The organism is Marinobacter sp. LQ44 (assembly GCF_001447155.2).
Taxonomy (GTDB): Bacteria; Pseudomonadota; Gammaproteobacteria; order Pseudomonadales; family Oleiphilaceae; genus Marinobacter.
The window spans coordinates 1087286-1202628 of the sequence record NZ_CP014754.1; the positions used below are offsets into that span (position 1 = coordinate 1087286).

The 115343-nt window shown below is 58.1% G+C and carries 103 protein-coding genes (2 of these 103 running past the window's edge); 47 read left to right on the plus strand and 56 right to left on the minus strand.

Annotated features, from left to right (window positions below; translation table 11 throughout):
• The 3 genes from bioC to bioB form a co-directional block, all read right to left on the minus strand.
• Positions 1-649, minus strand: partial view of a malonyl-ACP O-methyltransferase BioC gene (bioC, locus tag ASQ50_RS05065; RefSeq protein ID WP_058092055.1) — the 5' portion only. 179 nt of this gene lie to the left of the window's left edge; 649 of the gene's 828 nt are visible here — the first part of the coding sequence; it begins with the start codon at positions 647-649; its stop codon lies off the left edge, out of view.
• Complete coding sequence (bioF, locus tag ASQ50_RS05070; RefSeq protein WP_058092056.1) at positions 646-1833, minus strand: 8-amino-7-oxononanoate synthase; 1188 nt, start codon at positions 1831-1833, stop codon at positions 646-648. The genes bioC and bioF overlap by 4 nt, the downstream gene beginning before the upstream one ends.
• Before the next feature lie 196 nt (positions 1834-2029).
• Entirely contained in the window at positions 2030-3088 is a 1059-nt protein-coding gene (gene bioB / locus ASQ50_RS05075) for a biotin synthase BioB (protein ID WP_058092057.1), read from the minus strand.
• A 51-nt stretch (positions 3089-3139) separates the two neighbouring features.
• Between bioB and ASQ50_RS05080 the strand changes: the two genes are divergently transcribed.
• A complete protein-coding gene (locus ASQ50_RS05080) occupies positions 3140-3868 on the plus strand; it encodes a ComF family protein (protein WP_058092058.1) in 729 nt (242 codons plus the stop codon).
• A 102-nt stretch (positions 3869-3970) separates the two neighbouring features.
• Here the strand turns inward: ASQ50_RS05080 and ASQ50_RS05085 are convergent, their stop codons facing one another.
• A complete protein-coding gene (locus tag ASQ50_RS05085; RefSeq protein ID WP_058092059.1) occupies positions 3971-5089 on the minus strand; it encodes an NAD(P)/FAD-dependent oxidoreductase in 1119 nt (372 codons plus the stop codon).
• Positions 5090-5214: 125 nt separating this feature from the next.
• Between ASQ50_RS05085 and ASQ50_RS05090 the strand changes: the two genes are divergently transcribed.
• From ASQ50_RS05090 to cmoB, 5 genes are read left to right on the plus strand one after another with little or no spacing between them, the layout of a single operon-like run.
• Positions 5215-5637, plus strand: a complete 423-nt coding sequence (locus ASQ50_RS05090) for a hypothetical protein (RefSeq protein ID WP_058092060.1) — start codon at positions 5215-5217, stop codon at positions 5635-5637.
• A gap of 5 nt (positions 5638-5642) precedes the next feature.
• The gene (locus ASQ50_RS05095) at positions 5643-6662 is read left to right on the plus strand and encodes a serine/threonine protein kinase (RefSeq protein ID WP_058092061.1); all 1020 of its coding nucleotides are present in this window, start codon (positions 5643-5645) and stop codon (positions 6660-6662) included.
• A 21-nt stretch (positions 6663-6683) separates the two neighbouring features.
• The gene (locus ASQ50_RS05100) at positions 6684-7052 is read left to right on the plus strand and encodes a hypothetical protein (protein WP_058092062.1); all 369 of its coding nucleotides are present in this window, start codon (positions 6684-6686) and stop codon (positions 7050-7052) included.
• A complete protein-coding gene (cmoA, locus tag ASQ50_RS05105) occupies positions 7045-7803 on the plus strand; it encodes a carboxy-S-adenosyl-L-methionine synthase CmoA (protein ID WP_058092063.1) in 759 nt (252 codons plus the stop codon). Before ASQ50_RS05100 ends, cmoA begins: the two co-directional genes overlap by 8 nt.
• Before the next feature lie 21 nt (positions 7804-7824).
• Positions 7825-8817, plus strand: a complete 993-nt coding sequence (gene cmoB, locus ASQ50_RS05110) for a tRNA 5-methoxyuridine(34)/uridine 5-oxyacetic acid(34) synthase CmoB (protein WP_058092064.1) — start codon at positions 7825-7827, stop codon at positions 8815-8817.
• Positions 8818-8885: 68 nt separating this feature from the next.
• Here the strand turns inward: cmoB and ASQ50_RS05115 are convergent, their stop codons facing one another.
• The 11 genes from ASQ50_RS05115 to ASQ50_RS05165 form a co-directional block, all read right to left on the minus strand.
• Positions 8886-10181: an adenylosuccinate synthase gene (locus tag ASQ50_RS05115; RefSeq protein WP_058092065.1), complete on the minus strand. Its 1296-nt coding sequence runs from the start codon at positions 10179-10181 to the stop codon at positions 8886-8888.
• Between the two features lie 74 nt (positions 10182-10255).
• On the minus strand, positions 10256-11437 hold the full coding sequence (locus tag ASQ50_RS05120; RefSeq protein WP_058092066.1) for an ATP phosphoribosyltransferase regulatory subunit: 1182 nt from the start codon (positions 11435-11437) through the stop codon (positions 10256-10258).
• Between the two features lie 174 nt (positions 11438-11611).
• Complete coding sequence (gene hflC, locus ASQ50_RS05125) at positions 11612-12487, minus strand: protease modulator HflC (protein ID WP_058092067.1); 876 nt, start codon at positions 12485-12487, stop codon at positions 11612-11614.
• Positions 12488-12490: 3 nt separating this feature from the next.
• Positions 12491-13681 carry an FtsH protease activity modulator HflK gene (hflK, locus tag ASQ50_RS05130; protein WP_058092068.1) on the minus strand — a complete coding sequence of 397 codons (1191 nt, stop codon included), beginning with the start codon at positions 13679-13681 and terminating at the stop codon, positions 12491-12493.
• An 84-nt stretch (positions 13682-13765) separates the two neighbouring features.
• A complete protein-coding gene (gene hflX / locus ASQ50_RS05135; protein WP_227513324.1) occupies positions 13766-15061 on the minus strand; it encodes a ribosome rescue GTPase HflX in 1296 nt (431 codons plus the stop codon).
• A gap of 92 nt (positions 15062-15153) precedes the next feature.
• Positions 15154-15405, minus strand: a complete 252-nt coding sequence (gene hfq / locus ASQ50_RS05140; protein WP_058092070.1) for an RNA chaperone Hfq — start codon at positions 15403-15405, stop codon at positions 15154-15156.
• A 34-nt stretch (positions 15406-15439) separates the two neighbouring features.
• On the minus strand, positions 15440-16498 hold the full coding sequence (miaA, locus tag ASQ50_RS05145) for a tRNA (adenosine(37)-N6)-dimethylallyltransferase MiaA (RefSeq protein ID WP_058092071.1): 1059 nt from the start codon (positions 16496-16498) through the stop codon (positions 15440-15442).
• A 7-nt stretch (positions 16499-16505) separates the two neighbouring features.
• Complete coding sequence (gene mutL / locus ASQ50_RS05150) at positions 16506-18401, minus strand: DNA mismatch repair endonuclease MutL (RefSeq protein WP_058092072.1); 1896 nt, start codon at positions 18399-18401, stop codon at positions 16506-16508.
• Positions 18402-18421: 20 nt separating this feature from the next.
• Complete coding sequence (locus ASQ50_RS05155) at positions 18422-19753, minus strand: N-acetylmuramoyl-L-alanine amidase (protein ID WP_058092073.1); 1332 nt, start codon at positions 19751-19753, stop codon at positions 18422-18424.
• The gene (gene tsaE, locus ASQ50_RS05160; RefSeq protein ID WP_058092074.1) at positions 19750-20247 is read right to left on the minus strand and encodes a tRNA (adenosine(37)-N6)-threonylcarbamoyltransferase complex ATPase subunit type 1 TsaE; all 498 of its coding nucleotides are present in this window, start codon (positions 20245-20247) and stop codon (positions 19750-19752) included. The genes ASQ50_RS05155 and tsaE overlap by 4 nt, the downstream gene beginning before the upstream one ends.
• Positions 20244-21806 carry a bifunctional ADP-dependent NAD(P)H-hydrate dehydratase/NAD(P)H-hydrate epimerase gene (locus ASQ50_RS05165; protein ID WP_058092075.1) on the minus strand — a complete coding sequence of 521 codons (1563 nt, stop codon included), beginning with the start codon at positions 21804-21806 and terminating at the stop codon, positions 20244-20246. The genes tsaE and ASQ50_RS05165 overlap by 4 nt, the downstream gene beginning before the upstream one ends.
• A gap of 131 nt (positions 21807-21937) precedes the next feature.
• Here ASQ50_RS05165 and queG point away from each other — a divergent pair, with 131 nt between their 5' ends.
• Entirely contained in the window at positions 21938-23032 is a 1095-nt protein-coding gene (gene queG / locus ASQ50_RS05170) for a tRNA epoxyqueuosine(34) reductase QueG (RefSeq protein WP_058092076.1), read from the plus strand.
• On the opposite strand, the gene orn is transcribed toward queG, so the two are convergent.
• A complete protein-coding gene (gene orn / locus ASQ50_RS05175; protein ID WP_058092077.1) occupies positions 23022-23564 on the minus strand; it encodes an oligoribonuclease in 543 nt (180 codons plus the stop codon). The genes queG and orn overlap by 11 nt on opposite strands.
• 420 nt (positions 23565-23984) lie before the next feature.
• Here orn and rsgA point away from each other — a divergent pair, with 420 nt between their 5' ends.
• Positions 23985-25040 carry a small ribosomal subunit biogenesis GTPase RsgA gene (gene rsgA / locus ASQ50_RS05180; RefSeq protein WP_058092078.1) on the plus strand — a complete coding sequence of 352 codons (1056 nt, stop codon included), beginning with the start codon at positions 23985-23987 and terminating at the stop codon, positions 25038-25040.
• A gap of 29 nt (positions 25041-25069) precedes the next feature.
• Here rsgA and motB read toward each other — a convergent pair whose 3' ends face one another.
• Positions 25070-26029, minus strand: a complete 960-nt coding sequence (gene motB, locus ASQ50_RS05185; protein WP_058092079.1) for a flagellar motor protein MotB — start codon at positions 26027-26029, stop codon at positions 25070-25072.
• A 32-nt stretch (positions 26030-26061) separates the two neighbouring features.
• Positions 26062-26913, minus strand: a complete 852-nt coding sequence (gene motA, locus ASQ50_RS05190) for a flagellar motor stator protein MotA (RefSeq protein WP_058092080.1) — start codon at positions 26911-26913, stop codon at positions 26062-26064.
• A 187-nt stretch (positions 26914-27100) separates the two neighbouring features.
• Here motA and asd point away from each other — a divergent pair, with 187 nt between their 5' ends.
• Positions 27101-27967 carry an archaetidylserine decarboxylase gene (asd, locus tag ASQ50_RS05195; RefSeq protein WP_058092081.1) on the plus strand — a complete coding sequence of 289 codons (867 nt, stop codon included), beginning with the start codon at positions 27101-27103 and terminating at the stop codon, positions 27965-27967.
• A gap of 8 nt (positions 27968-27975) precedes the next feature.
• Here the strand turns inward: asd and epmA are convergent, their stop codons facing one another.
• Together epmA and efp are read right to left on the minus strand one after the other, a co-directional pair.
• Positions 27976-28947 (minus strand): EF-P lysine aminoacylase EpmA, encoded by a 972-nt coding sequence (epmA, locus tag ASQ50_RS05200; protein ID WP_058092082.1) that lies wholly within the window; start codon positions 28945-28947, stop codon positions 27976-27978.
• A gap of 7 nt (positions 28948-28954) precedes the next feature.
• Positions 28955-29530 (minus strand): elongation factor P, encoded by a 576-nt coding sequence (gene efp / locus ASQ50_RS05205; protein WP_058092083.1) that lies wholly within the window; start codon positions 29528-29530, stop codon positions 28955-28957.
• Between the two features lie 45 nt (positions 29531-29575).
• On the opposite strand from efp, the gene epmB reads away from it, so the two are divergent.
• From epmB to ASQ50_RS05220, 3 genes are all read left to right on the plus strand, one after another.
• Entirely contained in the window at positions 29576-30679 is a 1104-nt protein-coding gene (gene epmB, locus ASQ50_RS05210; RefSeq protein ID WP_058092084.1) for an EF-P beta-lysylation protein EpmB, read from the plus strand.
• 178 nt (positions 30680-30857) lie between these two features.
• On the plus strand, positions 30858-32669 hold the full coding sequence (locus ASQ50_RS05215) for a hypothetical protein (RefSeq protein ID WP_058092085.1): 1812 nt from the start codon (positions 30858-30860) through the stop codon (positions 32667-32669).
• A gap of 109 nt (positions 32670-32778) precedes the next feature.
• Entirely contained in the window at positions 32779-34863 is a 2085-nt protein-coding gene (locus ASQ50_RS05220) for a GGDEF domain-containing response regulator (RefSeq protein ID WP_058092086.1), read from the plus strand.
• Positions 34864-34925: 62 nt separating this feature from the next.
• On the opposite strand, the gene serB is transcribed toward ASQ50_RS05220, so the two are convergent.
• Together serB and parC are read right to left on the minus strand one after the other, a co-directional pair.
• Entirely contained in the window at positions 34926-36158 is a 1233-nt protein-coding gene (gene serB, locus ASQ50_RS05225) for a phosphoserine phosphatase SerB (RefSeq protein ID WP_058092087.1), read from the minus strand.
• Complete coding sequence (gene parC, locus ASQ50_RS05230) at positions 36151-38457, minus strand: DNA topoisomerase IV subunit A (protein WP_058092088.1); 2307 nt, start codon at positions 38455-38457, stop codon at positions 36151-36153. The genes serB and parC overlap by 8 nt, the downstream gene beginning before the upstream one ends.
• A gap of 220 nt (positions 38458-38677) precedes the next feature.
• Here parC and ASQ50_RS05235 point away from each other — a divergent pair, with 220 nt between their 5' ends.
• Positions 38678-38914 carry a hypothetical protein gene (locus ASQ50_RS05235; RefSeq protein WP_058092089.1) on the plus strand — a complete coding sequence of 79 codons (237 nt, stop codon included), beginning with the start codon at positions 38678-38680 and terminating at the stop codon, positions 38912-38914.
• A gap of 113 nt (positions 38915-39027) precedes the next feature.
• On the plus strand, positions 39028-40665 hold the full coding sequence (locus tag ASQ50_RS05240) for a methyl-accepting chemotaxis protein (RefSeq protein WP_058092090.1): 1638 nt from the start codon (positions 39028-39030) through the stop codon (positions 40663-40665).
• A 33-nt stretch (positions 40666-40698) separates the two neighbouring features.
• Here ASQ50_RS05240 and ASQ50_RS05245 read toward each other — a convergent pair whose 3' ends face one another.
• Positions 40699-41280 (minus strand): YceI family protein, encoded by a 582-nt coding sequence (locus ASQ50_RS05245; RefSeq protein ID WP_058092091.1) that lies wholly within the window; start codon positions 41278-41280, stop codon positions 40699-40701.
• Between the two features lie 51 nt (positions 41281-41331).
• The gene (locus ASQ50_RS05250) at positions 41332-41880 is read right to left on the minus strand and encodes a cytochrome b (RefSeq protein WP_058092092.1); all 549 of its coding nucleotides are present in this window, start codon (positions 41878-41880) and stop codon (positions 41332-41334) included.
• 597 nt (positions 41881-42477) lie between these two features.
• Here ASQ50_RS05250 and ASQ50_RS05255 point away from each other — a divergent pair.
• The gene (locus ASQ50_RS05255) at positions 42478-43761 is read left to right on the plus strand and encodes an EAL domain-containing protein (protein ID WP_058092093.1); all 1284 of its coding nucleotides are present in this window, start codon (positions 42478-42480) and stop codon (positions 43759-43761) included.
• Here ASQ50_RS05255 and ASQ50_RS05260 read toward each other — a convergent pair.
• The 8 genes from ASQ50_RS05260 to ASQ50_RS05295 all read right to left on the minus strand — a co-directional run bounded on the left by ASQ50_RS05260 (position 43749) and on the right by ASQ50_RS05295 (position 56130).
• A complete protein-coding gene (locus ASQ50_RS05260; protein WP_058092094.1) occupies positions 43749-45515 on the minus strand; it encodes an SLC13 family permease in 1767 nt (588 codons plus the stop codon). The two genes, ASQ50_RS05255 and ASQ50_RS05260, sit on opposite strands and share 13 nt — an antisense overlap.
• 95 nt (positions 45516-45610) lie before the next feature.
• Positions 45611-47506, minus strand: a complete 1896-nt coding sequence (parE, locus tag ASQ50_RS05265) for a DNA topoisomerase IV subunit B (protein WP_058092095.1) — start codon at positions 47504-47506, stop codon at positions 45611-45613.
• A 100-nt stretch (positions 47507-47606) separates the two neighbouring features.
• On the minus strand, positions 47607-48104 hold the full coding sequence (locus ASQ50_RS05270) for a protease complex subunit PrcB family protein (protein ID WP_058092096.1): 498 nt from the start codon (positions 48102-48104) through the stop codon (positions 47607-47609).
• Positions 48101-50731 carry a S8 family serine peptidase gene (locus ASQ50_RS05275; RefSeq protein ID WP_058092097.1) on the minus strand — a complete coding sequence of 877 codons (2631 nt, stop codon included), beginning with the start codon at positions 50729-50731 and terminating at the stop codon, positions 48101-48103. The genes ASQ50_RS05270 and ASQ50_RS05275 overlap by 4 nt, the downstream gene beginning before the upstream one ends.
• Before the next feature lie 296 nt (positions 50732-51027).
• Positions 51028-53079 carry a TRAP transporter large permease subunit gene (locus ASQ50_RS05280; protein WP_058092098.1) on the minus strand — a complete coding sequence of 684 codons (2052 nt, stop codon included), beginning with the start codon at positions 53077-53079 and terminating at the stop codon, positions 51028-51030.
• Between the two features lie 15 nt (positions 53080-53094).
• Positions 53095-54105, minus strand: coding sequence for a putative solute-binding protein (locus ASQ50_RS05285; protein WP_058092099.1), 1011 nt, complete (start codon positions 54103-54105; stop codon positions 53095-53097).
• Positions 54106-54166: 61 nt separating this feature from the next.
• Positions 54167-55231 (minus strand): hypothetical protein, encoded by a 1065-nt coding sequence (locus ASQ50_RS05290; protein ID WP_058092100.1) that lies wholly within the window; start codon positions 55229-55231, stop codon positions 54167-54169.
• 278 nt (positions 55232-55509) lie between these two features.
• The gene (locus ASQ50_RS05295; RefSeq protein ID WP_058092101.1) at positions 55510-56130 is read right to left on the minus strand and encodes a TetR/AcrR family transcriptional regulator; all 621 of its coding nucleotides are present in this window, start codon (positions 56128-56130) and stop codon (positions 55510-55512) included.
• A 132-nt stretch (positions 56131-56262) separates the two neighbouring features.
• On the opposite strand from ASQ50_RS05295, the gene ASQ50_RS05300 reads away from it, so the two are divergent.
• The 8 genes from ASQ50_RS05300 (at position 56263) to ASQ50_RS05335 (ending at position 67855) form a co-directional block, all read left to right on the plus strand.
• Positions 56263-58059, plus strand: a complete 1797-nt coding sequence (locus ASQ50_RS05300) for an acyclic terpene utilization AtuA family protein (protein ID WP_058092102.1) — start codon at positions 56263-56265, stop codon at positions 58057-58059.
• A gap of 226 nt (positions 58060-58285) precedes the next feature.
• On the plus strand, positions 58286-59152 hold the full coding sequence (locus tag ASQ50_RS05305; RefSeq protein ID WP_058092103.1) for an SDR family oxidoreductase: 867 nt from the start codon (positions 58286-58288) through the stop codon (positions 59150-59152).
• 9 nt (positions 59153-59161) lie between these two features.
• Positions 59162-60778 carry an acyl-CoA carboxylase subunit beta gene (locus ASQ50_RS05310; RefSeq protein ID WP_058092104.1) on the plus strand — a complete coding sequence of 539 codons (1617 nt, stop codon included), beginning with the start codon at positions 59162-59164 and terminating at the stop codon, positions 60776-60778.
• Positions 60779-60808: 30 nt separating this feature from the next.
• Positions 60809-61969, plus strand: coding sequence for an acyl-CoA dehydrogenase family protein (locus ASQ50_RS05315; RefSeq protein WP_058092105.1), 1161 nt, complete (start codon positions 60809-60811; stop codon positions 61967-61969).
• Between the two features lie 158 nt (positions 61970-62127).
• Positions 62128-62946 (plus strand): enoyl-CoA hydratase/isomerase family protein, encoded by an 819-nt coding sequence (locus ASQ50_RS05320; protein WP_058092106.1) that lies wholly within the window; start codon positions 62128-62130, stop codon positions 62944-62946.
• 229 nt (positions 62947-63175) lie between these two features.
• Positions 63176-65134 (plus strand): acetyl/propionyl/methylcrotonyl-CoA carboxylase subunit alpha, encoded by a 1959-nt coding sequence (locus tag ASQ50_RS05325; protein ID WP_082888537.1) that lies wholly within the window; start codon positions 63176-63178, stop codon positions 65132-65134.
• Positions 65131-65955 carry an SDR family oxidoreductase gene (locus ASQ50_RS05330; protein ID WP_058092108.1) on the plus strand — a complete coding sequence of 275 codons (825 nt, stop codon included), beginning with the start codon at positions 65131-65133 and terminating at the stop codon, positions 65953-65955. The genes ASQ50_RS05325 and ASQ50_RS05330 overlap by 4 nt, the downstream gene beginning before the upstream one ends.
• 70 nt (positions 65956-66025) lie before the next feature.
• On the plus strand, positions 66026-67855 hold the full coding sequence (locus tag ASQ50_RS05335; RefSeq protein WP_058092109.1) for a long-chain-acyl-CoA synthetase: 1830 nt from the start codon (positions 66026-66028) through the stop codon (positions 67853-67855).
• 204 nt (positions 67856-68059) lie between these two features.
• On the opposite strand, the gene ASQ50_RS05340 is transcribed toward ASQ50_RS05335, so the two are convergent.
• Both ASQ50_RS05340 and ASQ50_RS05345 read right to left on the minus strand, forming a co-directional pair.
• Positions 68060-69040, minus strand: coding sequence for an NADPH:quinone oxidoreductase family protein (locus tag ASQ50_RS05340; protein ID WP_058092110.1), 981 nt, complete (start codon positions 69038-69040; stop codon positions 68060-68062).
• A gap of 163 nt (positions 69041-69203) precedes the next feature.
• Positions 69204-69773 (minus strand): BLUF domain-containing protein, encoded by a 570-nt coding sequence (locus ASQ50_RS05345; protein ID WP_058092111.1) that lies wholly within the window; start codon positions 69771-69773, stop codon positions 69204-69206.
• 222 nt (positions 69774-69995) lie between these two features.
• Between ASQ50_RS05345 and ASQ50_RS05350 the strand changes: the two genes are divergently transcribed.
• The 5 genes from ASQ50_RS05350 (at position 69996) to ASQ50_RS05370 (ending at position 74663) form a co-directional block, all read left to right on the plus strand.
• Complete coding sequence (locus ASQ50_RS05350; protein WP_058092112.1) at positions 69996-70613, plus strand: trimeric intracellular cation channel family protein; 618 nt, start codon at positions 69996-69998, stop codon at positions 70611-70613.
• Between the two features lie 137 nt (positions 70614-70750).
• Positions 70751-72049, plus strand: coding sequence for an NCS2 family permease (locus ASQ50_RS05355; protein ID WP_058092113.1), 1299 nt, complete (start codon positions 70751-70753; stop codon positions 72047-72049).
• Positions 72050-72071: 22 nt separating this feature from the next.
• Complete coding sequence (locus ASQ50_RS05360) at positions 72072-72614, plus strand: adenine phosphoribosyltransferase (RefSeq protein WP_022989975.1); 543 nt, start codon at positions 72072-72074, stop codon at positions 72612-72614.
• Positions 72615-72635: 21 nt separating this feature from the next.
• Positions 72636-73298 (plus strand): fumarylacetoacetate hydrolase family protein, encoded by a 663-nt coding sequence (locus tag ASQ50_RS05365; RefSeq protein WP_058092114.1) that lies wholly within the window; start codon positions 72636-72638, stop codon positions 73296-73298.
• Positions 73299-73358: 60 nt separating this feature from the next.
• Positions 73359-74663 (plus strand): ABC1 kinase family protein, encoded by a 1305-nt coding sequence (locus ASQ50_RS05370; RefSeq protein ID WP_058092115.1) that lies wholly within the window; start codon positions 73359-73361, stop codon positions 74661-74663.
• A 169-nt stretch (positions 74664-74832) separates the two neighbouring features.
• Here ASQ50_RS05370 and ASQ50_RS05375 read toward each other — a convergent pair whose 3' ends face one another.
• Positions 74833-75510 carry an SIR2 family NAD-dependent protein deacylase gene (locus ASQ50_RS05375; protein WP_058092116.1) on the minus strand — a complete coding sequence of 226 codons (678 nt, stop codon included), beginning with the start codon at positions 75508-75510 and terminating at the stop codon, positions 74833-74835.
• A 32-nt stretch (positions 75511-75542) separates the two neighbouring features.
• On the minus strand, positions 75543-76946 hold the full coding sequence (locus tag ASQ50_RS05380) for an FAD-binding oxidoreductase (protein WP_058092117.1): 1404 nt from the start codon (positions 76944-76946) through the stop codon (positions 75543-75545).
• A gap of 187 nt (positions 76947-77133) precedes the next feature.
• Here ASQ50_RS05380 and serA point away from each other — a divergent pair, with 187 nt between their 5' ends.
• Together serA and ASQ50_RS05390 are read left to right on the plus strand one after the other, a co-directional pair.
• Positions 77134-78363: a phosphoglycerate dehydrogenase gene (gene serA, locus ASQ50_RS05385; protein WP_058092118.1), complete on the plus strand. Its 1230-nt coding sequence runs from the start codon at positions 77134-77136 to the stop codon at positions 78361-78363.
• A gap of 197 nt (positions 78364-78560) precedes the next feature.
• Positions 78561-78845 carry a hypothetical protein gene (locus ASQ50_RS05390; protein ID WP_058092119.1) on the plus strand — a complete coding sequence of 95 codons (285 nt, stop codon included), beginning with the start codon at positions 78561-78563 and terminating at the stop codon, positions 78843-78845.
• Positions 78846-78933: 88 nt separating this feature from the next.
• Here the strand turns inward: ASQ50_RS05390 and ASQ50_RS05395 are convergent, their stop codons facing one another.
• Positions 78934-79590: an OmpA family protein gene (locus ASQ50_RS05395; RefSeq protein ID WP_058092228.1), complete on the minus strand. Its 657-nt coding sequence runs from the start codon at positions 79588-79590 to the stop codon at positions 78934-78936.
• 56 nt (positions 79591-79646) lie between these two features.
• Entirely contained in the window at positions 79647-80636 is a 990-nt protein-coding gene (locus tag ASQ50_RS05400; protein ID WP_058092120.1) for an alpha/beta hydrolase, read from the minus strand.
• Positions 80637-80706: 70 nt separating this feature from the next.
• On the opposite strand from ASQ50_RS05400, the gene ASQ50_RS05405 reads away from it, so the two are divergent.
• Positions 80707-81600 carry an alpha/beta hydrolase gene (locus ASQ50_RS05405; protein WP_058092121.1) on the plus strand — a complete coding sequence of 298 codons (894 nt, stop codon included), beginning with the start codon at positions 80707-80709 and terminating at the stop codon, positions 81598-81600.
• On the opposite strand, the gene ASQ50_RS05410 is transcribed toward ASQ50_RS05405, so the two are convergent.
• The 4 genes from ASQ50_RS05410 to ASQ50_RS05425 are packed head-to-tail and all read right to left on the minus strand — an operon-like array spanning position 81578 to position 85601.
• Positions 81578-81856, minus strand: coding sequence for a GIY-YIG nuclease family protein (locus ASQ50_RS05410; protein WP_058092122.1), 279 nt, complete (start codon positions 81854-81856; stop codon positions 81578-81580). The two genes, ASQ50_RS05405 and ASQ50_RS05410, sit on opposite strands and share 23 nt — an antisense overlap.
• A complete protein-coding gene (locus ASQ50_RS05415) occupies positions 81849-82754 on the minus strand; it encodes a DMT family transporter (RefSeq protein ID WP_058092123.1) in 906 nt (301 codons plus the stop codon). Before ASQ50_RS05415 ends, ASQ50_RS05410 begins: the two co-directional genes overlap by 8 nt.
• On the minus strand, positions 82747-84132 hold the full coding sequence (locus ASQ50_RS05420; RefSeq protein ID WP_058092124.1) for a sigma-54-dependent transcriptional regulator: 1386 nt from the start codon (positions 84130-84132) through the stop codon (positions 82747-82749). Before ASQ50_RS05420 ends, ASQ50_RS05415 begins: the two co-directional genes overlap by 8 nt.
• Positions 84129-85601 (minus strand): ATP-binding protein, encoded by a 1473-nt coding sequence (locus ASQ50_RS05425; protein WP_058092125.1) that lies wholly within the window; start codon positions 85599-85601, stop codon positions 84129-84131. Before ASQ50_RS05425 ends, ASQ50_RS05420 begins: the two co-directional genes overlap by 4 nt.
• 220 nt (positions 85602-85821) lie before the next feature.
• Here ASQ50_RS05425 and ASQ50_RS05430 point away from each other — a divergent pair, with 220 nt between their 5' ends.
• Complete coding sequence (locus ASQ50_RS05430) at positions 85822-86202, plus strand: DUF4168 domain-containing protein (RefSeq protein WP_058092126.1); 381 nt, start codon at positions 85822-85824, stop codon at positions 86200-86202.
• Positions 86203-86373: 171 nt separating this feature from the next.
• Entirely contained in the window at positions 86374-87429 is a 1056-nt protein-coding gene (gene dctP, locus ASQ50_RS05435; RefSeq protein ID WP_058092127.1) for a TRAP transporter substrate-binding protein DctP, read from the plus strand.
• On the opposite strand, the gene ASQ50_RS05440 is transcribed toward dctP, so the two are convergent.
• From ASQ50_RS05440 to ASQ50_RS05450, 3 genes are read right to left on the minus strand one after another with little or no spacing between them, the layout of a single operon-like run.
• Complete coding sequence (locus tag ASQ50_RS05440; protein ID WP_058092128.1) at positions 87426-88229, minus strand: mechanosensitive ion channel family protein; 804 nt, start codon at positions 88227-88229, stop codon at positions 87426-87428. The genes dctP and ASQ50_RS05440 overlap by 4 nt on opposite strands.
• A 9-nt stretch (positions 88230-88238) precedes the next feature.
• Positions 88239-89450: a hypothetical protein gene (locus ASQ50_RS05445; RefSeq protein WP_058092129.1), complete on the minus strand. Its 1212-nt coding sequence runs from the start codon at positions 89448-89450 to the stop codon at positions 88239-88241.
• Between the two features lie 18 nt (positions 89451-89468).
• Positions 89469-90308, minus strand: coding sequence for a 23S rRNA (adenine(2030)-N(6))-methyltransferase RlmJ (locus ASQ50_RS05450; protein WP_058092130.1), 840 nt, complete (start codon positions 90306-90308; stop codon positions 89469-89471).
• Positions 90309-90465: 157 nt separating this feature from the next.
• Between ASQ50_RS05450 and ASQ50_RS05455 the strand changes: the two genes are divergently transcribed.
• Positions 90466-91779, plus strand: coding sequence for an MFS transporter (locus ASQ50_RS05455; RefSeq protein ID WP_058092131.1), 1314 nt, complete (start codon positions 90466-90468; stop codon positions 91777-91779).
• Between the two features lie 8 nt (positions 91780-91787).
• Here the strand turns inward: ASQ50_RS05455 and ASQ50_RS05460 are convergent, their stop codons facing one another.
• The 6 genes from ASQ50_RS05460 to trxC form a co-directional block, all read right to left on the minus strand.
• Entirely contained in the window at positions 91788-92156 is a 369-nt protein-coding gene (locus ASQ50_RS05460) for a DUF4870 family protein (protein WP_058092132.1), read from the minus strand.
• Positions 92157-92198: 42 nt separating this feature from the next.
• A complete protein-coding gene (locus ASQ50_RS05465) occupies positions 92199-93839 on the minus strand; it encodes a methyl-accepting chemotaxis protein (protein ID WP_058092133.1) in 1641 nt (546 codons plus the stop codon).
• A 216-nt stretch (positions 93840-94055) separates the two neighbouring features.
• Positions 94056-96089: a PhoX family protein gene (locus tag ASQ50_RS05470; protein WP_058092134.1), complete on the minus strand. Its 2034-nt coding sequence runs from the start codon at positions 96087-96089 to the stop codon at positions 94056-94058.
• A 586-nt stretch (positions 96090-96675) separates the two neighbouring features.
• Complete coding sequence (locus ASQ50_RS05475; protein ID WP_076657156.1) at positions 96676-96942, minus strand: DksA/TraR family C4-type zinc finger protein; 267 nt, start codon at positions 96940-96942, stop codon at positions 96676-96678.
• Positions 96943-96976: 34 nt separating this feature from the next.
• The gene (locus tag ASQ50_RS05480) at positions 96977-97279 is read right to left on the minus strand and encodes a hypothetical protein (RefSeq protein ID WP_058092136.1); all 303 of its coding nucleotides are present in this window, start codon (positions 97277-97279) and stop codon (positions 96977-96979) included.
• 27 nt (positions 97280-97306) lie between these two features.
• Entirely contained in the window at positions 97307-97747 is a 441-nt protein-coding gene (gene trxC, locus ASQ50_RS05485; protein WP_058092137.1) for a thioredoxin TrxC, read from the minus strand.
• A 368-nt stretch (positions 97748-98115) separates the two neighbouring features.
• Between trxC and ASQ50_RS05490 the strand changes: the two genes are divergently transcribed.
• Positions 98116-99024, plus strand: coding sequence for a bestrophin family protein (locus ASQ50_RS05490; protein WP_058092138.1), 909 nt, complete (start codon positions 98116-98118; stop codon positions 99022-99024).
• Positions 99025-99083: 59 nt separating this feature from the next.
• Positions 99084-99359: a type II toxin-antitoxin system ParD family antitoxin gene (locus ASQ50_RS20400; protein WP_076657158.1), complete on the plus strand. Its 276-nt coding sequence runs from the start codon at positions 99084-99086 to the stop codon at positions 99357-99359.
• A 178-nt stretch (positions 99360-99537) separates the two neighbouring features.
• On the opposite strand, the gene ASQ50_RS05495 is transcribed toward ASQ50_RS20400, so the two are convergent.
• Positions 99538-99831 carry a hypothetical protein gene (locus ASQ50_RS05495; RefSeq protein ID WP_058092139.1) on the minus strand — a complete coding sequence of 98 codons (294 nt, stop codon included), beginning with the start codon at positions 99829-99831 and terminating at the stop codon, positions 99538-99540.
• Between the two features lie 79 nt (positions 99832-99910).
• On the minus strand, positions 99911-100162 hold the full coding sequence (locus ASQ50_RS05500; protein ID WP_058092140.1) for a hypothetical protein: 252 nt from the start codon (positions 100160-100162) through the stop codon (positions 99911-99913).
• A gap of 231 nt (positions 100163-100393) precedes the next feature.
• Between ASQ50_RS05500 and ASQ50_RS05505 the strand changes: the two genes are divergently transcribed.
• The gene (locus ASQ50_RS05505; RefSeq protein WP_058092141.1) at positions 100394-101647 is read left to right on the plus strand and encodes an alkane 1-monooxygenase; all 1254 of its coding nucleotides are present in this window, start codon (positions 100394-100396) and stop codon (positions 101645-101647) included.
• A gap of 227 nt (positions 101648-101874) precedes the next feature.
• Here the strand turns inward: ASQ50_RS05505 and ASQ50_RS05510 are convergent, their stop codons facing one another.
• Positions 101875-102654: a crotonase/enoyl-CoA hydratase family protein gene (locus tag ASQ50_RS05510; RefSeq protein WP_058092142.1), complete on the minus strand. Its 780-nt coding sequence runs from the start codon at positions 102652-102654 to the stop codon at positions 101875-101877.
• 206 nt (positions 102655-102860) lie between these two features.
• On the minus strand, positions 102861-104663 hold the full coding sequence (locus tag ASQ50_RS05515) for an acyl-CoA dehydrogenase (protein WP_058092143.1): 1803 nt from the start codon (positions 104661-104663) through the stop codon (positions 102861-102863).
• 287 nt (positions 104664-104950) lie between these two features.
• Here ASQ50_RS05515 and ASQ50_RS05520 point away from each other — a divergent pair, with 287 nt between their 5' ends.
• Together ASQ50_RS05520 and ASQ50_RS21165 are read left to right on the plus strand one after the other, a co-directional pair.
• A complete protein-coding gene (locus ASQ50_RS05520; protein WP_058092144.1) occupies positions 104951-105943 on the plus strand; it encodes a GlxA family transcriptional regulator in 993 nt (330 codons plus the stop codon).
• A gap of 140 nt (positions 105944-106083) precedes the next feature.
• On the plus strand, positions 106084-106248 hold the full coding sequence (locus ASQ50_RS21165) for a hypothetical protein (RefSeq protein ID WP_011786291.1): 165 nt from the start codon (positions 106084-106086) through the stop codon (positions 106246-106248).
• Positions 106249-106314: 66 nt separating this feature from the next.
• On the opposite strand, the gene ASQ50_RS05525 is transcribed toward ASQ50_RS21165, so the two are convergent.
• A complete protein-coding gene (locus ASQ50_RS05525) occupies positions 106315-108369 on the minus strand; it encodes an NADPH-dependent 2,4-dienoyl-CoA reductase (protein ID WP_058092145.1) in 2055 nt (684 codons plus the stop codon).
• Between the two features lie 269 nt (positions 108370-108638).
• On the opposite strand from ASQ50_RS05525, the gene ASQ50_RS05530 reads away from it, so the two are divergent.
• The 8 genes in view from ASQ50_RS05530 to ASQ50_RS05565 are tightly spaced (at most 46 nt apart) and all read left to right on the plus strand, a layout consistent with a single transcriptional unit that may run on beyond the window.
• Complete coding sequence (locus ASQ50_RS05530; protein WP_058092146.1) at positions 108639-110942, plus strand: putative monovalent cation/H+ antiporter subunit A; 2304 nt, start codon at positions 108639-108641, stop codon at positions 110940-110942.
• Positions 110939-111364 (plus strand): Na+/H+ antiporter subunit B, encoded by a 426-nt coding sequence (locus ASQ50_RS05535; protein ID WP_058092147.1) that lies wholly within the window; start codon positions 110939-110941, stop codon positions 111362-111364. The genes ASQ50_RS05530 and ASQ50_RS05535 overlap by 4 nt, the downstream gene beginning before the upstream one ends.
• 34 nt (positions 111365-111398) lie before the next feature.
• Entirely contained in the window at positions 111399-111746 is a 348-nt protein-coding gene (locus ASQ50_RS05540; RefSeq protein ID WP_058092148.1) for a Na+/H+ antiporter subunit C, read from the plus strand.
• Positions 111743-113257: a Na+/H+ antiporter subunit D gene (locus ASQ50_RS05545; protein ID WP_058092149.1), complete on the plus strand. Its 1515-nt coding sequence runs from the start codon at positions 111743-111745 to the stop codon at positions 113255-113257. Before ASQ50_RS05540 ends, ASQ50_RS05545 begins: the two co-directional genes overlap by 4 nt.
• Positions 113254-113727 carry a Na+/H+ antiporter subunit E gene (locus tag ASQ50_RS05550; RefSeq protein ID WP_058092150.1) on the plus strand — a complete coding sequence of 158 codons (474 nt, stop codon included), beginning with the start codon at positions 113254-113256 and terminating at the stop codon, positions 113725-113727. Before ASQ50_RS05545 ends, ASQ50_RS05550 begins: the two co-directional genes overlap by 4 nt.
• Positions 113728-113738: 11 nt before the next feature.
• On the plus strand, positions 113739-114011 hold the full coding sequence (locus tag ASQ50_RS05555; protein WP_058092151.1) for a monovalent cation/H+ antiporter complex subunit F: 273 nt from the start codon (positions 113739-113741) through the stop codon (positions 114009-114011).
• On the plus strand, positions 114004-114423 hold the full coding sequence (gene mnhG / locus ASQ50_RS05560) for a monovalent cation/H(+) antiporter subunit G (RefSeq protein WP_058092152.1): 420 nt from the start codon (positions 114004-114006) through the stop codon (positions 114421-114423). The genes ASQ50_RS05555 and mnhG overlap by 8 nt, the downstream gene beginning before the upstream one ends.
• Positions 114424-114469: 46 nt before the next feature.
• Positions 114470-115343 carry the 5' portion of a fatty acid--CoA ligase gene (locus ASQ50_RS05565; RefSeq protein WP_058092153.1) on the plus strand. Its footprint extends 773 nt past the window's final position, so only the first 874 of its 1647 coding nucleotides appear in the window; the start codon lies at positions 114470-114472; its stop codon lies beyond the right edge, outside the window.

Genomic DNA, 115343 nt, shown 5'->3' on the forward strand with positions numbered 1-115343 from the left:
CCATGGGGGAATCATATGGTAAAGCCAGGGTTGCCGTCTCCAATGTAGATCCGGGGAGCTGCTGGCCAGTCAATCGCTTCCAGTCCGCATGGTGGGTAAAACGGTTAACGTGGGGCTGGCCGGGGTCGGCGTAGGCCCAGGCTTGCTTGAGTTCTTCCAGGGTGCCTTCCAGCAAGGTGGAGATGGCGAGGATGCCGCCGGGTTTGAGGATTCTTTGGCATTCGGCCAGGACGAGTTCCGGGCGGGTGCTCCACTGGACCATCAGGTTGCTGAAGATCAGGTCGGTGCTATTGTCTGGCACCGGGAGCTGTTCGGCGTCTGCATTGAGCCAGCGGATGGTCTCGGAGCTGCTGGCTTTAGCCTGTTCCAGCATGCCGGGAGCCAGGTCTGCGCCGGTGATGGCAGCGTTCGGGTATTGGCTTGCCAGTTTGCGGGTGAACCAGCCGGTACCACAGCCGAGATCCAGGATAGTTGTCGGCTTCAGGTTCTCCGGTAGGTGGGCGAGCATGGTGTCGCCCATGGTTTTTTGCAGGCGAGAGGCACTGTCGTAGGTCTGACTGGCGCCGCCGAACCCCCGGGCAATACAGGCTTTACTGCCGGTTCCACCTTCGGCACGGGTTATTGCCGTCAGATCGCTGTAGGCGCTCATACCGCAACAGACTCCTGAGCGGCCTGCTCCGGTAACAGGGAATGGCACTGAGCCAACGCTTGCAACAACCGATCAAGCTGTTCTTCAGAATGCGCGGCGCTCAGGGTTACCCGCAACCGTGCTTCGCCCTCCGGAACCGTGGGCGGGCGAATGGCAGTGACCAGTATGCCCTGCTCCTCCAGCGCCCGGCTCAATGCCAAAGCTGCATGGTTATCCCCCACCATAATGGGCTGGATGGGCGTGAGCGATGGCATCAGCTGATAGCCCAGCTGCTGCGCCCCGGAACGGAACCGGGCAATCAGTGCCTGCAAATGGGAGCGGCGCGCATCATCCTGTTCGATCAGATCAATACTGGCACAGCTTGCCAGCGCCACCGCCGGCGGCATGGCAGTCGTGTAAATATACGTTCGAGCCTTCTGTACCAGATAATCCATCAGTACCTCCGGCCCGGCCACAAACGCACCACTGGTGCCCACCGCCTTGCCAAGAGTACCAATCAAAACCGGCACCTCATCCTCCGACAACCCGGCCTCCAGCACACTGCCCCGCCCCTGGGGACCAAGCACGCCAATACCGTGTGCATCATCCACCACCAACAGGGCATCGTGGGCCTTACACACCCGGGCAAGTTCCTTCAGCGGCGCGATATCACCGTCCATACTGAACACACCATCGGTCACCACCAGCTTGTGCCCCGACGTCTCAGCCAGCATCCGCTCCAAGGCTGCGACATCCCCGTGCCCATAACGCCGAACCCGAGCCCGGCTGAGGATGCAGCCATCAATAATCGACGCATGATTCAAACGGTCAGAAAAAATTGTATCCCCACGCCCTGCGAGTGCAGAAATCACACCCATGTTCGCCATGTAACCGGTGGAAAAAAACAACGCCGAACTACGCCGGGTAAACGCCGCCAGCCGCTGCTCCAGCTGATGATGGGCATCATGGTGACCACACACCAGGTGCGATGCTGCACCACCCAACCCGGTCTCGGCCAACGCGTCCCGCAGCGCGGCAACATTGCCAGAGTGATTAGCCAGCCCAAGATAATCGTTGCTACAGAACGACAACAGTTCCGCCCCGTCCGCCACCAGCTCCGGCTTCTGCGGCCCGGAAACCAGGCGACGGGACCGGTACAAACCGTCCCGTTTACGCTGTTCAATCTCCAGGGCGAAATCACGCATAGAAAAAGTACCTAAATCAGCTGCTGTTGTACGGAATCCACGAACGGCGTTTGGCGTGAAGGTCGGGTAAGGCTTTCCGGAACTATAAAGGGCCAGGGATGGCCCGTCCTAAGCGCACATGGACGTCTTGAGCGTGTTTCGGAAAGCCTTGCCCGACCTTCACCCGCACCGCACAGAACGCCCAAAACCAGAAACCTCAGGCAGACTCCCGAGTAGCGTCATAAAACATATGCCGCGTGGCCTCATACTCCACCGCCTCGGCCAGCGCCTCAGCCTCCTGCTCCTCGGTAGCACACTGCTCCCGCTGCTCCGGCCGAATCCCCAGCTTGCGGAACAACTGCATATCCGCATCCGCCTCAGGATTGGACGTGGTCAGCAGCTTCTCGCCGTAGAAAATGGAGTTGGCACCGGCCATAAAACACAACGACTGCATCTGCTCATTCATCTGCTCGCGACCCGCAGACAAACGAACGTGGGACGCCGGCATCATAATCCGCGCCACCGCAATCATCCGGATAAAATCAAACGGCTCCAGGTCCTCCACATCCTCCAGCGGCGTACCCTTTACCTTCACCAGCATATTCACCGGCACACTCTCCGGGTGCTGCGGCAGATTCGCCAGCTGAACCAGCAAACCAACGCGGTCATCTTCGTCTTCACCCATACCCATGATGCCGCCACAGCAGACCTTCATGCCGGCCTTGCGGACGTTATCCAGGGTATCCAGGCGGTCCTGATAGGTGCGGGTTGTGATGATGTGGTTGTAATACTTCTCCGACGTATCCAGGTTGTGGTTATAGTAATCCAACCCGGCGTCGGCCAGCTCGCGTGCTTCTTCTTCCTTCAGCATGCCCAGGGTCATACAGGTTTCCATGCCCAGGGATTTGACCTGCTTTACCATATCGAGGACATAAGGCATGTCTTTTTTGGACGGACTGCGCCAGGCCGCCCCCATACAGAACCGGGAAGCCCCTTTCTGCTTCGCCGCCCGGGCTTCCGCCACCACCTTCTCAATCTCCAGCAGCTTTTCCTTCTCCAGCCCGGTGTTGTAATGGCCACTCTGGGGGCAATACTTGCAGTCTTCCGGGCAGGCGCCCGTCTTGATGCTCAACAGGGTGCTGACCTGCACTTCGTTTGGGTCAAAGTGCTCGCGGTGCACGGTCTGGGCCCGGAATAGCAAATCGTTGAACGGCAGATTGAAAAGATCCCGGGCTTCCTGAAGTGTCCAGTCGTGACGCAGTGCTGTGGCGGTCATGGCAAAGTCCTGTTAACCTTTGCAAGGTTTTTGGTTTACGGATAAACCGAGATGATAAACGGACTGAAACCGCTGTCAACCTTCATTGAACGAAAGGTTAACAGCGTGCAGAGTAGTGGCCGCTGTGTCAGTTGCCTGTCGCCCCAGGCACACCATGGGCTATGCACCGGCTGCCGTGAAGACCTGCCGGCCAACCGCTGGCACTGCCACAGTTGCGCCCTGCCCCTGGCCTTTGCCACACCGGGCATGCGGTGCGGCGAATGCCAGACACTGACTCCGCCCTTTTCCCGATCACTGATTCCCTGGCGCTACCAGTATCCGGTGGATGGCATGATTGGCCGCTACAAGTATCAGGGCCACCGTAAATTCGCCCGCCCGCTGTTAACCGGTTTCGCCAGCTTTCTGGAACAGAACCTTGAGTCGGAGCAGAAACCGGATGTTCTGATTCCCGCCCCGATGCACTGGCTCAGGCGCTGGCAACGGGGTTTTAACCAGGCCCAGGACATTGCCGAGTTTGTTGGCGCCCGGCTGGACATTCCGGTCGCGGCCGGGGTGGTGCGCCGGTCGCGGCGGGTGAAGGCTCAGCGGAGTCTGAACAGGGCTGCGCGACTGCAGAATCTGCGGGATGTGTTTGAGGTGCGCGGAGCGGTGCCGGAGCGGGTGGCGATTGTTGATGATGTGGTTACCACGGGGGCTACGGTCAGGGTTCTTGCTTCTGCGTTGAAGGAAGCGGGGGCTGGCGACATTCAGGTTTGGGCTTTGGCTCGGACTCCCGGGTAAGCGCTTTTCGGGGGTTCCGGGAATTTGGTTGGGCATTCTTGTGCTGGAGTCAGCGGCACTCAGGTAGCCTTTTACGGGACACGCTCAAGGCTTCCTGCTCGCTTAGGACGGGCCATCCAGCACTAGCTCCACCTGTTCCGCTATTGCCAGGCAGGACGTCAGTCCCGGTGATTCAATTCCAAACAGGTTAACCAGGCCGGGCAGTCCGTGTTGTGCCGGGCCGCCTATGCGGAAGTCGAAGAAATCGCCACCGGGGCCTGTCAGCTTCGGGCGAATACCGGCATAGGCCGGTTGAAGGCGGTCTGCATCCAGGCCTGGCCACCATTGCCGGATGCCTTCGGCGAAGACGTGAACCCGGTCAGAACTCACCGTGTAGTCTTCCTCGGCAACCCATTCCACATCAGGGCCAAAGCGGGCCTGGTTGGCGAGATCCAGGGTGAGGTGGACGCCGAGGCCGCCGGGTTCGGGCAAGGGGTAGATCAGGGTGTTGAAGGGGTGTTTGCCGACATAGCTGAAATAAACACCCCGGGCCAGCCACTGTTCCGGGCGAGCGGTTTCAGGTAGGCCCTGCCAGTGGAGGGCAAGCCGGGGGGCGCCCAAGCCGGCGGCGTTGATTACCTCAGAAGCCTCAAGTTTTACACGCTGGTTGCCACCCAGGGTCAGGGTATGCTTCCGGCCGTCGGATTCAGCAGCCAGCACCGGGCTGTTCAACACCAGTTGTCCGCCAGCATCCTCCAGCTCCCCTAACAGCGATAGCATCAGGCCGTGGCTGTCGATAATTCCGGTTTCCGGGGACCATAGACCGGCCCGGGCGTTGATGGCGGGAATGCCTCGGGTGATGTCTGCGCCGTCGTGAAGCTGCAACTCGACGCCATTGCCCGCCGCCTGTGCCTGGATGCCGGCAAGGCGGTCGGCCTGGGCGAGGTTGGTTGCGATGATCCATTTGCCGCATCTGCGGTGGCCAACTTTGCGGCTGGTACAGTAGTCATACAACAGCTCACGGCCCCGAACGCAACAGCGGGCTTTCCGGGAGCCTTGGGGGTAGTAGATTCCGGCGTGGATAACCTCGCTGTTGCGGGATGAGATACCCTCACCAAAACGGGAGGCTGCCTCCAGCACCAGAACCTCCCGGCCGGTCAAAGCCAGTTGCCGGGCAATGGCTAGGCCGACCACGCCGGCACCAATGACCACCGTCTGTACGCTAAAACGTTCTTCGCTCACGATTTCTGACCATTTATCAATATCAAACGAGGAAATTACCGCAGATAACCGCTGACTGCATTACCTCTAACCCCAGAACCGTTATACTTCATCCTACGGGTACCAGGACGCACGGAGCAGGGATTATGTCAGACAGGAAGCAGTTCATTACGGTTATGGTGGTTGCCGCGCTGTTCGTTAGCTGGATTGGCTGGCGAGGGTTTGAGGTTATCAGCCTGAACGATCAATTGATGGCCGATAAAACCGTGGCCAGTTACCCATACCAGCACAGGGTGCTCCGGGTGGAAGGGGATACGGCGGTGATCAGCTCGCTGCGCTCCCACTCGGTCTCGACTCAGCAGGCATTGTCTGCGGTGTTCCCGAGCATGCGTCATCTGGCGGACACCCACCGGGACTGGCAAAGGGCGGAGCGTGAGTTGGCGCAGGTCCAGGCCCGGGCCGGCGATATTATTCTGGCAACCTCGGGCGTCAATCGTGTTCGCTGGGAACTGGACGAAAACTGGTATCATCTGCAATCCATGAAATCCCGATACAACACGGCCTTCTGAATTTTATGCAACATGAGCCTCCGGAACTGACAACGTCCACACATCCCTACGATCAACTCACCCCGGAAGTGATCCTGGACGCGCTCGAGGAAGCAGGCTTTGCCGTCAGCGGCCGGCTGTTCGCCCTGAACAGTTACGAGAACCGGGTATATCAGATCGGCCTGGATGATGGCCCGCCGGTGATTGCCAAGTTCTATCGCCCGGGTCGCTGGAGCGAAGCCGCGATCCGGGAGGAGCATGAATTCTCGCTGGACTTGCAACAAGCCGACATTCCGGTGGTCGCGCCGATGGTCATGCCCGGGGGCGATACCCTGGGCCAGCATCAGGCATTTCTGTTTGCGGTGTTCCCCCAGCGCGGCGGGCAGGCACCAGACACCAGCGTCACAGACACGCTGTACCGACTGGGCCAGTGGCTCGGGCAGATACATAACCTTGGGGCGCTGAAATCCTTCAACCACCGGCCGGGGTTTGACCTGATCCAAGGGCTGGAAGAGCACAATGCGCTGCTGGTCAACGGAGGCTGGGTGCCGGACGACCTGCGCCCTGCCTGGGGCAGCCTGATCCCGGATCTGATTGCCGGCTGCCGCCAGCGAATGGCGGACGCGGGAACCGTTGATACCCTGCGAATTCACGGCGACTGCCATGCCGGCAACATTCTGTGCCGGGACGAATCCATGCTGTTTGTAGACCTGGATGACTGCCGCACAGGGCCGGCCGTGCAGGACATGTGGCTGCTGCTTAACGGCGAAGCCTCCGAACGCGGGGCGCAACTCGGCGAGTTGATTGAAGGCTATGAGATGTTCCGGGACTTTAACCGCCGGGAACGCCATCTGATTGAGCCCCTGCGGTGTTATCGGCAAATCGCCCATTGCGCCTGGCTTGCCCGGCGCTGGGAAGATCCGGCCTTTCCACGGTTCTTCCCCTGGTTTGCCCAACCCAGATTCTGGTCAGACCAGATCCTGGCCCTGCGCGAACAACTTTCCGCACTTCAGGAACCAGCCATCAGCCTGCCCGGGCAATTCTGATCATCATTCAACGAGGTACTCATGAGCGATAACGACGAAGCCCGTTATACCGTCCGCAGCCTTATTGTGACCGGCATAGCCGCCATCATCGGCACCGTCCTGGTGCTGGAGGCCACCGGCCGCATTGATCATACTGAACACAAGGACCATGTGCCGGTCGGCGACTTCAAGGCGATTCATATCCAGCCCGGCGACAGCTTCCGGATGTCCAGAAAGTCCTCTGAGCTGCACGCTGTGTGCGAGAACGGCTACCTTGCCATCGCCGCCGATGTCGATCCATCCTTTCGGGGTATCCTGGTAGATTACAAGAACCGGGGTGTACGCTGCCAGCGGCCCTCTCCCACGGACCTGGCCCCGGCCACAGGTTCTGAAGAGGACGGCGATGAGTAAGGGCAAATCCGGGGCACCCGAGCAGCTGACCGACCGCCTGTTCGCTACCGAACGCAACCCCGAGGATTTCCGGTTTGACGCTTCGGTGGCCAGGGTCTTTCCCGACATGATTCGCCGTTCAGTGCCCGGCTACACCACCATCATCCCGATGATCGAGGTGATCACCGAGCAGTACGCACAACCGGGCTCTCATTGCTATGATCTGGGTTGCTCGCTCGGCGCTTCCACCCTGGCCATGCGCCACGGCATTGCCCACCGGGACTGCACCCTGGTGGGTGTCGACAGCTCCAGCGCCATGATTGAGCGTTGCGAGCACTATATCGCGCTGGATGACCACGAACTGCCGGTTACCCTGCGCTGCGAGGATATTCTGGAAACAGAACTGAGCCGAGCCTCGGTAACCACATTGAACTTTACCCTGCAGTTCGTGCCGCCTGGCCAGCGGCTGGCCCTGCTTACCCGGATTGCCAAGGCAACCCTGCCAGGCGGCGCCCTGATCCTGTCTGAAAAAATTCGCTTTGAATCGGAAACCGAGCAGGATATCCAGACGCGGCTGCACCACGAGTTCAAGCGCGCCAACGGCTACTCCGACCTGGAAATAAGCCAGAAGCGGGCCGCCATCGAAAAGGTACTGATACCGGAAACCCTGGCCGCCCACCGTGACCGGCTGATTCAGGCTGGCTTTGATCAGGTACTGGTGTGGTACCAATGCTTCAACTTTGTTTCCATACTGGCCCTCAAGAACCGTTGATCCCAGGACATAACCGACCCCATGGCACTTTTCGACTGGCGAGCGCACTTTCTCCCGTTCATCGACTCCTTGCAACAAACCGGGCATGAGCCCTGGGCAGAGCGGCTTACCCGCCAACTGATTGCCCGGTTTGAAGACAATCCCCACGGCGACCTGCCCCGCTGGCAAAGCGCACTGGATCGGTTACCCGAGGTGCCCGGCGTTACCTCTGACCTGAACCGTTCCGCCATTACCCTGTCGGCGCCCGCCCCACTGACCCAGGCGCAGAGCGAAAGTCTCGAACAAGGCCTGCGGGGCCTGATACCCTGGCGCAAAGGCCCATTCGAGTTCTTCGGCACCCATATAGACACCGAATGGCGATCAGACTGGAAATGGGATCGGGTTGCACCTCACCTGTCAGACCTCAGGGGCAGAACCATTCTCGACGTTGGCTGCGGCTCCGGCTACCACTGTTGGCGCATGGCGGGGGCTGGCGCCGGGCGAGTGGTGGGTATCGACCCGGGCCTGTTGTTCATGTTCCAGTTTCTGGCGGTCAAGGGCTACCTGGGCGAGGTGCCGGTGGACCTGCTGCCGGTGCGCATGGAAGATTTACCGGACAACCTGCAGATGTTCGACACCACGTTTTCCATGGGCGTTCTGTACCACCGTCGATCACCTCTGGACCACCTTCTGGAACTCAAGGGCACGCTCCGCCGGGGTGGCGAATTGGTGCTGGAAACCCTGGTGGTGGATGGACCGGAAGGTTTCAGCCTGATGCCGGAAGATCGTTACGGCCAGATGCGCAATGTCTGGTTCCTGCCCAGCTGCCCCACCCTCCTGCGCTGGCTGGACAGGACCGGGTTCCGAAACGCCCGGGTGGTGGATGTCAGCGACACCACCACCGAGGAACAACGGCAGACGGACTGGATGCGTTTCAACTCTCTGGCCGATTTTCTCGACCCAAATGATTCGAGCAAAACCATCGAAGGCTATCCGGGACCCAAGCGCGCAACCATCATCGCCGAGAAGCCCTGACGTAATACCCGAACATAAAAAAACCGCCTGAGGCGTGACAGCCAAAGGCGGTTTTTTGTTCTTCGAGCTTACTCTCCGAACGGATGGCGCAGAGTAATGGTCTCCACCCGGTCTGGGCCAGTGGAGATAATATCGATCGGCGCTTCAATCTGCTCCTCCAGGAAGCGGATGTAGGCCCTGGCATTCTCTGGCAGCTGGTCAACGGTGGTCAGGCCTACCGTGCTCTCGCTCCAGCCCGGCAGCTCCTCATACACCGGTTCAATATCCTTGTAGCTATCGCAACCAATGGGCGGGCGGGTAATCTCACCATTCGGTGTCTTGTAGCCAACGCACACCTTCACCGTTTCCAGGCCGTCCAGCACGTCCAGCTTGGTCAGGCAGATGCCAGACACGCTGTTGATCTGAATGGCGTGGCGCAGGGCCACCGCATCAAACCAGCCACAACGGCGGGAACGGCCCGTGGTGGTACCAACTTCGTTACCTTTTACCGCCAGGTGCTGGCCCATGTCGTCAAACAACTCGGTCGGGAAAGGACCGGAGCCAACACGAGTGGTGTAGGCCTTGGTAATGCCCAGCACGTAATCCAGGAACATCGGGCCAAAACCGGAGCCCGTGGCGGTGCCGCCAGCGGTGGTGTTGGACGAGGTAACGTACGGGTAGGTACCCAGATCGATATCCAGCAGAGAGCCCTGAGCACCTTCGAACAGGATGTTCTCGCCGCGCTTACGGTAGTCGTGCAGAATGTCGGTGACATCTGCAGACATGGGCAGGATTTCCTCACCCATCTGCTTCAATTCGGCCAGGGCCGCATCGATGTTTTCCGCCTCTTCCTTGAAATACTCGGTCAGCACGAAGTTGTGGTAAGACATGATTTCCCGCAGCTTCACTTCGAAGTCTGCCAGATTGCACAGATCGCCCAGACGCACGCCACGGCGTGACACCTTGTCTTCGTACGCAGGACCAATACCACGGCCAGTGGTGCCAATCTTTTCGTTACCCTTGGCGCGCTCGCGGGCCTGATCGATACGCACGTGGGTACGCAGGATGATCGGGCAGGCCAGGCTGATCTTCAGGCGATCGCGCACGGCCACACCGTTGGCTTCCAGCTCTCGGACTTCTTTCAGCAGGGCCTCCGGTGACAACACCACGCCATTGCCGATCAGGCACTGGACATTCTTCCTGAGAATACCGGAAGGGATCAGGTGCAGCGCTGTTTTCTTGCCCTCGATCACCAGTGTGTGTCCGGCATTATGGCCACCCTGAAAGCGCACCACCGCAGCTACTTTGTCTGTCAGCAGGTCAACAATCTTGCCCTTGCCTTCATCACCCCATTGGGTGCCCAGCACAACAACGTTTTTACCCATGATTCTCTCTCAATTCAGACGAGCCCAAGGCTCAAGTCCTGCACATTAATCCAGTTAAACCGACACCTGGCGACTCAGGCCAGTGCCTCGACAACCCACTTACCATCCTTTTTGACCAACTGACGATCACAGCCACGCTCGGCTGGATTGGTGTCAGTGTCATCGGGCAAGGCCCGTACCACCGTTTCCGTCATTCTCAGGCCGGAGATCACACCTTCAAGGGCTGAATCCGTCTCCGCAGGTGCCCAGATGGCACCAGACCTTTTGGACGGACGTTCCCCCAGTGACACCAGGGCCCGGATATCGAGACTGAAACCTGTGGCAGGGCGAGCCCGGCCAAAATCACTGCCGATGGCATCGTAACGGCCGCCTTTACCCACCGCATCACCATGGCCGGGCACATAGGCCGCGAACACCAGCCCGGTGTGGTAGTTGTAGCCACGCAGTTCGCAGAAATCGAAGCCAAGGCTGACTTCCGGATAATCCCGGGCCAGCATCTCTGCCACCCGCCCCAACTGATCCAGGGCCGCATCCAGGACGGTCGAGGCGCCACTGAGAATCGAGCGAGCCTCATCAAGTGCTTCCACGCCCCCGCTGACCCGGGCAAGCTCACGCAGGCGTGCCCCCCCAGAACCGGCAGGGCAATCGCCCAGGAGCGCATCCAGCTCAGGCACCGATTTGCGCGCCATGGCATCGAAGACGGCCGCTTCGGTGTCCCGATCAAAGCCGGCCTCGGTGATCAGGCTCTCGTAAATCGATACATGGGCCAGATCCATATGCACACGGCGCAGGCCCGCAACCCGGAGCGCTTCCAGCATCAGACTGATCACTTCAAGATCGGCGGCTTCCGAGGCACTGCCAAACAACTCGCAACCGGCCTGGATCGGCGTTCGGCCGGTCAGCATATGGCGCGGACGGGTGTGCAAGACATGGCCGGCATAACAAAGCCGGGTGATGCCTTCGTGCCCCAGGGTATGGGCATCGATGCGCGCCGCCTGTGGCGTCATGTCGGCGCGCACGCCCATCATGCGACCGGTCAACTGGTCGGTGAGCTTGAAGGTTTGAAGCTCCAGGTCGTGGCCCGTACCGGTAAAGAGGGATTCAAGGTATTCAATGAGCGGCGGGATAACCAGCTGGTAACCCCAGCGCTGGCAGGTATCCATTACATCCCGTCGCAGGGATTCGATCTGTCCGGCCAGCGGCGGCAAAATGTCTTCCACCCCGTCAGGCAGTAACCAGCGATCAGATACAGTCATGAGATTCTGTTGTCCGTTTTTCCCGCGCCGGCAAAACACTCCGGGGGAATGACTCAGGATTTAGGATGCTAGGGGCTGAAAACCCAAAGCAAAACCGGCGAAATTCTACACCGTTGGCAGACACAAAAAAACCGGAATACCGAGGTATTCCGGTTTTTTGATCTTCAGAGCCGATCAGTTGGCGCCCATCGGGTCCTTCAGGAAGCGCATGAATGCGCTGTCGGAATCGATCACCATGATGTCATCCTTGCCCGAGAAGGTTCTCTGGTAGGCCTGCAGACTGCGGTAGAAACTGTAAAATTCCTCGTTGGAACCGTACGCATCAGCATAGATCTGCGCTGCCTGGCGGTCACCGGCACCTCGGGTCTCCTCGGCTTCCGCAAAAGCGGTTGCAAGAATCACCGTCTGCTGACGATCCGCGTCTGCGCGGATACCCTCAGCCAGCTCCTGGCCCCGGGAACGGAATTCCTGGGCCAGCTTCTGCCGCTCAGCAGCCATCCGGCGGAATACGTTCTCGCTGACCTGCCCCGGTAGTTCGATGGCTTTCACCCGGATATCCAATACTTCGATACCGAACTCACCCACCACGTTGGAATTGACCCGGTCGCGGAGCGTCTTCATCAACTCATCTCGCTGGCCGGATACCACCTCGTGCATGGTCCGAACACCGAACTCGTCCCGCAGGCCATTATCAACGCGCGACAGAATCAGGGACTGAGCCCGGAATTCATCGCCACCCGTGGAACGGTAGAACTGGTCCACGTTACGAATACGCCAGGCCACGTAGGAGTTTACGTCCAGGGGCTTCTTTTCCACCGTCAGGTACTGGCGGGACGGCAGGTCCATGGTCAATACCCGGATATCGAACTCGCGGATCTGATCAATCACCGGCACCTTGAAGTGCAGGCCAGCCGGAATGTCGGTCTGGACCAATTCACCAAACCTCAGTTTAACGCCCCGGTGGGTTTCCGGGATGATGTATACACTTGACAGCACAAGCAGGACAACAATCAGAGCGCCTGCAAGGCCCACAACAGCTTTGGGTCCCATAATTTATCTGCTCCTCCGAATGTTGGTGTCCTGACGCGAGCGCAGCTCTTGCAGCACCTGGTCCGTCAGCATGCCGATATCGGCCTGGTTGCTGCTGCCAGATGAGCGGGAACTGCTTGATGAACCACCAGTGCCCTGCATCAGCCGATCAAGAGGCAGGTACATCATGTTGCCGCTACTCTCGGTATCGATGAAGATCTTGCTGCTGTTCGCCAGCACCTGTTCCACCGCCTGAATGTACATGCGTTCGCGGGTAACCGCCGGCGCAATTTCATACACTTCCAGCAACTGAGTGAAACGAGAACTCTCACCTCGGGCACGCTCAACCACTTCTTCCAGATAGGCGTTGGCCTCCTCGATCAGACGCTGGGCCTGACCGCGAGCCTCCGGAACGATCCGGTTGCGGTAGGTTTCGGCTTCTTCCTTCAGGCGCTGCTCGTCTTCCCGGGCACGCTGCACTTCACGGAAGGCATCCTGCACTGCAGAGGGTGGCTGGGTGCTTTCAACGTTAACCCGGACAACTTCAAGACCGGCTCCATAATCACGCAGGAAGCTCTGAAGGCGCTGTTCAACCCGGATAGCCAGCTCAGCACGCCCTTCGGTAAGCACCTCATCCAGAGTGGAGCTGCCCACCTCGTGACGCAGAGCACTGTCAGTGGCAAACGACAGGGCCTCGTTGGAGTCCCGGACGTTAAGCACGTAGTCCCTGGCATTGTTTACCCGGTACTGAACCTGGAGATCGACCGTTACCAGGTTTTCGTCCATGGTCAGCATCTGGCCACTGGACTGGGCAGTACGGACGTTGGTTACTCCAACCTTGTATACCCGGTCAATCAACGGCACCTTGAACCTCAAACCAGGGTTCTCAGTGGTGCTGTACTCGCCAAACCGAAGCACAACGGCACGTTCCTGTTCGTCTACGGTGTAGAACGACTGAAACACCACATAACCAAGTGCCAGAATAGCGGCCAACGCGATGACTGCGCCAAAGCCGCCGGCACTGCCTCCGGAGCTGCTACCACCGGAGTTACCTGAGTTGCCGCCTTTGCCACCCAGCATCCTGTTCAGCTTTTCAAGACCTTTTTTCAGTGCCTCGTCCAGGTCCGGTGGCCCCTGATCATTGCCGCGACGACCGCCCCCGGTTCCCCACGGATCGTTGTCGTTACGGTTTCCACCCGGTTCATTCCAGGCCATAGTTTTCTCCGTTCATGTATTATCGAATGGCTGCAAATACTAGGGATTTATCAACGCCCCGGCAATAGCTTGCGGCTTTCGGACTCATCGAATCTCCAGCCTGAGCGCTTCTTCCCTGACCCCCGCCCGGCTCAGCAACTGCATCCAATCCCGGTATTGCAACCTCACCTCCAGCACTGTATCGCCGGTTTCCCGGTGTTCTTCGCTCAACACAGACCCAGCCTCATGCAGCAGGGCGCGAAGCTTGCCATCGGCTGGCCCCAGCAGCACAAAGTGATGCACAACGTCCTCCGCCAACCGTTCAACCAGCGCATCGAACAGAAGCTCAAGACCCTGCCCGGTCACCGCAGACACCCAGGCTCGAACGGGCACACCATCCTCGTTCCGGTCTATCCTGGGCTCAAATCCATCCAACAGGTCAATCTTGTTGAACACCTGAAGGACCGGTATTTCGTCCGCACCGATCTCCGCCAGCACGCTCTCCACTTGTTCCATGTTGTCATCGCGACGCTCGTCGTGACAATCAATCACATGCAGCAGTAACGTTGCCTGGGTGGTTTCTTCCAGTGTTGCGCGAAAAGCCTCTACCAGCTTGTGGGGCAAATGCCGGATGAAGCCGACCGTATCCGCCACTACGACCGGACCAATATCCGGAAGTTCCAGACGACGCAAGGTTGGGTCCAACGTCGCAAACAACTGATCAGCAGCATATACGCTGGCTGTGGTGATTCGGTTGAATAATGTGGACTTCCCGGCGTTGGTATAGCCCACCAGGGACACGGTCGGAACATCGGCCCGTTTGCGGGCACGACGGCCCTGGTCACGTTGTTTGCGAACTTTCTCAAGCCGCTTGTGAATAGACTTGATGCGCTCCCGCAGCAATCGACGGTCGGTTTCAAGCTGGGTTTCACCGGGCCCCCGCAGACCGATACCGCCTTTCTGGCGCTCAAGGTGGGTCCACCCTCGAACCAGCCTCGTTGACATATGCTCCAGCTGAGCCAGTTCCACCTGGAGCTTGCCCTCGTGGGTACGGGCACGCTGGGCGAAAATGTCCAGGATAACGCCGGTACGGTCCAGCACCCGACACTTGAGCTCCCGCTCGATGTTGCGCTCCTGACTGGGCCTGAGGGCATGGTTGAAAAGCACCACGTCCGCCTCGCTGGCGGCAACGGCATCGCGGATTTCATCCAGTTTGCCTTCACCAACAAAAAACCGGGGATTGGGTTGCTTGCGGGAACCCGTCACCATCATCATCGGCTCAACGCCGGCGGAGGTCACCAACTCCCGAAACTCGCCGGGGTCTTCGGTATCATCGTGGGCGGTGAATTCAATGTGAACGAGAACCGCCCGTTCTCCAACGTCAGGACGCTCAAACAAGATAGGTTAAACTCCATAAAAACAAACACCCGCGGCCATTCGAGCTCTCGGGCTGTCCTGGAACGCGGGTGTAGAAACCGGAAACGCCGGAAAGATCAGTCTTCAGACTCACCTTCACCTGCCGGATTCTGCGGCGGAAGGCGCACATTGCGAGCAGGAACCACAGTGGAAATCGCATGCTTGTAGACCATCTGGCTGACAGTATTCTTCAGCAGAATAACAAACTGGTCAAAGGATTCGATCTGGCCCTGCAGCTTAATGCCGTTGACCAGAAAGATAGAAACCGGAATGCGTTCCTTGCGCAATGCATTGAGGTAAGGGTCTTGTAAAGAATGCCCTTTTGACATGTGAGTTCTCCTGTTTATAAGTAAGTGCAGATCGTCATTTTTCTGATTTAAATGTGGTGCCAAGGCCGCTTTTTTTCAAGGCATTAACCACCACTTGCGGATCACCGGCGTTCAGCCAGTAAACATTCGGCCATTTTCGCAACCAGGTCAGCTGCCGCTTTGCCAGTTGTCGGGTGGCGGCCACGCCTTTGTCGACGAAAGTCTGGTAATCACAGCTACCCGTCAGGTAATCCCACGCCTGCCGATAGCCAACGCAACGCATCGAAGGCATGTCAGGATTGAGATCACCCCGCTTCATCAGAGCACGGACTTCGTCCAGAAACCCTGCCCTAAGCATAGCCTGAAAACGAAGACCTATACGCTGATGAAGCTCAGAACGCTCGGCTGGAGCCAAGGCAAACTGGAAAACAGTATACGGCAGGCTCGGGGTTTCGTCTGCCTGCCAACGGGTAAAATACGTGTAATCCTCAATACCTGACACCGCCTCCCGTTCAGAAGTTCCCGCAGAAGTTCCCGATTGCGCCTGCCAGATTTCAGAAATGGGCCTCCCCGTCAGGCGAATAACTTCCAGTGCCCGCATCAGCCGCTGGCGGTTATTTGGGTGAATTAGCCTGGCGGCGACGGGGTCAAGGCTTGTCAGTTCCCGGTGCAGGTGCTCCCAACCGTGCTCTGCCGCCTCCTGCTCGATGCGCGCCCGCAACTCCGGATCAGCGGAGGGCAAGTCGGACATACCGTGCAACAAAGCCTTGAAATACATCATGGTTCCGCCCACCAACAACGGGATGCGGCCGCGGCGGGTGATATCTGCCATCTCGGCGAGCGCATCACGGCGGAAATCCGCAGCGGAGTAGCTGTCGGCAGGATCACAGATGTCGATCAGGCGATGAGGTGCTCTGGCCAGCTCTTCAGCATCAGGTTTTGCGGTACCAATATCCATGCCCCGGTAAATCATCGCAGAATCGACGCTTATGATGTCACAGGGGAGCATGTCACAGAGGGCGATAGCCATATCGGTTTTGCCGGAAGCCGTCGGCCCCATCAGAAAGATAGCCGGCGGCAGCGCATGCTCCGGTTGGCACTCAGTGTCCGACATGGAGTGACTAACGCCCCCTCAGGAACAGTTTGTCGAGCTCTGACAGCGTGACCAGAGTCCAGGTGGGGCGGCCGTGATTGCATTGGCCGCTTCGCTCAGTGGCTTCCATGTCACGTAACAGCGAGTTCATTTCCGGAATGGTGAGTTGCCGGTTTGCCCGAACAGAACCATGGCAGGCCATAGTGCCCAGCAATTCGTGAGTGACGGCTTCTACCCGGTCGCTCTGCCCATGCTCAATCAGATCCGCCAGCACGTCCCGGACCAGTTGTTCGGTGTCGGCGCCCCGCAATAGCGCCGGGATCTGTCTCACGGCCAGGGTCTCCGGGCCGATTCGTTCAATTTGCAGCCCCAGGTGCTGCAACTCCTCACCGTGAGTTTCCGCCAGCGCAGCCTCTTTCTGGCTTACCGCCAGTGACAACGGCACCAGCAGGGGCTGGCTTTTCAGATCTTGCTCAGTCAGGGCGTGTTTCATACGCTCATAGGTGATGCGCTCATGGGCAGCATGCATATCAACAACGATCAGGCCAGCCCGGCTCTGGGCAAGGATGTAGATGCCATGTAGCTGGGCGATGGCATAACCCAGGGGCGGCTCTTCATCGGTGTCTCGTGGAGGCGTGACCGCAACCGGCTGGCTGGCATGGTCAGGCCGGGAAGCAACCCCCCCGCCCTCATTCAGGGATTGATAGAACGCCATCTGGTCACTGGCCTTCCATTCCTGCTGCGGCTGGGAAGCCGACCCAACACCAAAGCCGCCTCCGTTGGCATAACCACCAGCTACAGGCGGCGCCCGATCGGGGAGCGATGCCCCCATCCCAGCTGGATGACCGGCGGGGTTGGCAACAACTGCCTCTGGCTCGCGCCCGAAAGACTGAGCGACCGCACCGCGCAAATGATCATCCGGGCGAACATCAGCCAGAGCCCGGTGCAGGGTGCGGAAGATAAAATCATGGACCAACCGACCATCCCGGAACCGGACCTCGTGCTTGGTGGGGTGCACGTTGACATCGACGGTGGCGGGATCCACTTCCAGATAGAGCACAAAGGCGGGGTGGCGGTTGTTGTAAAGCACATCCCGGTAGGCCTGTCGCACCGCATGGGCAACCAGCTTATCCCGAATGACCCGACCATTCACGAAGAAGTACTGCAGGTCCGCCTGGCTACGCGAGAAGGTGGGCAATGCCACCCAGCCCCAAAGCCGCAGGCCGGTCGCTTCCGAGTCAATAATAACGGCGTTGTCTATGAACTGCTGTCCGCACAGCGAACCAATCCGTCGCTCCTTGTCGACCTCCGACTCCGCTGGCCGCAGGCTCTGAACCACACGCTGGTTGTGACGAAGGGTAAAGCCAGCATCAAAACGGCTCAGGGCCTGCCGGCGAATACACTCTTCCACATGATTGAATTCGGTTTTTTCCGTTCGCAGGAACTTGCGCCGGGCTGGCGTGTTGAAGAACAGGTCACGGACTTCGACGGTGGTTCCCACGGGGTGCGCGGCCGGAGAAATACGGGCATCCATATCCCGGCCTTCCACCTCCACTCGGGCAGCGGCTTCCTGGGCTTCGGTGCGGGACGTGAGTGCCAGGCGCGAAACGGAACTGATACTGGCCAGGGCTTCACCACGAAAGCCTAATGTACCGACCGCTTCCAGGTCATCGAGGGTCAGGATTTTACTGGTGGCATGGCGGCTGAGGGCCAGCGGCAGGTCGGCTTCGTCAATGCCCGAGCCGTCATCACGCACCCGGATCAGCTTGACGCCACCCTGCTCCACTTCAATATCAACCCGGCTTGCACCTGCATCCAGCGCGTTTTCCACTAACTCTTTGACGACGGACGCAGGCCGCTCCACCACCTCGCCCGCAGCAATCTGGTTGGCGAGCCGGGGCGATAGCAACTGAATGTGGGGCATATCCGGGAACTACCTCTTGATCAGGATGAGGGGATGCGAATGGTTTGCCCTACCATAACACGATCATCGGTCATCCCGTTAAAGCGCATCAACTCGCTGACGGTGGTCTGGTTCTGCCGGGCCACACCAGACAAGGTGTCACCCCGCTGGATACGGTAACGGCTAACCTGCCCGCCACCTTTCTGATTTTCCTTCTGCCAGGCCAATAGCGTGCCCGGTGGCGGCGTTCGCTGAAAATACTCGTGGATACCGTCCATGATGGCGTTGGCCAGCCGATTGCGGTACCACTCAGTGGCCAGGTTCTGCTCTTCTTTCGGGTTCGAGATAAACCCGGCTTCCACCAGTATTGACGGAATATCCGGAGACTTCAGAACCGCGAAGGCCGCCTGCTCAACACCGGGCTTGTGCAACTTCGCAACACTGCCCAATTGCCCCAGCACAGAGCTCCCCACTCCGAGACTGGCATTGATGCTGGCGGTCATGGAGAGATCCAGCAGAACGCCTGCCAGCATATCGTCGCGACCATCCAAAGAGACGCCACCAGCACCACCAATCAGATCAGAGCGATTCTCGCTCTGGGCCAGCCAGCGCGCGGTTTCACTGGTCGCTCCCCGCTGGGACAGGGCAAATACCGATGCGCCACTGGGCTGAGGTGTTCTGAAGGCATCTGCATGCACCGATACGAACAGATCCGCGTTGTACTTGCGCGCCAGCAAGGTGCGATTCCGCAACCCGATGTAGTAGTCCCCGGTGCGGGTAAGTTTGGCGGTAAAGCCCGGCTGCTTGTTGATCAGGTCCATCAGGGTTTTGGACATTTTGAGCACAACATCTTTTTCCCGGGTGCCTCTGGGACCTATAGCGCCTGGGTCTTCACCGCCGTGGCCCGGGTCGATCACGATGATGATATCCCGCTTGCCGGCCGAATCCTGAGTGACCGTGGGGCTGGCAGCCCGTTCGAGACGGCTGCCTTTCTCGTCAATCAGGTCGACCACCAGCCGGTGCCCGTATTGCTGATTGGGCTCCAACACAAAACTGCGGGGCTTGATGTCGCTTTTCAGATCGAGTACCACCCTGAGGTCGTTGCCATTGCGCGGTGCGCTGCGGATCCGCTCAATCGGACTGCCACTGAGGTCCACTTTGCTGAAATCCGCTTTCAGGGAGGTATTTTTCAGGTCGATTACCAACCTCGAGGGCCCGGATAGCGCAAACACGTTGTGCTCCACACTACCGGCAGTATCAAGGACGAGGCGCGTGTGGTCAGGCGCGGGCCAGAGCCGCACGCCTTCAATCTGGGCAGCAGCCTGAGCGAGGTTAGCCGCCAGAGCCACCATCAAACACAGAAAAAGTCTCATGAATCAGGCCCTATCAGCTCTATTTGATTCAACAGGGAGGCGCCGAACTCCGATCGGGCACGCAGTACTACCGACCGGCCTTCTCCCTGCCGTTCCAGGTGGATTTCAAGATCCGGCTCTGGCAGAACACCCTCTCCCCGCTCCGGCCATTCAATCAGACAGAAACTGCCGCCCGAAAAGTAATCGCGGATTCCCATGTACTCAAGCTCCTCGGGATCGCCCAGACGGTAAAGGTCGAAATGGTATACCGGCGGGTCCAGGTCTTCATAGGGCTCCACCAGGGTATACGTTGGGCTTTTAACCGCCCCCACATGCCCGAGCCCTCTCATTACACCGCGGCTCAGGGTGGTTTTCCCCATGCCCAGATCGCCATCCAGGAACACCACAATGCCCTGATCGGAAGCCTTCACCAGCCCGGCAAGCTCACCGCCCAGGCGCTCTGTTTCCGCCTCACTCTCCAGAAACAACCGGCGTTCATTGCCGAAAATGCTCATAACGCCTCCTGGTCGTCACCGCTGTTCACCTTTTCTGCTTCCCACAGCACCTTTGGCAAGGCGCTGATTACATCCGTGGGCGTCAGCCCCATATAACCATAAGTCCGCACTGCCTGGTCCGCCGCGGCCAGATGCAGAGCCGCAGCCATTGTCGCGGCCTGTTGAGGGTCCTTCAGCTGTGCCAGCAACGCGCCGGTGATGCCGGATAAAACATCGCCTATGCCCCCGGTCGCCAGGCCCGGATTACCACCAGGAACAATCACCGGAAGTGCCGAGCCACTGGCGATAACGGTACCCGCGCCTTTCAGCAACACCACACCGCCCAGCATGGTTTGCAGCCGGCAGGCTGCAGACAGCCGGTCCGCCTCAACGTCAGCGACATCACAACCCAACAACCGGGCCGCCTCGCCGGGGTGGGGCGTTAGTATATGGCTATCAGACACCACGGGCACTCGCCCGGCCATCAGATTGAGCGCGTCGGCATCCAACACCCGCGGCAACCCGCTTTGTTCAACCTGTTGCAGCATCTGCTGACCCCAGGCCAGTTTACCCATGCCAGGACCACACACCACCACATCGGCCCTAGCCAATAATGGCGGCAATTCTGAGCCATGGATCAACCCGTGCACCATCAACGACGGGCAGCGGGCAAGCGCGGCCGTAACATGTTCCGGGCGGGTAGCCAGGGTAACCAGACCGGCCCCGGCCCGAGACGCCGCCTCGGCCGCCATGATACCGGCGCCGCCAAAACCCCGGTCACCGGCAACCACCAACACGTGGCCAAAACGCCCCTTGTGGGCGTCAAGCGGACGGACAGGCAGCTGTTCCTTGCACTGGGCCCAGGACTGCAGCCGGGCAAGCGGCGGCTGGCCACTGCCAGAGATATCGTGGCCGGTATCAAGAGCCTCAAACACCACCTCACCGCAAACACCGGCGCCGGCACCCGTGTACAAACCAGCCTTGGCGCCAATAAAAGTCACCGTTACCTTGGCCTGAATCACATCACCCACTGCAGAGCCGGTTGTGGCATTCAGGCCAGACGGCAAATCCACCGCCAATACCGGCAAACCCGATTCATTAACCCGCCGGATCACACCTGCAAAGGGCTCCCGGGGCGTACCCGTCACCCCTGTACCCAACATTGCATCCACCACCAGGGTTGCAGACGCCAGATATTTTTCCAATCCGTCTTCGCCCAGCTCGCCGACGTCTTCAACACTGACACCTACCGCACGGGCATGGTTCAGCGCGTCAAGCGCATCCCCGGCCAACTTCCCCGTCGGTGCAACCGCAATGCACCGGGCAGTGATGCCATGCCTGTGAGCATTCGCGGCCACCAAGTAGCCATCGCCGCCGTTGTTACCGGCACCGCAGAGCACCAGAATCGCCCCTGGGGCAGGCCAGTGACGCAACAACTGGCGAAAGGCCGCCCGGGCGGCGGCCTGCATCAACTCAAAACCATCAACGCCTTGCTGATCAATCAGGTAGCGGTCAATCTCTCGCACCGAGTCGGCGGAGTAGAGCGTTTCTGGTAGACTGCTTGCATTGCGTATTGGCATTCGCCAAGGCTCCAGCTAAAGAAACCAGTTTAAGAAAACTGGCCAGATACCTGTAAAGAATAGCAAAACAGGGAAAAAGGTCATAACTTAATCAAATTAAATCTTCGCAGGTTACACAGCCGACTTCTCCCATGACGTCAAACCCAGAGCCCCGCTCCGAGCGGCCAGAAGATGAGGCACTGCATGCCCTGCCCTACCAGATCCGGGCCTGGGCCAGCGAGCTCGGCTTTGCCGACGCCGGTATCACCTGCGCAGATACCGGGCCCCACGCCGAACGCCTGAAACAGTGGCTGAAAGCCGGCTACCATGGCGACATGGCGTATATGGCAGACCACGGCGACAAACGCTACACCCCAGACTCACTGGTACCAGGAACTACCCGTGTTATCTCAGTACGGATGGATTACCTGCCCGCTCCGGACAATCCGAAACAGGTACTCACTGACCGCGAAACCGCCTACGTGACTCGTTACGCCCTGGGCCGGGATTACCACAAACTGATGCGCAAACGGCTGGCCACCCTGGCAGCAAAGATTGATTCTGCGGTCAGCGGCTACGACTACCGCGCCTTCGTAGACAGCGCACCGGTTCTGGAACGCGGTCTCGCCCAACGGGCGGGGCTGGGCTGGATTGGCAAAAACAATATGCTGATTCACCCCAGGGCCGGCTCATTCTTCTTTCTGGGTGAAATCTTTACCAGCGCTCCGCTGCCGGTAGACCAAGCCTTTGACAGCCAGCATTGTGGCTCCTGCTCCGCCTGCCTGGAGGTATGCCCTACTGACGCCTTCGTTGGCGCTCACTTACTGGATGCCCGCCGCTGCATCAGCTACCTCACTATTGAGCTCAAGGGCCCCATTCCGGAGGAGCTGCGGTCAAAAATGGGCAACCGGGTATTCGGCTGCGACGACTGCCAACTGGTCTGCCCCTGGAACAAATTCAACAAACCGACCCGGGAAAACGACTTTCAACCCCGGCACGGCCTCGACAATAGTAGCCTGGCCGAGCTTTTTCTGTGGACAGAGGACGAGTTCCTGAAGCGCACCGAAGGCTCGGCCATCCGCCGAACCGGTTATGAAAACTGGCTACGCAACCTGGCGGTCGGACTGGGCAACGCCCCATCCACCATTCCGGTGATCGAGGCACTGAAACAACGGGCAGACCACCCTTCCGAGCTGGTGCGGGAACATGTGGCCTGGGCTCTGCGACAGCACGGCATTACAGCTTGAAGAAGGTCTCCCGGTAATGGCGAAGTTCGTCGATGGAATCGCGAATGTCGTCCAGGGCCAGGTGACTGCCCTTCTTTTTCACGCCATCAAGTACATCCGGGCGCCAGCGACGGGCGAGTTCCTTGATGGTGGAGACATCCAGGTTACGATAATGGAAGAAGGCTTCCAGCTCGGGCATATACTTCACGAGGAAGCGGCGATCCTGGCCGATGCTGTTACCACACAGCGGTGATTCGCCGGCGGACAGGTACTGTTTGAGGAAGGCCAGGGTTTCCTGTTCGGCTTCGGCCTCGGAGGTTTTGCTGTCTTTCACCCGCTGGGTCAGGCCGCTGGCGCCATGGGTGTTGGTGCACCATTCGTCCATGGCATCCAGCAGGCTGTCTGGTTGGTGAATGGCAATTACCGGGCCTTCAGCCACCAGGTTCAATTCTGAATCGGTAATTATCGTGGCCATTTCGATGATCCGCTCTTTCTCCGGATCCAGGCCGGTCATTTCCAGGTCTATCCACACTAAACGGTTGTGGTTGGGCATTGTATATTCCTATGCGGTTTAGTTTGGGTGCTGGTGGAGGTGTGGTGTGGCTTTTCGGAAACCGCTACGAGCACATCCATGTGCGCTTCTCTCAGGCCATCCATGGCCTTCGAAATTTCCGAAAAGCCACACCACACCTCCACATCCATGCTTATTGCTGGCCGCATGTCGAATTGAAACCCACTTTGTAGATCGGGGTGCTGGCCGGGGACACCTTTCCGGGAGTGTCTGAAGCCATGGATGGCTTCAGTCAAGCGCACAGGGATGTGCTCGTAGCGTCTCCCGGAAAGGTGTCCCCGGCCAGCACCTGCACCCAAGTCGGGATCCAGACGGCCATAGGCAAAAGTTCAGAAACTCTGCCTATTGTCCATGATTCACGTATCATGTGACACACCACTTTCCCGGAACATTTGAGAGCCGATGGCCAAGAGAAAACTGAACAAACGCCAACAGTGGCGCATCGAGAAAATCCAGAAGGAACGCACCGAACGGCTGAACCGCAAGGAAAAAGCCGTGGAAGCGCAAGCTGAAGCCGGCGAACTGGGGCCTGAACAGGAAGGCCTGGTGATTGCCCACTATGGCCAGCAGCTGGATATCGAAGCGCTGGAAGGTGACGACACCGGCCGGGTGTTCCGGTGTTTTGTGCGGGCCAATATCGACAGCCTGGTAACCGGTGACCGGGTGGTGTGGCGGCCCGGGAAAAGCGAGACCGGGGTGATCGTAGCCCGCTGTGAGCGCAACAACCTGCTGCAGCGGCCGGATAACTTCGGCGCCTTGAAGCCAGTGGCGGCGAATATCGATCATATTATCCTGGTGATTGCACCGGAGCCGGAGCCTCACGACAACCTCATTGACCGCTACCTGGTGGCCTCGGAAAGCTCCGATATTCCGGCGGTAATCCTGCTGAACAAGACCGATCTGATCACCGACCAGAACCGGGCCCAGATTGATACGCTGCTGGGTCGCTATGAAGCGCTTGGCTACCAGGTGGCGCGCACCTCTGCCGCTGCCTGCGCCGGGCAGCCTGCGCCAGAGGTGGAGTCACTGGTCCGGGACAAAACCAGCGTTTTCGTGGGCCAGTCTGGGGTGGGGAAATCGTCCATCATCCAGACATTACTGCCGGACGAATTACTCCGGGTGGGCGCGGTGTCGGAGAGCACGGGCAAGGGGGTACACACCACCACCACAGCCAAGCTGTTTCACCTGCCGGGAGGCGGCGACCTGATCGATTCTCCAGGGATTCGGGAGTTCGGTTTGTGGCATATGACCCCGCAGGAAGTGGAGTATGGTTTCCGGGAAATTCGGCCGCTGATCGGGCTTTGCAAGTTTCGCAACTGCCGCCACATGGGAGACCCTGGCTGCGCGCTTGATGCGGCAGCAGAAGTCGGGACGGTTTCTAAGGAACGGCTACAGAGTTTTCACCGGATTCTGCAAGATATGTCGGAACAGCAAGCCAGAGGGCTTCGCATTTCCTGACAGATAAAGAGCCACTTATCGACACTCCCCTACCAGTTCAACTCACCGGGTGCTGGATCCGGTTGCTCTTCAAACCAATCGCCACTTTCAAGACGCTCGACCGCCTCCCGTTGCTCCAATTCGCTCGGCTCTGTGAGATCAATTAGGGGCTGATCGTAGTTGCCTGCATCTATTTCTATACTGTCTGCCGCTTTTTTATTGAGAACGATTATTGAAATCCGACGATTGACTGGTGCAGTTGGGTTATCTTTATCGAACAACACAGAATCACTCAAACCAACCACCCGAGCGATTTGCTCGGGCCTTACACCACCGGCCACAAGTGCCCGGCGGGCGGTATTCGCGCGGTCAGCAGACAACTCCCAATTTGTATAGCCAGGACGCCCAACAAAAGGCGTAGCATCCGTGTGACCGGTAATACTTACTTTGTTATTGACAGACCCAAGCTTTTTGGCCAATTCAAAAAGAATATCCTGTGAATAGTACTTGAGCTCTGCGCGACCACTGTCAAACATGGGCCGACCAGACCGATCAACGATCTGGACTCTCAAGCCTTCGTCAGTAATGTCAAGCAGAAGCTGGTCCTTGAATTCCTGCAAAGTTTCACTTTGTTCAATTTGCTTCTGAACCACCCCAAGCAAGGCCTGCATGCGACGGCGCTCCAAATCATCAGCCAGAAGGTCAACTGTTTCATCCTGTAAACTCACGGAGCCCTCAACCCGATCGGGCTGCATCTGATCAGCCACAGAGGCTCTACCGCCCAAGTCAATCGGACTCGCAGAGCCTCCTTCTACAAAGCCAATGGGATCTTTAAAATAACCTTCAACCGCCAGTTTCTGTTCCGGAGACGCTGTGGCCGTCAGCCAGAGAACCAGAAAGAACGCCATCATGGCGGTGGCAAAGTCTGCAAAGGCCACCTTCCAGGAGCCACCGTGATGGCCCCCGACCACTTTTTTCTTGCGCTTGATGATGATCGGCTGTTCTTCCACAACTCAACTCCGGGCGATTAAGACGCAGCTCGTCACTTCGAACGAACGTGGTCGTTGAGTTCCTGGAAACCAGGTCGTTTATCCGTGGGTAACGACTTGCGGCCGAATTCAATGGCCATCTGGGGCGCCTGACCGGACACCGTGGCAACGATGGCCGATTTCACGCATTCATAAGCCTTCAGCTCGTACTTGGCTGAGTGTTCCATGGAAATCGACATGGGCCCAACAAAACCATAACCCAGCCAGATACCCAAGAACGTACCTACCAGGGCCGCTGCCACACTCAGGCCGATTTTCTCTGGCCCCTCGGTGAGATAGTTCATGGTGATGACAATACCCAGTACCGCCGCCACGATACCAAGGCCCGGCAAGGCGTCGGCGACCTTGTTGACCGCGTGAGCGGGCTCTTCCAGCTCATGCTGACGGCTGTCGATCTCGTTTTCCATCATGCCTTCCAGCTCATGGGGCGCCATGTTGCCGGAACTGATAATGCGAAGGTAGTCGGTGATGAAATCCAGAAGATCGCGGGATTTCATGATGGCCGGGTAACGGGTGAAGATCTGGCTGTTTTCAGGGTTGTCGATGTCCTCTTCAATGGCCATGACCCCCTGCTTGCGAGATTTGTCGAACACTTCATACAGCAGGCTGAGCAAATCCATATAGTAGGATTTGTTGAACGGCGAGCCGGTCAGCAACCGCATGAAACCCTGCCCTACCTCTTTCACCGTGTGCATGGGGTTGGCAATGATGAATGACCCAACCGCCGCGCCGCCGATGATCAAGATCTCGGTCGGCTGCCACAGCACCATCAAATGACCACCGTGCAGCACGTATCCGCCCAGCACACTCGCAACAACTATCACCGCACCAATAATCAGCAGCATGAAAAGATATACGCCTTTTGTTATCTCGTTAACGACCGAGGTCAGTCACGGGTTCTCCACCCCGACCGGGGCGAGCTGTGCCCTGATAATAGCAAGGCTCTGAACGAACAGCGAAGGCGTGAAACAATTTCTATACACGGGGCCGCTTTTGTTACACTGCCGCCTCTGTTCTTACCGAGACTTATTGATGTTTGACAAACTGTTCGTACTGAGCCAATACATTACGCCCCAACGCGCTGTCTCTCGACTGGCAGGTCGCCTGGCCGACAGCACGAGCGCCCCGGCCATGAAAAACCGCGTTGTTAAATGGTTTATCGGCCGCTATGGCGTAAACATGAGCGAAGCAGCTGAGTCAGACCCTACCGCCTATCCCTCGTTCAATGCGTTTTTTACCCGCGCCCTCAAACCCGGCGTGCGCACTGTGGCGGAAGGCAGCGATGTATTTGTCAGTCCGGTCGACGGTACCATCAGCCAACTCGGACAGATCAGTAACGACAGAGTTTTCCAGGCCAAGGGCCAGTCCTTCGGCCTGACGGAAATCCTCGGCGGTGACGACAGCCGGGCTGAGCCGTTCCGCCACGGGGAGTTCAGTACCATTTATCTGTCGCCCAAAGACTACCACCGCATTCATATGCCCATGGCCGGCACACTGCGCGAGATGGTCTATGTTCCGGGCAAGTTCTTCTCGGTGAACCCGGTTACCGCCGCACATGTTCCCAACCTGTTCGCCAGAAATGAACGCGTTGTCTGCATTTTCGATACCGAGGCAGGTCCCATGGCCCTGGTTCTGGTCGGCGCGATGATCGTGGGCAGCATGGAAACCACCTGGGCCGGCGTAATTGCGCCGGAACCTGCACAGATAACCCGCTGGGTTTATCAGGGCGAAGATGCGATCCGTTTTGAGAAAGGTGAGGAAATGGGCCGGTTCCGCCTGGGCTCCACGGTTGTCCTGGCAATGCCCAAGGGCGCGGTAACCTGGGACGCCAATCAGGTTCCCGGCAAAAGCGTACGCATGGGCGAAGCGTTTGGCAGGGTAGGCAGCAACAACACCTGAGATCTGGCTCAGGCGCGCTCGATCGGAAACGCCAGCACGTCTTCTATCCGCTCAGCCCCGGTTTTCAGCATCAGCAGGCGGTCCAAGCCCAGGGCCACACCGGAACACTCGGGCAGCCCGGCGTCCAGGGCTGCCAGAAAACTCTGATCAACCGCCATCTCCCCCTTGCCCGCTGCTTTTCGGCGGCGGTTGTCCTGTTCGAACCGGGCTCGCTGCTCAACCGGATCGGTCAGCTCCCAGTAACCGTTGCACAACTCAAGCCCGTCGATGTAGAGCTCGAATCGATGCGCTACCGGGTAGCCATCGCCGTCTGAGACAACCCTGGCCAATGCTGCCTGGCTAGCCGGATACCGGGTAATGAACACCGGCCGGCCCCGCCCCAACAGTGGCTCCACCTTGAAACTCATCACCAGGTCCAGGCAATCATCACGCCCCATGCCGGCCAACTGCTCCTGCTCCAGCCATTGCTGACAGTACTGGTACAGGTCGTGATCCGTGATGGCCATCGGATCGATGCCGGCAAGCGCCTGCAGGGCCTCACGGTAGGTCAGCACATCCGGGCGATCACATCCCAGCCAGCCACACACCAGGTCAGCCACTTCGGCCATCATCGCCTTGTCGTCCAGGCCCACCCGGTACCATTCCAGCAACGAAAATTCGGGGTTATGGCGGCTACCACGCTCGCCATTACGGAATACCCGGGCAATCTGATAGATACATCCCGAGCCCGCCGCCAGCAGGCGTTTCATGTGATATTCAGGGGAGGTCTGCAACCAGCCGCCGGAAACTCCCGCAGCGTTGACCGCCGCCACGATACCGTCGAGGTTGATATCGGTGACGCCATGCCGGCCGAGCACCGGCGTTTCCACCTCCAAAACACCCCGCTCTGCAAAAAAGCCGCGCACCCAGGCTAGCTGTTGTGCACGGCTTTTAAGATGCTCCCGCGAGGCAGAAGGCTGCCAGACAGGCTGATCGGTCATTGTCGGATCAGCTGCTCTTGACGCGGTTAACGTACTCGCCAGAGCGGGTATCCACTTTCAGCACTTCGCCAATGGTGATGAACAAGGGTACGTTCACCACTGCGCCGGTAGACAGTGTTGCCGGCTTGGAACCACCCTGGGCGGTGTCACCTTTCATACCCGGATCGGTATCCACTACTTCCAGCTCGACAAAGTTCGGCGGTGTAACGGTGAGCGGCGCGCCGTTGTACAGGGTCACGGTGTAAACATCCTGCTCTTTCAGCCACTTTACGGTGTCGCCCACTGCCTTGGCATCGGCGGCGTACTGTTCGAAGGAGCCGTCGGTCAGCATGAAATGCCAGAACTCACCGTCGGTGTACAGGTATTCCATGTCCTGGTCCATCACGTCCGCGGCTTCCAGACTCTCACCGGATTTGAACGTACGCTCCCAGACGCGGTTGGTCATAAGGTTGCGCAATTTAACGCGGTTGAACGCCTGCCCCTTACCGGGCTTGACGAACTCGTTCTCCAGCATGATACAGGGATCGCCATCCAGCAAAACTTTGAGACCGCTGCGAAATTCGTTGGTAGAATATGAAGCCATGAAATGTCCACCTGACAGACTGTCGTTAAAATTTCAAAGGTCGCTATGATACAGCGAACCCCTGCCCGTATAGAAGCCCGTAACGAAGAGCCATCGTTGATCGCTACCGAACCGCGTCGACAGCCCCACAATTGCGCTAAAGGCTGGCAACAGATTCTGGCAGAATCCGTTACCTGCCCGGAGCAGCTGCTTGGGCGCCTGAACCTGCCGGCGGAGCCCTGGCTCACGGGTGCCAGCGCGGGCCACCAACTGTTTCCCGTGCGGGTGCCCGAGCCGTTCATACGGCGAATGACTCCGGGTGACCCCAATGACCCCCTGTTGCGACAGGTACTGCCGCTGGCGGAAGAATCGCGACAACAAGCAGGTTATGTGCGCGATCCGCTGCAAGAGAACAACGCCATCCAGACCACAGGGCTGATCCGCAAGTACCAGAGCCGGGCACTGCTGATGGTAACGGGCCAGTGTGCAATCAACTGTCGCTACTGCTTTCGCCGCCACTTCCCCTATGAATCCCAGCGGCTCGGTCCGGACGACCGCCAGCAGGTTCTGGCGACCCTGAATGCCGCCCCCGAAATTAACGAAGTGATCTTCAGCGGTGGTGATCCACTGGCAGTGAATGATCGGCTACTGGCGCAATGGGCCGAAGCCCTGGCAGGCATACCGCATATCAAGCGCCTGCGAATACACAGCCGGCTACCGGTCGTTATTCCGCAACGGGTGTGCGACGCCCTGCTGGGCTGGCTTGGCAATTCGCCACTTCAGAAAATCCTCGTGGTGCATGTGAATCACCCGGCAGAGCTAGACTCAGACACACGAAAAGCCTTTGCGCGCCTTCGCGAAGTGGGGGTGACCCTGCTCAACCAGAGCGTGATCCTGAAAGGGGTCAATGACTCAGCCAGCATCCTGGCCCGGCTGAGTGAAGACCTGTTTGATTCCGGCGTTATGCCCTACTACCTGCACGCGTTTGATCCCGTTGCCGGCGCCCATCACTTTGATGTCAGCGACCAGGCGGCGGCAGCGCTGGTTCGGGCGCTTATGACGCGGCTGCCGGGCTTTCTGGTTCCAAGGCTGGTCAGGGAACTGCCCGGGGAAACCAGTAAAACCCCTGTTTTCACAGGCGATAATCAGGCCAACATCAGCGTAACGTGAGACATGTCGCAAAAGCGGTCCCACTTACACTTGTCAAAGATTGTCAACTCATGATCTTCTCGCTTTTTGTTATTGGTTTGCTATCTTAAAGTTCTATAGGTAAAGACAATAAAAGCATGTATTTTCGACACTTTCGGTCGATACATACTCAAAGCGACTCAAACACTGGCGTGAGATCATGGAAGGCAATATTCTGAAACCTGAACTGAAGGTTCCTGAACAGAAAACCGCAAGCCTGTCGTTTTGCGATACGACACCCAAGGCCTTTCGTCTGTGGATTGACCAGCTACCGATGGCCAACATCGGTGAGGCATCCCGCCAGCTTTACCATGCGATTATTGAACTGAACCACCTGTTTCTGGCGCCGCAGCAACGAATGCAGTTCCTTGAGCTGGTTCGCGAGAAAATTCATTTTGTCTGCAACGAGTTGTCACGCCACTTTCTGGGCCTGGCCATCGCCCTGCCCGAGAAGCAGCGCAAGATTGCCAACCTGGCCCAGGCCCTCCAGTTGCACCTGGCCAGCGGCTATAAACTGTGTGTGCTGGAATATCTGGATAACGGCGGTCTGGAAAAAAATCGCCGCCACGTTGCCGCCGCCGTTCACCGCGCCATATCCGAGCTGGGCGCCACGATTGTCCGTTCGCATCAGCTCTACTGCCCAAGCCCGGCCCTGAGCTGGCTGGAGTGCCACCGTCTGTACCGGTTTGCGCATCGGAACAAACTGGCCGCACTGGAAATCGATGACGACACCCTGACCCATCGCCGCGCCAGTACTGTAGCCGACAGCTACAAACGCATTCTCCTGCTGGGCTGCGCCCGCCCCAATCAACTGCGTCAGGCCGAGCTGACTCAGGTTTACGAGCTGTTCGAGTCCTGGACCGAGTTCTGCCAGTGCGGCCCGGACATTGGAACTGACAGCCTGTTCGTGATCAACATGGAGCTGGACAACCCGCCAGTCTACCGGAGCTTGCTGGAAAACAAACCGGGGGACGAAAGCTTCGGTTTTGACACCAAAGATCTTTCCACGCAGCTGGCCGAGGTGCTGCACGCCAGGCGCAGCCACGAGAAAGATGCTACGCGGCTACAGGTATCGCCCAAAATCAGCGACACCCTGCTGACACATCTCAGCCAGGCGCTGGGTATTCTGGCCAAGCGGAATTTCAACCGCATTTCCAGCCAGGGCACGCTGGAGGTCTGCGTCGGCCTGACGGCCACCCACTATTTCGTAGCTGGTGAAAAGACCTTTGCCGAGTTCCTGAACGGTAACGAAACCATTGATCCCGAGCAGGAAAACCGGTTTATCCGCAATGCCAACCGGAACACGGACGCCTGGGCCGGAGCCCACGACGCGGGCCCAAGTGAAGACAGGTTGCACGCGGCCGATGCACCGATCAACTTCAAGTCGGGTACCGGGGCCGCCATACCCACGGGACAGGAGAAGAGCCGCCCCCGCTCCCATCATGCCCTGCTGATCAACACCAGCCCGGGTGGCTACTGCGTTGCCTGGGAAACCAATGTACCAGCCTCGCTGCAGGCGGGTGAGATTCTTGGGGTACGTGAACAGAAATCCCACCCCTGGAGCATCGCCGTGGTGCGCTGGCTGCGTCAGGTCCGGAATCAGGGCACCCAGATCGGCATTGAGCTGCTGGCCCCAAGCGCCGCACCGTGCGGGGTAAGGCTGATCCAGAAGGTGGGCAACAGCAGCGAATACCTCCGGGGGCTGCTACTGCCGGAGATCAGTGTGGTTAATCAGGCCGCTACCCTCATAACCCCGAGACTGCCCTTCCAGAGTGGCAGTCGCATCTCATTGCTGCACGATGGCCGGGAAGATCAGGGGCAGTTGCTCAAGAAGGTCTCTGCCACCGGTAGCATCAGCCAGTTTGAACTGAAACTGCAGAATCCGGCGGCCCTGGCCAGTCCGAATGGCGCCCCGCCATCAACGCCCGGCGCCACGGAAGACGAATTCGACTCCCTGTGGCCATCACTGTAACGCCAAAGGTCGGAAAGACTGTGAACCACGGCTACTGCCAGGGTTGTTATTGATCGCCAACCCCTGCATCATTCAGCGGAAGTGACCGTATCCATGAGAAGTCTTACGAATGCAGAAAAAAAACGCGACCGTACACCTGCTGATTCTTGATCCATCTCAAAATGATGCTGAATCCATGGTCAGCCTGCTCCGCAACTCGGGCAAGGCCACCCGGGCACACCGTATAACCTCGGAAGAAGATCTGGAAGAAGCCCTGAAAACCAGTAACTGGGACCTGCTGTTGGCCCGGGACCTGGAGCAGGAGTTCGGGCCAGATGACGCCCTGGCCATGGTCAAGCGCATGGACAAGGACATCCCCTTCGTTCTCCTGACCGAGGAAGTCAGCCGGGAAAGAACGGTGAACATTATCCGGGCCGGCGGGCAGGATGCTGTACCGTTCGAGTACAAGGATCTGCTCGTCCTGGTGGTGAAACGCGAATTGGCCGCCCTGGAAGAGCGCCGCCGTCGTCGGGTTCTGGAGTCCCACCTGCGTGAGGCCGAACAGCGCTGCCAGCTGCTTCTGGAAAGCTCCAAGGACGCCATCGCCTACATCAACGATGGCATGCACATCTACGCCAACCAGTCCTACATGGAGTTCCTGGGCTACGACGACATTGACGACCTTATCTGCATCCCGGTTCTCGATACCCTGACCCCGGAAAGCCAGGACAAGTACAAAGACTTCATGAAGGCCTTTGCCGATGATGGCAAGGACGGCATGACCCTGAACTGTACCGCACGCCGCAGCGACGATCAGGAATTGAACGTAACCATGTCTGTCTCTGCCGCCACCTATGATGGCGAAGCCTGCACGCAGATTGTATTGCAGCCAGAACACAGCGATGCAGAGCTGGAAGAAAAGCTCAAACAGATCAGCAGCCAGGATCTGCTTACGGGCCTGTATAACCGTCAATACCTGATGGATGCTCTGGCCCAGGCCATTGCCAATGCCGGCAAGAACAACCAGACCGGCGCCCTGGCCTACATCGCCCTGGACAACTTCATAAGCATGAAGGGCCAGGTCGGTATCGCCGGTGCCGATCTGTTGCTGGGTGATCTGGCCTCGCTGCTAAAAGAACAGGCCGGCGAGGAAGTGACGCTGGCCAGGCTGAGCGATGATGCCTTCTGCCTGATGTGCCTGCCCTGCGATGAGAAACATATGGAAAGCATTGCTGAGCGGGTCCGCAAAGCGGTTGAAGATCATCTGTTTGACATCAACGGCAAGACGGTACCGCTGACAGTGTCCATCGGTGTAGCCGCGATTACGGAGAATTCGCCCAAGGCAGAGGAACTGATGGGGCGTGCCCATATAGCCTCCGCTGAGGTTAAGAAGCTCGAGGGCCATGAACGTGGTAACGGGATCGTGGTCTATAATCCCGCCCAGTACGAAAGCCTGGATGAAAGCAACTCGGTTGAGGCTATCCTCAAGGCTCTCGATGACAACCGCTTCCGGCTGCTGTTCCAGCCTATCATCAACCTGCGGGGTGAGGGCGAAGAGCATTACGAGGCCTTCGTTCGCATGCTCGACAAAGACAACGAGGAAGTCTCTCCCTACGACTTCCTGCCCCCGATGGGGCCGAGCGACACGGCCATCAAGATTGACCGCTGGGTGATCCTGCAAACTATCAAACAGCTGGCAAGCCACCGGTCACGGGGTCATGACACCAGGCTGTTCCTGAACATCACCGCCGAGACACTGCAGGACAAAACCTTTACGCCCTGGCTCAGCGTTGCGCTCAAGGCGGCTCGCCTGCCGGGAGACTCACTGATTTTCCAGATCCGTGAAGGCGATGCCAACAACTACATGAAGCAGGCCAAGGAGTTCACCAAAGCAGTACATGAACTTCACAGTAAGGTATCCATTGCCCAGTTTGGCTGCGCCCTGAATCCGTTCAACACGCTCAAGCACATTGACGCCGACTACGTGAAGATTGACGGCTCGTTCACGGAAGAAATCCAGAAGAGCGATGAAGCCAAGGAGCAGGTCAAGGAAATGGTCAAGAGCCTGCAGAATGCCGGCAAGCTCACCATCATACCGCTGGTAGAGAACGCCAGCGTACTGGCAACGCTGTGGCAGGCCGGGGTGAACTATATCCAGGGTTATTACCTGCAGGCGCCAGTACCGGAGATGAACTACGACTTCGGAGACCACTGACCGGACGCCAATTCCGGATTGAGTAAAAAGGGCGAGGTGTCAGAACCTCGCCCTTTTTGCATTCACAGGCTGCTGTTCTGGAGAGTCTGATTGGTGTCACTTTCGCGAAAACCGATCAGGTACAGAATGGCGTCCAGGCCCAGGGTGGAAATGGAGTGTCGAGCCGATTCCTTGACCAGCGGCTTGGCACGAAAGGCCACGCCCAGGCCAGCCTGGCTCAGCATCGGCAAGTCGTTGGCACCATCACCCACGGCGATGACCTGCTCCCTTGAGATATGCTCTTTTTCGGCAATCTCGAGCAGCAGCTCGGCTTTGCGCTTACCATCCACGATCTGCCCCTTAACCTGACCGGTCACCTTGCCGTCGACAATGTCCAGTTCGTTGGCATAAACGTAGTCAATGCCCAGTTTTTGCTGCAGGTGGCGGGCAAAGTAGGTAAAGCCACCGGAGAGAATCGCGGTGCGGTAGCCCAGCGCCTTCAGGCTTCGGATCAGATGTTCTGCCCCCTCTGTCATACGCAGCCGACCGGCAATTCTTTCAAGCACCGACTCATCCAGGCCTTTGAGCAGCGCCAGCCGCTCGGCAAAACTCTGGCTGAAGTCCAGTTCACCCTGCATGGCACGCTCGGTTATTTCCGCAACCTGCTCGCCCACGCCAGCCTCATGGGCCAGCTCATCGATCACCTCCGCCTCAATCAGCGTGGAGTCCATATCAAACACCACCAACCGGCGGTTTCGCCGGAAAATGGAGTCTTCCTGGAAGGCGATGTCCACGTTCATCTCACCGGCAATATGCAGGAAGTCCGCCCGAAGTTGTTCCAGGTCTGACGGCGTTCCCCGCACCGAAAACTCGACACAGGCAATGCGGTTCTCGCCCTGATTGAGCGACGGGCGTGCGGAAAGGCGGGTAATGTTGTCGATATTCAGCCCATGCCGGGCCGTAATGGCCGATACCCGGGCGATCTGTTCCGCCTTGATGTCACGGGATAGCAGAGTAACGATGTAGCAGGCCCGGTTACGGCCTTCGGCCCATGCCTGGTATTCCTCCACGGTGATGGGGGCAAAGCGCACCTGAAGATCCAGGGCATGCAGCCGAAAAAGAAGGTCACGGATCACCGGGGACGATTTCGACTCATCCGGGATCTCGATCAGTATGCCCCAGGTCAGGTGGTCGTGAATCACCGCCTGGCCAATATCCAGAATGCGGACATAATACTGCCCCATGATCCCGGTAATCTCCGAGGTCAATCCAGGCTTGTCTCGCCCGGACACATTTACCAGAACCAGCTCACTCACTGTCGGTGCCCTCCACGTCCTGAGCTTCTTCCTGAGCACGGGCGGCAGACGGAATCACATCAATGCCGTCTACCCGCTGGAGCCCTCTGGGCAATTTGTGACCACGCCGGCCACGCTCACCCAGATAATGCTCCAGGTCGGCAAAACGCAGACCCAGTTTGCGTTTGCCGGCCTTCACCTCCAGTTGGTCTTCTTCACCGAAGACGGCGGCAGCCACCACATATTCCTCACGATTCTGAACGCGCGCAGAGGGAATGCTGATGATCTTGTTGCCCTTACCCTTGGCCAGTTCCGGCAATTCGCTGAGCGGGAACACCAGCATGCGCCCCTCGTTGGATATGGCCGCCAGGTAAAGGGTTGTTGCTGTCTCTGGGATCAGCACGGGGGGCATGATTCGCGCCCCTTTAGGCACAGACACCACCGCCTTGCCAGCTCGATTCTTGCTGATCATGTCGTTCAACGAGGTCACAAAACCATAACCGCCGTCGGTGACCAGCAGCGCTTTACGCTCCGGATTCCCCATCAGCAGGCCAGAGAAGGTCGCCCCGGACGGTGGGTTGATCCGGCCGGTAAGAGGCTCGCCCTGCCCCCGGGCAGACGGCAGACTGTGAGCCATGAGAGCATAGGCCCGCCCAGTACTGTCGAGGAAAATGGCCTGCTGATTGTTTCTGCCCCTGGCAGCCAGCGCAAAGCGGTCGCCAGACTTGTAACTGAGCCCGGACGGATCAATGTCGTGCCCTTTGGCAGCCCGCACCCAACCCTTCTCCGACAGCACCACAGTGACCGGGTCGTTGGACACCAGGTCAATCTCACTGAAGGCCTTGGCCTCTTCACGGGCAACAATTGGGGAACGGCGGTCATCACCGTAGGTTTCGGCATCCTGCTGCAGTTCGGTCTTTATCAGCTCGCGCAGGCGATCTTCCGAGCCCAGAATGGCCTGCAGCTCATCCCTTTCCGCGGCCAGTTCGTCCTGCTCACCGCGGATTTTCATTTCCTCGAGTTTTGCCAGATGACGCAATTTAAGCTCAAGGATAGCTTCCGCCTGGTCTGCCGACAGTCCGAACCGGGACATCAATTCCGCCTTGGGCTTGTCTTCGGTACGAATGATCTCAATCACCTCGTCGATGTTGAGATAGGCAATTAACAAGCCTTCGAGAATGTGTAACCGGGCCAGAACCTTATCCAGACGGTGTTGCAGGCGACGGGTAACCGTGGTCTTTCGGAACGCCAGCCACTCGGTCAGGATCTGGTGAAGCCCTTTTACACCCGGGCGGCCATCGTTACCGATCACGTTAATATTGACCCGGTAGGTTTTCTCCAGATCAGTGCTGGCAAACAGGTGCGCCATCAAACCATCGAGATCCACCCGGTTGGACCGGGGCACGATCACCAGGCGGGTGGGGTTCTCATGGTCGGATTCGTCACGCAGGTCCGCCACCATGGGCAGCTTCTTGCCCTGCATCTGCTGGGCAATCTGCTCCAGCACCCGGTTACCGGATACCTGATGTGGCAGATCGGTAATCACGATCTCGCCACTTTCACGAACCCAGCGCGCTCTCATACGCAGAGAGCCGCGGCCGGTTTCATAGATCTGTCTCAAATCCTTGCGAGGGGTAATAATTTCCGCATAGGTGGGAAAATCCGGGCCCTTGATGTGTTCACAGAGCTGGTCAACGGTGGCTTCCGGGTCATCCAATAGACGAATGCAGGCGGCTGTGACCTCGCGCACATTGTGCGGCGGAATGTCAGTGGCCATGCCCACGGCAATGCCGGTGGTGCCGTTCAGCAGCACATGAGGCAACCGGGCTGGCAGAACGGACGGTTCTTCCATGGTGCCATCAAAGTTCGGCGTCCAGTCCACGGTTCCCTGCCCCAACTCACCCAGCAGAACATCGGCAAAGGCAGCCAGGCGGGATTCGGTGTAACGCATGGCGGCGAACGATTTCGGGTCGTCCGGGGAGCCCCAGTTACCTTGACCATCCACCAACGGGTAGCGATAGGAGAACGGCTGCGCCATCAGCACCATGGCTTCATAGCAGGCGCTGTCACCATGGGGGTGGAACTTACCCAGCACATCACCAACGGTACGGGCAGATTTCTTGTACTTGGAGGTGGATTTCAGCCCCAGCTCCGACATGGCATAAACAATCCGACGCTGCACCGGCTTGAGCCCATCCCCTACGTTGGGCAATGCACGGTCCAGGATCACGTACATGGAGTAGTCGAGGTAGGCCTTCTCGGTATAATCCCGTAGCGATACTCTTTCGAAACCTTCATCCGTTGTCTGAAACTCTGGCATAGATGCCTCTTTGCCTTAACTGCCTGTTTTGAAATGCGGCTTTGATGCAGCCCCGGTAACCCGGCACAAACACCGGGCAATGTGGCGCACATTATATGGACGCAAGCAACGATACACCAATTTCCAATAGCGGAATTCCCGCATGGAGAGTCTGTAAGGTGCACCGTATTCTCGCCACAGTGAATAGAAAGCCGTTTTATCCCCAGACAAGCGGAAACCTATGAAACCCAATCTTAAAGCCTGCGGGCACGCCTTGGTGACAGCCTTGGTGAATGCTATCTTGGCCGTCGTCCTGATGTTGCTGGTGGAATTCGCCATCAGTGGATCATTCCAGATGCCTGAACCCTATCTATGGGCCGGCTTGGTCATCGGCGTTGTCATCTTTATCGCCCAGTTCTGGCGTCAACGGCATCTTTGCCGAACCAGTGAACAATCCGGCAACGTGCAACAACCCTGATTCGTCATCAAATCCTGAGCTAAATCAAGATTCCACCCTCATGTTCAGGGTGACAACGCCTCACCCCCTGCTACTCTTAGCCTCAAGAGCAACAACAATAATCTGGAGGCTGAATGAACGTTTTAAACAATCTGGGGTTGCGCACCAAGATCGCCTTACCCTTCTTCATTACCTCTCTTGCTTTGGTTGTCGCTGGTGGGTTCGGTATGCTGACTGCCAAACACCTGGTGGAAAGCACTGAAGATATTGCCGTCACCTTCCTGCCCTCCGTTGCCGAAATCCTCAACGGTGACCGTGACCTGTATCAGGCCCTGGTTGCCCAGATGATGGTGGTCGACCAGACCCTGAACGGAGAAGATACAACTGACGCCGTCGCCGATTTTGAGGAGAACGTCGAACAGGCCCGCCGACGTTATACTGACAGTGTGGCGCGGCTCCGGGGCACGGGGATCAGCTCGGTGACCGGGGGCTTTGACCAGGCCTTTGACCAATGGGAACGCTCCGCGCGCCAGGTTCTGGCACTGGCAGAGCGGGGGGGCGGAGCACGGGCCAGAAACCTTGCTGCCACAGAAACCATCGGGCTATTCCAACAACTCCGAGCCTTCTACGACCGGGCCGAGGGCCATGCAGAGGAACGGGCCCAGAGTCGCTATGCCGAAGCCCGCGCCGAAGGCACTTCCAGCACCGTAACCATTACCGTTATCACGGTCGCGGCCATCGTTATCAGTATTGCCCTGTTCCTGATTTTCCTGAGACTGATCATCCGATCCATTCAGGCCCTGCGCAGCCAGCTCGATAACATTGCCCAGGGTGAAGGCGACCTGACCCAACGAATACCGGTGGCCGTGGAGGACGATCTGGGGCAACTGGCCAGGAGTTTCAATCAGGTACTGGAGAACCTTCAGGGCATGATCGGCTCAATACAGACCCTGAGCCGGGATCTGGGCCAAGGCGCCACTGAACTGGCGTCTGCTGCGAGGGACAACAACGAGGGCGTTACCCGCCAGACCGATTCGATTTCCATGGTGGCAACGGCCATCAATGAGATGCAAAGCGCGATCGAAGAAGTTGCCGGGAATGCCTCAAGGGCGGCCGAGATCACCCGGGAAGCAGACCTCAAGGGGCAGAACAGTGCCGAAATCATCCGGAATTCATCCAGGCAGGTGCACCGGTTGGCGGCCCAGATATCCAAGGCGGTTGGTGTGATCCGTAAGCTGTCTGATGACTCTGACAACATTACCTCGGTTCTGGACGTGATTCGCGGTATCGCCGAACAAACCAACCTGCTGGCCCTCAACGCCGCCATTGAAGCCGCAAGAGCCGGTGAACAAGGCCGGGGCTTTGCAGTTGTGGCGGATGAGGTGCGAACGCTCGCCCAACGTACCCAACAGTCCACCGAGGACATTCAGACCATGATCACAGCTCTGCAGACTGGCGTTTCGGATGTGGTCAGTGTGATGGAAACCGGCAGTAAAGAGGCGGCGGAGACAGAGAAACTGGCCACCGAGGCCGAGCAGGAACTGCAAGCCATTCTGGAGGCCATCTCAAATATCACCGATGTAAACACCAGCGTGGCGTCGGCCACCGAGGAACAAACCCAGGTTGTTGACGAAATCAATCGCAGCATTACCGACATTAACGACCTGGCCGCGGCCAGCGCTGAGCGCTCTCGTGCCATCGATGGGATTAGCAAGTCCCTTGCGGGATATGCTTCAGAACTGGAGCAACAGACAGGCAGGTTCCGGGTTTAACCCCGGAACCTGAGGCAGAGGTTTCAATCAGGATTACTGACGAATGCCTTCGATGGAGATCTTGATTTCAACGGTTTCGGAGGCTTCACCCAGATCCATCGGAATACCGAAATCCTTCAGACGAAATTCAGTCTCGGCCTCAAAGCCCATACGGTAGCCGCCCCAGGGATCTTCACCGTGGCCCAGCATTTCGGCTTCCAGAGTGATCTCACGGGTCACGCCGCGCAGGGTGAAGTCGCCGATGATATCAGCTTCGCCGTCGCCATCTACCTCAATCCGCTTACTGGTAAAGGTCGCCTCCGGGAACTCGCTGACATACAGGAAGTCTTCGCTTCGCAGGTGCTTGTCGCGCTCGGCGTGGTTGGAGTCCACACTGGCGGTGTCGATTGTAACGGTGACCGTGCTGTTCTCCGGGTTCTCGGCGTCGTAGACAAATTCGCCGTCGAAGTCGTTGAACCGGCCATACAGCCAGCTGTAGCCAAGATGGGAAATCTTGAAGGTGATGAACTGGTGGGCGCCCTCTTTATCAAAGGCATAGGTGCCGCTGTGTTCGCTGGCATTGGCAGTGCCAATCAGTGCCACGGAAACGGCGGATGCAAGCAAGAGTTTTTTCATGGTCTTCTCCCTTAGTGAGTCACGGTTATCGCTTCGGTCTTCAGATCTGAGTCAACTGCGGCCAAGCATGCGGATGAGCGTGGCATCCCGATCAATAAAGTGGTGTTTCAAGGCCGCCAGGGCATGCAGCCCGGCCAGCCCGACCAGTGCCCAGGTGCTCCAGTAATGGACCGCACCCGCGGTGTCCTCCATCCCCTTTATCCGGCCGGTGACTGAAGGCACCTCAAACCAGCCAAACACGCTGATGGACGAGCCATCGGCCGTGGTGATCAGGTATCCACTGATCATCGCTAAGAACAGCAGCAGATAGAGCAATCCATGGGCCCCATGGGCGGCAATCACTTCCCACCGTTGGTGTTCAGGTAGTGGCTCGGGAGGCGGAGTCACAAATCGCCACAACAACCTCGCAACTACCACTATGAACAGCAGGATGCCAATGCTCCGGTGAATGTGTGGCCCCTGTCGATACCAGGGGTCGTAATAAGACAGATCCACCATCCACCAGCCGAGCCCGAACAGGCCGATGACCGCCTGCGCCACCAGCCAGTGCAAACTGACGGCGATCAGACCGTAGGCTGTGTTGGTATTTCGTAATTTCATGATTTGGGAAATCCTCCATCCCTGGACTACGCCAACCTATGCGCCTTATACATTAAGGTTAGTCTAGGCCCCGAACTCCAGGGTGAAAATCAAAATATTCTGCCGGGATACATCAAATTATCTGATCAAGTCTTTGGCGGACACCGGGCTGGCATTGGCCACTTTGGTCGAATACGGGTTCTACGGATTGTGCAAATTCACAGCAAAGCTAAACTTCTCACATACTTTAATTCGCCCCGTCCGGGGCCTCAGTGACCGAGAGGAAACGACATGGAACTGGAATTCGACGAATCCGTTGTAGTACCTAGCAACAATTAATCTGCCCCATTCTGAATCCCCGGCCTGCCGGGGATTCTGCTCTCCAAAGCCCCGCCCCGAATTCACCACACCAACACAAAGTCACAAACTGTTTCGAGTTTTACCGGTTAAACAGTGGTAATGATTCTTGTTTTTTGGCAATCTGCGCTTTAGCTAAACAGTTAACGCCTTGAAATACAGGCAAACGTGCCAGGGATGTGGGCACTCTGGCTAACAGTTCAGTGGTCAGCATCGCAACTGCTGCTCCTGATGCGTTCGTTAAACGGTTCAGACTCGCCTATGTCCCATAGCCTTACCGATATCCTGCCAGCGCCAGAACTGGACCTGCTCTCCCCCATGCTCACCCAGCAAGGAGATACCTGGACAGCCGAGTTCAGAGGGCTGAAGCTCAGAACCGCCCTGCAACCGATCTACAGCATCTCCCACAAACGGACCGTTGGTTATGAGGCCTTGATCCGGGCATTCGACAATGACAACGCCGCTGTACTACCCAATCACCTATTTGAACTTCCGGACACCGAAGCAGAAAATTTGTTGCTTGACCGGCTGTGTCGATACCTGCACATCCGTAACTACAGCGGCATAAAAGATCAACTGAACTGGCTGTTCCTGAACGTATCGCCCCGGGTGGTGACCAGTGGCAGCCAGTCTGATTCATTCTTTGGGTCACTTTTGAAGAAAACCGGGCTACCACCCCATCGAATTGTGATGGAGATTGTTGAGCAGCCCACAGACGATGCTGAAAGACTGAAAGATACCGTCGCCTACTACCGGAAACTTGGCTGCCTCACCGCCATTGATGATTTTGGCGCCGGCCACTCGAATTTCGAGCGAATCTGGAACCTGTCGCCGGATATCGTCAAACTGGATCGTACACTGCTCACTCGCGCCACTGACGATCACCGGGCAAGGCAGATTCTGAATGGCATGGTGTCACTGCTTCACCAGTCGGGATGCCTGGTACTACTGGAAGGCGTGGAAACCCGTGATCAGGCCATGATAGCCATCGATGCTGGCGTGGACTTTGTACAGGGATTCTATTTCCGGCGCCCTTGCCTTGAGCTCGGGGAACTGCCCCACACGCCGGCAGACCTCGAAGAATTACTTCAGGAATACAAGAAGCGCAAACAGATCACCCAGGACCCCACGCAGCAACTGGTCAACTATTTCAACGGGCCGTTCCGGCGGGCCATTGAACGACTGCAGGACGGTAGCCTGATGTCACAGGCCTGCTTTGAACTTCTGAACCACCCCGCCGTATCCCGCTGCTATCTGGCGGATGACAAGGGCATCCAGATTGAAGACACCCTGGTCTCCGATTCCGCCATTGAGAAGCGGGACCCCCGTTTCCGGCCGCTGGAGAACACCACCAGCGCCGACTGGTTCCGCAAGCAGTACCTGCGCCAGGCACTGGCTCAGCCTGAGAACCTGCACGTTACGACGCCCTACCTGTGCGTAACCGGCGCCTACATGTGCGTCACTCTGTCACTGGCCTACCAGCATAAGGGCCGTCTGCAGGTTCTGTGCTGCGACATCCTTGCCAACCCCCATCAAACGCTGTAAACCACAGAAATAACCCCCACAGTCACCAGCCCGATAAAGACATTCATCGGCAAGCCGACCCGGACAAAATCGCTGAAACGATAACCACCCGGCCCAAACACCATCATGTTGGTCTGGTAACCCAGCGGCGTTGCGAAGCTGGCGGAGGCGGCCATCATCACAGCAATGATAAACGGCTCTGAATCCACACCCATCGCCGAGGTGAGCGACAGTACGACGGGAACGATCAGGACGGCCGCGGCGTTATTGGTGATCACTTCCGTCAGCACCGATACCACCAGGTAAACCAGCAATAACGCCAGCAAGGTGTTCCCATCGCTCAGGCTAAACACCGCACCGGCCAAGTAACTCGCCGCGCCAGTCTGCTCCAGTGCGCCGCCCAGGGCAAAGGAAGCGGCGATGGTAAGAATCACAGGCACGTCCACCGCTTTCTGGGCCTGGCCGACCGAACAGCAGCCGGAAAGAATCATCATGAACGCTCCCACCAGGGCAGCATTGAGCATGGTCATGATCCCGCAGGCGGCAAGCCCGACCAGCACCAGCAGAATCCCCCAGGACAACCAGGCCCGGTCATGGCGCGGCGCTTCGGTCTCGAGGTCGTTGATCAGCAGGAAATCCTTGTTGTATCGCTGCCGGCTGACAAACGCAGGGCGCGCTTCCAGCAACAACACATCGCCGGGCTTCAGGCGAATATTACCCAGGTTACCCGGCACCCGTTCACCTCCCCGCGCAACCGCCAGCACCACGGCACCGTAGCGGTCCCGGAACCGGGCATCCCTGATGGTCTGGCCAAGCACATCTGACTGGGGCGACAACACGGCCTCCACCAAACGCCGTTCGGCGCGGTCCTTGCTGAGAGACGGCTCATCATCATGCACCGAAGGCACGATGCCGTTGATCCTCAACAGATCAGAAATTGCCTGGGTATCGCCGGCAAACACCAGGCGGTCACCGCCCCGAAGACGCTCTTCCGATGGCACCGCCGTCACCACGCTGCCATCCCGCTCAATTTCAACCAGGTAAAGTCGGTCCAGCTCCCTCAGCCCGGCCTCGCCTACGCTTTTGCCGACCAGCGGCCCCTCGAACGCGACCGCCACTTCCAGCGTAAACTCTTTAACCGAGCCGAACTTCTGCTGGTCTTTACGATCTGGCAGCATCCGCGGCAGTACCAGCAACATCACAGCAACCCCGATGATCGCTACCGGCAGCCCAACCTGGGTAATGGCGAAGATTGAAAAGCCTTCTTCACCGGTCAGCTGCTGGTACTGACCATTGACCACCAGGTTGGTACTGGTACCGATCAGGGTGAGCGTTCCGCCAAAAATGGCGGCATAGCTGAGGGGAATCATCAGCTTGGAAGGGGCAATACCAATCTTGCGCGACCAGGCATGAACGGCCGGAATCATGGTGGCAACCACCGGCGTATTATTAAGGAAGCCACTAAGTAACGTGACTGGTAAGGCAATGCGGGCCTGGGCCCCGCGAACGGTTTTCGGGCTGCCCAGAATGTAGTGCACCAGGAGGTCGACACCCCCGGAATGGTGAACACCGGAGGCCACCACAAACAGAGCAACCACGGTGATCAGCCCCGGATTACTGAAGCCGGCAAGGGCCTGTTCCGGGCCGATGATACCGCTGGCACTCAGCACTACCAAGGCCGCCATCATCACCAGATGCGGCGCAAAGCGGCCAGAGCTCATCAGTAACAGGGCGGCACCCGCCAACCCAAGGGAAAACCATCCGTGCCAGTCCATAACTCGGTTATTCCGGTTAGAAAACTGGCAGGATAGCGGCCCTCATCAATTCTGAGAAAGAATAAGTAATGATTTTTATAGTACTTCAGAGAATATCAAACCGCGATATCCGCCATATTGCCGTAGGCTTCCAGCCAAACCCGACGGTCTGAAGCCCGCTTTTTGCCCAGCAACATGTCCATTCGCTCATCGGTGTCGTCACCCTCTTCCAGGGTGAGCATCACCAGGCGGCGAGTGTCAGGCGCCATGGTGGTTTCACGCAATTGCAGGGGGTTCATCTCACCCAGGCCCTTGAAGCGGGTTACCTGAACCTTGCCCTTGCGCTTCTCAGCCGCCAGACGGTCGATAATGCCCTGCTTCTCGTGCTCATCCAGGGCATAGAAGGTTTCCTTGCCCAGATCCACCCGGTACAGCGGCGGCATGGCGACAAATACGTGGCCAGCAGAAACCAGTGGACGGAAGTGCTTTACGAACAGCGCGCACAGCAAAGTGGCGATATGCAGGCCGTCGGAGTCGGCATCCGCCAGGATACAGATCTTGTTGTAGCGCAAACCGGTAAAATCCTCTGAGCCAGGATCAACACCGATGGCCACGGCAATGTCGTGGACTTCCTGAGAGGCGAGGATTTCACCGGAATCCACTTCCCAGGTATTCAGGATCTTGCCCCGCAGCGGCATCACCGCCTGGAATTCCCGGTCCCGGGCCTGCTTGGCGGAACCGCCAGCCGAATCACCCTCCACCAAAAACAGTTCTGAACGGGTGGTATCGGCACCGGAGCAATCAGCCAGTTTGCCGGGCAACGCCGGGCCGGAGGTCACCTTTTTGCGGGCCACCTTCTTGCTCGCCCGCAGCCGGCGCTGGGCATTGCTGATAAACAGCTCAGCCAGTGCTTCAGCAATATCGGTGTGCTGATTCAGCCACAGGCTGAAGGCGTCTTTCACCACGCCGGAGACAAACGCCGCTGCCTCACGGGACGACAGCCGCTCTTTGGTCTGGCCGGAGAACTGCGGCTCCTGCATCTTGAACGACAGCACATAGGCCACCCGCTCCCAGATATCCTCGGGCGACAGCTTGACCCCCCGGGGTAGCAGACTACGAAACTCACAGAATTCCCGCATGGCTTCCAGCAGGCCGGTCCGCAAACCATTCACATGGGTACCGCCCTGGGCGGTGGGAATCAGGTTGACGTAGCTTTCCATGACGGCATCGCCGCCCTCTGGCAGCCACTGGATGGCCCAATCCACCGCTTCCTTATTACCGGAGAAACTGCCGGTGAAGGGCTCAAGCGGCACGGCTTCGATGTCTGCCAGGGCAGTACGCAGGTAGTCCCGCAAGCCGTCCTCATAGAACCATTCGTCTTTCTCGCCGGTTTTTTCCTGCAGAAATGTCACCGTCAGGCCCGGACACAACACCGCCTTGGCCCGCAGGTTATGCCGCAGACGGCTGACGGAGAAATTGGGGCTATCGAAGTATTTCGGATCGGGGGTGAACTTCAGGCGGGTACCGGTATTGCGCTTGCCGACGGTATCAATCACCTCCAGCTCGGATGCCTTGTCGCCGTTGGCGAAGGTCATCCGGTGAACCTGTCCATCCCTACGGATGGTCACTTCCAGATGGGTAGACAGGGCGTTCACCACAGACACACCCACCCCGTGCAAGCCGCCGGAGAAGTTGTAGTTACCCTCGGAAAACTTACCACCGGCGTGCAGGCGGGAGAGGATCAACTCAACCCCCGGAACGCCCTCTTCCTTGTGAATATCGACGGGCATACCGCGGCCATCGTCTTCCACACTCAGCGAATTGTCACTGTGCAGGATCACATCAATCCGGCGGGCATGGCCGGCCAGCGCCTCGTCCACACTGTTATCGATGACTTCCTGAGCCAGGTGGTTCGGCCTTGATGTGTCCGTGTACATGCCTGGGCGTTTTCGCACCGGGTCAAGACCGCTCAGAACTTCAATGGCATCGGCGTTGTATTGTTGCTGGCTCATAGTGACGGCATGGCTCCGCAAGTGGTCGTTAAAACTGAGCCATAGCTTAGGGATTCGGGCTGAAAGATCAATGTTTGTTTTGTGGCTACGCCAAGTGGTTTCAGTTTCCGAGCTCTTTCAACAACGGCGTTTCAGACAACCCGGATACTTCCAGGCGCTGCCACTGCCTGTCCGCTACCGCAAGCACCGCACAGGGCGAGGTAATCACCTGCGCCACCATCATGTCCGGTGCGGGCGAATTGACCTTCATGGCCAGTTTCAGGGTTTTCCTGTCCGCCGTGGCAGACTCAAGCCCAACGCTATAACCGGCAGTAGGCTTCTGGCCCAGGGTGACAATCACCAGTGACTCTTTCTCAAGATTAACCTGGCGAATGATACCGGTTGCCATATTCTGCCCGCCAATATCCAGCAATGCCTCCAGTTCCGAACCGGTCCGCACGTGCGCGACGCCTGGTCCGGTCAGGCCACAATGGGCGGACTGGGTTACCTGGCGCACCTGGGGCTGCACGCCGGCGTTTTCACCGCCGGTGGCACTGCAAGCCGTTATCAGCGCCGCTGCCAGCGGCAAGGCAAACAGCCGGGGAATGCGATCTGTCATTGTGTCATCCTGGGTCGGTTATCACTGTTAGTGCGGGCGCTGTCGCGCTCTGGCGTGATCAAACGGTAACCCTGAAACCCCGGCCTGGGCAAGATGTCCGGGGTTTCCGCAGAAATTGTGGGGCGGGTAAAGCTGGTGGTCATTCGAAGATCGGAAAGGCTTTGGCCTTCCTCAATAGTGATCACCTCACGCAAACCGGAAATCGGGTATTCCGCGCAGGCCTCACCGGGCTGACAGATGATGCCATCGCCATCAATATCCGTGCCCGCCACCAGAAAATAGTCGCCCGGACTGACTTCATTGAGCCGGCGCGGCTCCTCTCCATCCCAGGATTCAAAGCGGAAACCGTAGCTGCCATTGGAGGCCTCCACAGCAACCTGGGCCTCGGCCCAGTAGAAACGGTCATCATCCGGAGTGGTATCCACCAGCAGGACGAAGTGGGTGCCGGCGTTGCGGGCCTGTTCGTCGCTGATGAGCTGGGCGATAACGGGAATGCGCAGGCTGCGCTGAGTTCCACCATCGTCATAGGTCACACGGATATCACCCCGGTAAGCCGTATCTGGCTCAATCTCCGACTCCACCAATGATACATTGAATACATACCGCCCGTTCTCAAGGGTCGGTTGGTTTGAGCTGAGCCAGGCAAGGTTTTCGGTAAGGACAACGTTGGAAATGGAGCCATCACCAATCTGGTTCAGGGTCACCGTGGCACTCGTCGCTCCCTCATTGCTGAGCGAGACCTGGGACGGCGACGGCGACAGAATCGTCACGCTGCCTTCCAGATTTGCCTGAAGCGCCTTCGCGGCATCGAGAACGCCATAACCCAACTGGTCGTTTCGGCTTCCCGGATAATCGGTGAGTTCGCCGCTTTCCAGAAGGGCTCGAACCTCGCTGTAGGTAAGTGTGTCTTTCTGGGCTTTCAGCAGTGCCATGACGCCAGACACATGAGGTGTGGCCATAGACGTACCCTGCAAGCCCGTATAACTGGCAACGAATTGACCGGCCTGCCCCACCGCACTGGTACTCCAGATCAGATCGGCGCGGCCATCGTTATTGCCATCCCGGCTGGCATCTCCCCCGGGCGCCGCCAGATCAATCCAGCTGCCAAAGTTTGAATAAGACGCCAGTCGACCACCGGCATCTACAGCACTGACCGCCAACACGTTGGGCGACGCCGCCGGGAACGATTGCGTTGAGGTTGCTGAGTTTCCGGCTGCACCAACGAAAATCATGCCTCGCCCTACGCCGAAAGCAATGGCGTCTTCCAAAGCTTGAATACGAGGCAAACCGCCGAGACTCAAGTTCACTACGCCTGCAAGCGGCCTTCCTGTGCCATTAGCATCCTGACCAGTCACCCATCGAATGGCATCAATGAGGTGAGCAGACGAACCCGTACCACCTTCCCCCAAAACTCTGACAGGAACAATTGTGGACCCAAAAGCAACCCCACCAATGCCTTCACCATTAACCACCGCAGCTACCGTTCCGGCAACGTGAGTACCGTGAAACACACTGGCGCCAACGCTGCTACCAGGATCCTCAGGATAGAAATCGTTATCCACAAAATCCCTGCCACCATCCACATTGGCGTCAAGATCGGGATGCCAGGCAGTCGTTCCGTTGGGGCTAAACAAACCGCTGTCCAGAACAGCGACGCTGGCGCTCTCGCCACCGGCAGGAGCCAACTGCCAGGCGCCCGGCCCGTTGATCAGGTCGTAATGCCACTGCAAACCGTACAGAGGCTCATCCACCGGCGAGCTCTGCATGCTCGACATCTGATAGTTCGGCACCGCGTCTTTGACACCCGGCATCTGCCGAAGCTGGGTAACCCAGGACAGGGTTTCCGCCTGCCTCTGAGTCGCACTAACAGCGCGGGAAGACGCCTGGGCAGGCATCCGCATCAACCAGTCCGAACCACCCAGATGCCGCTCAGCATTGGCCATGCCGGTCGCCAGCGACGACATGGTTCCAGAGTCGGTTGCATCCAACGTAACAATGGCCTGGCCGGGGAGGAACGGATGGTCCGGCCAATCAAGACTGGCGCTATCGAGCTGGCCATCAGCGGCTTTGACCAGAACATAGCGAGCGGGGCCACCTCCGCTGGCCACACTGACCTCAACAGAGTAATTCCTTTCCGGGGCGCCGCTATCCAGGGTCACGTTGACGGAAGGCTTGTCCGCCGCGGTCCCATCTGCCCCGTAGAGAATCCCTCCGGCGGTAACACGCAACTCAAGTTCCGCATCTCCGTCACGGCCGCCAAAATTTCTCAGAATCACCGTTTCACCCGGCCCCATCGGCACGGTGTAGGTATCTACCGGGTCAGCCGCGTAACTGAACAATTGGCCGTTCAGCAACGGATAGGAACCATTTCGCGAACTGACAAACCCGGCAAGAACAAAACTGGCCGGCAGGGTTTGGGCACCCGAAGCAGGGCTGGCACCGGCAAACCGCAACTGATCCATGGTGTCCTGATCAATCCGGCTACCGGATTCGATACTGATCACACCAGATAAAGGGCCAAGATCAATGGCCGGGGGCTGGGATTCAGAACTTCCGGAACCACCACCGCATCCTGCGAACAACACCACTCCCGAAAGCACAAGATACTGCGGCAATGTTTTTTTCACGATTACCCTCTTTGCCTATCTTTTTTATGAACTTCCTTATCCATACGCAAACTATAGGTCAAAAGTTCCAAAATCGTTTACTCCCGGCCCGGGCAAATTGAGCGCGAGGATGGAAGAGCAGGTTGGAGGGGCTTTCTGAAACCCTGCGGAGCCATGGATGGCGGAGCGGAGCGTACAGGGATGTATTCACAGCGTGTTTCAGAAAGCCCCTCCAACCTGCTCCGTTTGCCGAAGTTAAGCCCAAAACAAGAAAACCCGTGAAGCAGAACTCCACGGGTTTTCACACTTCACGCCAACTACAAGGCGTAGAACAGCATCGGCACAAAGGCCACCAGCAGCAAGCTGGGTATCATCACCGCCAGCGGCAACAGCAGGCGCTGATAACGGTGCCAGAAGGTACCGGTGCGCTCTGCCGCCAGCACTTCGGTCTCACCAACCACCTGCCGCGTCAATAGATGGTTCAGGGCCACCGGCGGGCTCAGGTAGCCCAGCTCGAACGCCACCAGACACACAATCCAGAAGTGCAGCGGGTCTACCCCAATCTGTATTGCCGGCTGGGCAATGGTGGCCGATACCAGAATCACCGCACCGAACGGGTCCATCACCATGCCGATCAGCGTCAGCATCACCACAATCACCATCATGGCGATCCAGGGGCTGGTCAGGGTCTCCGGGAATATCGCATGGACGATATCGGAGCGCTCCAGAATACCGCCCAGGCAGATGGAGAAGCCGATCAGGGCCAGCAGCGCGCCGATGTGAACGGCTGAATCACTGGCAGCATTGCTGCTGCGCTCAAAGAATGTCTGCATTCTGGAAACAGAAAGTTCCTTACTCTCCTTTCCGGAGTCCAGCACCACCAGGGCGAGCATCACCAACGGCAAAATCATCGGCGCACTGTACTCGTTGAATTTCAGGCCCAGGACCACCCAGATTGCAAAGATCACAGCAGCGGCAGTCAGTGCATAGGGTACCAGTGGCAACAGTTGCTTCAGCGCTAGCCGGAAGGCCCCGGGTGCCGGCTTGGGCTTCCAGTTACCTTCGGTCTTGCACACGATGAACGAGAACAGGCTGGCAGACAGAATGAACACCCAGAAGCCCCAACCATACATTTCAGAGGTGGTCACTTCTTTGTTCAGGGCTGCGATGACTACAATCAGCAAGCACGGGTTGAGCACCACCCCGAGACTGCCCGACATCGCGGTGGTCGCCAGGGACAGCTGCCGCCCGGCGCCGGCTTTTCTCAGTTCGTCATACACCACACCACCCACGGCAAGAATAAAAATACCGGAGGCACCCGTGAACGCCGTCGGGAAGGCGGTGGCAAAAATAATCACTGAGGCCAGCATAGGCGCTGGCAGGTTGAACGGCTTGACGATGTTCAGCAGCAATTCCGGTACCCGGGTCTGCTTGAGCATCATGCCCACCAACACATAAAGACCAATGTTGATGAACATGGAAGACAGGTTCGCCATCATGCCGAAGTAGATTGCCAGGCCCGAAGTGTAGCCATCCACGAAGAAGAAGTACGACATGGCGATCAAGCCCATCATGCAATACAACGGGATGACCAGGCTCGATGACAGGCTCAGGCTGCCGGGCTTCATGCGCTCGGGTATGTGGAAGAAGCGAATGGCGTTGATCACCATGAACATTCCGAATACACCGGCCCAGGCGTATTGCAAAATCATGGTGCTTTCCGTGCCCGGCGATGTCGATAATCGCCCGAGATAGGCGTTCAGGGACAGCACCATCAAACCGTTGACGATAAACTGAACGCCCTGGCTCAAGCGCCACTCCGACCGGTTGCGGGACAGCCGCAGGGCAATGTGGTCCGCGTCCAGCGCCGAGATCGCAGCAGCCATGGCAAACATGGCGATGAACAGGTACTTGGTCAGTTCAATGTTATCCAGCAGAAAACCAGCCAGACCCTGCTCAAAGCTCTTGTAGACACCCAGTGCCCAAGTGGCATGTTTCTGGTTCTCGGCGAACATCAGGTGGCGCTGCTCACACAGGGCCACGTTGCTCTGAAGAGACTGCCTCAGCGCATCAGCGTCTGGTGGGGAGCTGAACAAATCGTCAGGATCAGGCTTGTACGCCTGAATCCTGCGCTCAACCTCGGCATCCACATCCACGAACATATTACAGGTGGGTTCGGTTGCATCCGGGTTCAGCAGATAATAATTCGGCCATACCTGCTCACCAATCCATAACATTCTGGAGTGCAGGGAATTCCCCATGCCCAGCAGCAGAGTTGACAGGAGCAAAAGTAGTAGAATAACCCCATGTATCCTGTGTACGGGGTAGAGTGTCCTTGCACCAGAGGCAGTCATCGCGCGCCAGTTCATGTGTTTTCTCTCCGATTATTCCCGGTTGTCAGCCGTGCACTCAGACGCGCCCGGGTTGCTGGCGCAGCGAATTTTGCTCAATAGGCTCATCATGCGAGGGTCGTACACACTCGGTGCACCGTTCACGCCATCACGCATTTCCAGACGGTTTTCACGGAACATCTCCTGATAGCCAGTGATGTCCTGGTCTGGAATCCGAATCCATTGCTTTTCAGGGATCGCTTTTTCCTGGCTCTCAATCAGGTTCATCGCCTGCGGGAACATGTCCCAGGCCACTTCACGGGATTTCTGTGCAGTGTCATCATCCAGAATGCCTTCGCGGGCAATGATCTGGATAGTCAACTGGGCCAATGGGTAGTCAACAATACCGCCTTTATCACCGATACCCTTGTATAACTCGAGGGCTTCATAGGCGAACGCTGGCGCATACGCGGTATCAACGGAGCCATTATTGAACTTGCCTGCGAAGTTGGTGATATCCGATGGCACCACCGTTGCCTTCACATGATTGACCATATGAATGGCGTCACGCTGGTAATCAAGGGTGGCCATTCGCTTCCCGGCCAGTTTGCTTGCGGTGTTGATGCTTCGGTCGTTGACGAACAAATACCCCGCACCCGCCGGCACAATCGCCAGCACCTCATAGCCGCCTGACTTCATCAGAGATGCCGCCCGGGGCTGGGCCAGTGTGGCCAACAAGATTTCCAGATCATCGTAGGTAGGAATAGCGCCAACCGCACTGATACTGCCCGTAAACTTGTTGAACGGCCGAGTCCGGATGTCGGTTGCGGCAACGGCATCACACTGTCCGGCGTTAAAGTCGCCAACGGCAACACCTTCGTCAGTGTACGGGCGAAGGTTAAAGTCCACTCCATGGGCTTTCATTTCCAGGGCGTAGTCTTTGACCAGGTTGTATACGTCGCCGTTAGCGCCGATAACGTCAAACACACACATGGAAACTGCCTGGGCTGATGCCAACGGAGCGGCAACGGCCAACGACAGGGCGGCAAGGGATTTACGGATCATGACGACCTCCGGGTCATTCTTGTGTTTATCGATCAAACAGGGCGTGGATGGGAGGGTTGCCTCAGAGCAACCCGTCCAGATCCATGGTTTCAATATTCTTTCTCGCGCGCTCAGGACTCATCTTGCCGAAGAAATTGCGCGGCGTGCGGTGGCCATATTCCGATGTCCAGTGCTTGTCGGATGAGAACTGAACGATGGTCCGCGCCACTTCATCCACCAATCGGTAGTCGTCCCAAACATCGATTCGGTCATCGGCGTCGGCGAAATGCGCAATCGCATCGGCGAGCACATCAGGGCGCCCAAAGGTTTCAGCAGCTACGATCTGAACCGCGTGGGATGCCCGAATACCCGCATTCACGCCCATTTCGGAGCTGTTCTCAAGCACCTGCCAGGGGTCAGGCGACAGCTCGGGACGGGTATCAGGCAACAGCAACCAGACCAGCGCGCGAACAGCATTAGGCAAACCGCCCCATTTTTCGTTATCTACACATTGCGCAGCACGCTCTGCCCTCGGCGCAATATTACGAGGCACGCCTGCAAGCGCACCAGAGTTGGAATCGTTCACGATGGCCTGCATACCGGTCAGAAGCCCCAACAGAAACGTCAGTTCGTCCTGATCGGTAAACAGGAAAGGGCACTCGATGGGCTCGGCAGCGGGATCGAAGTCGTAGGCTGCCATTGCCCGAAGATAGGCATTGTAACGGCGCGAGGCTGTCGTGGCATAAAGTCGCTTGGCGCGCTCGCGGGCATCTTTTGCGGCGGGCACATCGCCATTGTACTGGGCACGGAGATAGTCCAGTTCTGCGTTCCAGGCACGGTATTCCATGCAATTGCCGGCCAGCAGCATAAGCAATGACCCGGTGCTGTCAGGCGCGGAGGTTACGCGAGAAAAGGAGTAGACGAGAGGATCCGTACCCTCACCCAGCGCGCACGCCATTTCAGTGTCCGACATCTGCAGCACATAAGGTGTTGCCTCAGACTCTGCGTAGCTGGAGAGCACCATACCCGTTGTCGTATATATGGGGTTGGCGGAGCAGCCGGCCAGGACCATCGCCAGTCCTGCAAGTGCGAACTGTTTGAGCAGGGCCGCACTACGGCCCACTAGGGAAACCTCTGGGTAGAACATAATTTGCCCTGTCTTGCTTTGTTTTTGTCAGTAAGGGATGACGAGTTTTTTATCACATTTTCGCTTCGTCAAACGGTGAACCAGAACCTTCACAGCCAACATTCGGGCTGTTTCCCGAGGAACTGGTCTCTACGACGCGAAGAATGCTTTGATTTTTGTCAGACAAGAATGGCTGGAATGCCGAAAATTATATGCCGATCGGGCCAATGGCCTCTAAGGAAAGCAAAAAAATTTAAACTAATTGATATAAAACAATAAGTTCCAGATGTAACCTGTTGTTACAATCCGAGCATTGCCATGACTTGATCGGTCAACCCATCCAGCGTCAGTCCACCGCGCTCGGGCTTGTACCAGGTCACCGTCCAGCTCAGCGCTCCGGTCAACATCCGCCTTACAATAAAGGGGTCTGCCTTGAGCTGGCCAAGCTCGTTAAGCTCCTCCAAAACAGATAGCCACAGCCCTTCGTAGATCTCCCGCAATTCCAGCACCTGCACCTGAGAGCTCTCGGAGAGACTGCGCCACTCATAAACCAGCACCGCCATGGCTTCACCGGTCTGGCCATTAATAGACTCCAGCTCACTGCGCACCAAAGCCCGAAGTTTGCCCCGGGGGGACTCCTCGCTGTCGGCTGCCGCCTGCATCAAAGCGGTATTGAGGCGGATGGTCTCAACCATCACCGCTTTCAGGATTTCCTCTTTGGTTCGGAAGTGATGGAACAGACTACCGGACTGGATGCCGACGGCTGCCGCCAGATCACGCACCGTGGTGCGCTCATAGCCCTTGTCCCGAAATAACCTCGCCGCTTCCTTTAACAGGCGCCCGCGAGCACTGGCGGGGTCGGAAACGAGCTGTTCGGCAATCAGGGACTGAAGAATCTGGTTCTGGTTCACAAAGGCCATCCGGTTGTCTTGGTGGGACTTTTTATTCTACCCGAGATTTGTCTATTTACAAACCAAGCGCTTGCTTGGTATTGTCATTCTTAACGTTGGATAACTTCCCGCCGACGCGGGCTTCACAACAAGGCCAAGAACATGTCACACGCCAACAAAACCATCCGCATCGGTTGCTCCGCCGCATTCTGGGGTGATACCGAAACCGCAGCCGCCCAGCTGGTGCACCAGGGCAACATCGATTATCTGGTGGCCGATTATCTGGCCGAGATCACCATGTCGATCATGGCTGGCCAGAAGATGAAAGACCCCACCCAGGGCTATGCCCGGGATTTTGTGGAAACCGTTATGGCGCCCTTGCTGGGCGACATTAAAGAAAAAGGCATCCGGGTGCTGGCCAACGCCGGCGGCGTGAACCCGGTGGCTTGCCGGGATGCGTTACAAGCGCTGTGCGAAAAAGCGAGAGTCGATCTGAAAATCGCCCTGGTGCTGGGCGACGACCTGCTGATGAAGAAAAAGAAACTGGCGGATGCCGGCATCACCGAGATGGCCACCGGCCAGCCCTTCCCCGCCATGATGGTAAGCCTGAACGCCTATCTGGGTGCGCCCGGCCTGGTGGCCGCTCTGGAACAGGGTGCCGACATCATTATTACCGGCCGGGTAGCAGACAGTGCGCTGGTGCTGGCGCCGCTGGTGCATGAATTCGGTTGGCGCTGGAACGACTACGACAAACTGGCCCAGGGCAGCCTGGCCGGGCACTTGCTGGAATGTGGCGCCCAGTCTACCGGCGGCAACTTTACCGACTGGGAACAAGTAGCTGACGGCTACGCCAATATGGGCTTCCCGATTGCGGAAGTGAGCGCCTCCGGCGACTTTGTGATGACCAAGCCTGAGGGCACCGGCGGCCTGGTCAGCCGGGGGACGGTAAGCGAGCAGTTGGTGTATGAGATTGGTGATCCAAGGGCCTATCTGCTGCCCGACGTTACCTGTGATTTCACCCAGGTGGCACTTGAGGAAATCGGTAAGGATCAGGTTCGCGTTTCCGGCGCCAAAGGGCTGCCACCTACCGACAGTTACAAGGTGTCTGGCACCTGGCCGGATGGCTTTAAGTGCACGGTCACCTTTTTGCTGGCTGGCATAAACGCGCCCGCCAAGGCTCAGAAAGTCGCAGAGGCGATTCTTGGCAAAACCTCGGCCATGTTTGCCGAGCGCGGCCTGCCGGACTATTCCGAAACCAGCATCGAGTTGCTGGGTACCGAGACCACTTACGGCACCCATGGCAAGGGCGACCAATGCCGGGAAGTGGTGGTAAAGATTGCTACGGCCCATCCGAAAAAAGAGGCGCTGGTGCTGTTTTCCAGGGAAATTGCCCAGGCCGCTACCGGTATGGCGCCTGGCATCACCGGTATTGTCGGCGGTCGGCCAACGGTGTGGCCGAAGATTCGTTTGTTCTCTTGCCTGGTACCAAAATCGGAAGTGGCGGTTTCGGTGGATTTGGCTGGCGAGAAGTCTGAGGTGGTGGTCGCAACCGAGGGTGGTTTCGATCCAGGTGCTCTGGCGGCTGAGCCGGACTCTCGGATGGAGGTGGCGGCGGATACTACGGTGCCGTTGATCAAGCTGGCTTGGGCGCGGTCCGGGGATAAGGGCGATCACAGCAACATCGGGGTGATTGCGCGGGATCCGGAGTATGTTCCTTATATTGAGGCGGCGTTGACTGAGCAGGCGGTGGCGCAGTGGATGTCGCATACGCTGAATCCGGAGTCTGGCAGGGTGACTCGCTGGTCTTTGCCTGGGTTACATGCGTTCAATTTCTTGCTGGAGCACAGTCTTGGGGGTGGTGGTGTGGCCAGTTTGCGGATTGATCCGCAGGGTAAGGCGTTTGCGCAGCAGCTATTGGAGTTTCCTGTGCCGGTGCCTTCGAATCTGGTAGCACAATGAACATTCTAATCACTCTCCGGCGCAAGCTTCATGCTTGGAGCTCAGGCCCAGAACTTGGGTGCCGGCACCCTGGTGGGGGAACGTCCTACAAAAAGCGCTCCTGCGGCACATCCATGTGGCGCTTCGCTCCGGCCATCCATGGCCTACGAGATTTTTGTAGGACGTTCCCCCACCAGGGCGCTCCGACTTTTTACGTGGATTCAGCTTCTTTTGAGAAGGGTTTTTTATGAGTTATCAATCTGTTTTTCGCCCAGGCCTGTTTGAAGGCCAGGTGTTTATTGTCACCGGCGGTGGCTCCGGCATTGGCCGCTGCACGGCTCACGAACTGGCGGCGCTTGGTGCCCGGGTTGCGCTGGTGGGTCGTAAGCAGGAGAAGGTAGACGCGGTTAAGGCCGAGATTGAGGAAGACGGCGGTATTGCCAGCGCCCATGCCTGCGATATCCGTGAGGAGGAGTCGGTCAAGGCGACGGTGAAGGCGATTATCGAGACCCACGGTGGGCTGAACGGGGTGGTGAACAACGCCGGCGGGCAGTTTGCGTCTCCGTTGACGGGGATTAACCAGAAGGGCTGGGAAACCGTAGTTCGCACGAATCTGACCGGTGGTTTTTTGATTTCCCGGGAGGCCTATACCCAGGCTTTGAGTAAGACCGGGGGTTCGATTGTGAACATTGTGGCGGATATGTGGGGCGGTATGCCTGGCATGGGTCACTCTGGCGCGGCCCGCGCCGGGATGGTGAACTTTACCCAGACGGCGGCAGTTGAGTGGGCGCCGTCCGGGGTTCGGGTGAATGCGGTAGCGCCGGGATGGATTGCCTCCAGCGGGATGGATAACTACCCGGCCCATATGAAGTCGTGGATTCGCAGCCTGGCGGATGCGGTGCCGATCAAGCGGATGGGTACGGAATCGGAGGTGAGTTCGGCGATCTGTTTCCTGCTTAGCCCGGGCGCGGCGTTTATCAGTGGCGATTGTCTGCGGATTGACGGTGCGGCATCCCAGGGCGGGCGTGTTTGGCCGATGCCGAAGGCGAAGAACAATGAGCCCTATAACGGTTTCCATCGGGCGGTAACGCCGAAAGTGTTGAGTGACGACTGAGGATTTCCCATGCAGGTACTGGAAACAACAATAAGCCCCCAGTCCGACGAGTTCCGGGCCAACGTGGAGGCCATGGAAGCGCACATCACCACCTTCCGGGATGTGGAGCAGAAGGTGCTGGACCTGGCGGAATCGGCCCGGGAGAAGTTTACCAGGCGGGGCAAGCTGCTGCCGCGGGATCGCATCAATCGGTTGCTGGACCGCGGCAGTGAGTTTCTGGAACTGTGCTCCCTGGCCGGTTACAAAATGCATGATGACAAAGACGGTTCCATGGCCGGTGGCGGGATTATTGCCGGCATTGGCCGGGTAGCCGGAGTCCGTTGCCTGGTGGTCGCAAGCAACAGCGCCATCAAAGGCGGAACCATTACTCCCGCCGGTCTGGATAAGACCCTGCGCCTTCAGCAAATTGCCATGGAGAACAAGCTGCCGGTGGTGTCGCTGTCGGAATCCGGCGGTGCCAACCTGAACTACGCCACCGATATTTTTGTGCTTGGCGCCCGGGGATTTGCCAACCAGGCGCGGATGTCCGCAGCCGGAATTCCGCAAGTAACCGTGGTGCATGGCAACGCCACCGCCGGTGGTGCTTATCAACCGGGTCTGTCGGATTATGTGATCACCGTGCGCGAGCAGGCCAAGATGTTCCTGGCCGGCCCGCCGCTGCTGAAAGCCGCGACCGGCGAGGTCGCCACCGATGAAGAACTGGGTGGAGCAGAAATGCACGCCACGGTTGCCGGCACCGCCGAATACCTGGCGGAAGACGATGCCGATGGCATCCGCCAGGCCCGGGAAATTCTCGGCGCCCTGCCCTGGAACGAAAACCTGCCGCTGCGCCAGGAACCCAAGTGGGATGAGCCGCTGTATCCGGCTGACGAGCTGCTGGGGGTGATTCCTTCCGACGCCAAGAAGCCCTACGACGTACGCGAAATCCTCGCCCGCATCGCCGATGGCTCCCGATTCCTGGATTTCAAGAATGACTACGACAGCCAGACGGTGTGCGGCACCATCCGTATTCAAGGTCACAGAGTTGGCATCATCGGCAACAATGGCCCAATCACGCCGGCCGGCTCCACCAAAGCTGCGCAGTTCATCCAGCTATGCGATCAGGCCGGCACGCCTATCCTGTTTCTGCATAACACCACCGGATTCATGGTCGGCACCCACTCCGAACAGAATGGCATCATCAAACACGGGTCCAAGATGATTCAGGCCGTGGCCAACTGCCGGGTTCCAAAGCTCGCCGTGGTGGTGGGCGGTTCCTACGGCGCCGGCAACTACGCCATGTGCGGCCGGGGGCTGGATCCAAGGTTCATCTTCGCCTGGCCCAACAGCCGCACCGCCGTCATGGGCCCCGCACAGGCCGGGAAAGTCATGCGCATCGTTGCTGAAGAAAAACAACGCAAAAGCGGTATCGAGCCGGACGAAAAGACCCTGTCGTTCCTGGAACAGGCGACCGCCAAAAAGCTGGAAGACGGCTCCACCGCCCTGTTCGGCACCGCCCGCCTGTGGGACGACGGCCTGATTGACCCCAGGGATACCCGCCGTGTCCTGGCCATGGTGCTTTCCGTTTGCCGTGAAGCCGAACAACGATCACTGCGACCCAACGTTTACGGCGTCGCCCGTTTCTGATTTCCACACTGATTTATCGGGAGCACAACAATGAAATTCACAGCCGAACACGAAGCCCTCAGAAAGACCGTCCGCGATTTCGTCGAAAAGGAAATCAATCCGCACTGCGATGAATGGGAGGAAGCCGGCGAGTTTCCCATTCACGACCTGTTCAAGAAACTCGGCAACCTGGGCCTGCTGGGCATTCAGAAGCCGGAGGAATACGGCGGCATGGGTCTGGATTACAGCTACAACCTCGTGGCTGCTGAAGAACTGGGCATGGCCAAGTGCGGCGGTGTCCCGCTGGCCATCGGCGTGCAAACCGACATGTGCACCCCGGCCATTGCCCGCTTCGGTTCCGACGAACTGAAACGGGATTTCCTGGCCCCGGCCATCGCTGGCGACATGGTGGGCTGTATCGGTGTGAGTGAAGTGGGCGCAGGCTCCGATGTGGCCGGCCTGAAAACCACGGCTAAGAAAGACGGCGATGACTACGTCATCAACGGCTCCAAGATGTGGATCACCAACTCCCCGAAAGCGGATTTCATGTGTCTGCTGGCCAACACCAGCGACGACAAACCCCACAAGAATAAAACCCTGATGATCGTGCCCATGAACACACCGGGCATCACCTTCAGCCCGCACCTGAACAAGCTGGGCATGCGCTCATCAGAAACCGCCCAGGTGTTTCTGGACGACGTGCGAATTCCCCAACGCAACCGCATCGGTGCGGAAGGCACGGGTTTTATGTGCCAGATGATCCAGTTCCAGGAAGAGCGCATGTGGGGGGCCGCCAACGTAATCAAGGCTCTGGAAAACTGTGTCACGCAGACCATTGAATACTGCCGCGAGCGCAAGACCTTTGGCCAGCCGCTGATCGACAACCAGTACATTCACTTCCGCCTGGCGGAGTTACAGACCGAAATCGAAGCGCTGCGCGCGCTGACCTATCAGGCCTGTGAGCTGCACGTTGAGGGCAAGGATGTTACCAAGCTGGCATCTATGGCCAAGCTGAAAGCGGGTCGTTTAGGCCGCGAAGTGACGGACGCTTGCCTGCAGTTCTGGGGTGGCAACGGCTACATGTGGGACAACCCCCTGTCACGGGCTTACCGCGATGTGCGGCTGGTCTCCATCGGCGGCGGTGCCGACGAAATCATGCTGGGCATCATCTGCAAGCTGATGGGTACCTTGCCTGGCAAGAAACGCGACTGAGTTTTTAGTTTGGCGGAAGGCCATGAGGCGGGGTTCCCCTTCCGGGACACGCCTACAAGCACATCCCTGTGGGCTCGTTTCGGGCCGTCCATGGCCCTCAACGGTCCCGGAAGGGGAACCCCGCCTCATGGCCCCAAACGTTTTACGTGGAGTCCTATATGGAATACCAACTACCACAATGCGAAACCCTGATACTTGAAAAACAGGGCCCGACGCTGCTCATTACGATTAACAGACCCGACGTTCGCAACGCCATGAGCCTCCACATGGTCGCGGAACTGTCCACCGTGTTCAGCGAAGTCGAACATGACGACAGCATCCGCGCCGCCGTCATCCGCGGGGCCGGTGGACACTTCTGCGCCGGCGGCGACATCAAAGACATGGCCGGTGCCCGGGGCCAGAAAGCCGGCGAAGGCCGCGACGACCCGTTCTACAAACTCAACCGCGCCTTCGGCCAGATGATCCAGCAGGTCAACGAATCCTCAAAAGTCGTCATCGCCATCACCGAAGGCGCCGTGATGGGCGGCGGCTTCGGCCTGGCCTGCGTCTCTGACCTCGCCATCGCCGGCCCGACGGCCAAGTTCGGCATGCCGGAAACCACCCTCGGCGTAATCCCGGCCCAGATCGCCCCGTTCGTGGTCGAACGCATCGGCCTGACCCAGGCCCGCCGGCTGGCGCTACTGGGTTTGAGAATCGACGCAACGGAAGCCTGCACTCTCGGCATCGTCCACCAGGTTGCAGAATCCGAAGAACAACTCAGCGACATGCTCAACCAGGCTCTGGAACGTGTCCGCCTGTGCGCCCCAAATGCCACGGCAGAAACCAAAGCCCTGCTGCACCGGGTGGGCCATGAAGCCATGGCCGGCCTACTGGATGACGCCGCCGAGAAATTCGCCGCGGCCATCCGGGGGCCAGAGGGGATGGAAGGCACCATGGCGTTCATGCAAAAGCGCGAACCAAAGTGGGCCGAGAGCTGAAAACAACGACAACAAATACACGCTGTTCAATACCAGTTGAGCAGGCAAGCACAAAGACAGCGGGAGCGCCGCTGTCAGGGTGGTCCTCCGGAAAATCTCGGAGGCCATGGATGGCCGGAGCGAAGCGCACATGGATGTGCTCGTAGCGTTTTTCCGGAGGACCACCCTGACAGTGGTGCGGACAGACGCCATTAGTTGGCGGTCTTCGCAGATAAGGTAGGTAATGGGCATGCTAAAAAAACTATTAATCGCAAACCGTGGCGAAATCGCCGTCAGGGTCATCCAGACAGCCAAGGCGTTGGGCTACCGAACCGTTGCCGTCTACTCCGAAGCCGACGCCAACGCCCTGCACGTCGAACAAGCCGACGAAGCCGTCTGCATAGGCCCAGCACAAGTGGCCGCCTCCTACCTGAACGCCGACGCTATCCTCGATGCCGCAAAGAAAACCGGAGCCGACTGCATCCACCCAGGCTACGGCTTCCTCTCCGAAAACTCCGGCTTCGCCAAAGCCATCAAACAGGTCGGCCTCACCTTCGTCGGCCCACCCGAAAACGCCATCGAACTCATGGGCAGCAAACGCCGCTCCAAAATCGCCATGCAAGAGGCTGGCGTACCCGTCGTCCCCGGCTTTGAGGGCAACAATGCCAATGACGATGAACTCATCACCGCCGCCAAAGACATCGGCTACCCCCTCATGCTCAAAGCCTCCGCCGGCGGTGGCGGCCGGGGCATGCGCCTGGTCGAGAGCGAAAACGAGCTGGCCGACAACATCAAACGGGCCCGCTCCGAAGCCAAACAGGCCTTTGGTGACGACGAACTGATCATCGAAAAAGCCGTCATCGAACCTCGCCACGTGGAAATCCAGGTCTTTGCCGATCGCCATGGCAACGCCGTGTACCTGGGCGAACGGGACTGCTCCGTGCAGCGCCGGCACCAGAAAGTGGTTGAAGAAGCGCCCTCACCCTTTGTTACCCCTGAGTTGCGCAAAGCCATGGGCGAAGCGGCCGTCAAAGCCGCCCTGGCCTGCGGTTACGAAGGCGCCGGCACCGTGGAATTCCTGGTCGACAAAGACCGCAACTTCTACTTCCTGGAAATGAACACCCGCCTGCAGGTGGAACACCCGGTCACCGAACTGATCACTGGTCAGGACCTGGTCGCCTGGCAGCTGATGGTCGCCGAAGGCCGCCCGCTGCCGCTGGCGCAGGATGAGATTGAACTCAACGGCCACGCCATCGAAGTGCGCCTGTACGCCGAAGACCCGGCCAGCGGCTTTACCCCGCAAACCGGCACCTTGCATCAATTTACCCCGGCCGAAGGTGACGGCTTGCGCTACGACACCGGCGTGCGCTCCGGCGATGTGGTCAGCCCCCACTACGACCCCATGCTGGCGAAAGTCATTGCCTGGGGCCAGAACCGGGACGAAGCTCGCCGCCGGCTGATCCGAGCCTTGGAAGATACCGCCGTATTTGGTGTGACCACCAACCGGCACTTCCTCAGTCGCATTATTGCCGACGACACCTTCGGTGCCGGTGAAGCCACTACCGCCTTCCTGCAACAGGCGTTCAAAAATGATCCATCCCTAGCGCCCCAGCGGCTCACTATCCGTGAACGGGCCCTGAGCGCCTGCGTTCTCAGCCTGAGCGGCAAAGGTCAGGAAGGCTGGAGCAATGCCCCGGCCACGGTCATGCCCATGAAGCTGGAAACTCAGGATGACAGCCTGGAACTGCTGGTCCGCCACAGCGGCCACACACTGCAGGTATCCCACGGCGAAGAACATTATGAGCTGCAACTGCAAAGCCAGGAACCTGGCCTGCTATGCATTATCGACAATGGGGTTCGTCAGCGGTGCCAATACTACCGGAGCGGAGATTCCCTATATTTGCAGGCATTCGGGCGCTCCTGGTCAGTTCGGGACATCACCCACCAGCCGGCACAGGGTGCCCAAGGCGCTGGCAGTGGCAAGGTACAGGCCAGCATGGATGGCGGCATCATTGATGTTTTGGTGGCCGAAGGGGATCAGGTGGAACAGGGCCAGACTCTGGTGATTCTGGAGGCCATGAAAATGGAGCACCCGGTGAAGGCCGATCGCAGCGGCACCGTCGGCCAATTGCTCGCCCGGCAGGGTGATCAGGTTAAACGGGGCCAACTGCTGGTTCAGGTAGAAGCAAACGAGGAGGCCGACGCATGAGCCGACTCCATCAACGCACCGTGTTCATCACCGGCGGAAGCCGGGGCATCGGCCGCGCCATCGCCCTGGCCTGCGCCCGGGAAGGGGCCAATGTGGTGATTGGCGCCAAGACCGATACACCGCATGCGAAGTTACCGGGCACCATCCACACCGTGGCGGAGGAAATTCGCAACGCAGGCGGCCAGGCGCTGCCGCTGGTGTTGGACGTGCGGGATGAACGCCAGGTAAGGCAACGAATGGAAGAAGCCGCCGATCAGTTCGGCGGCATCGACGTACTGGTGAACAACGCGGGCGCCATCCGGCTGACTGGTGTCGAAAACCTGAAGGTAAGCCGCTACGACCTGATGCACCAGGTCAATGCCCGGGCGGTGTTCACGTGCAGCCAGGCTGCCCTGCCCTGGCTGAAGCAATCCGGTGGCCACATCCTGAGCCTGTCGCCGCCACTGAACCTGAACACCCGGTGGTTTGCCCAATACGGGCCTTACACCACCACAAAATATGGGATGACCATGCTCAGCATGGGTATGGCCGAGGAATTCCGCCGCTACGGCATTGCCGTGAACTGCCTGTGGCCAAAAACGCTGATCGCCACGGCGGCCATCGAGTACGAAGTGGGCGGGCCGCAACTCATGGCCCAGGGCCGCAAACCGGAGATCATGGCGGATGCGGCGGTTAGCATTCTCTCCCGCACCGCAGATGAACTGACGGGGCAGGCGCTGATTGATGAAGAAGTACTTCGACAGGATGGCGTCGAAGATTTTGAACACTACCGGTACGCCCAGGGCGACAAACCGCTACTGCCGGATCTGTTCCTGGATTAGCCGCGGGGCTTTGAGTGTTGCTCCGCGGTTCAAAACTCATAAAGACATTGACGACTGAAACGGAAGCAACATGAGCCAAGACATCGTAACCGCGCGCGACATCCTACGCAGCCTGCCAACGGTCCTGAAAAAATTTCCCTATGTAGCCAAGGGGCTCTATTACTACCGGTTGAAGGACGATAACAAAGACCTGACACTGGGCCGGCTGGTTGAACGCAACGCTGACAAATACCCCAATCGCCCGGCCATTCTGTTCGATGATCGTACCCTTACCTGGTCAGAGCTCGACGCCTGGAGCAACCGGATTGCCCACTACCTGAAAGACCAGGGGCTGGTGAAGGGCGATGCCATTGCCGTGCTGCTGGATAACCGCCCGGAACTGCTGGCCACCGTGGTTGGCGCCGCCAAGGTTGGCGTGGCCTGCGCCATGCTGAATACCTCGCAGAAGGGCAAAGTCCTGGCCCACAGCATCAACCTGATCCAGCCTCGTATGCTGGTGGTGGGCGCTGAGCTGGTTGACCACGCCGAGGGCGTGCGCGACGACATCCAACTTCGCCATACCAAGCCCCTGCAATACCTGGCCGATGCCAATACCCTGAACACGTTTGGTGAAGCACCGCAGGGCTACATCAACATGGCGCTCGAAGTCAGCCAGCGGTCGTCCACCCGTCCCATGCTCTCCAACAACGTCACCATGGGCGATACGGCTGTTTATCTGTACACATCCGGCACCACTGGCTTGCCCAAGGCCGCCCCTGGCTCACACCGCAAGTTTATCCGGGCCTATGGCGGCTTTGGCATGCTGTCCCTGGCCATGGAGCCAGAAGACGTTCTGTACTGCACCTTGCCCCTGTATCACGGCACCGCGCTGCTGGTGTGCTGGGGCTCGGTACTGGCCGGCGGCTCCGCCATCGCCCTGCGCCGAAAGTTCTCCGCCAGCGCGTTCTGGGACGATGTTCGGAAATACAACGCCACCACCTTCGGCTATGTCGGCGAACTCTGCCGCTACCTGCTGAACCAGCCCGCCAGCGAGCAGGACCGCAACCACGGCCTGACCAAAATGATCGGAAATGGCCTGCGCCCGTCCATCTGGACCGAGTTCAAGGAGCGTTTCGGCATCGACAAAGTGGCGGAGCTGTACGCTTCGTCTGAGGGCAACATCGGCTTCAGCAACTTCTTCAACATGGACAACACCGTGGGTTTCTCCACAGCCCCGTACAAGCTGGTGAAGTACCACGAAGGCACCCGCGACCCGATCCGCAATGACAAAGGTCGCCTGCAAGAAGTGAAGAAAGGCCAGCCGGGTTTGCTGATCGGCGAGATCAACAAGAAATGGGCGTTCGAGGGCTACACCCAGAAAGAGGCCACGGAAAAATCGATCCTTCGCGATGCCTTCAAAAAAGGCGATGCCTGGTTCAATACCGGTGACGTGCTGAAAGAAATCGGCTGCCGGCACCTGCAGTTTGTCGACCGCATGGGCGATACCTTCCGCTGGAAGGGTGAGAATGTTTCAACCACGGAGGTGGAGAACATCATCGACGGCTCCGGTATGGTTCAGGAGGCGATTGTCTATGGTGTGGAAATTCCGAAAACCAACGGCAAGGCGGGCATGGTGACACTGGTACCGCAGAATCCGGAGGCGGAGTTTGATGCCGATAAGCTGTTTACTTACCTTCAGGACAATTTGCCACCGTATGCGATACCGGTATTCGTGCGGGTAACCCACGCCATCGAGAAGACGGGGACGTTCAAGTACCGGAAGGTGGATATCCAGAAGCTTGGCTATTCGCTGGACCGTCCCCATGAGGAGGTTTATGCCTGGCTTCCGGGATCATCCGGTTATACGCAGCTTACGCCGGAGTTGGTGGCCGATATCGATTCTGGCGGAGTTCGGTTTTGACTTTTTGTGGTGGGGGCTAGTTTAGCACCAGCCTGCTGGGTTTCGGAGGTGGTGAGAGTGGGGACTCCCTTCCAAAAAATCTTGAGGGCCAGGGATGGCCCGAACGAAGCGCACATGGATGTGCTTGTAGCGTTTTTTTGGAAGACGTCCCCAACCCGGCGCACACCTGAACCAGAAGGCTAGGAAACCAGCTCAGACCAAGGTTCAGGAACCAACCCGAAGAACGATCTTGCCCGTGGCACGGCGACCAGTCAGGGCACCCAGAGCCTCGGCGTACTGGTCGAATTCGAATACCTCGCTGACCTTCGGGTCGATTTTGCCTTCGCTGTACAACTGCAACAGCTCCATCATGTTCTGGGCACTGGCCTCCGGCTCACGCTGGGTGAAGCTGCCCCAGAACACCCCGACCACCGAACAGCCCTTCAGCAACGTCAGGTTTGCCGGCACCTTCGGAATATCGCCTGCCGCAAAACCGATGATCAGATGGCGGCCGTTCCAGGCCATGGAGCGCAGGGCCTGTTCGGTGAAATCGCCGCCGACCGGGTCATAGATCACGTCCACGCCCTTGCCTTTGGTGAGCTTCTTCACCGCTTCCTTCAGGGATTCCTCAGAATAATTGATCAGCTCATCAGCACCGGCGGCCTTGGCCACCTCCAGCTTTTCGGCTGTGCTGGCCGCCGCGATTACCTTCGCGCCCATGGCCTTGCCAAGTTCCACCGTAGCCAGACCAACGCCACCACTGGCGCCCAGCACAAGCAGGGTCTCACCCGGCTGGATGTTGGCCCGCTGTTTCAACGCGTAATAGGAGGTGCCATACACCATCATGAAACCGGCCGCCTGCTCATAAGGCATGCCGTCTGGAAGGGGCAGCAGATTCGATTCGGGGGCAACGACTTCCTCGGCAAACGCACCCCAACCTGTGAGAGCCGCCACGCGGTCGCCTGGCTTGAAGCGGGTAACTTTCTCGCCCACTTCAATCACTTCACCCGCCAGTTCGCCGCCCGGTGAAAACGGCATGGGTGGCTGCAACTGGTACTTGCCCTCGATGATCAGGGTATCCGGGAAGTTGAGGCCCGCGGCCTTGACCCGGATTTTCACGCCCCGGCCCTTGGCCTCCGGGCTTGGAATGTCTTCAATAACCAGGTTTTCGGCTGGTCCGTATTCTTTGCACAGAATGGCTTTCATGATCTCTCCTGATGCCTTGGGGCCGATCCGCGTGACTGCAGTATTCGGGCTCAAGCGGCGTCTTGTTCAGCTTTTTTATTGAATCGCACCAAGCTAAACGCAGTTGCATCATGAAGCAAATCAAGATCGCTTATCGTTTCGCATAAACCACGCTAATTCAGCCTTACAACAGAGTCGCGCTAAACGCCAGCGCCACCACCAGCCCCACCGCAGCAATAACCAGACCGGCTTTAAGGCCTGGTGACAGGGTTTGTGGGGCGGGCGATTTACTGCGGACCGGCTCATCGTAGTTGACCAGCTTCTGGTCCTGGCTGGAGCGTCGGATCAGGTCAATCATTTCTTCACATTGGGTGCTGTCAAAAGCGGATGGATTGAACTCTGGCAAGTGGTGCTTCTGAAGAAATGCCTGAACATCTGCAGATGCCGGCACGTACTTCATCGACCAGTTTGTGAACGACCGCTCGGCCACCGGCTCCTCGATCAACGTCCGGACATTACGATGCCTTGGGTCCTGAAGAATTCTCTGGTAAGTGTCCCGAACGGCTTCTTCTTCGCCTTCCAGGTATTGGAAAAAGCGGTTGTCACCGTAATACAGACCGCCCACAAGGCCCACTTTTCCGTTGTTCCGACGAGACACAAGCAGAATACGGGCAACGTGGGGCTCCACTCCTTTCTCCAGGGGCTTGGCTTCAAAGGTCGCTTCACTGGCGTAGGCAAGACGAATCAGCGGCATTTATGGTGTACTCCGGATCAATGAAAACAGGGGTCGGTGAACATACGCCCTGCCAGGGGCTGACAGATCACTCCCCGGGTAATTCTGCATCCTGTCTCTGTTCTTCATCCTGGCCCGGCACCATGGGGTGTCGTCAGGTGAATTCGAGCCCGTTTTCAGCTATCCTTCGCGCTCCCGTTTGATCACCTTTGCTTACGTACACTTTCTGCCCCAGAGCCGGCCATGTTCGACATCATCTATACACTTGAAATGATTGGGGTTGTGGCATTTGCCATTTCCGGCATGATTGTCGCGCGTTCGAAGAACATGGACCCCGTGGGCATTTTCGCCATCGGTTTTATAACGGCCTTGGGCGGTGGCACGTTGCGGGATCTGATCATGGATAACCACCCGCTGTACTGGATCAAGCACCAGGAACAGCCCATCCTGATTCTGGCCATGGCGATTGTGTTCAGTTACTGGAGCCGGGCGCACAGCCTCAAGGAATCCCGTATCGTTTTCCCGGATGCCATTGGCCTCGGCATTTTCTCGATTCTCGGCGCCCAGCTGGCGCTGGATCTGGGCCATTCCTGGTTTATCGCGTCCATGCTCGGGGTAATGACGGGCTGCTTCGGCGGCGCACTGCGCGACACTCTGTGCAACGAAGTCCCCTTCATCTTTCGTAAGGATCAGATCTACGCCTCCATCGCATTCGCCGGATGCTGGCTGTACTTTGTGTGCCAGTGGTTCCTGGAAAGCGAGTCTATCGCCCTGACCATCGGCCTGTTGTTCATAGTAACCGTACGCATGCTGGCCGTCCGTTTCGATATCCGGCTACAGCGAGATCACAGCACGGGCTGAACGGTCAATCATTCCTTGGCCTTGGCCTGAGCCCCGTGAGCCGGTAAGATTGCCGTTTTTTCACCCAGTTCACGATTTCCGCACGTAAACAGAGTTTCAAACCCCAACCCAGGCATCCCGAGAGGCAGACCCCCGTCATGCTTGAACGACTGTTCCAACTCCAGGCCCACGGCACTACTGTCCGTAAAGAAGTGGTCGCGGGCATTACCACCTTCCTGACCATGGCTTACATCATCGTGGTCAACCCCAGCCTGTTGTCTTCCACCGGCATGGATTTTGGTGCCGTGTTCGTGGCGACCTGCCTGGCGGCAGTGATCGGCACCCTGATAATGGGCCTATGGGCCAACTACCCCATCGCCCTGGCCCCGGGTATGGGCCTGAACGCGTTCTTCTCGTTCACCGTGGTTGGCAGCATGGGCTATACCTGGCAGGTAGCTCTGGGAGCCGTGTTCCTGTCCGGTTTCCTGTTCTTCCTGTTGAGCATCTTCAAGGTGCGGGAGTGGATCATCAATTCCATTCCCATGTCTTTGCGGTTTGGCATTTCTGCCGGCATTGGCTTCTTCCTGGCCCTGATCGCCCTGAAGAACGCCGGCATTGTGGTTGATCACCCCGCCACGCTGGTCAGCCTGGGTGACGTCATGGTGCCCGAGGCACTGCTGTTCTTCGGTGGTTTTGTGCTGATCTGCGCGTTGTCTTTCCGTCAGATCACCGGCTCTGTGATGATCGGCATTATCGCCATTACGGTGATCGCGATGATGCTGGGTATGGTGGAATACCAGGGGCTTGTGTCGGCGCCGCCAAGCATTGCCCCCACCTTCATGCAACTGGACCTGGCCGGCGCCCTGAACGTGGGCATGATCAGCGTGGTGTTTGCCTTCCTGTTTGTGGATCTGTTCGATACTTCCGGCACCCTGGTGGGCGCTGCCCAGAAAGGCGGCCTGCTGGATAAAGACGGCAAACTGCCGCGCCTGGGCCGGGCCCTGATGTCGGATTCGGTAGCAACCATGGCGGGCTCTGCCCTGGGCACCTCCACCACCACCAGTTATGTGGAATCCACCGCCGGTATCGCGGCCGGTGGCCGCACCGGCCTGACTGCCGTCGTGGTCGCCCTGCTGTTCCTGGCCTGCCTGCTATTCTCACCCATTGCCAGCGTGATCCCGCCTTACGCAACGGCCCCGGCGTTGCTTTACGTTGCCTGTCTGATGGCCAGTGGTCTGAAACTGGTGGACTGGGACGACATCACCGACATCGCGCCCGCCATCGTTACCGCGTTGATGATGCCGCTGACCTTTTCCATCGCCCACGGCATCGCCCTCGGTTTCATTACCTACGTTGCCGTCAAGGCACTGGCCGGCAAGTGGTCCGACCTGAACTGGAGCGTGACTGTGATTGCCGTCGTCTTCGTTCTGAAATTCATGTTCCTGGACCTGGCGTAAGCCGGGTCCGTACAGGTGAGTTATGGATTATTTTTCCGAAAGCATTAAAAAGGCCATCCGCACGGTACCGGACTGGCCCAAGCCTGGCGTGTCCTTCCGGGACATCACCACGGTGCTGCAAGACAAGACGGCTTTCCGAAAGCTGATTGACGCCTTTGTGCACCGCTACCACGGCCAGCACATCGATGCCGTCGCCGCCGTTGATGCCCGCGGCTTTATCATCGGCTCGGCCCTGGCCTATGAGCTGAACGCTTCGCTGGTGTTGGTGCGCAAGAAAGGCAAGCTGCCGTTCGACACCATGGTAGAAGACTACGAGCTGGAATACGGCACCGCGTCTGTCGAGCTGCATAAAGATGCCTTCAAGCCCGGCGACAAAGTTGTCCTGGTCGACGACCTGATTGCCACCGGCGGCACCATGCTGGCCGCCACCCGCCTGATCCGCCGCATCGGCGCGGAAATCGTGGAAGTGGCCGCGATGATCGACCTGCCGGACCTGGGTGGTTCCCGCAAGCTGCAGGAAGAAGGCCTGCAGGTTTATACTGTGTGTTCATTCGACGGAGAATAACCACCGTTAAAGGAGGCGACCATGCCTGATTATCAGCACCACTGGAAAGACGGTACGCCCGTTCACCTGCCCCTTGGCAAGATCGTGTGCATTGGTCGCAACTACGCCGAACACGCCCGGGAACTGAACAACCCGGTGCCGGACGAGCCGCTGCTGTTTATCAAACCCTCAACGGCAGCGGTGCACATCACCCGCCCTCTGGACTTCCCCCGCAACCAGGGCGAAGTCCACTTTGAAACTGAGCTGGCCGTGCTCATCGGCCGGCCGCTCACCAACGCCTCTGCCAGCGAAGCCGAGGGTGCCGTTCTGGGCTATGGCCTGGCGCTGGACCTGACGCTGCGGGATGTGCAAAGCAAGCTCAAGGAGAAAGGCCAGCCCTGGGAGCGGGCCAAGGCCTTTGACGGCGCCTGCCCGCTCTCCCCGTTTGTGGCTGCCGACAAGCTTCCCAAAGGCAATGTCCGTTTCACTCTGGACATAAACGGACAACGCCAACAGACCGGCGACACCCGTGATATGCTGAACCCCATTGTGCCGCTGATCGCCCACATGAGCAGCCAGTTCACCCTTCAGCCCGGGGACGTGGTGCTGACCGGAACCCCCAAAGGGGTCGGGCCGCTCGTCTCCGGCCAGACCCTGTCTCTGGAACTGGAAGATGTGCTGTTTGTGGAGACAACAGTGGTCTGATTTGCCCGCCTGAACGCATATTCAGGCGAACCACGCGTTTCAGGGGAAACAGACAGGACCATGGCGAAGAAACCAGTTACGTCCCGTACAGGACGCTTCTTCAAACTCGCAGGCATGACCGCCTCCGTGGCGGGCCAGTACGCCGGCCAAAGGGCCCGGCGCATGTTTCGCACCGTCGACGACGAAGGTGCTCGTAGCGAAAGTTACACCCGTATGGCCGGCGAGATTGCCGACACTTTGGGTGAACTCAAGGGTGCAGTGATGAAGGTGGGGCAAATTGCGTCCCAGACCCAGGACTTCCTGCCCAAAGAGTTTTCCCAGGCTCTGGAAAAGCTCCAGAAAGAAGCCCCACCCATGCCTTTCGATGTCATTCTTGCGCAGGTGGAGAGCGAGCTGGGCAAACCGGTGGGTGAACTGTTCGAGTACCTGCAGGAAACCCCTTACGCGTCCGCCTCCATTGGCCAGGTACATCGCGCCCGCCTGCACGACGGCACCGATGTGATCGTCAAGGTGCAGTACCCCGGTGTCGACGAGTCCTGCGATTCCGACCTCAAGCAACTGCGCCTGGCCCTGAAGCTCGGCGGCCTGTTGAAGATGCCGAAGGAGACCGTAGACCAGCTGTTCGGCGAAATCCGCCTGCGCCTGAAAGAAGAACTGGACTACGAAAACGAAGCCCGCAATCTCAAGCTCTTTCACGAATTCCACAAAGACCAGCCCTGGGTAGTGATTCCGGAGGTGGTCGACAGCCACTCCACCCGGCGGGTACTGACCCTGGAGCTGGTGGAAGGTGACCACGTCAGCCAGGTGACCCCGGAACGCTACAGCCAGGACACTCTTAACGAAATCGGCCACAGAATCTTCACCATCATGGCCGACCAGCTGTTCCGCTTCCAATGCATCCACGGCGACCCACACGCGGGCAACTTTGCCTACCGGCCCGATGGCACCATCATCATGTATGACTTTGGGTGCGTGAAGAAGCTGAAGCCGGAGATTGTGGAGGCCTACCGCAAGGCACTGATTGCCGCTCTAGATGAGGACTATCAGGCCCTGGATCAATACCTGATCGATCTTGGCGCCAGGGTTGATAACCAACCAGCCGTAGACGAAGCCTATTACGCCATGTGGCGAGACATCCTGATCATTCCGTTCCTGAATGATGAGCCTTACGACTTTGCCGAGGCCGACATCCACAAGCACGTAGCGGCAAAAACCAGCACCGTGTTCAAGTACCTGGATTACTTCAAACCGCCGGTGGAAAGTATCTTTATTGACCGAATGATTGCGGGGCATTACTGGATGTTGAAACGGCTGGGTGTGCAGGCGGCTTTCAGATCAGAATTGGAAAAATACCTGAGAGGATGAGGAACGAGCCCTGTCGGGGAGTGCCAAACATAGAGCACAGCGCTGCTGTCGGGAAGGCTTTCCAAAACACGCTCCTTGCGGCACATCCCTGTGACGCTTGGGCTCCGCCATCCATGGCTCCGCACAGTTTTGGAAAGCCTTCCCGACAGCAGCACTCGAAACATGGGTGCTAGGCCAACTTCGAAACCCACTCACTCAAGCCATCACTCGCACTTTTTCGAATCACTCGAGCCCGGGAAACCGAAGCCGGCTCGCCAGGGTCAATCACCGTGATGGGCACATCAATCTCCACCTCATAAACCAGGCCGGCGGCAGGGTAAACCTGCAGAGACGTGCCCACGATCAGCAACTGGTCAGCGGCACGAACCACTTCCGCCGCCGCATCCAGCATGGGCACTTCCTCACCGAACCAGACAATATGTGGCCGCAGCTGGGTGCCTCGTTCGCATACATCGCCGGGACGGATTTCCTTGTAGCCGATGTCGTAGATCAGCTCAGGAAAACCAGAGCTGCGGGCCTTGGTGAGTTCGCCATGCAGGTGTAGAACGTTACTGGAGCCGCCCCGCTCGTGCAGGTCATCCACGTTCTGGGTGACGACGGTGACGCGATAGCGGCTTTCCAGCTCGGCCAGCAGGCGATGGGCAGGGTTGGGCTGTACCGATTCCAGCTGGTGCCGGCGCTCATTGTAGAAACGCAGCACCAACTCCTGGTTGCGGGCAAAAGCCTCCGGCGTGGCCACATCGTACACGCTGTATTGCTCCCACAGGCCGCCGCTGTCGCGGAAGGTGGAGAGACCGCTTTCGGCGCTGATGCCAGCGCCGGTGAGCACAACAATGTGTTCCTGCACTCGCCAAAAACCTCGCCTTCAACGAACCCGGATCAATCGAAGATCTTGCCCGGGTTCATAATGCCATTGGGATCGAACACCTGCTTGATGCCGCGCAGATAGGCAATTTCCGCTTCGCTGCGGGTGTACTGCAAGTATGGCTTCTTGGTCATGCCCACGCCATGTTCGGCGGAAACACTGCCCTGGTAGCGTTCAACAATCTCGAACACCCACTTGTTCACCTGCTGGCATTTCTCGAAGAAATCTTCGTTAGCCATGCCTTCAGGCTTTAGAATGTTCAGGTGCAGGTTGCCGTCTCCAATATGACCGAACCAGATAATCTCGAAATCCGGATAATGGTCGGTTACCACGCTCTCGATTTCCTGCAGAAAACCCGGCACCTTGGACACCACCACGGAAATGTCGTTCTTATAAGGCGTGCGCGGGGCGATGGATTCGGAAATCCTCTCCCGCAGCTGCCACAGGTTCTGGGCCTGGGTTTCGCTCTGGCTGATCACGCCATCCAGTACCCAGCCTTCCTCAACGCAGTGCTCGAACAGCGCCATGGCGTCGTCCATCACCTGGTCAGAGACTGCCTCGAACTCCAGCAGCGCATAATAAGGCGCTTCAGTTTCAAACGGCGCCTGCACCTGGCCGTGAGCCAGAACGTGGCCCATGGCCTGATGGGAGAAGAACTCGTAGGCGGTCAGGTCCAGCTTGCTCTGGAACTTCTGCAGAACATCCATGGTGTTGGTCAGATCACCCAGCCCCAGCACCAGTACCGTCAGATTGTCTGGCTGGCGGGTGAGCTTCATGGTGGCTTCGGTAATGAAGCCCAGGGTGCCCTCGGCACCGATAAACAGATGGCGCAGGTCGTAGCCGGTGTTGTTCTTTTCCAGGTCCTTGTTCAGGTCCAGGATATCGCCCTTACCGGTGACCACTTTCAGGCCAGCCACCCAGTCGCGGCTCATGCCGTAGCGGATCACCTTGATGCCACCGGCATTGGTGGACAGGTTGCCGCCGAGCTGGCTGGAACCCGCTGAGGCAAAATCCACCGGGTAGTACAGGCCGTTTTCTTCGGCAAAATTCTGCAACTGTTCAGTGACCACCCCAGCCTGACAGCGCACAATTCGGTCGCTGGCGTTGAAATCCAGAATCTGGTTCATGTTATCGAACGCGACGACCACCTCACCGTTCGCCGCCACAGCACCGGCACTCAACCCCGTACGTCCGCCTGAGGGCACCAGCGCTATCTGGTTCTCGTTGGCAAACTTCACCAGCGCCTGCACCTGCTCAGTGGTCTTGGGCAGAACAATTGCCAGTGGTTTGGGAGGATAAATCTTGGTCCAGTCCTTGCCGTAGGTGTCCAGGTCGGCCGGGTCCGTCAGCACTTTTCCCGGTGCACCACCGGCGGCCACCAGCTCTTTCAGGGAAGCGATGATCTGTTCGGAATTCATGGATGCGTCAGTCTCGTCAGGTTTGGGCCGGGCCTGTGGTTCGGCGATTCGCGAGAAATTGATTCAGGCAAACCGGCGCGCTGTGAAAAGTTCCTTTTATGGTATCATACCGCCCCTGTTCTGTGAGCCGGGTTGACGATCCCCGGCCGCGGTCATTTCACGTGACGAAAGGTTCGGAAGCAAGCCCATGTCAAATACGTCTCTCGAAAAGAGCAAAATCCGGATCCTGCTGCTGGAAGGCGTGCATCAATCCGCCATTGATACCCTGAACGCCGCGGGTTACACCAATATCGAATACCTGTCCCATTCCCTGGGCGAGGAAGAGCTGATCGAGAAGATTGCCGATGCGCACTTCGTCGGTATCCGGTCTCGCACCCAGCTGACCGAGAAAGTATTTGAAGCCGCCAAGAAGCTGGTGGCTGTGGGCTGCTTCTGCATCGGCACCAACCAGGTGGACCTGCAGGCTGCCACCCGCCGTGGCGTTGCCGTTTTCAACGCACCTTTCTCCAACACCCGTTCCGTAGCCGAGCTGGTACTGGCCCAGGCCATCCTGCTGCTGCGCGGCGTGCCCGAGAAGAACGCCAAGGCGCACCGGGGCGAATGGCTGAAATCCGCAAAAAACAGCTACGAAATCCGTGGCAAGAAGCTGGGCATTATCGGTTACGGCAACATCGGCACCCAGTTCAGCGTGCTGGCCGAGAGCTTGGGCATGGACGTGTACTTCTACGACGTGGTGTCCAAGCTGCCCATCGGCAACGCCACCCAGGTGGGCACCCTGCAGGAGCTGCTGAACATCGCAGACGTGGTTTCCCTGCACGTGCCGGAAACCCCGGCCACCAAGTACATGTTCAAGGCCGAGCAATTCGCCCAGATGAAGCCTGGCTCCATCCTGATGAACGCCTCCCGCGGTACCGTGGTCGACATCGATGCCCTGGCCGACGCCCTGCGTTCCGGCAAGCTGCTCGGCGCTGCCATCGACGTATTCCCGGTTGAACCGAAGTCCAACGATGAAGAGTTTATCTCTCCGCTGCGCGAGTTCGACAACTGCATCCTGACCCCACACGTGGGCGGCTCTACCATTGAGGCCCAGGAAAACATCGGTCGCGAAGTAGCCGAAAAGCTGGCCATGTACAGCGACAACGGCACCTCCGTATCCTCTGTGAACTTCCCGGAAGTGGCCCTGCCTTCGCACCCGAACCAGCACCGCCTGCTGCACATCCACGAGAACGTGCCGGGCGTGATGTCCGAGATCAACCAGGTGTTCTCCGAGAACGGCATCAACGTTTGTGGCCAGTACCTGCAAACCAAGGAAGACATCGGTTATGTGGTTATTGATGTCGACAAGGCCTACGGCGAACTGGCGCTGGAAAAACTGCGCCAGGTGAAAGGCACTATCCGTTGTCGGGTACTGTTCTGAGCGCAGTGCTTACGCTAAAAACCGGGGCCTGGCTCCGGTTTTTTTATGACATTTCGGGCCACAATACCCCGAATCAAGGTGACTTCAACAAAACTTAATCCTGACGCCCTTGAGTTTCCAGCACCCGAGGCCATGCTGGTAGGTACCACTCATTGAAACGGTCGTGGTAAATGCCCGGCCCGACAGGAGAGTTAGCTATGTCATTGAAGGATTCTTTGCAGCGAAAACTGGAAACCCAGACGGAGCACTGGAGCAAACAAATCGAAAGCCTCAGAGCCGAGGCCAATGAAAAAATTGCCAAAGCAAAGGACGAAGAAGCTGAGGCTCAGATTCAGCGGGACTTCTCAGAGCGCATTCAGGCCATGGAAGACCAGATCGAAACGGCCCGGGCCAAGCTGGGCGAGCTGAAGGAGTCTGGCGAGAACCAGCTGGATGAACTCAAAAAGCGCATTGATGAGTGGCTACCCAGTAACACCAACTGATGCTACACCTGCCAACACCGCAATCAAAAAGCCCCGGTCTTTGCCGCCGGGGCTTTTTCGTTGGGCGATGACAAAACCCGGCCGGGCTTTACTGCATCGGTACCAGGGTCAACTCAACACGGCGGTTCTGCTCACGACCAGAAGCGGTGTCGTTGGAGGCAATCGGATAACGCTGGCCATAGCCCACCGCGCGGGTCCGGCGCGGTTCAATGCCCTGATTCAGCAGGAAGTCACGAACGGATGAGGCGCGGCGCTCTGACAACAGCTGGTTGTAGTTTTCAGACCCTGTGCTGTCCGTGTGGCCTTCAATCTGAATGATCGTCTTATCGAATTCCTTGAGCACCAGAGCCACGGATTCCAGGGTGTCGTTGAAGCCAGGGCGGATGGTGGACTGGTTAGTATCGAACGTGATGTTGCCAGGCATGATCAATTCAATCTGGTCACCGTTACGAACCACCCGAACGCCAGTGCCTTCCAGCTTATGACGCAGCTCGGCTTCCTGACGATCCATGTAGTAGCCGATACCGCCACCAATAGCAGCACCACCGGCGGCGCCGATCAGGGCACCCTTGCCACGGTCGCTGCGGCTGGAGGTAGCAGCACCCACCGCCGCACCACCGATAGCACCAATGATGCTGCCCTTGGTGGCACTGGAGGTTTTCTCTTCGCCGGTGTACGGGTCGTAAGTCATACAACCGCTAAGGCCAACGGTTGCCACTGCAAAGGCAAGAATGGTCTTTTTCACTGTGTTCTCCTGCTTCAGTTCCTGACTGGCGGCCACGCGTGGCACAAACCAATGCATTACTCGATGAAAGTATCAATAATGGTGTTAAACACCGTCGCCTGCAAATCCTGCGCTTCGTTTACCAGATGATGACGCCCATCCGGGATTCTTTGTTCCCTTACTGAGGCAAATTTATTCCGGATAATCCGCAAATTGTGCTGCCAGTCCACGGTCAGATCCTTTTCCCCCTGAACCACCGTCACCGGAAAATCCACCGGCCGTGCCGATTCTATATGTGGCACCCATTTACGCAGGGCAGTCACCCAATCCACATGCACGGCCCTGGCCTGCAGGGGATCATGCTCCCGCAGAAACTCCAGAAAGCGCGTGTTGCCACTGTTGGCTCCGAACACCCTCCGCCAGCGGGTCAGGAACGGCTTGACCAGACTGTGCAGAATCTTGGCGCCCAACCACCCCATGGGACGAACCAGTGGCGCCAGCAACACCACCCTGCGGAAATCCGAGGTTTCCCGGCTATGGTGATTCGACAACAGGTAGTCGATCAGAATCGCCCCGCCCGTACTCTGCCCTACTGCAAACCAGGGGCCGCGAATTTTTTCCCGCACCCGCGCCATCACCTCCGACAACACCGCCTGGTATTCCAGGAAGCTGCCGATGGCGGCCGGTGTGCCGCTCGAAAGCCCGTGCCCCGGCTGGTCGTAGGCCAAGACATCAAAACCGGCACCAAGACAGCGGTCAATCAGCTGCGAGTAGAGCCCCACATGATCAAAATAACCGTGCAGGATGAACACCGTGCCCTTGGGGGCCGACGACTCCGGCAGCCGGAAGTAATGAACCATGACCTCATGCCGCTCCGCCTTGATGTAACCCTGATGGTAGGCCACCTCCGGATGCTCTACCCACAAGTCCAGGCCATAAAAACGGCAGTAGGCTTCCATCTCGACACTGAGTTCACGGTTGATGGCCGGATCAAAGGGTTCCAGACGATCCAGCAAAGAATGTCTGTCCCAGTTCGGAATTTCTATGGTATCTGTTTTCCAGTACACGTAGAGTTAAACGCCTGTCATGAATCGAGAATTGTTCGACATCCTAACGCATTCACGAGGGAGAACACAGATGTTCCAGCCGCTTCTTGAAGCCGGGCTGCGCCAGACAATGCAGCGCTTGGTTCGCCCGATGCTCTCGAATGCTGTACCCCTGAAACTGCAACGCCAGCTGATTCGCCAGGCCTATCGGTCGTCCGTGCCGCCTCGCAGCGCCCGGTTTGTCCGGGACGATCTGGGCGATGTACCGGTGGTGCGAACCACGGCAACAGCAACGCCGTCAGGGACGATTCTCTACCTCCATGGCGGCGGCTATATCATTGGCTCTGCCAACACCCATCGAGGCATCACCGGGCATCTGGCCAAACTGTCCGGGTGCGAAGTGATTACCCCCGATTACCGCCTGGCTCCGGAACATCCGTTCCCGGCAGCGCTGGATGATGCCGAATCCGTTTACCTGGCGCTGATCAGCCAGGGACGGTCGGCCAGTAGCCTTGCCTTGGCCGGTGATTCGGCCGGCGGCGGATTATCCATCGCTCTGGCGATGAAACTGCGTGACCACAAACACCCGCTTCCCTCCTCAATCACGTGTTTCTCGCCTTGGGTCGATCTCAGCCAGGGCGCGCTCTATCAGCCGGAACGCGAGCCGGTGTTGCAGGAAAGCTGGACCGCCAACGCCGCCCGAATGTACGCCGGTGACACACCGCTGACCACGCCACTGATATCGCCGGTGTATGGCCAGCTGGATCACTTGCCACCGTTACTGATCCAGGTTGGCAGCGAGGAAATCCTGCTGAACGATGCTACCCGGCTGGCAGATGTCGCCAAGCGAGATGGCGTAGCAACCCGGCTGGAGATCTACAATAACCTGTGGCACGTGTTTCAAGTCCATTGCGGCCAACTGGACCGCGCCACCGAGGCCGTGCAGGTGGCCGCCGACAATGTCAGGGCCCATCTGGCAAGCTGAGAGCACCTCTGATAAGCGCTTCCTTACGGGCTTTGGACCAGCGTTTGACCTGCCATTCCAGTTGCGAGGCCCGGCTACGGTTGCCGACCGATGCCTGGAATGCCAGGGTCAAAGGCCCTTTGCCCCGCAGGCTGCGGGCCCCTTTGGGGGCCCCGGACTGATGCTCTGAGAAGCGGCGTTCCACGTCTGTGGTAATGCCGGTATACAGGCTGCCGGTTCTGGTGCGAACCAGATAAAGGTACCAGCCGTTATCCATGGTTGAGCCCCCGCTGCCGAACCCGAACCTTCCTCTGCTGTAACCACAACCCGGCCATGATCAGCGTCAGCCCGACGTAGGTAGACGGCAAAATGATTTCGCCGAGGATGAAGTAGATAAACACTAACGACAGAAACGGTGAGATGAAGATCAGATTGCTGACCTTCGCGGTATTCTCAGCTTTTTTCATGGCCTGGGACCAGAGTACAAACGCTATTCCCATCTCGAATACGCCAACATAGACCGCCGCCGCCAGCGACCCGCCCAATGGGAGCGACAGCCCCACCGTGTACCAGCAGGCCAGCGTTATGAACGGCAAGCCGAACAGGAAATTCAGGAACAGGCCAACCACCGGATCACGGGTGTCCCGGGTGGCAATAATCCAGTAGCTGGCCCACACCAGGGTACTGCCCAAAGCGAAGGCTACCCCCAGAGGGTCTGAAAAACTGAGGCTGGTGACCGCGCCCCGGGTAGCAATGACCACCACTCCGGCATAGCAAACCAGGCCGGCAAGAATGTCGATGCGGCGCAGTTTCTGGCCCAGAAAGGGCACCGAGAGATAGGCAAGCACCAGCGCCCAGGTGTAGTTGAGTGGCTGCGCCTCCTGGGCGGGCAGGCGATCGAAGGCGCCGAACAGGAAGAAATAGTAAAGGCACGGGTTGATCAACCCCATCCCGACGGATTGCAGATACTGCCGCCTTGTCAGCTCAAACACCCGATGCCAGCGGCCCTGTGCCACCAGGATTCCCCCCATGACCACCACCGACGCCGCACAGGCTACCAGTAACATCTGCACCGGAGCCAAATCGGCCAGGGCCAGTTTGAAGGCGGTTGCCACAGTCGACCACAGCAGCACTGTCGCCAGGCCATAGAGCATGGCCTGCTTCTGATTAGTCATTTGCCGGTCCCGTTTCGGTTTCCAACCAGCGATACAGTGTTCGCCGGTTGATACCCAGAATCTGAGCAGCCCGGCGCTTGTTACCATCCACCGCCGCCATGACCCGGCGCACATAGTCCTGCTGTAAGGCCTCCAGCGTCGGCCACTCTGACAGGTTCACCGACCCCGGTGCCGCCAGCGGCTGGGGCGAGGCCCCCTGACGTTTTCGGATGCGCTCCGGCAAATGCTCAGGCTGTATAGTATCGCCCTCGCAGAAGGTGACCGCCCGCTCAATGGCGCTGGACAGTTCCCTGACGTTACCGGGGAACGGATAGTCCCGCAGCACCCGCAGGGTCACATCACTGAGTTTGATAAACCCCCGGTTGTGGCCGCGGCAGGCCTCCTTGAGGAAATGCATCGCCAGCAGCTCAACATCTTCGCCCCGTTCCCGGAGTGGCGGAATACTCAGCGTCAGGGTTTCCAGGCGATAGTACAGATCTTCCCGGAACTCTCCCTGTTCCACCGCTTTCATCAGATCAACGTGGGTGGCGGCGAGAATCCGCACATCCACGGTTTCTTCATGATCAGAGCCCACCGGCTTGATGGAGCCTTCCTGAAGCACCCGGAGCAGCTTGGCCTGCAGCGCCAGGGGCATCTCACCAATCTCGTCCAGCAACAGGGTGCCGCCGCTGGCTTCCGCAAACAGCCCCTTGCGCCCCTGTCTGGCGCCGGTAAACGCGCCGGCTTCATGGCCAAAGAATTCACTTTCCATCAGGTCCGGCGGAATGCCCGCGCAGTTTACGGCCAGAAACGCCTGCCCGGCCCGATCACTCTGCTGATGAACCGCCCGGGCCACCAGTTCCTTGCCGGTCCCGCTTTCACCGTTGATCAATACCGCCGCCTGGCTGCGAGCCACCTGGCGGATTTCGGTGCGCAAGCGCGCCATGGCGGAACTGTCTCCCACCAGGCCCAGGTTATCTCCGCCATTCTGGCTCGCCTGAATCTCCGCCAACTGCCGGTTGATGTCCGCCTGGGCCAACAGCCGCTTTATCTTGAGCCTCAGGTGATCGGTCGACAACGGCTTGGTCAGAAAATCGTCAGCACCCGCTTTCAGTGCATCCACCGCCTGATCGACCGTGCCAAAGGCGGTAATCACGATAAACGGAATGCCCGGGTGCTCTGCCTGCTGAAACGACAGCACCTGCAGGCCGTCGCCATCCGGCAATCGCAGGTCGGAGACAATCAGGCTTGGCCGCTGGCCCCGCAGTTGCTGCCGGGCCTCATCAACGGTCCCGGCCCGGAGCATGGCGTAGCCGTCCATCTCCAGCTCTTCGGCCAGCAACTGGCCCAGGCTCTGGTCATCCTCAACCAGTAATATGGTCGCTACCGAATCACTCATACGCCAGCCTCCCTGGGAAAATACAGACTCATTCGACACCCGCCCAGACTGCTTTCTTCCACACCTACGCGACCTCCATGCTCCTTCATGACACTGCTCACAACCGCCAGCCCAAGGCCAGTCCCTTCGCCGGCGGGGCGGGTACTGTAGAAGGGCTCGAAGATCCTGTCCCGGTCCTCAGGCGCGATGCCCGGGCCGTCATCCTCTACCCGGATTTCCCAGCAATCACTGGACTGGTGAGCCGTCACCCTGAGCCGGCTGCGGGCGGACTGACAGCCATTTCGGATCACGTTCAGACACGCCAGACCAGCCCGCAGCGGCTCGGCCCGGGTAGGCATAGGTTGATCAAAGCCATCGGTTTCCAGCCGACAATGGCTGCAACGTTCATCTTCGGAGGCGCGGGCCATAACGTCTCGCAGAACATCAGACAGGTCCAGTGGCCGCCTGGAGTCAGGCACATGGCGGAAACAGTCCAGCAGCTGCTGAATGATAGTGGTCATCCGCTGCACCTGGTGCTCGATATCCGTAAGGTGCCGCTGTTGATCGTCCGGCAGCCCGGCCCTGGCGAGTATCCGGGCACGGCCCTGAATCACATTCAGCGGCGCCCCCAACTCATGGGCCACCCCGCCGGCAACGCGGCCGATCATGGCCACCTTCTCCTGATACTCCAGTTGTTCCGCCAGCGCTCTTTCCCGGGCGATCCGGTCTTCGATCTCCGCCTCGGCATCGCCCATGCGCCGGCCCATATCCCGAATACCCCGGTGAATCTGTCGCAACTCCCGCGGCCCTGCCGCAGGGGTCGCCAGAAACCAACGGCCAGGCGCCAATTTATCCATGTTCTCCATCAATCCATTCACGTGGCGCCCCACAGTACGGTAATGCCCCAGAACCACCACCAGGATGATGGTCACCGCGAGCACAGACCAGATACCCACCGCCCACCAGCGGCTTGATGCCACCAGGTCGTGGAAGTCACTGCGCTGTCTGGTCACCTGTAGCAGCCCCTGAATACGGCCGTCTTCGCCGACCAGCGGCGTGAACTGCGAAAACACCGATTCGCCATCCACCCGCCGGAAAGCACCACCCAGCTCGCCACTGGCGATCACCCGCTCGGCACTCACGCTGTTGGTGACGTCAGAATCCGCCACCCCAAGGCTGGCCACCCGGTTACCTTCTTCATCAAACACAGACGCCCCGGAAATGCGGCCAATCTGGAAGATGGACTTGAGGGATTCCCCAAGCACCAGTTCATCTTTCTCCACCAGGGCATTGGACAGCGGGCCGCTGACCGCCCTGGCAACCAGCTCAAGGTCTTCACGAAGGCGTTCATTCAATGCTTTTTCAACCGCGCCCAGGCCGATGTATATCGCAATACCGCTGAACAGCAGCAGCGGAACCACGATGCTCAGAACCAGCGTCAGCTGCAACGAACGAAACAGGTCACCAATTCGGCGGCCAAGGGAAGCCATGAGCGATTCCTATGTAGAAGTGTCACAGCATTTGTGCCACATGTGGCATTTCGCCACAACCAGAATTACCCGAACGTAATGCCAAAATAAATATAACCAACTGTTTTTATTGATCTTAATGCCATTTTGAAAAGTTGGCACAGCACTTGTTATGTCTTTGGCGTGTTTCACAAATCGGCGGAACGTCTTAATGACCCGCCAAACCTCAAGGAGCTTGTTTATGAATAAACTGCTGATTTCCATTACCGCTTCCCTGGCCATGCTCGCGGCTGCACCTGCCATTGCCCAGCAAGATGCCCAGCAAGGCGCTGAATACGCAGACCCAGCGGCTCAGAATGCTCAGGATGCCAACTACAGCGATTCCGAGCTGCAGCAGTTCGTGGAAGCACAATCCGGCGTCATGGAAGTTCGTGAGGACTACATTGCCAAGATTGAAGCGGCTGATTCCCAGCAAGAGGCCCAGGAACTGCAAATGGAAGCCAACGACAAAATGGTGGGCGTGATCGAGGAAGTCGGTATGGATATTCCGACCTATAACGCCATCGCGACGGCTTACAGCAGCAACCCGGAAGTACGTAACCGCGTTGACTCCATGATGTAAACGAACCCTGCAAACCGGTTCGTCCCTCAGCCCCGCACCAGGCGGGGCTTTTTATTTCCTGCCCTGTAATATTGCCCCTCTCCGGATCTGCCTACCGGGCTATCTTGTGGTACCTTTTCCGTCAGGAGAAACCAACAGCTTTTCATCTTTCCGGACCGGAGTCCGCCCGCTATGATCAAAAACCACGTCCGCCACTGGCTGGCACTGGCAGCCTGCACCGCGATGCTTTCCGGATGTTCCGACGCCCCTTCACCCGGCGACCAAAGCAGCCAGCAAACCATCTCGGAGAAATACCCGATTACCTGGCGTTTTGCCCTGGAAGAGATTGAAGGCAGCGTGCAGCATCAGTACGCAGAAGCATTCCGCGCCCATATTGAGGATATTTCGGACGGCCTTATTGAGGTGGACGTCTTTCCTTACGGGTCTCTGGGTACCTCCACGCAGCTCACCGAACTGGCCCGCAATGGCTCGGTGAACCTGGCCTTTGCCTCGCCCGGGCACCTGGCCGACACGGTTCCGGAAGCCGGCATTTTCAACCTGCACTTTCTTATACCCGAGCAACCGGAAGCCGCGCGGCAGTTGCTGGAAGATCCGGAGTTGATCTCACAGTTCCAGCAGCCCTACCAGCAAACCGGCCTGCAATTACTGGGCTTTATTTCGGAAGGCTGGATGACCTGGACCGCCAATCAGCCCCTGCGCTCGCCAGACGACTTCCAGGGCCTGCGCATCCGTACGATGACGTCAGACATGGCTGCCGAGGCTTACCGTGCGTACGGGGCGGAGCCGGTTCAGACGCCCTATTCCCAAGTCTACAGTGACCTTCAGCTACGCAAGATCGACGGCCAGACCAACCCGGTGTTTGCCATTGAGGAAATGGATTTCCATGAAGTGCAGACCACCCTCACCATGGCACAGGCGTCCTATTTTGTCGCCTCGATCGTGTCTAATCAGCAGTGGTACAACAACCTGCCCGAACAGGAACGCACCTGGCTGAACGAGGCGGTGCGGGATCTGGCGGAGTTCGCCTGGGACAGCCAGGAAGCCCTTAATCAGCAGCGACTGGAGCGCATGGTGGAAACCGGCGGAATTCAGGTAATCCGGCTTAACCAGGAGGAGCGGGAACGATTCCGGCAAGCCAGCCTGCCGGTACGGGACAAATACCTTGAACAGACCGGTGAAACCGGCCGGGCCCTGCTGGAATTTGTGGACGAATGGACGCAGCCCTAGGCTGCGTCTGTCACCCGTTTTGATACCATCCGAACGCCTTCCCGGGCACAGACATCGGCCGCCCTTGCGGTCAGGTCCGAGATAAACCGGCTCTGCTCCCTGGGCTCCAATGGGTAGGCCTTGAGGCGATAGCGCATGGCGTCGTCAGTGGCGGAAACGGTCACAATCACCGGCTGATAGGTTTTGGTCAATGGGCAGGTAAACACCACGTCCCGAAACAGCTGCTGCATCCGCGCCACGTTGTGGTTTGGGTCCAGGTGCAGCTCGGCCACACACATCAGGTTGTCGGTGCCGTCATTGCCGTTCGCCAGCAGGGTATTCCACAACAGGCTGTGGGGAATCACGATCACGGTGTCATCCAGGGTGACAATCTCCGCTGCCCTAGTACCGATCGACCTCACCTCACCGTACCGACCGTTCACCTCAATCCAGTCCCCCGGGCGATAAGGCATCTCATAGAGGGTCACAATGCCCGCGATCAGACTGTTGGCGTAATCCTTGAAGGCAAACCCCAGCGCCAGGCCCAGGGCCCCGAAAATTGCCACCATGTTCTCAAAAGACGGCTCCACCAGGATGGGCACCACCGTCACAATGGTCAGCACAATAATCAGTAACCGCAGAAGCGGTACTGACGCCAGCAGGTAAAGCCTGAGTTTGCCCCCGAGCTTCCCCGCGAGGGCCGGGAGCAGCTTTTGCACCAGCATGATCACTAAAGATGCCAGTATCACCACCATCAATGCATTCAGCAACGCGTCAGTAGTGATCGAAGCAAATGTCTCCCTGAAACCGAAATCGCCCATCGAGATCTCCTAGAAACCATCCACGGGATAGCCCCGGGCCTGAAGGTTCTTGCGAACGGCGGAGTACCCCAGTGGGGTGACCCGATACACATCCGATTCAGGTGCTCGGCCAACCAGCTCGGACCGGATTAGCCGGTCCAGAGTCAAGGCAATATCCTGTTTCTGTAGCCCGGTCACCAATGCCACCTGCTCGGTATCAAGGCCGTCGTGCAACAACAAGGCATGCAGAATGTGGCTCGGCTGTCGCCCGGCACTCGCAGGCACCGAGGGCAGGCTGATCTGATCCAGCGGAGCAACCCAGCACCGACGCCCGGCCAGCCGGACAACTTCCTTGCCCGAGTCTTCATCGTCTTTCTCAGGCCGGGCCCGCAAGGTACGTTGCCAGATGGCGAGCGCAACGCCCCGGTTGCCCCGAGCAAGGGTTGCCAGGTCTTGGTTAAAGCTGCTGTATTTCAGGTCAGAGTCCTGCCCGGGTGCCGGCAGAACATACAACCCATCGCGGGTCATTCTGGCAGTAACCTGCTGCTCTCCCTGGCCGGACGCCAGGTAATCCAGCCACCGGGTCAATTGCTCACCAGTCAGCGGCGCCAGGGTGTAAGGTGCCAGGCTGAGCTCCGGTGAATACTGGCGCCAGAACTGCCAGCACCAGCTGGAACAGCCAACCATGCCATTACCGGCATGGTCCAGCGCGATGCGAGCGAAGAGTTCCCGAAGCAGATTCAGCCCGCCCGGATGCCTGAGCCAGAAATCCGCAAGTTCCGGAATCACCCAGTCGCCGCCGGACAGTTGTTCATCCCACCAGGCGCCAGCGTCCTGCTCTGTCATCAACAGGTTATCCGGAGGTGTCAGCACTCTCCGGGACAGGCAGCGCAGGGCTTCCTTCACCCCGGAAAACGGAGGCGCCACCACAAAGTTCACCTCACGATGGCTGGCTCCGTCACGGTGTAGCTGATCGAACTGGTCCACCAATACCTGCGCCAGCAATGCGGCATCCGGTTCCGGTGCAAATTCCTTCAGCCGATCCCCAGACAGCATCGGCAGATCATCCAGGCTCTGGAATGCCTGCTCCTCCGGGCTGATACCGGCTCTCAACTGGTCAAGAATGTCCCGAAAGGCGCCGCGGATGGTTTTCTGAACCGAGGTCTCAGGGGTTTTCCATTGGTCCAGCGCAATCAGTCCGCCAGGCAGATACGGGTGGTCTTCTACAACGTCATTCGCCAATGCGATACTCCCGCCAGATTATTCCGGAACCAGCCAGCTCAGGGACTGAGATAAGCCAAGCCCTGCGTCGCCCTGCACATCATCCATCATAGCCACGAAGCGTTGTTCAAAGCCCCAGGGCGGATTCACCACCAACAAACCTGAACCGACCATGCCGCGCTCCGGCGGTTGATCCAGCCGCACCTCATGGCGCAGGATCTTGCGCACGTCGCCTTTTTCCAGCTCGCTAATCAGGCGCTGCTCCAATCCGCTGGTCAGGATGGGATACCAGATAAGATAGACCCCGTGACGGCATTTTTTCCATGCCTTGTGCAAAGTATCCGAAACCTGCTGGTAATCGTCTTTGATCTCATAGGAGGGATCGATCAGGGTCAGCAGTCTTGGCTGGGGCGGCGGCAACTGTCGGACCAGTCCTGCCAGTCCATCCTGCTGCAGCACCCGGACACCGGCATCACGAGCCCAGATTTCCAGGGCTCGCCCCTCGGACGGGTGCAGTTCAAAGGCCGTCACGGAATCACCAGGGCGGGCAAATTCCGCAAACCAGGCGGGAGAACCGGGATAATGGGCCAGGGTTTCACCAGCACCATTATGACGTGCCAACACCTCCAGCATCGGGCGCCAGTCCATTGACGCCAGCCTCTGGCGCATGGCCCACAATCGCTGGATACCGCTGTCGGCCTCCGCCGTTTTCCTGGCCCGGTCGCTGGCCAGATCGTACATCGCACTGCCGGCGTGGGTATCAAAACAGGCAATCGGGGTCTTTTTCGCCTGCATCATGGCCAGCGCCAGCGTGAGGGCAGCGTGTTTTTGCACATCGGCAAAGTTGCCAGCGTGAAAGGCGTGAAGGTAACTCAGCATAGGGGGCTCCTGATCTCAGGCGCCCATTAAGCATCACCTGCCGGGCCCAGGCAACCCTGCTGGAAGCCCGCAACGTGGCACTTGCACCCTCCAAGCCGGTGATCAGGCACCCGGCAACCTGCTATGCTTGCGCTCTTGTGAAATAAGGAGAACAACCTTGCCTGGCCAGAGTAACGCCCCCGTTGACCAGCTGTATGCCCTCATCGCTAACGAAGAAGACGCCAGGGTCTGCAAAGACATTCCCGAGGAGGCCTGTCGGGAGGTACCCAGGAATTTCTTTCTGATTCTTGCGGCCAATGTTTTGACCAAGCTCGGCGACCTTCTGATCAGCCCGAAAACCGTTCTGGCGTGGATGATGAGCGCCGTCGGCGCCCCTGCCCTGGTGGCCTGGCTGGTGCCGATACGGGAATCCGGTTCCATGGTGCCTCAAATGGTGATTGCCGCCTGGGTTCGGCGCAAGGCGGTGCGCAAGTGGTTCTGGACACTGGGTAGCTTCGGGCAGTCAGTCAGCGTGGTTGGTATGGCCGCCAGCGTATGGTTTCTGGAAGGTTATGCTGCCGGCCTGGGCATCATTGCAGGGTTAGTGGTGTTTTCCCTGGCCCGGGGCTTTTGCTCGGTGGCCATGAAAGACGTTCAGGGCAAGTGCATCCCGAAAACCCGTCGGGGCCGGTTGTCTGGCCTTGCCACCACCATTGGCGGCTCCCTGACGGTCGCCATGACCGCTCTGCTGTTCTGGGATCGTGGCGATCCAACCCTCGGGTTCTACAGCCTGCTTCTGCTGCTCGCAGCCGCGCTGTGGATCATCGCCGGTGTTCTGTTCGCCAGTGTGGAAGAATTCCCCGGTGAAACCGGCGGCGGCAACAATGCCATGACCGAAGCCATTCAGAGTTTGTCGCTGCTGAGAGACGATGCGCCCTTTCGCCACTTCGTGGTAACCCGTGCCCTGCTGCTATGCTCGGCCTTGGCGTCGCCCTATTTCGTAGTGCTGGCGCAGAAGCAATCGGATATCGGCTGGATGCTTGGGGTGTTTCTGTTGGCCAGTAGCTTGGCCAGCTCGGTCAGTGCCAGTTTCTGGGGCTGGGCGGCAGATACCTCAAGCCGGCGGGTCATCATACGGGGCGCAGCCATGGCCAGCGCCGTCTGCCTGTTGGTGGGCTTCAGTGCCTTGATCTTCGGGCCGGATGTAGGCGGCGCCTGGTTCTACCCCGCCGCATTCTTTGTTCTGAGCATCGCCCATGCCGGCGTGCGCCTGGGGCGTAAAACCTACCTGGTGGATATGGCCGGCGGCAACAAACGCACAGACTATACCGCCGTCAGCAATACGGTGATCGGGGTTCTGCTGCTGGTAACCGGGGGGATTACCGCCGCGCTTTCGCTGATTTCAGACATCGCGGTGATTATCGTACTGGGGCTGATGGGCTTTACCGGAATGGTCAGCGCCCTGCGCCTGAAAGAGGTCACTGAAGACTGAGTATCCCGTTACTCGGGTGCCTTGCCGTCGTTCAGCGCCAGGGCGCCTTTAACAATGCGATAAATCACCCAGATGGCCATCCCCAGAAGGATAAACCAGCCAATAATAACCATCAGGGTAATGGTGCCGATCACCAGCCACAGCAGACCAATCCAGAAGGTGCGGATCTGCCAGCGAAAATGAGGCTCAATCCAGGTGCCACGCACCTCATCCATCTTGACGTAGTTGATGATCACCCCGACCAGCGCCGTGATCCCGCCAAGAAAGAAGGCCAGCCCCTGCAAAATATAGACAATAATCGCCAGGTTGCGGGCGGAATCCGCCCCCTGCGGTTTGTTCTGATCCGATTCAGCGGGAATAAACTCAGGCTCAACCACACTCAACTCCTATCAACCAAACCCGCAGCATAGCAGCGAACCTCAGTACCTGGAAGGCCGATAGCCGATCCGGAAACCACCCCAGTGCTTGCCGTTAACAAAGATGGGCACCGACAGGTCATGCATGATTTCACCGGTATCGCGCCGGTAGGTTTGCAACAACATGTCCTGAGTGTGGCTACCACAACGAATACCGGTGCGATCATTGAACAGTCGCTTACTCCGGCTTTTCACCAGATCCACTTCGGGGTTACCGGTGGGCGGGTGGGCAAAATCCCGATTGTGGGTTGGCACGTAGCCATCCGGGGCGCAGGCAATGGAGAAGACGATGGCATCGTGGGAATTCTTGATGCTCTCCTGCACCGCTGGCAGTACCTGGTCAGTGAAACGGTCGAAGGCGCTACTGTATTGCTGGGGGTTGGTGTTCGGGATCGGCTCTCGCTTCTTCTCGAATAGGGCCGATTCGCTCAGTTTGCCCTGCTCAATGGCCTGCTCAAAAAGCTCACCGATCTGGGCGGCCCCCGCACGCGCCTGATCAAAGAACGATCGGTGGTAACTCTGGCTACTGTTCAACGCAAACGCGGCATTGGCGTTTTCCGACAGTTCCATCAGAGTGGCCGCCTGATCCGCCAGCGACGCCACACTGCTGTCGCTTTCAGCAATATGATCTCGCACCGATTCAATGGCAGAGAACACCTGTTCCAGACTCTGCTCATTGGCCTGGTCAATCTCTGCAATGCGGGCAACCTGCTGCTGCACCCGGTCGGATTGGTCGCGAATCAGATCCAGCTGCGCGCCAACGCTTTCAACGGATGTCAGCCCCTGCTCCACGGAGCGGGCCAGGTCCTCAATACGGGCAACGATCAGGGAAGTATCGCCCTGGATTTCTTCCAGGGTTTCCGCCACTTCGCTGGTCGCTTGTGCAGTGCGCCCCGCCAGCTGTCGAACCTCATCTGCCACCACGGCAAAGCCCCGGCCCTGATCACCGGCCCGCGCTGCTTCGATAGCGGCGTTCAGGGCCAGCAGGTTGGTCTGCTCAGCAATGCCCTGGATAGTAGAGGTAACGCCCTGAATCTTGGTGGACTTTTCATTCAGTGCCTGAATCAGGCTGAGATTCTCTCCTGACTGCTGATGCACAATCCGGACACTTTCAATGGCGGAAACCAACGCCTGGCGCCCCTCAACGCTGACTTCCCGGTTCTGCAACGCCATGGTGGCGGCGTTGGTGGCCTGTTCGGACGACTCACGAACAGACTCGGTTATCTTACCGGCGTAATCGGCCATCTGGGCGGTTTCTTCCACCTGCCGGTCGAGGCGTTTTTTCACCTGATCCGCCGCGTAGGACACTTCGGCCGCGGAAATGGCGTTCTTGTCGGCACTGTCAGACAGGGTCTCCACCAACGCCTTGCCTGCACGGGCGTCCTCCAGCAACTGCTGGCATTGGGCTCTCAGAGGGTGGCCCTCCGCAAGCGAGCCATCATTCAGGCCGGCAATACCTTTCTCGATCGGCTCCAGTACCCGCGCAATCAGATAGCCGGCCGCCACCGCCAGACCAAGCACCAGACCGATCAACATCGAGGCCGCATCCAGCCCTAACAACGGTGCCACCCACAGGCAGACAATGCCGAGCGCAACAGCAATGCCCACCCCCCAAATAATTGCAGCGCGATCGAGTAAGCCCATGGTGCCCTCTTCTTTATCATTGCGTACGCAAACATTTTGTTATTTAAGGCCAGTGTTGAGAGTAAAGAATTGATACAGGTTAATAACTCATACTTTAGTGGATTCTGCATGCCACTACTGGCTCCCTGATCAATTTATCGGCAGATTCCCGGGAATCTGTAACAAAAAAACCGCACCCCGAAGGGTACGGTTTTCAGGGCGGAACGTGACGGAGCGTTAGCTGCCGATCTTGCCACCGTCATCCTTGGTGATCACCACCGTGGCAGAACGCGGAATGCTGTTTCCGCCGTCTGGCCAGTGGCTGATCAGGTTACCGTTCTCAAACTCATCACGGCTTGTTGTTGCGCCAGGGTGCTGCACGTTGATAAACATTGTGCGCTGGTCCGGGGTGGTGACAACGCCGGTGATTTCCTGGCCAATAGGGCCTGTCAGGAATCGGCGCAATACGCCATTGACCGGGTCTGCAGCCAGCATCTGGTTATTACCGAACTGGGCAAAATCGCCACTGTTCTGGACGCTTTCACTGATGTCGGTCTGGATCCACAGACGGGAATCTGCGTCGAACCAAAGGCCATCGGGGTTAACAAATTTCTGATCATCATCCAGACCAGCATTCTGAAACTCCGAATCGTCCTCAGGACCAGCCAGCAGGAAGATATCCCAGTTGAATACCATGGCAGTTCCAGAGTCATTTCCTTCCTGCCAGCGAATGATATGTCCCCAGGGATTGGCAGCACGCGGGTTGGCTTCATCACTCTCTTCCCGGCGGGAGTTGTTGGTCAGTGTGAAGTACACCTCGCGGGTGTTTGGATCTACTGCCCCCCACTCAGGACGGTCCATTTTGGTAGCACCGACCGCATCGGCAGCAGAGCGTGTACGTACCAACACATCCGCCTGGCTGCTGAAGCCATTCTCAGCAGTCAACTCACCCAAGCCAAGGACCAGGGGAATCCACTCGCCGCTGCCGTCTTCGTTAAACTTGGCGACGTATAAGGTACCAGAATCCAAAAGGTGTCCACCGGCCGTAGCGGCATGGTATGGCTGGGCACTAACGAACTTGTAGATGTACTCAAAGCGCGCGTCATCACCGGAGTAACAGACAACCGGCTGACCCTCGATTGCAGGAGCAAAGACGACCCCTTCGTGGGCAAAGCGACCCAACGCCGTTCGTTTGACCGGTTTGGAGGTTGAATCGAACGGATCGAACTCCACCATCCAGCCAAAGCAATGGGGCTCATTACGGAAGTCATCCGTTGCAGACGCACCGGACGGAGTGGCGTTAAATCGGGTGTACTGCTCTTCGCCGCTCTGCGCCAGTTCCCACGCATAGCGGGACGAACCCGAGGAGTTAACACCGTAGCGGCTTTGGGAATCCGGCTGCTCATCGGTGTTGAGGAAGTAACCCGCCCAATTCTCCTCAGACATCATGTAAGTGTTCCAGGGTGTTACGCCATGAGCACAGTTGTTCAGGGTTCCACGGGTTTCGGTACCGGCCGGGCTGAACTGGGTTTTGACAAAATCAGAGCCCCGGACAGGACCGGAAATTTCCATCGCAGTCAGCGCGGTGATGCGACGGTTGAACGAATCTCCTGGCACAGGAGCCCACACACCGCTGGCATCACGCTGAACACGATAAACGGATATACCGTGCGCATTCATTTCACGAAGCACCTGATCGGTATCCCGGGTTGACTCATCAATCATCGGAAAAGAACCGCTGCCGAAGTTCTGACCTTGAGCAGCTTGATGCATGAAGCGGGGTTCGATGTATTCATGGTTCAGGACAAGCAAACCATCTTCCGAGCTACCCTCAATCGGGAAGTAATGCATGCCATCGTGGTGTGAACCGATCTGGGCCGCCTGATCAGCACCGGAGTTATCCAGTGAGAACTCAGGAAAAACGCCCTCGTTAGACAAGATCGGGTCGCCCCAGGCGCCAATCACACGAGCAGAATATCCTTCAGGCACGACAATGGAGTCCGCCTCACTCACGGGAACAGCCTTAAAGCCTACAAGGTCAGGCGCCGTTGTCGAACCGCCCGTACCGCCAGAGGAGCTTGAACCTCCGCATCCGGTCAGAGCTGCCCCGCCGAAAACGCCTGCAACGGCAGCTGCAAGACCGCCTTTCAATACGCCACGACGGGCGAGACGGGCCTCAAGAATAGAGTCGAAGGTGCGATTGCTGGAGTTATTACACTCAGGCTCGTAACCTGGGTCTTGATGAACGGGGTTGAGATTACGCTTATCCATGGTTTCTCTCTCTTATCGAGTTATGTTTCGGAAACCTGATGGTCGCGACTAATCATTGCGTTTGGTTGACGATGAGATTGCAAATGCTGGTCATATTTATGACAGCGGTAGCATCGATCACAAGATACCAAACAACACGGGCCTCGGAGGACAATGCTTCGAATGAGCGGGCGCTCTTCTCACAAAAAGTGGTGCCTCACTTCCATTTCGGCTCAGACCTATTATCTGCACTGGGTTCGTCAAACGATCTAAAACACAGGGGCTCGCTTGCTGCAGCTTTGACCTCCATCACCGCAGCCTTTGACGTAGTTGTTTTTGGTCTGCAAGCGATTGAATCATACAGTGCTGGGGATTTTGATACGGCTGCAGTGGAGGGCGGTTTGATGGCGGTGTCATCAGGACAACTAGCGCTAAGTGTCAGAGCCTTCAGGGCATATCGTGAGGCGAGAGCAGCGGCACTAGGGTTACAAGTTGCTTCTTCGGTCCGGGGGTTGTCAAGATTGGGTGGCTTCTACTCGGCGTTGTCGGTAGGTTTAACTGCATCCCTAATTGGAGGATTGGGAAACGATAGACCCCATCATCGTACTCACCTCAACTGGCTATCCTTACTGCCCCGCCGATTAAAACCGCGTGATGTCGATTGCTGCTTCTCAAGCGCAGACTGGCAAGCAATACAAAGCCGAACACCCGGAATTGCCTTGCGGCGAGCTTCGGGAATCGCCCGACCACACTCGTCACAATAGAGCGCACTCTCACCGCTACCAAGCTGACTCCGTGCCCTTTGCACTTCATCTTCAATACTCGCATCTATCTGATCCTGAACAGCGCCGTCCCGTGACCATCCACCTGCCATAGCGTTCTCCAATCGTCAATTGAATTGATTCAGCCTAGGGCACAAGAGGGTAGGCCGCCCTCACCTGCCTAATCACAATCCTGGCATCCTCCGGCTTCAACCCCTGCTTTCGCAACTGCGGCATCACCATCGCGCCCACCTTCTGGCAACGGGAGCTATCAATTCCGTGCTTTTGAAACACATCGGCAATGGCCTGTGGTTGGACATCCGGATTGGCTTTCAGCAGGTTGCCGATGTCGATGGCACAGGCCTGCTCTTCAGGGGCAGTGTTCTGTTTACTACGCCAGATCAGGACAGCCACGATGGCGACGAAAACACCGATGATCAGAAACTTCATGGCAAGGCACCTTTGTCCCGGCTTTTCCTAGCGAATACCCTGCGCTTGCAGCCACTGACTGATCTGGGCCTGATTCATGGCGCCACCCTGGCGCGCCACCTCCCGGCCGTTCTGGAACAGAATCAGGGTCGGTATGCTGCGAATCGCAAACTGACCGGCCGGCCCGGGGGCTTGCTCCGTATTCAGCTTGGCAAAGCGCACCTTCCCGCGCCAGGCCTTCGCGGCCTGCTCGAACTGGGGCGCCATCATTTTGCACGGGCCACACCAACTGGCCCAGAAGTCCACTAACACAGGCAGATCGCTGCGCCCGGTATGGGTAGCAAAGGTCTGCTCCGTTAGCTCCAGAACCTGATCCGGCCAAAGCGGTTGTTTGCAGGCGCCACAATTGCCGCCGGAGGACAACTTGTCGGCCGGTACGCGATTCACTTTCTGGCAATGGGGACATACCAGGTGTCGAACGTCAGTCATGATGAACGGGCCTCTGATTGGCTGATGTTAGAAATAATCAGGGCAGGAGAAGAGAAATCAAGAGGCACTAAAAATCGCGCATCTCACGAACACGTATCAACCGCTTTCCGCTACCATCAAAGTAAGTCGGTGTCAGAGGCTCAAGCGCTATGGGACTGTCGATAAAACAGTCGGAATTTACAGCCCCGGCGCCTGATCTCGCTGCCCCTGAAACCACCGGGTAATGCCAGGCAACGGCCAGAGTGCCGCCCTCCTCGTTTAAAAAAGCTTACCCCCTTGTGTAACGAGTGGGTTCTCCGTAAAAAGGCATAGGAATCACAACGGCCAACCCTCAGGCAAGGCCATCATCCATCCCAGGAGTGTTAACCGTGATTGTTCGCGAGCGCCCCGGCCCACTCCGGCTGTTGCTGGCCTGGAAAGGGTCTGTTGTCCCCCACATTCTGCCGCACATTCTGCTTACGGGAATGTTTGCAGCCGCCGTTACCTGGTTTTCGCGCCACCACTACCTCGACGGCATGTTCGACTACACACTTCTGCCGTTCACGATCATGGGCATCGCCCTGTCCATCTTTTTAAGCGTGCGCAACACTGCCACCTACGACCGCTGGTGGGAAGCCAGAAAACACTGGGGGCATATGGTGTACGAATTTCGCAGCCTGGCGCGGACTGGCACCATTTACCTGAGCCCGGAGCGACGCCGGGAGCTTCTGACCCGATGCCTCGCTCACGCTCACCTGCTGCGCGGCCAGTTGCGGGGAGAAGATGTACGGTCTGATCTGCCCGGGTCACTGGCGCCCGAACTCATTGACCAGGCCCTGAGCACACGCAACCCCGCCGCCTTCATGCTGCACCGGGCCGGAGATGTACTCGCCGAAGCCCACAAGGCGGGCGATCTGGATTCTGTAGCAACCGCGGCCGTAGACCAGCACCTTCATGGCCTCGCGGGCATTCAGGCGGCCTCGGAACGCATTGCCCTCACCCCGTTGCCCTTTACCTACACCCTGCTGGCTCACCGCACCGCGTATGTGTTCTGCTACCTGCTCCCGTTCGGGCTGGTAGGCGTCGCAGGCTGGTTTACGCCGGTGTTCACCGCCATCGTGGCCTACACGTTTTTCGGGCTGGATCGCCTGTCTGAACAGCTTGAGTTTCCCTTTGGCCGACACACCAACGACCTGCCGCTGGATGCCATCTGCCGCATTCATGAAATCAGTGTTGCCGAAGCCCTGGGCGACCCGGCACCCGAACCGCTGCAGCCGGTCAAATACCAGTTGCAGTAAGGGCCAGGCGGTTACAACGGCAGGCGCCCGGTTCTCTCCAGCCGCTCACTCACCCATTTGTGATACAGCTTTGCCAGCGCTGGCCGAAGATCCATGATCGGCAATGTCAGCCTCCTGTTGCCTCGGGCCGTTATCAAAATGCGAGCGAGGTACTTCGAGCCGGCCTGAGAATGGTCGAAGAAGCCGAGTCCCGATACGTCACGAAAATGAATGACCTCAGAGCCACCATTGTTGCGGGCCAGAAAGACCTGGACGCTGGCAAAACCAGAACCTTCACGGGCGACGAGTTCGCTACGTACCTTTCTGAACGTGCAGAGCAAGCCACCAGCAAATAAGTCTGTTCCGGTTCTCCTAACCGTGTATCCGCCAAACCGCCGCTAGCTCAAACCGTTCCAGACTTTACCCACAAAAGCTGTGGATAACTGTGTTGGAAACCTAGGGTTAACTAGGCGACAACCTTGCGCCACGCGGGCTCAGGAAAGTTGATGCAAAAACGGACGAATGCCGTTGAGATTACTGCACCATCTCGTCATAACCCTCTTCCATGGCATCACCGGCTTCATCGGCTGCTTCGCCCATTTCTTCACCGGCTTCCTCAGCACCTTCTTTCATTTCACCCCAGGCGCTTTCGTCCTGACCAGTGGCGTTTTCCCAGGTTTCTTCAGCAGCATCGGTGGCATCGTCCATCATCTCGCCAGCATTCTCGCCAGCCTGCTCAAAGTCTGCACCTTCATCGCTTTCAGAGCTGCAGGCCGCCAGGCCGAATGTTGCAACCAAGGCCAGTGCACTCAACGTGAGCTTGTTCATAACATATCCCTCTGTTGATACATGTTTAAGACGCCAACAGAGTAGTGCCGATGGTCCGTAAAAGGCAATTACCTGCCGATTACTCTTTGGTTAACCGCTGGCCGTCCACCATGATGACATGCTCCACGCCTACCACTTTACCTTTACCCAATACCAGAAAGTCATGACCGGCGCGGCTCAGGAGGTCGCGGATAACTTCATGCACTACGCATATCTGCCCGGCCGGGTCCCGGTACACGATCTCGGCCAGCTGCCGTGACCGCACGTATTCGCGAAGCCTTTCCTGAACGCTCCAGGAGATGATCGCTGGAGAAGGATTTGAGGCACTCATAGTTTCTTCCCTGTTGTTCTTGTTTTGACAAAGTCTGGACCAGAAGCGCAAGTCTTGCCACTTCCAATGAAAGACCATCAGCGCCATCCGGGGGCTCTGCCCGGTGTTGACACCTCAAACATTGTCATTCAGGGCCAAGGTCGCCATCGACCACACACGACTGTTGCATTGCACGATTGTCCGACATAAATTAAAAACACAAGAACCGAAGAACACCACGGAGAGTCAGACATGAATGCCAAAGTGAAAGGGTCCCCGGACTCCCAACAGGTAGACGCCAACTGGAAAGATCCCAAACGGTACATGTGGTTGCTGGGCCCCGCGCTTCCCGGCATTGGCCTGGCGGCGTTAACTGGCTATGCCCTGGCCCCGAAAAAACTCAAGGCCCTGGCCTGGACTGGTCCGGCTCTCGTGCATGGCATCATTCCCGCACTCGATCGCGCCATCGGCGAGGACAAGAGCAACCCGCCGGAGTCCGCTGTTAAGTCGCTTGAGCAAGACAAGTACTACGACCGCATTGTGAAGGCGTTTATTCCAACCCAGTACGCCATGACCTTTATGGGCGCCTGGCTAGCCAGCCGCAAGAAAACGCCCCTTGAAGACAAGATCGGCCTGACCCTGACCGTGGGCGCCATTAACGGTGTGGGTATCAACACCGCCCACGAGCTGGGCCACAAGCCCAACAAGCTGAACAAGTTGATGGCCATGGCAGCTCTGGCACCAACGGGTTATACCCATTTCGTGGTTGAGCATAATTTTGGCCACCACAAACGGGTGGCGACACCGGAAGACCCGGCCAGCAGCCGGATGGGCGAAAGTTTCTGGAAGTTCCTGCCCCGTACCGTGTTTGGCGGCATGAAGTCGGCAGTGAAGATTGAAAAAGCGCGGCTGGCCCGTAAAGGCAAGGGCTTCTGGAGCCTGGACAATGAGCTGCTGCAAGGCTGGGCCATGAGTGCCGGTTTCTTTGGCGCGACAACACTGGTTTGCGGCCCCAGGGCGGTGCCGTTCCTGGCGGCGCAGGCGGTGTATGGCGCAAGCCTGTTGGAGAGCGTGAATTACATTGAGCACTACGGCCTGCTGCGCCAGAAGGACAAGAACGGTAAGTATGAGCGCACGCAGCCGGAGCACAGCTGGAACAGTAATCATGTTGTGACCAACCTGTTCCTGTATCAGTTGCAGCGGCATTCAGACCATCACGCACACCCGGCCCGGAGTTACCAGGCCCTGAGGCATTTTGAGAAGGCGCCGCAGTTGCCGGGGGGGTATGCGTCGATGTTATTGCCGGCGTATTTGCCCCAGTGGTGGTACGAGACCATGGATAAGCGGGTAATTGACCACTACGAGGGGGATCTGTCGAAGATCAACTGGGACCCTGATCGTAAGGAGGAGCTGATGGCCAAGTATGCGGATTACGCTGCGAAAGTGGCGGCGGAGGCTGCGGCTCGGCGGGCTTCTGGTTCTTCTTCGGAGTCTGAGGCAGCCTGAGTCCGGGAGTTATGTTTCGGCCCTAGCCTTCGGGTTAGGTGCCGGCGGCGGGTTGGGGCCACCCTTCCGGGAGACGCCGTGAACCCATCCATGGGGGCTTGAGCGCAGCATCCCTGCTGCGCACACTCCCGGAAGGGTGGCCCCAACCCGCCGCTTTCGCTTCCGTGGGATAGTCATTGACTCAACAAATCGCTTCGAACAAAAGCCCGATCAACGACGCAAGCCCGCTACTTTCCTTGGAACACGGCTTCCCTTCTTTCCAGGAACGACTGGATTCCTTCTTTGACATCTTCGCTGGCCATAACCGGGCGCAGTTCCGGGAACAGGCGCTCCTTGGCCACTTCCTGGCCTTCGGAAACGGCAATCTTTGAGGATTTCAGGCTGCCCTGAACGCCCAGAGGTGCGGCCTTGGCGATCTTCTCAGCGATCTCCATGGCCTTGTTGAACTGTTCGCCAGGCTCCACCAGTTCCTGGATCAGGCCCCACTGGTAGGCCTGTTCGGCGGTCCATTCGTCACCGGTGAGCAGATAACGCTGAGCGTTGCCCCAGCCGATTTCACGCTGCAGGCGGATGGTGGCGCCGCCGCAGGCGAATATGCCGCGTTTAACTTCCAGCTGGGCGAAGCGAGTGCCTTTGGCGGCTACGCGGATGTCGGTGTTGAGCATCATTTCGACACCACAGGTGAAGCAGATGCCCTGAGCGGCGAAGACCACAGGTTTGGTGAGGCCTTCTCCGGTGATGTGGAACGGGTCGAGTTCGCCTTCGCCGGGTTCGATGCCTTTGCCGTTGGCGAACACGCCGGCCCAGTCGTCCAGTTGCAGGCCGCTGGTGAAGTGGTCACCGTTGGCGTACATGACAGCGACGCGGAGTTCCGGGTCATTCTGGAGCTGGTAATAGGCCGCGGCGATTTCGTGGTACATGGCCCGGTTCATGGCGTTCATTTTTTCCGGGCGGTTCAGGCCTATTTTCAGGATGTGGCCTTGTTTTTCTACGTTTACCAGTGGCATTGGTGTTTTCCTCTGCTTTGGGCGCCTAGCCTGTTTGTTTGGGTGCTCGCACGATCAACGGGTAGAGCTTTCCGGGACACGCTGTGAATACGTCCCTGTACGCTTGACTGCAGCATCCCTGCTGCAGACAGTCCCGGAAAGGCCCACCGGCCGAACGTGCTTACCACCAAAACAGGCAGGCTACGAACTGGACCAAGACTCCAGAACTAGAACCAATCGGCCTTCATGTTCAAGCACGTATCATCCTGATTGCGCAGCAACACCAGATCCTGGGCCACAGTGGGTAATTCCCAGTGGAAGAAGTACTGGGCGGCCTGGAGTTTGCCCTGGTAGAAATTGCGTTCTCTGTCGCTGTTGGCAGACGCCAGAGCGTTGGCAGCCGCATTGGCCTGCCGCAACCACATCCAGGCGACGATGATGTGACCAAACAGGTGCAGGTAGCAGCTGGCGTTAGCGAGGGTTTTGTCGACTTCGCCACCCATCAGGGATTTACCCAGGCTTTGGGTGACTTTCACCGCCTGCTGCAGGGTTTCACTGAGGGACAATGCCCACTGCTGGCAACGGTCGGTGGTGGCCGCCTGCAGATCCACCTGCATTTCCTGCATCAGCAACTGCAGGCCATGGCTCTGGTCCTGCCAGATTTTGCGACCCAGCAGGTCCAGGGCCTGGATGCCGTTGGTGCCTTCGTGGATCGGGTTCAGGCGGTTGTCGCGCCAGCATTGTTCCACCGGGTATTCCCGGGTATAGCCGGCGCCACCGTAGACCTGGATCGCCAGGTCGTTGGCTTTCGGGCCGTATTCCGAGGGCCAGGCTTTGATCACCGGAGTGAGCAGGTCCAGCAGTTTGCCGGCTTCCATTCGCTTCTGTTCATCCGGGTGGGTGTGCTGGTCGTCCATCAGGCGAGCGCCATACAGGCACAGGGCCAGGCCACCTTCGCTGTAGGCTTTCTGAGCCAGCAGCATGCGGCGTACGTCGGCGTGGTCGATGATGGGCACCTGCGGGCTTTCGGGGTTCTTTTCGCTGGCTTTGCGACCCTGCAGGCGGTCTTTGGCGTATTCCAGGCTGTGCATGTAACCCCGGTATCCGATCACAGCAGCACCGAAGCCGACGCCAATGCGGGCTTCGTTCATCATCTGGAACATGTATTTCAGGCCCTGATGGGGTTCGCCCACCAGGTAGCCGTGGCAGGGGGCGTCGTCGCCGAAGCTCAGGGCGGTGGATGTGGTGCCTCGGTAGCCGAGCTTGTGAATCAGGCCGGCGAGGCTGACGCCGTTGCGTCCGCCCGGGTCGCCGTTTTCGTCTACGTGGAATTTCGGGACGATGAACAGGGAGATGCCTTTCACACCGGCCGGGGCGCCTTTGATTTTCGCCAGCACCATGTGAACGATGTTTTCGGTGATGCTCTGTTCACCGCCGGAGATATAGATCTTGGCGCCTTTGATCAGGTAGTGGCCATCGTCGGTAGGTGTGGCGGAGGTGCGGATGTCCGCCAGGCTGGAGCCGGCGTGGGGCTCGGTCAGGGCCATGGTGCCGCTGTAGCGGCCGCTGAGCATGTTGGGCAGGAATTTTTCCTTCTGCTCGTCGTTGCCAAATACGCGGATGAGGTTGGCGGCGGCTGTGGTCAGGAACGGGTAGCCGGCGGTACCTGGGTTGGCAGCAGTGAAGAAGCCGTTGCACGCGGCCATGACCGATTCCGGCAGTTGCATGCCGCCGAGGTCGTAGTCGTAGCGACCGGCGAGGAAGCCCGCTTCGGCGTAGGCGTCAAAGGCCTGTTTGACGTCTGGCAGCATCTCCACCTGGCCGTTGACGAATTTGGGTTCATCTTTGTCGGCAGCGCTGTTGTGATTGGCGAATTTTTCTTTCGCCATTTTGTCGGCGGTTTCGATGACGGCGTCGAAGGTGTCTTTGCTGTGTTCGCTGAAGCGCTCCCGTTCGGTGAGGGCTTCGGTGTTCATCACTTCGTAGAGCTGGAATGCCAGGTCTCGGCGGTCGATCAGGGTGTCGGTCATTCTGGGTCTCCTGTTTATTGCCCCTAGCGTCTCACAGTCTCTGCGGTTGTTGGAATTGTCATTTCTGACTTATTCTTGGCGAATTCCGTCATACCATGCTGGATCTTTTTGGAGATTGGCGCCCGGCTGGAGGTGTGGGGGAGCTTTCCGGGAGACGCCGTGAACCCGTCCGTGGGGGCTTGAGCGCAGCTTCCCTGCTGCGCACACTCCCGGAAAGCTCCCCCACACCTCCCGCCTACTCCAGCGTCAGCTGATCAAGCTGTCTACAACCTCGGAGCACTATTGCTTTGAAAACCGTCACTATCATCGGCTTCAACGGAGCGCTGGCCAGTGCCATCACCGGTATGATCGACCTGTTTCGTCTGGCCGGGGTGACCTGGGCTCGAATCCATGGCGAGCAGCCGACGGCACGGTTCAGAACCCGGCTGCTGACCGAAAATGGCGATCCGTGCCGATGCATCAATGGCGTGACCCTGCTGGCGGATGGTTCCTGGCAGGATGTTGACGAACTGGGTGCCGATGACTTGCTGATTATTCCGACCATTGGTGCACCTATTGATGAAGTTCTGCAAACCAACAGTCCGTTGATTCAGTGGCTTTCTCAGTTTCAGGATGCAGCGCCCGGCGATGTTCGGGTGGCCAGTAACTGTACCGGGGCGTTTTTGTTGGCGGCGGCGGGGTTACTGGATGGCAGAGAGGCCACTACACACTGGGGGTTTGGTGAACAGTTCAGGCGGCAGTTTCCGGCTGTAAATCTCCATGCCGAAAAGCTGGTCACGGTTGATGGCCCTGTAGCCTGCGCCGGGGGTGGTATGGCCTGGTGGGATCTGGGGGTGTATCTGGTGGAGCGGCTGGCAGGTGCGCAGGTGGCCAGGGAGTTGGCGAAGGCGTTTGTGATTGATGCCGGGCGTACGAGCCAGGCGCCGTATAGCGTGCTGCAGGCCAAGCGATACCATTCAGACCAGGTGATTCACCAGGTTCAGGATTGGCTGGAGGAACATTTCAGAGAGCCGGTTTCATTGCCAGAGCTTTCCAGCTTCTCCGGGTTGTCCGAAAGGTCGCTGTTACGTCGGTTCCGGCAGGCGACAGGGGATTCACCGTCCAGCTATCTGCAGCTACTCCGTGTCGAGGAGGCTCGCAGGCTACTCGAATCCTCAAAGGGAGGGCTTGAGTCGGTCACCCGGGCGGTCGGATACGAGGATGTGAGTTCGTTCAGCCGGCTGTTTCGTCGGCATACGAAGCTTTCACCAGGCGCCTATCGGGCGAAATTCGGCCGATAGTATGGTGTTACAGGTCACAATTCAGTCTTTGGTAGCGTTTCTGTGGCGCGAGTTATGCATCAAACTGTCTTGTAGGCGTTTTTTTGCCGCCGTACGTAAATAATCTTGACAGTTTTAACCCTTCGGGGGAGGTCGTTTCCATGAACGCACCGTTGAAGCAGAGCCGGGCCGATGTACTTAACCGGCTGTACGATATGAAGCGCAAGCAGCTCGCGCAGGCCAGTCAGCAGGGTAACAGCCTGCGTTGCCAGGTATTGGAAGCCGAAGCAGAGGCGATTTCCAATGCCCTGAAAACCGTTCGATAGCCATTTATCCAGACAACAGCTATCGAACGCCACTTCCGGTCAACTGATGACGTAGCAGGTCACTTTTTAAATGGCTGCCGCGATTTCGGTTCCCTGACGGATGGCCCTTTTGGCATCCAGCTCTTCCGCCACATCAGCACCGCCAATGAGGTGCGCTTTCACGCCTTTATCCGCAAGCTGGTCGAACAGTTCCCGATAGCTTTCCTGTCCCGCGCAGATGATGACGTTGTCCACGGCCAGAACTCTGGTTTCACCGGTCTTTCCGTCCTTGTCGGTCAGGGTAATATGCAGGCCTTGATCGTCGATTCGATCGTAACGGCAACCCCGGAGCATTTCGACGTCCCGATGCTTGAGGCTGCTTCGGTGCACCCAGCCTGAGGTTTTGCCCAGGCCGCCGCCGACTTTGCCGGTTTTACGCTGCATCAGATAGATCTTGCGGGGCGATGGGGTCTGCGCCCGTTCAGCCAGGCCGCCGGGGCCCTCAAACGTGGGATCCACCCCCCATTCCGCCTGCCATTCAGCCACACTCACCTGTTCGCCTTCCGGGTGTTTGCCAAAATCGTGAGTCAGGAATTCACTGACATCAAAACCGATACCCCCGGCGCCGATCACCGCAACACTCTTGCCCACCGGCTTGTTGTGGCGCAGCACGTCGAGATAACCCAGCACTTTCGGATGGTCAATGCCGTCGATCTTTGGTGTCCGGGGTTTCACGCCGGTGGCGACGATGACATCGTCAAAGCCTTGATCAATAAGGTCTGAGGCCTCCACGCGGGTTTCAAGTTTAAGATCAATCTCCAGCAACTGGATCTGGCGCTGGAAGTAACGCAGAGTCTCGTAAAACTCTTCCTTGCCCGGTATGCGCTTGGCGTAGTTGAACTGGCCACCGATCTTGTCGTCGGCTTCGAACAGGGTCACCTTGTGGCCGCGCTTGGCGGCGGTGGTTGCCGCTGCCAGGCCCGCCGGCCCGGCACCGACCACGGCCACCCGCCGCACCACCGGAGCAACGGTAAGCACCAGTTCGGTTTCGTAACAGGCCCGGGGGTTAACGAGGCATGAAGCGCGCTTGGCTTGGAACACATGGTCCAGGCAGGCCTGGTTGCAGGCGATACAGGTGTTGATTTCATCGCTACGCCCCTGCTCTGCCTTACGCACGAACTCGCTGTCGGCCAGTAATGGGCGAGCCATGGACACCATGTCTGCCTTGCCGGCAGCAAGGATCTCTTCGCCTTTCTCGGGAGTGTTGATGCGGTTGGTGGTGCACACCGGAATGTCCACCTCGCCGTAGAACTTGGCCGTAACATCGGCAAAGCCACCGCGGGGCACCGAAGTCACGATGGTGGGAACCCGGGCCTCGTGCCAGCCGATGCCGGTATTGATGATGGTGGCACCGGCCTGTTCGATGGCTTTGCCCAGGGTCACTATCTGATCCCAGGTCTGGCCGCCTTCCACCAGGTCCAGCATGGACAGCCGGTAGATGATGATGAACTCCGGCCCTACTGCCTCACGCATGCGGCGCACGATCTCCACCGGCAAGCGCATGCGGTTTTCGTAGGGCCCGCCCCACTTGTCGGTTCGCTTGTTGGTACGTTCGCACAGGAACTGGTTGATGAAGTAGCCTTCGGAGCCCATCACTTCAACGCCGTCATAGCCGGCAAATTTGGCCAGCTTCGCCGCACTGACGAAATCGTTGATCTGCCGCTCAACACCTTTTGTCGACAGGGCCCTGGCCTTGAACGGGCTGATCGGCGCCTTGGTTGCCGAGGCGGACACAATCAGCGGCTGATAACCATACCGGCCAGCGTGCAGTAACTGCAGGCAGATCTTACCGCCCGCCTCATGCACTGCTCCGGTCACATGACGATGCAACAAGGCTGTTGCACGGTTATTCATGGTTGACGACAAAGGCGCCAGTTGGCCAACCAGGTTGGGCGAAAAGCCTCCCGTTACCATAAGGCCAACGCCACCCTCAGCGCGTTCTGCAAAATACCGGGCAAACTTGTGAATATTCCAGAAACGGTCTTCCAGCCCGGTGTGCATGGAACCCATGAGCACACGATTTTTCAGCTCGGTGAAGCCTAGGTCGAGCGGTTTCAGCAAGTTAGGGTAATTCGCAGTCATGATACAGGTCGCCAGAGTGTGATGAATGAACGCTGACTGAGATTAGCACACCCTCTACGACCAAGGTATTACCCGGCGGGAACCTTCTGCTTTATTTACCGTCAGACGGCACCGGTTGCGGAGCACGGTTTACCTTGCCTTTAATCAATCTGTCAGATAGTCTTTCTGACACCTATAAAGGGCTAAACCATAGATATTCCCTATCAATGAATATCCTGCACCCCGGTGTTGGCATATCGCCGCGGTGCCCAAATGGAGCTTTGACGCACATGCTGTTAGCTGTGTTATCCGGCTTTTTGCTGGCAATTGCCGCCCCTTTCCTACACCGGGTTGCGGGCAAATACATTGGGTGGGTGCTGGCACTTTTGCCGGCAAGCCTTGCGGTCTACTTCAGCACCTTTCTTTCTCAGGTTCAGGATGGGCCGGTGCTACTGGAGTATCAGTGGCTGCCAGGCCTCGATATCTCCCTGAACTTTCTTGTTGATGGTCTCTCGCTGACGTTTGCCTTACTGATCAGCGGTATCGGTACTTTTATCCTGATCTATGCCGGTTCTTACCTTGCCGGCCACAAGTATCTGGCCCGCTTCTATGTGATCATGCTGTCGTTCATGGCATCGATGCTCGGGCTGGTGCTCTCGGATAACCTGATTACCATGTTTGTGTTCTGGGAGCTGACCAGCATCACCTCTTACATGCTGATTGGCTTCAACCACGAAGATCTGGATGCCCGAAAGTGTGCATTGCAGGGTCTGTTTGTGACCGTGGCCGGCGGCCTGGCGCTGATGGCCGGGCTGATCATGCTGGCCATCATGACTGGCAGCTATTCCCTCGCGGAAATCCTGGCATCCAGTGAGCCGCTGCATCAGCATGTTTTCTACACGGGTGCCGTGCTGTGCATACTCGCGGGCACCTTTACCAAATCGGCGCAGGTGCCCTTCCATTTCTGGCTGCCAAATGCCATGGCAGCGCCGACTCCGGTCTCCGCTTTCCTGCACTCCGCCACCATGGTCAAGGCCGGCGTTTATTTGATGGCACGCCTGAATCCCTCCCTGGGTGAGGGTGAGCTATGGAGCCTGATGCTGATGGGCTTCGGCGCTGCCACCATGTTTACCGGCGCCTGGCTGGCCTTTGGCAGCACTGGCATCAAAAAGATTCTGGCCTATTCAACCGTGATGGCACTTGGCACCCTGACCATGCTGATCGGTGTTGGCACAGAACTGGCCATGACGGCCTTTATCTGTTTCCTGGTAGCCCATTCCCTGTACAAAGGTGCGCTGTTCATGCTCGCCGGTGCCCTGGACCATGAAACCGGCACCAAGGACATCACATTGATGGGTGGCTTGCGCAAATCCATGCCCGCGACAGCGACCATTGCCGCCTTCGCAGCCCTGTCCCTCGCAGGCCTGCCACCACTGTTCGGTTTTATTGCCAAAGAGTTGATGCTCGAAGCGCTGATTGATGCGCCGGTCTGGAGTGGTGTGCTGCTCTTCGTGACTGTTGCCGCTGCCATGCTGATCGTTGGCGTAGCGGGTCTGGTTGCGATCAAGCCGTTCTTTGGCGCCAAGGGAGATACGCCGAAAACGCCTCACGAGGCACCGTTTGGCATGCTCATCGGTCCAGCGGTGCTGACTATTATCGCACTGGTTTTCGGCCTGCTGCCCTTCATCCCGGAGAATGCCTTGCTGACGGCTGCGGTTGCCTCGGTTTATGGTGCCCCGGTGGATTTCTATCTGGCGCTCTGGCACGGAATCAACGCACCGCTGATGCTCTCCGCAGCCAGCCTGGTCGTTGGTCTGCTGCTGTTCAAGGCCTGGCCGCGTATTCAGCCAACGCTGTATGCCATCAACTACGCAGGCGGTCGTGTCGGCCCGGAGGCGGGCTACTTCAAGTTCATGGAATGGATTACCGTAGTGGCAAGTTGGCAGACCCGGATGTTGCAGAACGGTGTACTGGGCATCTACATGCTGGTGATGGTTGCCGTTACCTTCGGTCTGGCCGGCTACACCATGCTGGACCAGTATGGCGTGCATTTCACGCTTAACCTGGCCGACAGCCACTTTTATGAATGGGGCATTGCGCTCTTGCTGGTTGCGTCTGCGGCGTTTGCCAGCGGCACCCATTCCCGCCTGGGCTCGGTAGCGTCTATGGGGGTACTTGGCTTTGGTGTAGCACTCACGTTCATCCTGTTCAGTGCACCGGACCTGGGCATCACCCAGCTGCTGGTGGAAACCCTGACGGTGATCCTGCTGGTTCTGGTTCTGTTCAAGCTTCCGGAGTTCGTCAACCTGTCTACACCTTTCCAGCGTTATCGGGATCTGGCGGTGGCAATCTTCGGTGGCGTTGTTATCACCCTGATGATTCTGGCGGTGCTGGACATTCAGTACTTCGAATCCATCTCCTCCTATTACGTTGAGAACAGTGCCCCCCTGGCCTATGGCCGGAATATTGTGAACGTGATTCTGGTGGACTTCCGGGCACTGGACACCTTGGGTGAGATCTTCGTGCTGGCACTGGCTGCCCTGGGCGTGTTCTCCATGCTGAAACTGAAAGCGGAGGATCAGCACAAGCCATGAAATCCAACACCATGATTCTGCATACCGCGGCCTTGCTGATCATGCCGCTGCAACTGATGTTCTCGATTTTCCTGCTATTCCGGGGCCACGATGAACCCGGTGGCGGGTTCATTGGTGGGCTGGTTGCCTCTGGCGCGTTTGTGCTCTATGCCTTTGCCTTTGGCGCGGAAGCCACTCGTCGGATTCTGCGGGTTGGCCCCCGCGATCTGCTGGCAGCAGGCCTGCTGATGGGGTTGGCATCCACCCTGCCTGCGTTTTTCTCTGGCCAACCCATGCTGACAGCCCACTGGTGGGAAGTACCGTTGCCAGGCGACGCCTACCTGAAGCTGTCCACGCCGCTGATTTTTGATATCGGCGTCTATCTTGCCGTTCTTGGCACCATCATGACTTTTGTGGTTGGCCTGATGGAGTCCGAAGAATGATCTTTTCCCAAAAGAAGAACTCCGGAGGATCTCTATGGAGAGCCTGATGGCGTATGTGGTGGGCATCATGTTCACTGCGGCCTTTTACATGATGCTCAGGCGGTCCATCGTCAAACTGGTTATCGGTTTGATGATACTCAGTAATGCCGCCAACCTGCTGATCTTTGTTGTGTCCGGCATGACCCGTGGCGCGCCGCCGCTGATTGCGGAAGGCGCCAGCGCCCCGGCAGGCATGATTGCAGATCCGTTGCCCCAGGCCCTGATCCTGACTGCAATCGTGATTGCCTTTGGTGTGTTGGCCTTCGCCGTGGTTCTTATCCGCCGAGCTTACGAAGTGGTTGGAACCGATGACCTGGACCAGATGAAGGATACGGACACTTGAGCCCGGAAATCATTCTTCCTGTATTTATTCCCCTGACGGCTGGCGCCCTGTCGCTGGCACTGTGGCGGTCGATTCGCTATCAGCGCATTCTGGCTGTGCTGGCCAATATCCTGTTGCTGTGGAGTGGCATCTGGCTACTGATGTCCACCACCGACCAGGGCTTTGTGACCATGGAAATGGGCAGTTGGCCGGCACCGTTCAGTATTGTGTTTGTGGCCGATGTTCTGGCCGCCATCATGATCGTACTGACCGGGATTATCGGCCTGGCCATCGCTATCTACTCGCTGGCGTCAACGCCCCGGGGCCATGAAAAGTTCGGCTACTACCCGCTGATGCACCTGTTGCTGGCCGGTGTGGCAGGCTCTTTCTTGACCGGCGACATCTTTAACCTGTTCGTCTGGTTTGAGGTCATGCTGCTGGCTTCCTTCGCCCTGCTCACCCTTGGCGGTGAGCGTGCGCAGATGGAAGGCGCCATCAAGTACGTTACCCTCAACCTGTTTTCTTCTGCGATTTTCCTGTCAGCGGTAGGCTTGCTCTACGGCATGGTGGGCACCTTGAACATGGCAGACATCGCGCAAAAAATTGGCCAAGTTGAAGACACCGGCATGCTAACCGTGGTTGCCATGATGTTCATGGTGTCTTTCGGTGTAAAGGCGGCTGCGTTCCCATTGTTTTTCTGGCTGCCGGCGTCTTACCACACCCCCCAGGTGGCAGTCTCAGCCCTGTTTGCCGGCCTGCTCACCAAGGTGGGCGTCTATGCCCTGTTCCGGATGTTCACTCTGGTTTTCACCCAGGACGTCGATTACACCCATAATATCCTGCTGTGGGCCGCCACCCTGACGATGCTGACCGGTGTTCTGGGTGCGGCAGCGCAGTTCGAATTCCGGCGCATTCTTTCGTTCCACATTGTCAGCCAGATTGGCTACATGATGCTGGGCCTGGCCTTGTTCACCCCGCTGGCCATCATAGGCGGTGTGTTCTACATCATGCACCACATCATTGTGAAGACGAACCTGTTCCTGGTCAGCGGCTTTACCTATCGCCTGCTGGGCAGCTATGAACTGAAAGACCTGGGCGGTGTCTACAAGTACCGCCCTCTGCTAGCGGTGCTGTTCCTGATCCCGGCCCTGTCTCTGGCGGGCATTCCGCCGCTATCCGGTTTCTTTGCCAAGTTCGTAGTGATCCGCGCAGCCCTCGAAGCAGAAGCCTATTTGGTCACCTTTGTGGCCCTGCTGGTTGGCCTGTTGACGCTGTACTCAATGATCAAGATCTGGGCAGAGGTGTTCTGGAAGAAGGTACCAGACCACGTCAAGAATACCGAAGAGCTCAAGGGCAAGCTGAACGAAAAGCATGCCTGGGCCTACTACCTGCCCATGGTTGGCCTGGCCATCTGCACCCTGATTATCGGCCTGTATGGCCAGCCCATCTACGAGCTGGCAGAGATGTCTGCCGAGCAGCTGATGAACCCGCAGCTCTACATCGAAGCGGTGTTGGGAGGTGATCAGCCATGATCGGATTTTTCTGGAACGTTTGCCTGGCGCTGGCCTGGGTTGCCCTGAGTGGCTCATTTACCGCGTGGAATCTGTTTGCAGGTCTGTTCTTCGGCTACCTGGCCTTGATGGTGCTGCAGAAGCATGTTCCGGCGCTAAAAGGTTATTCCCGGCGGCTACCAAGACTGATTTCCTTTTCCCTGTTTTTTATCAAGGAACTGGTCAAGGCGAACTTCCGCGTGGCGTACGACGTAGCAACCCCGGTCTGGTATATGAAGCCCGGCGTGATTGCCTATGAGATGGAAGCCCACACAGACGCAGAAATCATGTTCCTGAGCAGCTTTATCTCGCTGACTCCCGGCACCCTGAGCCTGGACGTCTCCGATGACCGGCGAGTGCTCTATATTCACGCCATGTTCCTGCAGGACGAGGAGCAGTTGCGCAAGGATCTCAAGGAGCTTGAGTTCCGGATTCTCAAGATCATGCGCTGAGGAGCCCAAACGTGCTGGATGTTGTTATCAATATTGTCTATTTCATGCTGTCGGTGGCCCTGCTGTTCGGGTTTATCCGGCTGATTAAAGGGCCATCATTGCCCGACCGGGTGGTTTCTCTGGAACTGATCGCCTCTATCGTGGTCGGTTACGTAGGGGTGCACGCCATCGATACTGGCGTGCCCAGCCTTCTGGATGTCGCCATAGTTATCGCCCTGACAGCGTTCCTGACTGCCGTCGGTTTTGCCCGATTCCTGGAGCGAGGAGGACCCAAGAGTGAGTGAACTGATTGTTGCCATATTGCTCATGACCGGTGCCAGTTTCATGATTCTGGCCTCCGTGGGCATCCTCCGGCTTCCGGACCTGCCCACCCGAATGCATGCATCAACAAAGGCCGGCGCAATGGGTGCCATGATGACCATGGCCGGTGTAGCGGCGTATTTCGCAGATGTGGTGGTGTTTACACGGGCGTTCGCGATTGTCATTTTTATCCTGATCACCGCGCCGATTGCCGCCCATGTGATTGGCCGGGCCGGCTACTTCCTGGGCACACCGCTGTGGGAAGGCACTGTGAAGGATGAGCTCAAAGATAACTACGACGAAAAAACCCACAAACTGTACAGCGGCTTTGAGCCCGCTCCGGAAAGCGTCATCCCGCCCAAGCACGAAAAGCGCAGCGAGGATGATGAAGACTGAATAAACAAGAACAATCATCCAACAAGACGTCGAAGAGGTGTAAACCATGGCACAAACCCGCATTCTCCCCGCGGCCGACAACGCTTATCAGTACCCCCTTCTGATCAAACGGCTTCTGCTCTCCGGACCTCGTTATAACCCGGACCAGGAAATCGTTTACGCCAACCGCAGCAAGTACACCTATACCGACCTGGTAGAGCGCATCCACAAACTCGCCAACGCCCTGACAGACGCCGGCGTGAAGCCCGGCGACACCGTGGCGGTGATGGACTGGGACACCCCACGCTACCTGGAGTGTTTCTTCGCGATCCCGATGATCGGTGCCATTCTGCACACCGTTAACGTGCGTCTGTCACCGGAACAGATTGTGTATACCATGAACCACGCGGAAGACGACGTGGTGCTGGTACACGATGATTTCCTGCCGATCATCGAGGGCGTCAAAGACGAAATCAAAACCGTCAAAACCTGGATTCAGCTGACTGACAGCGACAACGCCAAATCAACCACAGTCGACTCCCATGGCGAATATGAGGCCATGCTGGCCAAAGCCGACAACCAGTTCGACTTCCCGGACTTTGACGAAAACAGCGTGGCCACCACTTTCTACACCACCGGTACCACGGGCAACCCCAAAGGCGTTTATTTCAGCCACCGGCAGCTGGTACTACACACCCTGGCCATGACCGGCACCATCGCTCACTTCGATGAAATGCCGCTGCTCCGTTCTTCCTCCGTGTATATGCCGGTCACCCCTATGTTCCATGTTCACGCCTGGGGTGTGCCCTACGCAGCCACCATGATGGGCATCAAGCAGGTTTACCCGGGCCGCTACGAGCCGGAACTGCTGGTCGACCTGCTGAAAACACATAAAGTTTCTTTCTCGCACTGTGTGCCCACCATCATGCAGATGATGATGG

Coding starts and splice junctions, on each gene's coding strand:
- bioF (WP_058092056.1), bottom strand. CDS start 1,833: ATGCGTGATTTCGCCCTGGAGATTGAACAGCGTAAACGGGACGGTTTG.
- bioB (WP_058092057.1), bottom strand. CDS start 3,088: ATGACCGCCACAGCACTGCGTCACGACTGGACACTTCAGGAAGCCCGG.
- ASQ50_RS05080 (WP_058092058.1), top strand. CDS start 3,140: ATGATAAACGGACTGAAACCGCTGTCAACCTTCATTGAACGAAAGGTT.
- ASQ50_RS05090 (WP_058092060.1), top strand. CDS start 5,215: ATGTCAGACAGGAAGCAGTTCATTACGGTTATGGTGGTTGCCGCGCTG.
- ASQ50_RS05095 (WP_058092061.1), top strand. CDS start 5,643: ATGCAACATGAGCCTCCGGAACTGACAACGTCCACACATCCCTACGAT.
- ASQ50_RS05100 (WP_058092062.1), top strand. CDS start 6,684: ATGAGCGATAACGACGAAGCCCGTTATACCGTCCGCAGCCTTATTGTG.
- cmoA (WP_058092063.1), top strand. CDS start 7,045: ATGAGTAAGGGCAAATCCGGGGCACCCGAGCAGCTGACCGACCGCCTG.
- cmoB (WP_058092064.1), top strand. CDS start 7,825: ATGGCACTTTTCGACTGGCGAGCGCACTTTCTCCCGTTCATCGACTCC.
- ASQ50_RS05115 (WP_058092065.1), bottom strand. CDS start 10,181: ATGGGTAAAAACGTTGTTGTGCTGGGCACCCAATGGGGTGATGAAGGC.
- ASQ50_RS05120 (WP_058092066.1), bottom strand. CDS start 11,437: ATGACTGTATCTGATCGCTGGTTACTGCCTGACGGGGTGGAAGACATT.
- hflC (WP_058092067.1), bottom strand. CDS start 12,487: ATGGGACCCAAAGCTGTTGTGGGCCTTGCAGGCGCTCTGATTGTTGTC.
- hflK (WP_058092068.1), bottom strand. CDS start 13,681: ATGGCCTGGAATGAACCGGGTGGAAACCGTAACGACAACGATCCGTGG.
- hfq (WP_058092070.1), bottom strand. CDS start 15,405: ATGTCAAAAGGGCATTCTTTACAAGACCCTTACCTCAATGCATTGCGC.
- miaA (WP_058092071.1), bottom strand. CDS start 16,498: ATGTCGGACACTGAGTGCCAACCGGAGCATGCGCTGCCGCCGGCTATC.
- mutL (WP_058092072.1), bottom strand. CDS start 18,401: ATGCCCCACATTCAGTTGCTATCGCCCCGGCTCGCCAACCAGATTGCT.
- ASQ50_RS05155 (WP_058092073.1), bottom strand. CDS start 19,753: ATGAGACTTTTTCTGTGTTTGATGGTGGCTCTGGCGGCTAACCTCGCT.
- tsaE (WP_058092074.1), bottom strand. CDS start 20,247: ATGAGCATTTTCGGCAATGAACGCCGGTTGTTTCTGGAGAGTGAGGCG.
- ASQ50_RS05165 (WP_058092075.1), bottom strand. CDS start 21,806: ATGCCAATACGCAATGCAAGCAGTCTACCAGAAACGCTCTACTCCGCC.
- queG (WP_058092076.1), top strand. CDS start 21,938: ATGACGTCAAACCCAGAGCCCCGCTCCGAGCGGCCAGAAGATGAGGCA.
- orn (WP_058092077.1), bottom strand. CDS start 23,564: ATGCCCAACCACAACCGTTTAGTGTGGATAGACCTGGAAATGACCGGC.
- rsgA (WP_058092078.1), top strand. CDS start 23,985: ATGGCCAAGAGAAAACTGAACAAACGCCAACAGTGGCGCATCGAGAAA.
- motA (WP_058092080.1), bottom strand. CDS start 26,913: ATGCTGCTGATTATTGGTGCGGTGATAGTTGTTGCGAGTGTGCTGGGC.
- asd (WP_058092081.1), top strand. CDS start 27,101: ATGTTTGACAAACTGTTCGTACTGAGCCAATACATTACGCCCCAACGC.
- epmA (WP_058092082.1), bottom strand. CDS start 28,947: ATGACCGATCAGCCTGTCTGGCAGCCTTCTGCCTCGCGGGAGCATCTT.
- efp (WP_058092083.1), bottom strand. CDS start 29,530: ATGGCTTCATATTCTACCAACGAATTTCGCAGCGGTCTCAAAGTTTTG.
- epmB (WP_058092084.1), top strand. CDS start 29,576: ATGATACAGCGAACCCCTGCCCGTATAGAAGCCCGTAACGAAGAGCCA.
- ASQ50_RS05215 (WP_058092085.1), top strand. CDS start 30,858: ATGGAAGGCAATATTCTGAAACCTGAACTGAAGGTTCCTGAACAGAAA.
- ASQ50_RS05220 (WP_058092086.1), top strand. CDS start 32,779: ATGCAGAAAAAAAACGCGACCGTACACCTGCTGATTCTTGATCCATCT.
- parC (WP_058092088.1), bottom strand. CDS start 38,457: ATGCCAGAGTTTCAGACAACGGATGAAGGTTTCGAAAGAGTATCGCTA.
- ASQ50_RS05235 (WP_058092089.1), top strand. CDS start 38,678: ATGAAACCCAATCTTAAAGCCTGCGGGCACGCCTTGGTGACAGCCTTG.
- ASQ50_RS05240 (WP_058092090.1), top strand. CDS start 39,028: ATGAACGTTTTAAACAATCTGGGGTTGCGCACCAAGATCGCCTTACCC.
- ASQ50_RS05245 (WP_058092091.1), bottom strand. CDS start 41,280: ATGAAAAAACTCTTGCTTGCATCCGCCGTTTCCGTGGCACTGATTGGC.
- ASQ50_RS05250 (WP_058092092.1), bottom strand. CDS start 41,880: ATGAAATTACGAAATACCAACACAGCCTACGGTCTGATCGCCGTCAGT.
- ASQ50_RS05255 (WP_058092093.1), top strand. CDS start 42,478: ATGTCCCATAGCCTTACCGATATCCTGCCAGCGCCAGAACTGGACCTG.
- ASQ50_RS05260 (WP_058092094.1), bottom strand. CDS start 45,515: ATGGACTGGCACGGATGGTTTTCCCTTGGGTTGGCGGGTGCCGCCCTG.
- parE (WP_058092095.1), bottom strand. CDS start 47,506: ATGAGCCAGCAACAATACAACGCCGATGCCATTGAAGTTCTGAGCGGT.
- ASQ50_RS05270 (WP_058092096.1), bottom strand. CDS start 48,104: ATGACAGATCGCATTCCCCGGCTGTTTGCCTTGCCGCTGGCAGCGGCG.
- ASQ50_RS05280 (WP_058092098.1), bottom strand. CDS start 53,079: ATGAACTGGCGCGCGATGACTGCCTCTGGTGCAAGGACACTCTACCCC.
- ASQ50_RS05285 (WP_058092099.1), bottom strand. CDS start 54,105: ATGATCCGTAAATCCCTTGCCGCCCTGTCGTTGGCCGTTGCCGCTCCG.
- ASQ50_RS05290 (WP_058092100.1), bottom strand. CDS start 55,231: ATGTTCTACCCAGAGGTTTCCCTAGTGGGCCGTAGTGCGGCCCTGCTC.
- ASQ50_RS05295 (WP_058092101.1), bottom strand. CDS start 56,130: ATGGCCTTTGTGAACCAGAACCAGATTCTTCAGTCCCTGATTGCCGAA.
- ASQ50_RS05300 (WP_058092102.1), top strand. CDS start 56,263: ATGTCACACGCCAACAAAACCATCCGCATCGGTTGCTCCGCCGCATTC.
- ASQ50_RS05305 (WP_058092103.1), top strand. CDS start 58,286: ATGAGTTATCAATCTGTTTTTCGCCCAGGCCTGTTTGAAGGCCAGGTG.
- ASQ50_RS05310 (WP_058092104.1), top strand. CDS start 59,162: ATGCAGGTACTGGAAACAACAATAAGCCCCCAGTCCGACGAGTTCCGG.
- ASQ50_RS05315 (WP_058092105.1), top strand. CDS start 60,809: ATGAAATTCACAGCCGAACACGAAGCCCTCAGAAAGACCGTCCGCGAT.
- ASQ50_RS05320 (WP_058092106.1), top strand. CDS start 62,128: ATGGAATACCAACTACCACAATGCGAAACCCTGATACTTGAAAAACAG.
- ASQ50_RS05325 (WP_082888537.1), top strand. CDS start 63,176: ATGCTAAAAAAACTATTAATCGCAAACCGTGGCGAAATCGCCGTCAGG.
- ASQ50_RS05330 (WP_058092108.1), top strand. CDS start 65,131: ATGAGCCGACTCCATCAACGCACCGTGTTCATCACCGGCGGAAGCCGG.
- ASQ50_RS05335 (WP_058092109.1), top strand. CDS start 66,026: ATGAGCCAAGACATCGTAACCGCGCGCGACATCCTACGCAGCCTGCCA.
- ASQ50_RS05340 (WP_058092110.1), bottom strand. CDS start 69,040: ATGAAAGCCATTCTGTGCAAAGAATACGGACCAGCCGAAAACCTGGTT.
- ASQ50_RS05345 (WP_058092111.1), bottom strand. CDS start 69,773: ATGCCGCTGATTCGTCTTGCCTACGCCAGTGAAGCGACCTTTGAAGCC.
- ASQ50_RS05350 (WP_058092112.1), top strand. CDS start 69,996: ATGTTCGACATCATCTATACACTTGAAATGATTGGGGTTGTGGCATTT.
- ASQ50_RS05355 (WP_058092113.1), top strand. CDS start 70,751: ATGCTTGAACGACTGTTCCAACTCCAGGCCCACGGCACTACTGTCCGT.
- ASQ50_RS05360 (WP_022989975.1), top strand. CDS start 72,072: ATGGATTATTTTTCCGAAAGCATTAAAAAGGCCATCCGCACGGTACCG.
- ASQ50_RS05365 (WP_058092114.1), top strand. CDS start 72,636: ATGCCTGATTATCAGCACCACTGGAAAGACGGTACGCCCGTTCACCTG.
- ASQ50_RS05370 (WP_058092115.1), top strand. CDS start 73,359: ATGGCGAAGAAACCAGTTACGTCCCGTACAGGACGCTTCTTCAAACTC.
- ASQ50_RS05380 (WP_058092117.1), bottom strand. CDS start 76,946: ATGAATTCCGAACAGATCATCGCTTCCCTGAAAGAGCTGGTGGCCGCC.
- serA (WP_058092118.1), top strand. CDS start 77,134: ATGTCAAATACGTCTCTCGAAAAGAGCAAAATCCGGATCCTGCTGCTG.
- ASQ50_RS05390 (WP_058092119.1), top strand. CDS start 78,561: ATGTCATTGAAGGATTCTTTGCAGCGAAAACTGGAAACCCAGACGGAG.
- ASQ50_RS05405 (WP_058092121.1), top strand. CDS start 80,707: ATGTTCCAGCCGCTTCTTGAAGCCGGGCTGCGCCAGACAATGCAGCGC.
- ASQ50_RS05410 (WP_058092122.1), bottom strand. CDS start 81,856: ATGGATAACGGCTGGTACCTTTATCTGGTTCGCACCAGAACCGGCAGC.
- ASQ50_RS05415 (WP_058092123.1), bottom strand. CDS start 82,754: ATGACTAATCAGAAGCAGGCCATGCTCTATGGCCTGGCGACAGTGCTG.
- ASQ50_RS05420 (WP_058092124.1), bottom strand. CDS start 84,132: ATGAGTGATTCGGTAGCGACCATATTACTGGTTGAGGATGACCAGAGC.
- ASQ50_RS05425 (WP_058092125.1), bottom strand. CDS start 85,601: ATGGCTTCCCTTGGCCGCCGAATTGGTGACCTGTTTCGTTCGTTGCAG.
- ASQ50_RS05430 (WP_058092126.1), top strand. CDS start 85,822: ATGAATAAACTGCTGATTTCCATTACCGCTTCCCTGGCCATGCTCGCG.
- dctP (WP_058092127.1), top strand. CDS start 86,374: ATGATCAAAAACCACGTCCGCCACTGGCTGGCACTGGCAGCCTGCACC.
- ASQ50_RS05440 (WP_058092128.1), bottom strand. CDS start 88,229: ATGGGCGATTTCGGTTTCAGGGAGACATTTGCTTCGATCACTACTGAC.
- ASQ50_RS05450 (WP_058092130.1), bottom strand. CDS start 90,308: ATGCTGAGTTACCTTCACGCCTTTCACGCTGGCAACTTTGCCGATGTG.
- ASQ50_RS05465 (WP_058092133.1), bottom strand. CDS start 93,839: ATGGGCTTACTCGATCGCGCTGCAATTATTTGGGGGGTGGGCATTGCT.
- ASQ50_RS05470 (WP_058092134.1), bottom strand. CDS start 96,089: ATGGATAAGCGTAATCTCAACCCCGTTCATCAAGACCCAGGTTACGAG.
- ASQ50_RS05475 (WP_076657156.1), bottom strand. CDS start 96,942: ATGGCAGGTGGATGGTCACGGGACGGCGCTGTTCAGGATCAGATAGAT.
- ASQ50_RS05480 (WP_058092136.1), bottom strand. CDS start 97,279: ATGAAGTTTCTGATCATCGGTGTTTTCGTCGCCATCGTGGCTGTCCTG.
- trxC (WP_058092137.1), bottom strand. CDS start 97,747: ATGACTGACGTTCGACACCTGGTATGTCCCCATTGCCAGAAAGTGAAT.
- ASQ50_RS05495 (WP_058092139.1), bottom strand. CDS start 99,831: ATGAACAAGCTCACGTTGAGTGCACTGGCCTTGGTTGCAACATTCGGC.
- ASQ50_RS05500 (WP_058092140.1), bottom strand. CDS start 100,162: ATGAGTGCCTCAAATCCTTCTCCAGCGATCATCTCCTGGAGCGTTCAG.
- ASQ50_RS05505 (WP_058092141.1), top strand. CDS start 100,394: ATGAATGCCAAAGTGAAAGGGTCCCCGGACTCCCAACAGGTAGACGCC.
- ASQ50_RS05510 (WP_058092142.1), bottom strand. CDS start 102,654: ATGCCACTGGTAAACGTAGAAAAACAAGGCCACATCCTGAAAATAGGC.
- ASQ50_RS05515 (WP_058092143.1), bottom strand. CDS start 104,663: ATGACCGACACCCTGATCGACCGCCGAGACCTGGCATTCCAGCTCTAC.
- ASQ50_RS21165 (WP_011786291.1), top strand. CDS start 106,084: ATGAACGCACCGTTGAAGCAGAGCCGGGCCGATGTACTTAACCGGCTG.
- ASQ50_RS05525 (WP_058092145.1), bottom strand. CDS start 108,369: ATGACTGCGAATTACCCTAACTTGCTGAAACCGCTCGACCTAGGCTTC.
- ASQ50_RS05530 (WP_058092146.1), top strand. CDS start 108,639: ATGCTGTTAGCTGTGTTATCCGGCTTTTTGCTGGCAATTGCCGCCCCT.
- ASQ50_RS05535 (WP_058092147.1), top strand. CDS start 110,939: ATGAAATCCAACACCATGATTCTGCATACCGCGGCCTTGCTGATCATG.
- ASQ50_RS05540 (WP_058092148.1), top strand. CDS start 111,399: ATGGAGAGCCTGATGGCGTATGTGGTGGGCATCATGTTCACTGCGGCC.
- ASQ50_RS05550 (WP_058092150.1), top strand. CDS start 113,254: ATGATCGGATTTTTCTGGAACGTTTGCCTGGCGCTGGCCTGGGTTGCC.